The organism is Rhizobium sp. YTUHZ044, assembly GCF_051123975.1.
GTDB lineage: Bacteria > Pseudomonadota > Alphaproteobacteria > Rhizobiales > Rhizobiaceae > Rhizobium.
Window position 1 is genome coordinate 3999996 of the sequence record NZ_CP101426.1, and the last position, 111264, is coordinate 4111259.

General features: G+C 61.6%; 117 protein-coding genes and 4 pseudogenes (2 of these 121 running past the window's edge). 51 read left to right on the forward strand and 70 right to left on the reverse strand.

Features of this window, described 5'->3' with window-relative positions; genetic code table 11:
• The 6 genes from NL154_RS19590 to soxR all read right to left on the reverse strand — a co-directional run.
• On the reverse strand, window positions 1-317 hold the start of the coding sequence (locus NL154_RS19590) for a formate dehydrogenase beta subunit (RefSeq protein WP_221146053.1). Its footprint begins 1240 nt before the window's first position; the window shows 317 of its 1557 coding nt (coding positions 1-317); the start codon lies at window positions 315-317; its stop codon lies off the left edge, out of view.
• A complete protein-coding gene (locus tag NL154_RS19595) occupies window positions 314-793 on the reverse strand; it encodes a formate dehydrogenase subunit gamma (protein ID WP_210632930.1) in 480 nt (159 codons plus the stop codon). The genes NL154_RS19590 and NL154_RS19595 overlap by 4 nt, the downstream gene beginning before the upstream one ends.
• A gap of 134 nt (window positions 794-927) precedes the next feature.
• Window positions 928-1821 (reverse strand): LysR family transcriptional regulator, encoded by an 894-nt coding sequence (locus NL154_RS19600; protein WP_210632931.1) that lies wholly within the window; start codon window positions 1819-1821, stop codon window positions 928-930.
• A gap of 78 nt (window positions 1822-1899) precedes the next feature.
• Window positions 1900-2238 (reverse strand): ArsR/SmtB family transcription factor, encoded by a 339-nt coding sequence (locus NL154_RS19605; RefSeq protein WP_221146055.1) that lies wholly within the window; start codon window positions 2236-2238, stop codon window positions 1900-1902.
• Between the two features lie 103 nt (window positions 2239-2341).
• Window positions 2342-3112: an SDR family NAD(P)-dependent oxidoreductase gene (locus tag NL154_RS19610; protein WP_434734116.1), complete on the reverse strand. Its 771-nt coding sequence runs from the start codon at window positions 3110-3112 to the stop codon at window positions 2342-2344.
• A 123-nt stretch (window positions 3113-3235) separates the two neighbouring features.
• The gene (soxR, locus tag NL154_RS19615) at window positions 3236-3706 is read right to left on the reverse strand and encodes a redox-sensitive transcriptional activator SoxR (protein ID WP_210632933.1); all 471 of its coding nucleotides are present in this window, start codon (window positions 3704-3706) and stop codon (window positions 3236-3238) included.
• A gap of 438 nt (window positions 3707-4144) precedes the next feature.
• Between soxR and NL154_RS19620 the strand changes: the two are divergent.
• From NL154_RS19620 to NL154_RS19645, 6 genes and pseudogenes are all read left to right on the forward strand, one after another.
• Window positions 4145-4261 (forward strand): annotated as a pseudogene (locus tag NL154_RS19620) (YkoF family thiamine/hydroxymethylpyrimidine-binding protein); the annotation flags it as partial.
• 53 nt (window positions 4262-4314) lie between these two features.
• Window positions 4315-5121 carry an ABC transporter permease gene (locus NL154_RS19625; protein ID WP_221146057.1) on the forward strand — a complete coding sequence of 269 codons (807 nt, stop codon included), beginning with the start codon at window positions 4315-4317 and terminating at the stop codon, window positions 5119-5121.
• Entirely contained in the window at window positions 5118-5930 is an 813-nt protein-coding gene (locus NL154_RS19630; RefSeq protein ID WP_210632935.1) for an ABC transporter ATP-binding protein, read from the forward strand. The genes NL154_RS19625 and NL154_RS19630 overlap by 4 nt, the downstream gene beginning before the upstream one ends.
• Window positions 5931-5999: 69 nt before the next feature.
• A complete protein-coding gene (locus NL154_RS19635; protein ID WP_210632936.1) occupies window positions 6000-7010 on the forward strand; it encodes an ABC transporter substrate-binding protein in 1011 nt (336 codons plus the stop codon).
• Between the two features lie 87 nt (window positions 7011-7097).
• A pseudogene (locus NL154_RS19640) lies at window positions 7098-8317 on the forward strand (acyltransferase family protein).
• A gap of 167 nt (window positions 8318-8484) precedes the next feature.
• Entirely contained in the window at window positions 8485-9222 is a 738-nt protein-coding gene (locus NL154_RS19645; protein WP_221146061.1) for a sugar transferase, read from the forward strand.
• Window positions 9223-9511: 289 nt separating this feature from the next.
• On the opposite strand, the gene NL154_RS19650 is transcribed toward NL154_RS19645, so the two are convergent.
• From NL154_RS19650 to NL154_RS19685, 8 genes are all read right to left on the reverse strand, one after another.
• Complete coding sequence (locus tag NL154_RS19650; RefSeq protein WP_210632939.1) at window positions 9512-9919, reverse strand: F0F1 ATP synthase subunit epsilon; 408 nt, start codon at window positions 9917-9919, stop codon at window positions 9512-9514.
• The gene (locus NL154_RS19655) at window positions 9919-10158 is read right to left on the reverse strand and encodes a hypothetical protein (protein ID WP_210632940.1); all 240 of its coding nucleotides are present in this window, start codon (window positions 10156-10158) and stop codon (window positions 9919-9921) included. Before NL154_RS19655 ends, NL154_RS19650 begins: the two co-directional genes overlap by 1 nt.
• On the reverse strand, window positions 10158-11585 hold the full coding sequence (gene atpD, locus NL154_RS19660) for a F0F1 ATP synthase subunit beta (protein WP_168296614.1): 1428 nt from the start codon (window positions 11583-11585) through the stop codon (window positions 10158-10160). Before atpD ends, NL154_RS19655 begins: the two co-directional genes overlap by 1 nt.
• A gap of 22 nt (window positions 11586-11607) precedes the next feature.
• Window positions 11608-12492 (reverse strand): F0F1 ATP synthase subunit gamma, encoded by an 885-nt coding sequence (locus NL154_RS19665; protein ID WP_168296613.1) that lies wholly within the window; start codon window positions 12490-12492, stop codon window positions 11608-11610.
• A gap of 26 nt (window positions 12493-12518) precedes the next feature.
• Window positions 12519-14048: a F0F1 ATP synthase subunit alpha gene (gene atpA / locus NL154_RS19670; RefSeq protein ID WP_210632941.1), complete on the reverse strand. Its 1530-nt coding sequence runs from the start codon at window positions 14046-14048 to the stop codon at window positions 12519-12521.
• Window positions 14048-14614 carry a F0F1 ATP synthase subunit delta gene (locus tag NL154_RS19675; RefSeq protein ID WP_210633043.1) on the reverse strand — a complete coding sequence of 189 codons (567 nt, stop codon included), beginning with the start codon at window positions 14612-14614 and terminating at the stop codon, window positions 14048-14050. Before NL154_RS19675 ends, atpA begins: the two co-directional genes overlap by 1 nt.
• 254 nt (window positions 14615-14868) lie before the next feature.
• Entirely contained in the window at window positions 14869-15258 is a 390-nt protein-coding gene (locus tag NL154_RS19680) for a DUF4345 domain-containing protein (RefSeq protein ID WP_434733224.1), read from the reverse strand.
• A gap of 79 nt (window positions 15259-15337) precedes the next feature.
• Complete coding sequence (locus NL154_RS19685; RefSeq protein WP_210632943.1) at window positions 15338-17554, reverse strand: primosomal protein N'; 2217 nt, start codon at window positions 17552-17554, stop codon at window positions 15338-15340.
• A gap of 185 nt (window positions 17555-17739) precedes the next feature.
• Here NL154_RS19685 and NL154_RS19690 point away from each other — a divergent pair, with 185 nt between their 5' ends.
• Window positions 17740-18672, forward strand: coding sequence for a dihydrodipicolinate synthase family protein (locus tag NL154_RS19690; RefSeq protein ID WP_430961681.1), 933 nt, complete (start codon window positions 17740-17742; stop codon window positions 18670-18672).
• A 17-nt stretch (window positions 18673-18689) separates the two neighbouring features.
• On the opposite strand, the gene NL154_RS19695 is transcribed toward NL154_RS19690, so the two are convergent.
• Window positions 18690-19130 carry a GNAT family N-acetyltransferase gene (locus NL154_RS19695; RefSeq protein ID WP_221122946.1) on the reverse strand — a complete coding sequence of 147 codons (441 nt, stop codon included), beginning with the start codon at window positions 19128-19130 and terminating at the stop codon, window positions 18690-18692.
• Between the two features lie 4 nt (window positions 19131-19134).
• Complete coding sequence (locus NL154_RS19700) at window positions 19135-20085, reverse strand: GNAT family N-acetyltransferase (RefSeq protein ID WP_430961683.1); 951 nt, start codon at window positions 20083-20085, stop codon at window positions 19135-19137.
• 139 nt (window positions 20086-20224) lie between these two features.
• On the opposite strand from NL154_RS19700, the gene NL154_RS19705 reads away from it, so the two are divergent.
• Window positions 20225-21160 (forward strand): tyrosine recombinase XerC, encoded by a 936-nt coding sequence (locus tag NL154_RS19705; RefSeq protein ID WP_434733225.1) that lies wholly within the window; start codon window positions 20225-20227, stop codon window positions 21158-21160.
• Between the two features lie 179 nt (window positions 21161-21339).
• Window positions 21340-22416: a TraB/GumN family protein gene (locus NL154_RS19710; RefSeq protein ID WP_210633044.1), complete on the forward strand. Its 1077-nt coding sequence runs from the start codon at window positions 21340-21342 to the stop codon at window positions 22414-22416.
• Window positions 22417-22428: 12 nt separating this feature from the next.
• Here NL154_RS19710 and NL154_RS19715 read toward each other — a convergent pair whose 3' ends face one another.
• The 20 genes and pseudogenes from NL154_RS19715 to sdhC form a co-directional block, all read right to left on the reverse strand.
• Complete coding sequence (locus NL154_RS19715) at window positions 22429-22929, reverse strand: cytochrome b (protein ID WP_221122943.1); 501 nt, start codon at window positions 22927-22929, stop codon at window positions 22429-22431.
• Between the two features lie 96 nt (window positions 22930-23025).
• Complete coding sequence (lpdA, locus tag NL154_RS19720) at window positions 23026-24432, reverse strand: dihydrolipoyl dehydrogenase (RefSeq protein WP_434733226.1); 1407 nt, start codon at window positions 24430-24432, stop codon at window positions 23026-23028.
• Between the two features lie 26 nt (window positions 24433-24458).
• On the reverse strand, window positions 24459-25097 hold the full coding sequence (locus tag NL154_RS19725) for a LysE family translocator (RefSeq protein ID WP_210632950.1): 639 nt from the start codon (window positions 25095-25097) through the stop codon (window positions 24459-24461).
• 20 nt (window positions 25098-25117) lie between these two features.
• On the reverse strand, window positions 25118-25870 hold the full coding sequence (locus NL154_RS19730) for an SDR family oxidoreductase (protein ID WP_210632951.1): 753 nt from the start codon (window positions 25868-25870) through the stop codon (window positions 25118-25120).
• Window positions 25867-26397: a hypothetical protein gene (locus NL154_RS19735; protein WP_221122941.1), complete on the reverse strand. Its 531-nt coding sequence runs from the start codon at window positions 26395-26397 to the stop codon at window positions 25867-25869. The genes NL154_RS19730 and NL154_RS19735 overlap by 4 nt, the downstream gene beginning before the upstream one ends.
• Window positions 26394-27143, reverse strand: a complete 750-nt coding sequence (locus NL154_RS19740; RefSeq protein WP_434733227.1) for a DUF4241 domain-containing protein — start codon at window positions 27141-27143, stop codon at window positions 26394-26396. Before NL154_RS19740 ends, NL154_RS19735 begins: the two co-directional genes overlap by 4 nt.
• A gap of 12 nt (window positions 27144-27155) precedes the next feature.
• A complete protein-coding gene (gene odhB, locus NL154_RS19745; RefSeq protein ID WP_210632954.1) occupies window positions 27156-28415 on the reverse strand; it encodes a 2-oxoglutarate dehydrogenase complex dihydrolipoyllysine-residue succinyltransferase in 1260 nt (419 codons plus the stop codon).
• Between the two features lie 39 nt (window positions 28416-28454).
• Window positions 28455-28763, reverse strand: coding sequence for a YciI family protein (locus tag NL154_RS19750; RefSeq protein ID WP_434733228.1), 309 nt, complete (start codon window positions 28761-28763; stop codon window positions 28455-28457).
• A gap of 15 nt (window positions 28764-28778) precedes the next feature.
• Window positions 28779-31763 carry a 2-oxoglutarate dehydrogenase E1 component gene (locus tag NL154_RS19755; protein ID WP_210632956.1) on the reverse strand — a complete coding sequence of 995 codons (2985 nt, stop codon included), beginning with the start codon at window positions 31761-31763 and terminating at the stop codon, window positions 28779-28781.
• Window positions 31764-31930: 167 nt separating this feature from the next.
• Entirely contained in the window at window positions 31931-32833 is a 903-nt protein-coding gene (gene sucD / locus NL154_RS19760) for a succinate--CoA ligase subunit alpha (protein WP_008528022.1), read from the reverse strand.
• A 19-nt stretch (window positions 32834-32852) separates the two neighbouring features.
• The gene (sucC, locus tag NL154_RS19765) at window positions 32853-34046 is read right to left on the reverse strand and encodes an ADP-forming succinate--CoA ligase subunit beta (RefSeq protein WP_097598164.1); all 1194 of its coding nucleotides are present in this window, start codon (window positions 34044-34046) and stop codon (window positions 32853-32855) included.
• Window positions 34047-34080: 34 nt separating this feature from the next.
• Window positions 34081-35043 carry a malate dehydrogenase gene (mdh, locus tag NL154_RS19770; RefSeq protein WP_210632957.1) on the reverse strand — a complete coding sequence of 321 codons (963 nt, stop codon included), beginning with the start codon at window positions 35041-35043 and terminating at the stop codon, window positions 34081-34083.
• A gap of 174 nt (window positions 35044-35217) precedes the next feature.
• Window positions 35218-36381: a cell division protein ZapE gene (gene zapE / locus NL154_RS19775; protein ID WP_210632958.1), complete on the reverse strand. Its 1164-nt coding sequence runs from the start codon at window positions 36379-36381 to the stop codon at window positions 35218-35220.
• A gap of 63 nt (window positions 36382-36444) precedes the next feature.
• The gene (locus NL154_RS19780; RefSeq protein WP_088391343.1) at window positions 36445-36960 is read right to left on the reverse strand and encodes a protease inhibitor Inh/omp19 family protein; all 516 of its coding nucleotides are present in this window, start codon (window positions 36958-36960) and stop codon (window positions 36445-36447) included.
• A 135-nt stretch (window positions 36961-37095) separates the two neighbouring features.
• The gene (locus NL154_RS19785) at window positions 37096-37263 is read right to left on the reverse strand and encodes a hypothetical protein (protein ID WP_247241794.1); all 168 of its coding nucleotides are present in this window, start codon (window positions 37261-37263) and stop codon (window positions 37096-37098) included.
• A 49-nt stretch (window positions 37264-37312) separates the two neighbouring features.
• Window positions 37313-37489, reverse strand: a pseudogene (locus NL154_RS19790) (DNA polymerase beta superfamily protein); the annotation flags it as partial.
• A gap of 5 nt (window positions 37490-37494) precedes the next feature.
• Window positions 37495-38274, reverse strand: coding sequence for a succinate dehydrogenase iron-sulfur subunit (locus NL154_RS19795; protein ID WP_210632959.1), 780 nt, complete (start codon window positions 38272-38274; stop codon window positions 37495-37497).
• An 18-nt stretch (window positions 38275-38292) separates the two neighbouring features.
• Window positions 38293-40134: a succinate dehydrogenase flavoprotein subunit gene (gene sdhA, locus NL154_RS19800; protein WP_210632960.1), complete on the reverse strand. Its 1842-nt coding sequence runs from the start codon at window positions 40132-40134 to the stop codon at window positions 38293-38295.
• Window positions 40135-40141: 7 nt separating this feature from the next.
• The gene (sdhD, locus tag NL154_RS19805; protein ID WP_221102543.1) at window positions 40142-40522 is read right to left on the reverse strand and encodes a succinate dehydrogenase, hydrophobic membrane anchor protein; all 381 of its coding nucleotides are present in this window, start codon (window positions 40520-40522) and stop codon (window positions 40142-40144) included.
• A 10-nt stretch (window positions 40523-40532) separates the two neighbouring features.
• Window positions 40533-40928, reverse strand: coding sequence for a succinate dehydrogenase, cytochrome b556 subunit (gene sdhC / locus NL154_RS19810; RefSeq protein WP_168296584.1), 396 nt, complete (start codon window positions 40926-40928; stop codon window positions 40533-40535).
• A gap of 410 nt (window positions 40929-41338) precedes the next feature.
• On the opposite strand from sdhC, the gene NL154_RS19815 reads away from it, so the two are divergent.
• A complete protein-coding gene (locus tag NL154_RS19815; RefSeq protein WP_210632962.1) occupies window positions 41339-41851 on the forward strand; it encodes a hypothetical protein in 513 nt (170 codons plus the stop codon).
• Here NL154_RS19815 and NL154_RS19820 read toward each other — a convergent pair.
• The 5 genes from NL154_RS19820 to tsaD are packed head-to-tail and all read right to left on the reverse strand — an operon-like array spanning window position 41848 to window position 45313.
• Complete coding sequence (locus NL154_RS19820; RefSeq protein ID WP_210632963.1) at window positions 41848-42501, reverse strand: class I SAM-dependent methyltransferase; 654 nt, start codon at window positions 42499-42501, stop codon at window positions 41848-41850. The genes NL154_RS19815 and NL154_RS19820 overlap by 4 nt on opposite strands.
• Window positions 42498-42929 carry an EVE domain-containing protein gene (locus NL154_RS19825; RefSeq protein ID WP_221158091.1) on the reverse strand — a complete coding sequence of 144 codons (432 nt, stop codon included), beginning with the start codon at window positions 42927-42929 and terminating at the stop codon, window positions 42498-42500. Before NL154_RS19825 ends, NL154_RS19820 begins: the two co-directional genes overlap by 4 nt.
• A gap of 2 nt (window positions 42930-42931) precedes the next feature.
• Window positions 42932-43225, reverse strand: coding sequence for a YciI-like protein (locus NL154_RS19830; RefSeq protein WP_210632965.1), 294 nt, complete (start codon window positions 43223-43225; stop codon window positions 42932-42934).
• 10 nt (window positions 43226-43235) lie between these two features.
• Entirely contained in the window at window positions 43236-44219 is a 984-nt protein-coding gene (locus NL154_RS19835; protein ID WP_221146076.1) for an NAD(P)H-dependent glycerol-3-phosphate dehydrogenase, read from the reverse strand.
• Window positions 44216-45313: a tRNA (adenosine(37)-N6)-threonylcarbamoyltransferase complex transferase subunit TsaD gene (gene tsaD, locus NL154_RS19840; protein WP_210632967.1), complete on the reverse strand. Its 1098-nt coding sequence runs from the start codon at window positions 45311-45313 to the stop codon at window positions 44216-44218. The genes NL154_RS19835 and tsaD overlap by 4 nt, the downstream gene beginning before the upstream one ends.
• Window positions 45314-45385: 72 nt before the next feature.
• Here tsaD and hemC point away from each other — a divergent pair, with 72 nt between their 5' ends.
• The 6 genes from hemC to NL154_RS19870 all read left to right on the forward strand — a co-directional run bounded on the left by hemC (window position 45386) and on the right by NL154_RS19870 (window position 51591).
• Window positions 45386-46315 carry a hydroxymethylbilane synthase gene (hemC, locus tag NL154_RS19845; protein ID WP_221122937.1) on the forward strand — a complete coding sequence of 310 codons (930 nt, stop codon included), beginning with the start codon at window positions 45386-45388 and terminating at the stop codon, window positions 46313-46315.
• 7 nt (window positions 46316-46322) lie between these two features.
• Window positions 46323-47030 (forward strand): uroporphyrinogen-III synthase, encoded by a 708-nt coding sequence (locus NL154_RS19850; protein ID WP_210632969.1) that lies wholly within the window; start codon window positions 46323-46325, stop codon window positions 47028-47030.
• 423 nt (window positions 47031-47453) lie between these two features.
• Window positions 47454-48722 carry a COG4223 family protein gene (locus NL154_RS19855; RefSeq protein ID WP_434733229.1) on the forward strand — a complete coding sequence of 423 codons (1269 nt, stop codon included), beginning with the start codon at window positions 47454-47456 and terminating at the stop codon, window positions 48720-48722.
• A gap of 4 nt (window positions 48723-48726) precedes the next feature.
• Entirely contained in the window at window positions 48727-50346 is a 1620-nt protein-coding gene (locus NL154_RS19860) for a heme biosynthesis protein HemY (RefSeq protein ID WP_210632971.1), read from the forward strand.
• A gap of 17 nt (window positions 50347-50363) precedes the next feature.
• Complete coding sequence (locus NL154_RS19865) at window positions 50364-50849, forward strand: TerB family tellurite resistance protein (protein WP_085860640.1); 486 nt, start codon at window positions 50364-50366, stop codon at window positions 50847-50849.
• Window positions 50839-51591 (forward strand): glutamine amidotransferase, encoded by a 753-nt coding sequence (locus NL154_RS19870; RefSeq protein WP_210633045.1) that lies wholly within the window; start codon window positions 50839-50841, stop codon window positions 51589-51591. The genes NL154_RS19865 and NL154_RS19870 overlap by 11 nt, the downstream gene beginning before the upstream one ends.
• Window positions 51592-51604: 13 nt before the next feature.
• On the opposite strand, the gene NL154_RS19875 is transcribed toward NL154_RS19870, so the two are convergent.
• On the reverse strand, window positions 51605-52837 hold the full coding sequence (locus NL154_RS19875) for an MFS transporter (protein ID WP_210632972.1): 1233 nt from the start codon (window positions 52835-52837) through the stop codon (window positions 51605-51607).
• Between the two features lie 142 nt (window positions 52838-52979).
• Between NL154_RS19875 and NL154_RS19880 the strand changes: the two genes are divergently transcribed.
• Together NL154_RS19880 and NL154_RS19885 are read left to right on the forward strand one after the other, a co-directional pair.
• Window positions 52980-53270 carry a YggT family protein gene (locus tag NL154_RS19880; RefSeq protein WP_011427104.1) on the forward strand — a complete coding sequence of 97 codons (291 nt, stop codon included), beginning with the start codon at window positions 52980-52982 and terminating at the stop codon, window positions 53268-53270.
• Entirely contained in the window at window positions 53267-53578 is a 312-nt protein-coding gene (locus NL154_RS19885; RefSeq protein ID WP_434733230.1) for a DUF167 domain-containing protein, read from the forward strand. The genes NL154_RS19880 and NL154_RS19885 overlap by 4 nt, the downstream gene beginning before the upstream one ends.
• A 4-nt stretch (window positions 53579-53582) precedes the next feature.
• Here the strand turns inward: NL154_RS19885 and ppa are convergent, their stop codons facing one another.
• From ppa to NL154_RS19905, 4 genes are all read right to left on the reverse strand, one after another.
• Window positions 53583-54119 (reverse strand): inorganic diphosphatase, encoded by a 537-nt coding sequence (gene ppa / locus NL154_RS19890; protein WP_210632974.1) that lies wholly within the window; start codon window positions 54117-54119, stop codon window positions 53583-53585.
• Between the two features lie 147 nt (window positions 54120-54266).
• Window positions 54267-54773, reverse strand: a complete 507-nt coding sequence (locus NL154_RS19895) for a GNAT family N-acetyltransferase (RefSeq protein ID WP_011427107.1) — start codon at window positions 54771-54773, stop codon at window positions 54267-54269.
• A gap of 200 nt (window positions 54774-54973) precedes the next feature.
• Window positions 54974-56794 carry a translational GTPase TypA gene (gene typA / locus NL154_RS19900; protein WP_085779724.1) on the reverse strand — a complete coding sequence of 607 codons (1821 nt, stop codon included), beginning with the start codon at window positions 56792-56794 and terminating at the stop codon, window positions 54974-54976.
• Between the two features lie 159 nt (window positions 56795-56953).
• Complete coding sequence (locus NL154_RS19905) at window positions 56954-59041, reverse strand: M3 family metallopeptidase (protein WP_434733231.1); 2088 nt, start codon at window positions 59039-59041, stop codon at window positions 56954-56956.
• A gap of 218 nt (window positions 59042-59259) precedes the next feature.
• Here NL154_RS19905 and NL154_RS19910 point away from each other — a divergent pair, with 218 nt between their 5' ends.
• Window positions 59260-59691: a hypothetical protein gene (locus tag NL154_RS19910; protein WP_210632976.1), complete on the forward strand. Its 432-nt coding sequence runs from the start codon at window positions 59260-59262 to the stop codon at window positions 59689-59691.
• A 6-nt stretch (window positions 59692-59697) separates the two neighbouring features.
• Here NL154_RS19910 and NL154_RS19915 read toward each other — a convergent pair whose 3' ends face one another.
• From NL154_RS19915 to NL154_RS19930, 4 genes are all read right to left on the reverse strand, one after another.
• Complete coding sequence (locus NL154_RS19915; RefSeq protein WP_210632977.1) at window positions 59698-60339, reverse strand: LysE family translocator; 642 nt, start codon at window positions 60337-60339, stop codon at window positions 59698-59700.
• Between the two features lie 256 nt (window positions 60340-60595).
• Window positions 60596-61054, reverse strand: a complete 459-nt coding sequence (locus NL154_RS19920; RefSeq protein WP_434733232.1) for a cupin domain-containing protein — start codon at window positions 61052-61054, stop codon at window positions 60596-60598.
• A gap of 44 nt (window positions 61055-61098) precedes the next feature.
• Window positions 61099-61701, reverse strand: coding sequence for a TetR/AcrR family transcriptional regulator (locus tag NL154_RS19925; RefSeq protein ID WP_221146078.1), 603 nt, complete (start codon window positions 61699-61701; stop codon window positions 61099-61101).
• 268 nt (window positions 61702-61969) lie between these two features.
• Window positions 61970-63193: an argininosuccinate synthase gene (locus tag NL154_RS19930; protein WP_221146080.1), complete on the reverse strand. Its 1224-nt coding sequence runs from the start codon at window positions 63191-63193 to the stop codon at window positions 61970-61972.
• A gap of 177 nt (window positions 63194-63370) precedes the next feature.
• On the opposite strand from NL154_RS19930, the gene NL154_RS19935 reads away from it, so the two are divergent.
• Both NL154_RS19935 and NL154_RS19940 read left to right on the forward strand, forming a co-directional pair.
• Entirely contained in the window at window positions 63371-64222 is an 852-nt protein-coding gene (locus tag NL154_RS19935; RefSeq protein ID WP_434733233.1) for an SDR family NAD(P)-dependent oxidoreductase, read from the forward strand.
• 85 nt (window positions 64223-64307) lie between these two features.
• Window positions 64308-64949, forward strand: a complete 642-nt coding sequence (locus tag NL154_RS19940) for a LysE family translocator (RefSeq protein ID WP_221122929.1) — start codon at window positions 64308-64310, stop codon at window positions 64947-64949.
• Window positions 64950-64974: 25 nt separating this feature from the next.
• Here NL154_RS19940 and NL154_RS19945 read toward each other — a convergent pair whose 3' ends face one another.
• The 5 genes from NL154_RS19945 to NL154_RS19965 all read right to left on the reverse strand — a co-directional run bounded on the left by NL154_RS19945 (window position 64975) and on the right by NL154_RS19965 (window position 69853).
• Window positions 64975-65769, reverse strand: coding sequence for an ABC transporter ATP-binding protein (locus NL154_RS19945; protein ID WP_210632983.1), 795 nt, complete (start codon window positions 65767-65769; stop codon window positions 64975-64977).
• Window positions 65766-66644, reverse strand: coding sequence for an ABC transporter permease (locus NL154_RS19950; RefSeq protein ID WP_210632984.1), 879 nt, complete (start codon window positions 66642-66644; stop codon window positions 65766-65768). Before NL154_RS19950 ends, NL154_RS19945 begins: the two co-directional genes overlap by 4 nt.
• A 120-nt stretch (window positions 66645-66764) precedes the next feature.
• Window positions 66765-67718 carry an ABC transporter substrate-binding protein gene (locus tag NL154_RS19955; RefSeq protein WP_221146086.1) on the reverse strand — a complete coding sequence of 318 codons (954 nt, stop codon included), beginning with the start codon at window positions 67716-67718 and terminating at the stop codon, window positions 66765-66767.
• Between the two features lie 93 nt (window positions 67719-67811).
• Window positions 67812-69041: a 23S rRNA (adenine(2503)-C(2))-methyltransferase RlmN gene (rlmN, locus tag NL154_RS19960; RefSeq protein WP_210632986.1), complete on the reverse strand. Its 1230-nt coding sequence runs from the start codon at window positions 69039-69041 to the stop codon at window positions 67812-67814.
• 302 nt (window positions 69042-69343) lie between these two features.
• Window positions 69344-69853 carry an invasion associated locus B family protein gene (locus NL154_RS19965; RefSeq protein WP_064805485.1) on the reverse strand — a complete coding sequence of 170 codons (510 nt, stop codon included), beginning with the start codon at window positions 69851-69853 and terminating at the stop codon, window positions 69344-69346.
• A 336-nt stretch (window positions 69854-70189) separates the two neighbouring features.
• Between NL154_RS19965 and NL154_RS19970 the strand changes: the two genes are divergently transcribed.
• Window positions 70190-70750: a sigma-70 family RNA polymerase sigma factor gene (locus NL154_RS19970; protein WP_434733234.1), complete on the forward strand. Its 561-nt coding sequence runs from the start codon at window positions 70190-70192 to the stop codon at window positions 70748-70750.
• A gap of 15 nt (window positions 70751-70765) precedes the next feature.
• Here NL154_RS19970 and NL154_RS19975 read toward each other — a convergent pair whose 3' ends face one another.
• Together NL154_RS19975 and NL154_RS19980 are read right to left on the reverse strand one after the other, a co-directional pair.
• Window positions 70766-71158, reverse strand: a complete 393-nt coding sequence (locus NL154_RS19975; protein ID WP_210632988.1) for a YkvA family protein — start codon at window positions 71156-71158, stop codon at window positions 70766-70768.
• 66 nt (window positions 71159-71224) lie between these two features.
• Window positions 71225-71530 carry a 4a-hydroxytetrahydrobiopterin dehydratase gene (locus tag NL154_RS19980; protein ID WP_434733235.1) on the reverse strand — a complete coding sequence of 102 codons (306 nt, stop codon included), beginning with the start codon at window positions 71528-71530 and terminating at the stop codon, window positions 71225-71227.
• Window positions 71531-71563: 33 nt separating this feature from the next.
• Here NL154_RS19980 and NL154_RS19985 point away from each other — a divergent pair.
• Window positions 71564-72063, forward strand: a pseudogene (locus NL154_RS19985) (low molecular weight protein-tyrosine-phosphatase).
• On the opposite strand, the gene thpR reads toward NL154_RS19985, so the two are convergent.
• Together thpR and NL154_RS19995 are read right to left on the reverse strand one after the other, a co-directional pair.
• Window positions 71970-72563: an RNA 2',3'-cyclic phosphodiesterase gene (gene thpR / locus NL154_RS19990; RefSeq protein WP_210632991.1), complete on the reverse strand. Its 594-nt coding sequence runs from the start codon at window positions 72561-72563 to the stop codon at window positions 71970-71972. The pseudogene NL154_RS19985 and the gene thpR sit on opposite strands and share 94 nt — an antisense overlap.
• Window positions 72564-72631: 68 nt before the next feature.
• Window positions 72632-73276 (reverse strand): arylesterase, encoded by a 645-nt coding sequence (locus tag NL154_RS19995; RefSeq protein ID WP_434733236.1) that lies wholly within the window; start codon window positions 73274-73276, stop codon window positions 72632-72634.
• A gap of 72 nt (window positions 73277-73348) precedes the next feature.
• On the opposite strand from NL154_RS19995, the gene NL154_RS20000 reads away from it, so the two are divergent.
• The 4 genes from NL154_RS20000 to NL154_RS20015 all read left to right on the forward strand — a co-directional run bounded on the left by NL154_RS20000 (window position 73349) and on the right by NL154_RS20015 (window position 78173).
• Complete coding sequence (locus NL154_RS20000) at window positions 73349-74056, forward strand: ABC transporter ATP-binding protein (RefSeq protein ID WP_064805499.1); 708 nt, start codon at window positions 73349-73351, stop codon at window positions 74054-74056.
• On the forward strand, window positions 74053-76596 hold the full coding sequence (locus NL154_RS20005; protein ID WP_434733237.1) for an ABC transporter permease: 2544 nt from the start codon (window positions 74053-74055) through the stop codon (window positions 76594-76596). The genes NL154_RS20000 and NL154_RS20005 overlap by 4 nt, the downstream gene beginning before the upstream one ends.
• Before the next feature lie 181 nt (window positions 76597-76777).
• Entirely contained in the window at window positions 76778-77506 is a 729-nt protein-coding gene (locus tag NL154_RS20010; RefSeq protein ID WP_210632994.1) for a Bax inhibitor-1/YccA family protein, read from the forward strand.
• A gap of 109 nt (window positions 77507-77615) precedes the next feature.
• Window positions 77616-78173 (forward strand): GNAT family N-acetyltransferase, encoded by a 558-nt coding sequence (locus NL154_RS20015; RefSeq protein WP_221146096.1) that lies wholly within the window; start codon window positions 77616-77618, stop codon window positions 78171-78173.
• A gap of 6 nt (window positions 78174-78179) precedes the next feature.
• Here NL154_RS20015 and NL154_RS20020 read toward each other — a convergent pair whose 3' ends face one another.
• The 3 genes from NL154_RS20020 to acnA form a co-directional block, all read right to left on the reverse strand.
• Window positions 78180-78581, reverse strand: a complete 402-nt coding sequence (locus NL154_RS20020) for a DUF2794 domain-containing protein (protein WP_064805507.1) — start codon at window positions 78579-78581, stop codon at window positions 78180-78182.
• A gap of 313 nt (window positions 78582-78894) precedes the next feature.
• A complete protein-coding gene (locus NL154_RS20025; protein WP_210632996.1) occupies window positions 78895-79635 on the reverse strand; it encodes a DUF1223 domain-containing protein in 741 nt (246 codons plus the stop codon).
• Window positions 79636-79981: 346 nt separating this feature from the next.
• On the reverse strand, window positions 79982-82672 hold the full coding sequence (acnA, locus tag NL154_RS20030) for an aconitate hydratase AcnA (protein ID WP_221154751.1): 2691 nt from the start codon (window positions 82670-82672) through the stop codon (window positions 79982-79984).
• 261 nt (window positions 82673-82933) lie between these two features.
• Between acnA and ccmA the strand changes: the two genes are divergently transcribed.
• From ccmA to NL154_RS20095, 13 genes are all read left to right on the forward strand, one after another.
• The gene (gene ccmA, locus NL154_RS20035) at window positions 82934-83578 is read left to right on the forward strand and encodes a heme ABC exporter ATP-binding protein CcmA (RefSeq protein ID WP_434733238.1); all 645 of its coding nucleotides are present in this window, start codon (window positions 82934-82936) and stop codon (window positions 83576-83578) included.
• Window positions 83575-84234 carry a heme exporter protein CcmB gene (gene ccmB, locus NL154_RS20040; protein WP_210632999.1) on the forward strand — a complete coding sequence of 220 codons (660 nt, stop codon included), beginning with the start codon at window positions 83575-83577 and terminating at the stop codon, window positions 84232-84234. Before ccmA ends, ccmB begins: the two co-directional genes overlap by 4 nt.
• 47 nt (window positions 84235-84281) lie before the next feature.
• Entirely contained in the window at window positions 84282-85043 is a 762-nt protein-coding gene (locus NL154_RS20045) for a heme ABC transporter permease (protein ID WP_434733239.1), read from the forward strand.
• Window positions 85044-85046: 3 nt separating this feature from the next.
• A complete protein-coding gene (gene ccmD / locus NL154_RS20050; protein ID WP_210633001.1) occupies window positions 85047-85214 on the forward strand; it encodes a heme exporter protein CcmD in 168 nt (55 codons plus the stop codon).
• Complete coding sequence (locus tag NL154_RS20055) at window positions 85211-85819, forward strand: DsbE family thiol:disulfide interchange protein (RefSeq protein WP_434733240.1); 609 nt, start codon at window positions 85211-85213, stop codon at window positions 85817-85819. Before ccmD ends, NL154_RS20055 begins: the two co-directional genes overlap by 4 nt.
• 250 nt (window positions 85820-86069) lie before the next feature.
• Window positions 86070-86384, forward strand: a complete 315-nt coding sequence (locus tag NL154_RS20060; protein WP_434733241.1) for a helix-turn-helix domain-containing protein — start codon at window positions 86070-86072, stop codon at window positions 86382-86384.
• Window positions 86381-88402, forward strand: coding sequence for a hydrogenase 4 subunit B (gene hyfB / locus NL154_RS20065; protein ID WP_434733242.1), 2022 nt, complete (start codon window positions 86381-86383; stop codon window positions 88400-88402). The genes NL154_RS20060 and hyfB overlap by 4 nt, the downstream gene beginning before the upstream one ends.
• A complete protein-coding gene (locus tag NL154_RS20070) occupies window positions 88393-89349 on the forward strand; it encodes a respiratory chain complex I subunit 1 family protein (protein WP_210633004.1) in 957 nt (318 codons plus the stop codon). The genes hyfB and NL154_RS20070 overlap by 10 nt, the downstream gene beginning before the upstream one ends.
• The gene (locus NL154_RS20075; RefSeq protein WP_210633005.1) at window positions 89349-90014 is read left to right on the forward strand and encodes a hydrogenase-4 component E; all 666 of its coding nucleotides are present in this window, start codon (window positions 89349-89351) and stop codon (window positions 90012-90014) included. Before NL154_RS20070 ends, NL154_RS20075 begins: the two co-directional genes overlap by 1 nt.
• Window positions 90011-91474, forward strand: a complete 1464-nt coding sequence (locus NL154_RS20080; protein ID WP_221146110.1) for a hydrogenase 4 subunit F — start codon at window positions 90011-90013, stop codon at window positions 91472-91474. The genes NL154_RS20075 and NL154_RS20080 overlap by 4 nt, the downstream gene beginning before the upstream one ends.
• 11 nt (window positions 91475-91485) lie before the next feature.
• A complete protein-coding gene (locus NL154_RS20085) occupies window positions 91486-93003 on the forward strand; it encodes a nickel-dependent hydrogenase large subunit (RefSeq protein WP_221146119.1) in 1518 nt (505 codons plus the stop codon).
• 12 nt (window positions 93004-93015) lie between these two features.
• Window positions 93016-93549 carry an NADH-quinone oxidoreductase subunit B family protein gene (locus NL154_RS20090; protein ID WP_434733243.1) on the forward strand — a complete coding sequence of 178 codons (534 nt, stop codon included), beginning with the start codon at window positions 93016-93018 and terminating at the stop codon, window positions 93547-93549.
• 159 nt (window positions 93550-93708) lie between these two features.
• Complete coding sequence (locus NL154_RS20095; RefSeq protein ID WP_434733244.1) at window positions 93709-94605, forward strand: DUF4365 domain-containing protein; 897 nt, start codon at window positions 93709-93711, stop codon at window positions 94603-94605.
• 38 nt (window positions 94606-94643) lie between these two features.
• Here NL154_RS20095 and NL154_RS20100 read toward each other — a convergent pair whose 3' ends face one another.
• From NL154_RS20100 to NL154_RS20125, 6 genes are all read right to left on the reverse strand, one after another.
• Window positions 94644-95231 (reverse strand): DUF2585 domain-containing protein, encoded by a 588-nt coding sequence (locus NL154_RS20100; protein ID WP_221146124.1) that lies wholly within the window; start codon window positions 95229-95231, stop codon window positions 94644-94646.
• Window positions 95228-95872: a septation protein A gene (locus NL154_RS20105; protein WP_221146126.1), complete on the reverse strand. Its 645-nt coding sequence runs from the start codon at window positions 95870-95872 to the stop codon at window positions 95228-95230. The genes NL154_RS20100 and NL154_RS20105 overlap by 4 nt, the downstream gene beginning before the upstream one ends.
• A gap of 78 nt (window positions 95873-95950) precedes the next feature.
• Window positions 95951-97528, reverse strand: a complete 1578-nt coding sequence (gene ftsY, locus NL154_RS20110; protein ID WP_221154767.1) for a signal recognition particle-docking protein FtsY — start codon at window positions 97526-97528, stop codon at window positions 95951-95953.
• Between the two features lie 16 nt (window positions 97529-97544).
• The gene (mtaB, locus tag NL154_RS20115) at window positions 97545-98816 is read right to left on the reverse strand and encodes a tRNA (N(6)-L-threonylcarbamoyladenosine(37)-C(2))-methylthiotransferase MtaB (protein ID WP_221154769.1); all 1272 of its coding nucleotides are present in this window, start codon (window positions 98814-98816) and stop codon (window positions 97545-97547) included.
• On the reverse strand, window positions 98813-99718 hold the full coding sequence (gene dapF / locus NL154_RS20120) for a diaminopimelate epimerase (protein ID WP_221154771.1): 906 nt from the start codon (window positions 99716-99718) through the stop codon (window positions 98813-98815). The genes mtaB and dapF overlap by 4 nt, the downstream gene beginning before the upstream one ends.
• A gap of 112 nt (window positions 99719-99830) precedes the next feature.
• A complete protein-coding gene (locus NL154_RS20125; protein WP_042119085.1) occupies window positions 99831-100055 on the reverse strand; it encodes a hypothetical protein in 225 nt (74 codons plus the stop codon).
• A 400-nt stretch (window positions 100056-100455) separates the two neighbouring features.
• Here NL154_RS20125 and ffh point away from each other — a divergent pair, with 400 nt between their 5' ends.
• The 9 genes from ffh (at window position 100456) to leuC (ending at window position 108385) form a co-directional block, all read left to right on the forward strand.
• Entirely contained in the window at window positions 100456-102042 is a 1587-nt protein-coding gene (ffh, locus tag NL154_RS20130) for a signal recognition particle protein (protein ID WP_210633015.1), read from the forward strand.
• A 16-nt stretch (window positions 102043-102058) separates the two neighbouring features.
• The gene (locus NL154_RS20135; protein WP_011427149.1) at window positions 102059-102379 is read left to right on the forward strand and encodes a chorismate mutase; all 321 of its coding nucleotides are present in this window, start codon (window positions 102059-102061) and stop codon (window positions 102377-102379) included.
• A 48-nt stretch (window positions 102380-102427) separates the two neighbouring features.
• Window positions 102428-102799, forward strand: coding sequence for a 30S ribosomal protein S16 (gene rpsP / locus NL154_RS20140; RefSeq protein ID WP_434733245.1), 372 nt, complete (start codon window positions 102428-102430; stop codon window positions 102797-102799).
• A gap of 115 nt (window positions 102800-102914) precedes the next feature.
• Window positions 102915-103481, forward strand: coding sequence for a ribosome maturation factor RimM (gene rimM, locus NL154_RS20145; protein ID WP_210633016.1), 567 nt, complete (start codon window positions 102915-102917; stop codon window positions 103479-103481).
• Window positions 103481-104182, forward strand: a complete 702-nt coding sequence (gene trmD, locus NL154_RS20150; RefSeq protein WP_210633017.1) for a tRNA (guanosine(37)-N1)-methyltransferase TrmD — start codon at window positions 103481-103483, stop codon at window positions 104180-104182. The genes rimM and trmD overlap by 1 nt, the downstream gene beginning before the upstream one ends.
• 210 nt (window positions 104183-104392) lie before the next feature.
• Complete coding sequence (rplS, locus tag NL154_RS20155) at window positions 104393-104935, forward strand: 50S ribosomal protein L19 (protein WP_064805537.1); 543 nt, start codon at window positions 104393-104395, stop codon at window positions 104933-104935.
• A gap of 137 nt (window positions 104936-105072) precedes the next feature.
• On the forward strand, window positions 105073-105870 hold the full coding sequence (locus NL154_RS20160) for a transporter substrate-binding domain-containing protein (protein WP_434733246.1): 798 nt from the start codon (window positions 105073-105075) through the stop codon (window positions 105868-105870).
• An 11-nt stretch (window positions 105871-105881) separates the two neighbouring features.
• Window positions 105882-106700: an amino acid ABC transporter permease gene (locus NL154_RS20165; protein WP_221154773.1), complete on the forward strand. Its 819-nt coding sequence runs from the start codon at window positions 105882-105884 to the stop codon at window positions 106698-106700.
• A gap of 275 nt (window positions 106701-106975) precedes the next feature.
• Complete coding sequence (gene leuC / locus NL154_RS20170) at window positions 106976-108385, forward strand: 3-isopropylmalate dehydratase large subunit (protein ID WP_221146137.1); 1410 nt, start codon at window positions 106976-106978, stop codon at window positions 108383-108385.
• 107 nt (window positions 108386-108492) lie between these two features.
• On the opposite strand, the gene NL154_RS20175 is transcribed toward leuC, so the two are convergent.
• Together NL154_RS20175 and NL154_RS20180 are read right to left on the reverse strand one after the other, a co-directional pair.
• A complete protein-coding gene (locus NL154_RS20175; RefSeq protein WP_210633021.1) occupies window positions 108493-109323 on the reverse strand; it encodes an aldo/keto reductase in 831 nt (276 codons plus the stop codon).
• Between the two features lie 131 nt (window positions 109324-109454).
• The gene (locus NL154_RS20180; RefSeq protein WP_221146139.1) at window positions 109455-109976 is read right to left on the reverse strand and encodes a L,D-transpeptidase family protein; all 522 of its coding nucleotides are present in this window, start codon (window positions 109974-109976) and stop codon (window positions 109455-109457) included.
• Window positions 109977-110144: 168 nt separating this feature from the next.
• Here NL154_RS20180 and NL154_RS20185 point away from each other — a divergent pair, with 168 nt between their 5' ends.
• Both NL154_RS20185 and NL154_RS20190 read left to right on the forward strand, forming a co-directional pair.
• The gene (locus tag NL154_RS20185) at window positions 110145-110828 is read left to right on the forward strand and encodes a response regulator transcription factor (protein WP_210633023.1); all 684 of its coding nucleotides are present in this window, start codon (window positions 110145-110147) and stop codon (window positions 110826-110828) included.
• 136 nt (window positions 110829-110964) lie between these two features.
• Window positions 110965-111264, forward strand: the 5' portion of a protein-coding gene (locus tag NL154_RS20190) for a cyclic nucleotide-binding domain-containing protein (RefSeq protein ID WP_221154774.1). Its footprint extends 156 nt past the window's final position; 300 of the gene's 456 nt are visible here — the first part of the coding sequence; the start codon lies at window positions 110965-110967; its stop codon lies off the right edge, out of view.

Genomic DNA, 111264 nt, shown 5'->3' on the forward strand with positions numbered 1-111264 from the left:
GTCAGGCGGGTCTGTTCCTTCAGGAAGGGGAGGTCTTCAACCCCCCCGAGACAGAGCGGGTGGCCGCCGCCGTTCATCATTCCGGCGTCAAACAGAGCAGGCACATCCCTTGCCTTCACCGGCCCGTAGCCGATGCGCCTGCCGGCGGCCTCGACCTCGACCAGCGGTTCCAGCCAGAACATTCCGCGCGAGCCGTTGCGCACGATCTCTGCATCGAAGCCGCGGGCGGCGATCTCCTGGGCAATCGCCTTTGCCACCTTTTCGGCCCCGAGCGCCAGCGCAGCGGCATCGCGCGGAACATAGATCTTGACTGTCATCGACGTGCCTCCGCAACGAGTTCCGCCACCAGCTGATCGTCGAGCCGGCCATAAACCTCGCCGTCGAGCATCGCCGACGGGGCGCAGGCACAAAGGCCGAGACAGTAGACCGGCTCCAGCGTCACGGCGCCGTCGAGCGTCGTCTGATGAAAATCGATGCCCAGCAGCGCCTTGACGCGTTCAGCCAACGCATCGCCGCCCGTCGACTGACAGGCCTCGGCGCGACAGAGCTTCAGCACGTGGCGGCCGGCGGGATGGTCGCGATAATCGTGATAGAATGTCATCACCCCGTGCACTTCGGCGCGCGAGAGGTTCAATTCCTCCGCAATCACAGGCAGGGCTTCCTGCGGCACATAACCGAATTCTCGCTGAACCTCGTGCAGAATGGGAAGCAGCGGTCCCTCAAGGAAGCGCAGGTCGGCGACGATGGTCCGTGTACGCGCTGCGATATCGCCTCCGGCGATATGAATGGTCATCAGGCGGCCCTCCCGGCGGCTTGCTCGTTTCGGGATGGCAGGCCTCCCCAGCCGAGCGCCATCGTGCAGACAACATCTCAGGGAAGCCGATGACGATCAATAAAGCTATTTCGTGGAATGATAGGTTTTTTCTATCAAAGCTCCTCATCCCGCACGAGCACTCTCGCTTCGTGCAATAGGGCCGAAACGAGCGGGGTGAAGGGCTCGCGATAAGGCGCGACAAGACCGACCAGATGATGCGCCTCAGGCTCGACGATCGGAATCATCCGGATTTCCACGGGAAAACCAAAGGATTTCGCGACGTTGCGCGGCATGATACTCGCCCAGCGACCGGTCCTGACATGCGAGAACAGCACGATCATCGAATTGGATTCTAGCGTCGGATGCACCGTGGCGCCGGCTTCCGTCAGGTGCCGGTTGATGATGCGGCGGTTCTGCATGTCGGCTGTCAATAGACAAAGCCGAAGATCGCCGACTTCCCGCCAAGTCACGTTGTCGCGATCGGAAAGCGGGCTGCCTGCGGCCGTGATCAGATTGTAGCGCTCGGCATAGAGGGGCACGGTCGTAACGCGGCCAAGCGGTTCATTTTCTAGGTAGGTGATGCCGGCCTCGATTTCGAGATTTTCCAGCATGCTCAGCACCTGCAGCGAGTTCCGCGAGACGATCGAGAAGGTCACTCCGGGATGTCGTTCCTGAAAGGGCGTAGTGATGCGCGAAAGCATGGCGAGCGCGGTCGGAATGGCAGCGAGGCGGATGTGGCCGGAAAGACCACGGCGGGCGGCGCGCATTTCCTCGCGCATGGTGCGGGCGTCGCCGACGATGCGCCGCGCCCATTCAAGCACCCGCTGCCCCTCCGGCGTCAGCCCTTGAAAACGCGAGCCGCGCTGCACCAGCATGACACCAAGCTGGTCTTCAAGCTGCCGGATGGCGGCCGAAAGTGTCGGTTGCGAGATCCCGCACTCCTCGGCGGCGCGGCCGAAATGCTTTTCGTTGGCAAGGGCGATGAAAAATTCCAGCTTGTCGATCATCCGGTCTCCCGATCCGGCGCGAAATCATCCGGATCAGCCTATCTTCGACGCAGCAACCGTGCTCCGCAAGGGCGGGTGCTAATTGTTTTCTGCAGGAAAAAGATCGAACAGCGATTCGAGGAAGGCAAGCACGCTCGTATTGCCGATACGGTAATAGACGAGCCTGCCCTGACGGCGCGTATTGACAAGGCCTTCGAGCCTCAAACGCGCGAGCTGCTGCGAGACCATCGCCTGCTGAATGCCGAGGATATTTTCGATTTCACCCACCGTCCGCTCCTCGGTCGCGAGTATGCAAAGAATTAGAAGTCGGGTCTGGTGCGCCAGCGCCTTCAGCAGATCGCTCGCCTCACGAGCGTTTCCAGCGAGTTTGTGCAATTCCTGACCGGACATTCCCGGCTCGGGCTTGGGCAATGGCATTCGACATCTCGGAAGGGAAGCGAAAAGGCAGATCAGCCCAATAGCATATTCGCACACGCGAATTTGCCAAAAGTGATCAAATGTCAAAAAAGGTCTAACTAAATCAGCAGATAAGCTGGCCGCCATTGATCTCGAGGACCTGGCCGGTAATGTATCCGGAGAGGGAGGGTGCCGCCAGGAACAGATAGGCCGGAGCGCAATCCTCCGCTGTGCCCAGCCGCTGCAAGGGAATAGACTTTCTCGTCTGCTCCAGCTTTTCGCGGGAAGAATAGCGCTCATGGAAATCCGTCTCGATCGTTCCGGGCGAGACACAATTGACGCGGATGCCATCCGGCGCAAGCTCGCGGGCAAGCGCCTTGGAATAGGTTGAAATGAAGGCTTTCGAGGCGGAATAGATCGAAGAACCGGGGCTGCCGCCGGTCAGCGCGGAAATTGAAACGGTGTTGACGATGGCAGCGCCTTCCGCCGCCTTCAATGCCGGTAGCAACGCACGCGTCAGCGCCACCGCCGACGTCTGGTTCAAACGCACGATCGCCTCATAATCTGCGTCGGTCAGTGTGGCAGCCGGAAAACGGCCGAGCATGGTGCCGGCGTTATTGACGAGCACATGCACCTTGTCGAAGAAGGCGAGCGCATTTTCGGCAAATTGCGCAGCGCCGCCAACGGCGGTGAAATCGGCGTGCAGCAACAGCGCCCGTCTTTCGGATTCAGCCGTCAGCAGAAAATCCGGCAGCTCGCGTCCCGGTTTGCGCCCGATATGGACGATCACCTTTGCGCCGCAGTCCAAGAACTGCCGGGCCACTTCGAGGCCGATGCCCCGCCCGGCGCCGGTCACGATGACATTGCGATTCTCGAATAGTCTCGGATGGAACACGAAGCCGTCCTCCTCGCGGACAATGCCGCCTGTTGCGCCATTCGCCCTTAACATATGAGCGCGCCGGCCGAAAGAAAGGCGGCATCATCTTTCCGCGAGAGGCTAGAGCTTTTCCCTGAAAGCTCATATGTCGATTTCGGTCTCCAGCAGCCGTGCGCCTGGCCCCTCCTCGCCGAGCCGATCGAAGGGATTGCGCAACGGACAGCTTTCGATCGACAGGCAGCCGCAGCCGATGCAGCCGGTCAGGCGGTCTCGCAGCAGGCTCAGCCGCCTGATTCGCGCGTCGAGTTCATCCTTCCAGCGCGCCGACAGCGTCTGCCAGTCGGCAACCGTCGGCGTGCGTCCCTGCGGCAGGGAGGCAAATGCCGTCTGGATTTCCGAAAGCGGTATGCCAACACGTTGCGCCACCTTGATGATGCCGAGCCGGCGAAGCACATCGCGTCCGTATCGCCGCTGATTGCCGCGCGTGCGGATACTCGAAATCAGCCCCTTGGCTTCGTAGAAATGCAGTGCCGAGACGGCAAGACCACTGCGTTGCGCCACTTCGCCGACTGTCAGAAGCCTGCCGAGCGGCGTCGCAGAAATCCTATTCATCGCCCATTGACCTCAATATTAGTTGAGGTTTTATAACCCCTGCTCCCCCGGCCGTAAAGCGCGAGGGCGCAGGAAGGAGCGACAGCGAGATCATCCGGTCGATACGAAGCTGAAATGATGGCATCGGCGCTTGTCCGCCCTGGTACCGATCGCCCCTGCCGATATAGCCGCCCGAGAGGCGAGCGCTCGGGTTCCGTTCCCGGCAGGTACGGAACCTCGGAAAACACCCGGACAGGACCTCGTCCGGGTGTTTTTTCATCTGCGCCCCGTCCCGGCCGGCCGGACGGGTTTGTAATTTTGCGGTTGCGGCAACAAAACCCCGATGATAGTTTTCGCCGAATGACAGGGGAGCTCTGTATCGCCGGGGCTGAGATGCGAGGCGCAAGCCTCCGGACCCTTCTAAGCTGATCTGGGTAATGCCAGCGGAGCGAGGTCCAAATGTGTTCCGGCGCGCAAGTGTCACTCTACCCGACGTCCGGCAATTCCGCCGGCATCCCTCTCGATGCCGTCAAGGCAACCGCCCCCAATCGCGGTAGGCTGCGCATCGAGACCGATGTCCTCGACAGGTTTGCGCTAACGGCCAGACGAAAGCCTGAAATCGAACGCCGATGACATCGCCACGACCATCGGATTCGCGCCTTGCGACGCTCTGTCTCGCCGTGTACCGGGCAATGCCCGCCTTGCTCGCAGGCTTTGCCTTTCTGGCGGCATGGGAACTCTATGTGGATCTTTCCGGCATCAAACCGTCCATTCTGCCGGCGCCTTCGCGTATTCTTATCCAGGGCTGGCTGAACCGAGAGGGGCTGATATCAAACACCTGGCCGACGCTCGGCGCGACACTCGGCGGCTTCGCCCTGTCGCTCGCCTTCGCCTTCGCCTCTTCGATCCTGATGGATTTCATGCCCTTCATGCGTCGGGCACTGCTGCCGATCTTCATCGCCAGCCAGACTCTGCCGCTGGTGGCGATCGCACCCCTCGTCGTTCTCTGGTTCGGTTTCGGCCTTTTGCCGAAGATATTGCTGGTGGCGCTCGTCACTTTCTTTCCGCTGCTCGTTGCCCTGCTTCAGGGTTATGAGGCGACCGATCGCGACATCGCCGAGCTCTTGAATTCGATGAAAGCGAGTCGCTGGCGCATTTTCCGCCTGGCGCGGCTTCCCTCGTCGCTGCCCTATTTCTTCGCCGGCCTTCGAATCTCGATCACCTATGCCGTCGTCGGCGCGATCTTTGCCGAATATGCCGGCGCTGCAAGCGGCCTCGGCATTTATATCCTCAACGCCAAGAACAATTTCCGTCCCGATCTCGTGCTCGCCGCCGTGATCGTCAGCGCTGTGTTGACGCTCTGCCTCTTCGCGCTGACGGTGGTTATCCAGCGTTTCGTCATGCCCTGGCAGCCATCCAAGGAACGGCGCCGATGACCGGTCAGATGCTTGAGCTGCGCAACATCTCGAAGTCCTTCGACGGCATGAAGGTCCTGGACGACATTTCGCTCGCGGTCGCAAACGGCGAGTTCGTCTCGATCGTCGGCCCATCCGGCTCGGGAAAATCGACCGTGCTGAGACTGCTGACTCAGGCGCTGCGGCCGGATTCCGGCAACATGCTTTTCAACGGTGCGGCGCTGGAACAGACGCCGCATTCCTTTGCCTTCATGCCGCAACGCGATGCGCTGATGCCCTGGCGCCGGATCATCGACAATGCCGTGCTCGGCCTGGAAGTGAGGGGCATGAATCGGCGGGCCGCCCGCGCCGCTGTCGCGCCCCTCTTCGAGCGGTTTGGCCTGGCCGGCTTCGAGCATCACTACCCCGCCTCTCTTTCCGGCGGCATGCGCCAGCGTGCTGCACTGCTGCGCACCGTCATCCAGAAGCAGGACATGCTGCTGCTCGACGAGCCCTTCGGCGCGCTCGATGCGCTGACTCGCATCCAGATCCAGGAGTGGCTGCAAGACATGTGGACCGAACATCGCTGGACGGCGCTGCTGATCACCCACGATGTTCGCGAGGCCGTTTTCCTCTCCGACCGGATCTACGTGCTGTCTGCCCGCCCGGCCCGCGTCATCCGCGAATTCCGCGTTTCCCTGCCCCGCCCGAGAAGCATCGCTGATCTCGGGTCGCCCGCGGCCCAGGCAATCGAGACTGAAATCCTGCAAACCCTGCTTCATCCGCAAGAACAGGATGATTTCAGGCCGGTCGGCCTGCAATCTGAATCCTGTTCCAATTTAAAGAGTTAGAGCACCATGTCGTCCGAAAACCGCTCACACTTTTCGGGATCCTGCTCTAATAGACCTGAGGAGGTCACCATGCTGCTTCTCACCCGTCGACAGACGATCCTCGCCGCTATCGCAACAAGCCTCGCCGGCCGCGCCGCCTTCGCTCAATCGGCGCCCGCAAAGGTTCGTATCGCGCTCGACTGGACGCCCAACACCAACCACATCGGCATCTATGTCGCCAAGGCGAAAGGCTTCTACACGGCCGCCGGCCTCGATGTTGAGATTCTGCCCTTTACCGACACCAGCGCCGGCACGCTGGTGTCGAACGGGGTCGCCGACTTCGGCATCAGCAGCGAGATCGAGGCTCTCACGCAGCGCGCTGGCGGCGGTGACGTGAAGATGGTCTACGGCGTCGTCCAGACGGAAACCGCACGCCTGATCTTCAAGGGCGGGCGCGACGACATCAAGAGTCCCAGAGATCTCGACGGCAAGACCTATGGCGGCTTCGGCGGCACCTGGGAAAGCGCGCTGGTCTCAGCGATGATCCGCAATGACGGCGGCAAGGGCGACGTCAAGACCGTCACCCTTGGCACCTCCGCCTATGAGGCGCTGGACAATGGCTCGATTGACTTCACGCTGGAGATCTACACCTGGGAAGGCATCGCCGCCGAGCTGGAGAAGCGGAAGATCAGCCGCTTCCACTATTCCGATTACGGCATTCCCGACGAGCAGACGACGGTCATCGTTTCCAGCGACGCCTATCTCTCGGCCAGTCGAGAACACGCCCGCGCCTTCATCCAGGCCACACGTCAAGGCTATGTCTACTCCATCGACCATCCCGACGAAGCCTGCGAACTGCTGATATCGGGAAGCAACGGCGCACTGATGAACACGGAACTGGTAAAGGCTTCCCAGAAGGCATTGATCGAAGGCCATTTCCTGAGATCCGAGGCCGGCGTGATCGGCACCCTTGACCCGGCAAAGGCCGATGCCATCGGCGGCTTCCTGCTTGAGAACGGCATCCTGGTTGATGCGAATGGCGTCGTGCTCAGGGAGAAGCCGGACTTTTCCACCTATTACACCAACGAACTCCTCGGCTGATCCCGACCCGCCCTTGCCGACGCGGCCTTCCGCGGCAATGCTTTGAGCTTGGGCGGTTTGAGCCGAATCGAGCGGGGCGGGAACGACATGCGAGCACAGGACAGACTGGTCGGAGCCGACTTTCTGCGCGCGATGGCGTGCTTGTTGGTGCTCGCGCATCATCTCGCGCTCCGGCTGGATATGCGCAGAATTCCGGATGAATTGGCGCCGACGGCCAACGTCCTCCGCTTCGGCAATTTCGGCGTCGCCATCTTCTTCGTGCTCAGCGGCTTTCTGCTTGCCCGCCCTTTCTGGCACGCTCTCGACGCCGGCGGCGCCATGCCGAGCCTCGGGCACTACGCCATCCGCAGGTTGGCGCGCATCACTCCGGGCTTCTGGTTCGCCGCCAGCGTCGGCTTTATCCTCAGCCTGACGCTGCTTGCCCTGCCGCTGACGCCGGAGCTCGTCATCCGCTATGTCTCGGGACTGCTGTTCATGAGCCAGTGGCATTGGCGCACGTTCTTTCCCGTCGAAGCCGATGGGCCGCTCTGGTCCATTCCCTTCGAGGTCACCAGCTATGTGCTCCTGCCGGCCGCCTTTTTCCTGCTGTTTCGCTTGCCCCTGCTGCGGCGACGTCCGTTCTTCGCCCGCGCCGTATGGCTCTGCGTCATTGCCGTCGTCCTTCTTGCCCATCTGGTAATCCTGAGGCTCTTTGCGCTCGACGATATTGGGCGCGGCTGGGCATATGGCCTGCAGGGCGGGGCGAAGGAATGGATGCCCAACTATAATCCGATCGGTTTCTTTGCCGTCTTCGCGCTCGGTGCCTTTGCCGCCGGCATCGAAGTGATGTTGTCCGCAAGGCGCTCTTCCTGGTTCGACGCCGCGGCACTCCTGGCCCTTTCGGTTGCCGCTTACCGCCTCCTCATATCACCTGGCGGCTCGGCCGAAGGTTACGGCTGGCTTGACATCCCCTATGGATTTCCAGTCTTTCCACTGGCGGTCGCAACAGCGCTCGTTTCGCTCAGCCGTGCCCAGGGCCTGGGCAGGCTGCTTGATAACGCTCCTGTCCGCTACGTCGCCAAGATCTCCTTCGGCATTTACATCTGGCAGGAGATCATCCTGACATTGATCCAGAGACTCGACCCCGGCTCGTTCGGGGCCTCCTCGGAGAACGTGGTCACCGGTTGGCTGCAATCCTGCACGCTGACGGCGGCGCTCGTTTTTCTGGTGGCAAGCCTCAGTTATTATCTGTTGGAACGACCGGTAATCGATTTCGGCAATCACCTCACATCGCGCCGCCTGATCGGGCTACTCCTTTAGAAGTATAATTTCGAACGCCACTCAACTAGAGGCATTAAGGTTAACGCGAAATACTCCCATTTTTGGCGTCTTTATGCTTACCGATTTCTTATTTATAACGATGACAAACCATACGTAAGCATGTATCTGTCTCCCCGCAGTTCAGTATCGCATCTAAACTTCTGGGCTTTGAGTAATGAATGCTTTTACTTCGAAGATAAGTTCACGCTTCGATTCGTCTCAGCGTCAGAACAAAATCCGGACTCTGGTTGTAGCGAACTCCAACATTCGCCAGCCGGACAGCTTTTCTGGTGTCGAAGGCAAGGCGGCTCTGCGATTGGCCGTAAAGCGGCTGATCGACATCGTCATCGCGGCCAGCGCTCTCCTCGTGCTGGCGCCGCTTTTCCTGGCAATCGCTATTTTCATCAAACTCGACGATGGCGGCCCCGTATTCTTCCGTCAGATCCGTTGGGGCCTGAACGGCCGAAAGATCACCGTCTTCAAGTTCCGCTCGATGCACACCGACGCTTGCGATCCCAGCGGCATCCAGCAGACCGTCAAGGGCGACAGGCGGGTGACCGGCATCGGCGCTCTGCTCCGCAGGACAAACATTGACGAGCTGCCGCAACTTCTGAACGTCCTCAGGGGCGACATGTCCCTGGTCGGTCCGCGCTGCCATGCCATCAACATGCGCGCAGCCGGCAGGCTTTACGAAGAATTGGTGCCGAACTACCACCATCGCCACGTCATGCGTCCCGGCATCACCGGCCTCGCGCAGACACGGGGCTGGCGCGGACCGACGGCACGGCCGCTGCAAGCCCGGGCCCGGATCGCCTGCGATATCTATTACGTCAGGAATTTCAGCCTGCTGCTCGACCTGAAAATCCTGTTCAAGACGCTGGTCATCGAGCTACGCGGCGGTACCGGCTTCTAATGAGAGTCTGCCCGGTTCCAAGCCTCGCGCGCACAATGTGCGGCCACGAAGATGCAGTCGTAAAACAAGGAAAGCACGATAGGCGTATCAAGGGCCGCAGCGCTTTTGCGCGCGCTTTGAAGTCGCGCGGCACTGCAAGTGTCGCCTCACCGTCATAAACCGGCAAAAGCGGCTTTGATCGCCTGCTCTCTCTTCACTTTCGTTGATGCGCTTCGATCGTCGCGCTCAAAGACGGCAGAAACAAGAAAAGCGGCCTCGCGGCCGCCTTTCATTGATGCTGTCGCTGTGATCAATCCTGCTGGACGATGCCGCTAAGATGCGTCAGTTCCAGGATGAAGTGCTCAAGCTTGGACTTGTGCTCATGATGCACGGCATCCTCGAGTTCCTTCTTGGCAGCTTCGATGCGGCGGGTCAGCTCATCCTTGTTGAGCTCTTCAACCGGAACGGCGGACTCGGCAAGCAATGTGCAGCCTGTCGGCAGGATATCGGCAAAACCACCGAACACCACATAGTCCTGCTTTCTGCCGGAGCCGGAGCGGACGCTCACGATACCCGGCTTGATCGTTGTCATGGTCGGCGCATGATGCGCCATAACCGTCATCTCGCCTTCGGTTGCGGGAATGACGACTTCGGTCACCATCTCCGACAGCAGCAGGCGCTCCGGCGAAACGAGCTCAAAGTTGAAATTGTCAGCCATCAGTGACTTACCTTCTCGGCTATGGCTTTTGCAGCTTGCAATTTGGTCCCGCAGAACGGGCAGTGCAGTATCGCCTGATCGAGATATCCGAGGCCTTCCTCGGTCTGAACCAGCCCGACAACCATCATCGTCACGCCGTTATCGGCGCGGTAGACGGTCGGCGCGGCCGGCTCTGGCAGCTCCGCCACGACTCGCTTGAGGGAGTCGCAGCAGAATATCTCGTCCTGAGCGTCGCTCATCAAGCGGCGGCGAGCTTCTTGGCCTTCTCGACGGCTTCATCGATCGAGCCGACCATATAGAAGGCGGCTTCCGGCAGATTGTCGTATTCGCCGTTAACGAGGCCCTTGAAGCCCTTGATCGTGTCTTCGAGAGCAACGAGCTTGCCCGGCGAGCCGGTGAAGACTTCGGCAACAAAGAACGGCTGCGACAGGAAGCGCTCGATCTTGCGGGCACGGGCGACGGCAACCTTGTCCTCTTCGGACAGTTCATCCATGCCCAGAATGGCGATGATGTCCTGCAGGGCCTTGTATCGCTGCAGCGTCGACTGGACCTTACGGGCGACTTCGTAATGCTCTTCGCCGACGACCAACGGGTCGAGCATGCGCGAGGTGGAGTCGAGCGGGTCGACGGCCGGGTAGATGCCCTTTTCAGCAATCGAACGCGACAGAACCGTCGTTGCGTCAAGGTGGGCGAACGAGGTCGCCGGCGCCGGGTCGGTCAAGTCGTCGGCCGGAACGTAGATGGCCTGGACCGAGGTGATCGAGCCCGTGGTCGTGGTGGTGATGCGTTCCTGCATCTGACCCATGTCGGTTGCGAGCGTCGGCTGATAACCCACGGCCGAAGGAATACGGCCGAGCAGAGCCGACACTTCGGAACCCGCCTGCGTGAAACGGAAGATGTTGTCGACGAAGAACAGAACGTCCTGGCCCTGGTCGCGGAAATGTTCTGCGACGGTCAGACCGGTCAGAGCGACGCGAGCACGCGCGCCCGGCGGTTCGTTCATCTGGCCGTAAACGAGCGCAGCCTTCGAGCCCTCGCCACCGCCATGCTTGTTGACGCCTGATTCGATCATTTCGTGGTAGAGGTCGTTGCCTTCGCGGGTACGCTCACCCACGCCTGCGAAGACCGAGTAACCACCGTGCGCCTTGGCGACGTTGTTGATCAGTTCCATGATGAGAACCGTCTTGCCGACGCCGGCGCCGCCGAACAGGCCGATCTTGCCGCCCTTTGCGTAAGGGGCGAGAAGGTCGACGACCTTGATGCCGGTAACGAGGATCTGCGCTTCCGTCGACTGCTCGACGTAAGCCGGCGCGTCCTGGTGGATGGCGCGCTTGTGGGCGGTGTTGAGCGGGCCTGCTTCGTCGACCGGTTCGCCGATGACGTTCATAATGCGGCCAAGCGTCTCATCGCCGACAGGAACCGAGATCGGGGCACCGGTATCGACGACCTGCTGGCCGCGGACGAGACCCTCGCTCGAGTCCATGGCGATGGTACGGACTTCGTTTTCGCCCAGATGCTGAGCGACTTCGAGAACAAGGCGGTTGCCGTTGTTATCGGTTTCGAGCGCGTTCAGGATCGCCGGCAGTTCGCCTTCGAAAGCGACGTCGACGACGGCGCCGATAACCTGGGTGACTTTGCCGACAGAACGGGTAGCTGCCTCAGCCATTTTCTTACCCTCTTTTCCTAACTCAGAGCGCTTCCGCGCCCGAAATGATTTCAATCAGTTCCTTGGTGATCTGCGCCTGACGCTGGCGGTTGTAGCTCAGCGTCAGCTTGTTGATCATCTCACCAGCATTGCGCGTCGCATTGTCCATGGCGCTCATCTTGGCGCCCATTTCGCCCGCGACATTCTCGAGGAGAGCGCGGAAGATCTGGACCGAGATGTTGCGCGGGATCAGATCGTCGAGGATCGACGCCGGATCCGGCTCGTATTCGTAGACGGCGCCAGCATGCTCCTCATCCTCGACGACGGCTTCCGGGGCCTTGGCGGGGATGAGCTGCTGCGCGGTCGGAACCTGGCTTATCACCGACTTGAACTCGGAATAGAACAGCGTGCAGACGTCGAATTCGCCGGCCTCGAACATCTCGATGATGCGCTTGCCGATCTGGTCGGCATTCTCGAAACCGATCTTCTTGACCTCGCGCAATTCCTTGCGCTCGACAATCAGTGACGCGAATTCGCGGCGCAGAATGTCATAACCCTTCTTGCCGATCGTGAAGATCTTCACCGTCTTGCCTTCGGCGACCAATTTGCGGACATGGTCGCGGGCGAAGCGGGCAATCTGCGAGTTGAAACCGCCGCACAGGCCGCGTTCGGCCGTGCAGACCACGAGCAGGTGCACCTGGTCCTCGCCGGTGCCGGTCATCAAGACCGGCGCCCCGTCCGCATCGGTAACGGCCTTGGCGATATTCGCAAGGACCGCGTTCATACGCTGCGAGTAAGGCCGGGCGGCCTCGGCCGCCTCCTGCGCACGCCGAAGCTTCGCCGCGGCGACCATCTTCATCGCCTTGGTGATCTTCTGCGTCGCCTTGACGGAGGCGATCCGATTTTTCAGATCCTTAAGTGAAGGCATCCGTTATCCGTCCTAACCTGGCCCGATTACTGGAAAGACTTGGCGAAGCTGTCGAGAGCAGCGGTGAGCTTGCCCCTGGTGTCGTCGCTGATAGCCTTTTCCGTGCGGATTGCGTCGAGGATGGCGGAGCCTTCCGAACGCAGATAGGACAACAGGCCCTGTTCGAACTTGCCGACCGATGCGACCGGCAGCTTGTCGAGGTAACCATTGACGCCTGCGAAGATCACAGCGACCTGCTCTTCCGTCTTCAGCGGCGAGAACTGCGGCTGCTTCAGGAGCTCGGTCAGGCGAGCGCCACGGTTCAGCAGGCGCTGCGTCGCAGCGTCAAGATCCGAACCGAACTGGGCGAAGGCGGCCATTTCGCGGTACTGGGCGAGCTCGCCCTTGATCGAGCCTGCGACCTGCTTCATCGCCTTGATCTGAGCCGAAGAACCGACGCGGGAAACCGACAGGCCGACGTTCACGGCAGGACGGATACCCTGGTAGAACAGGTCGGTTTCAAGGAAGATCTGGCCGTCGGTGATCGAGATCACGTTGGTCGGAATGAAGGCCGAAACGTCGTTGCCCTGCGTTTCGATGACCGGAAGAGCGGTCAGCGAACCGGCACCCATGTCGTCGTTCATCTTCGCAGCGCGCTCGAGCAGGCGAGAGTGCAGATAGAAAACATCGCCCGGATAGGCTTCGCGGCCCGGCGGGCGACGCAGCAACAGCGACATCTGGCGGTAGGACACGGCCTGCTTCGACAGGTCGTCGTAACCAATCAGCGCATGCATGCCGTTGTCGCGGAAATATTCGCCCATGGCGCAGCCGGCAAACGGGGCCAGGTACTGCATCGGCGCCGGGTCGGAAGCGGTGGCGGCGACGATGATCGAGTATTTCAGCGCGCCGCGCTCTTCGAGCACCTTGACGAACTGGGCGACGGTCGAACGCTTCTGGCCGATAGCGACGTAAACGCAGTAAAGCTTTTCGCCCTCCGGACCATTGTCGTGAATGGCCTTCTGGTTGAGGAAGGCATCGAGAAGGATGGCGGTCTTGCCGGTCTGGCGGTCGCCGATGACGAGTTCGCGCTGGCCGCGGCCGACCGGAATCAGCGCATCGATGGCCTTGAGGCCGGTCGACATCGGCTCATGGACCGACTTGCGCGGGATGATGCCGGGAGCCTTGATGTCGACGCGCGAACGGCGCGTCGCATTGATCGGGCCTTTACCGTCGATCGGGTTGCCGAGCGCGTCGACGACACGGCCGAGCAGTTCGGGACCAACGGGAACGTCGACGATGGCACCGGTCCGCTTGACAGTGTCGCCTTCCTTGATGTCGCGGTCGTTACCGAAAATAACGACGCCGACATTGTCGGATTCAAGGTTCAGGGCCATGCCGCGGATGCCGCCGGGGAACTCGACCATTTCACCAGCCTGGACATTGTCCAGCCCGTAAACGCGAGCGATACCGTCACCGACGGAGAGAACCTGGCCGACTTCCGAGACTTCCGCCTCTTTGCCGAAATTTTTGATCTGGTCTTTGAGAATTGCGGAAATTTCCGCGGCGCGGATATCCATCAGCCAACCTCTTTCAATGCGAGCTTAAGGGTAGAGAGTTTGGTACGAAGAGACGTATCAATCTGACGGGACCCGACCTTCACGATCAGACCACCAAGAATTGACGGATCAACCGTGACGGCCATCGTCACGTCTTTGCCGGTGACGCTCTTGAGTGCCGCCTTCAATTCGGTTTCCTGCGCTTGGGAGAGCGCATGCGCCGAGGTGACCTCGGCGGAGATTTCACCGCGATTATTCGCCGCGATGAGGCGGAAGGCCCTGATCATCCCCGGCAGGGCAAACAGGCGGCGGTTGCGCGCCACGACCTTCAGAAAATTGGCGAAGAAGCCGCTGATGCCGGCTCTCTCGCTGATGGCGACAATCGCCTTCAGCTGATCTTCAGCGGAGAAAACCGGGCTTGCGACGAAGCGCTTCAGTTCAGCGCTCTCATCCAGCATCGCCTGGAAACGGTCAAGATCGGCGGCTACGCTGTCGACGGCGCCGTGTTCGAGCGCCAGCTCGAAAAGCGACGAGGCATAGCGCTCGGCAACACCAGAAGTAAGCTGGGACGTGTCTGCCACTGGCACAAATTTCCCTGATTTCAATCCAAAATCCGGCTCTCGGCGGGCGCCGAACCTATGATCTTGAATTCGTTTTGATTTCCCCCAGAAATCACAAGAGAAGCCTCTTGCTTCTTCCGAAATTCGGGGTCCGTCTAACATAGGATGTTCGGACTCGCAACACGCGTAATGCCCGAATACGCCTTTCGCATGAATTTCTGTTCGCAAAATTGCGCAATGGCCTGAAAGCGGGCCGCGCAAGCCGCCGCCGGCGGCGAAAATCATGTTTGGAAGAAGCCGAAAACATACAGCAGCGGCAGTGCCGCGATAACTGTTTGCACAACCAGAAGTAAATAGTTGAGATAAGTACTCCCCTTATCTGACAGGATGGAGACGATGCGGGCGAACGCGGCCATGGCGAACGCTGCGCCGAATGCCGTATAAATCAGCGGCTGCGCCAGCACGACGGAACCGAGACCAAAACCGAGATAGAAGCCGCCTGTCGATCGGACCTCGCTGAAACCTTCACGCCGCTCGCCGCGCGGCGCCAGGCCGAAGATCCTCATCGCAAGACCGGGCGCAAACATGATGATGAAGCCGGCGATGGCCGTGAAGGCGGCTGCGCCGAAGGCAAGCTGCTCGCCAAATTCCGTGGGAAACTCAAATTCCATGCCTCGACCCCAAATCATCCGCTGATTCTGCGTTTATGCCATGATCGGCCGCATCCGGAAACGCAGTGTGCGGAACGATCTACAGAAAGCTCTGGGGATCGATGTCGAGCTGCACCTGCACTGATCCGCGCTCCTTCGGCGACTGCGACAGCATCGCCCGCAAAAACGCCTGGATGTCGGAGTTGCGCCGTCCGTGGACCAAAAGGCGGAAGCGGTGGCGGCCGCGCACCAAGGCGAGGGGCGCTTCCGCCGGGCCGAGCACTGAGATGCCGGAGACCTGGGGCGCTGCGTTGCGCATGCCGCGCGCATGGTTCTCGGCGTCGTGGCGCGTTTCTGCCGATACGATGATCGAAGCCAGCCGGCCGAAAGGCGGTAGTGCGGCGCGTTCGCGCTCGGTGATCTCGCGCTCGTAAAAGGCATCGGAATCGCCTGATACAATCGCCTGCATCACGGGATGCTGCGGCTGGTAGGTCTGCAGCAACCCGTGGCTTTTGAGACCGGTGCGTCCGGCGCGGCCCGTCACCTGCGACAGAAGTTGAAACGTGCGCTCGGCCGCGCGCGGGTCGCCATTGGCAAGGCCGAGATCGGCATCGACGATGCCGACCAGCGTCATCAGCGGAAAATTATGCCCCTTGGCGACGAGCTGTGTGCCGATGACGATATCGGCCTCGCCCTTGGCGATTGCATCAAGCTCCAGCCGCAGCCGCTTCACACCGCCCATGATATCCGAGGACAGAACGATTGTCCGCGCCTCTGGGAAATGTCGCTCCACCTCTTCGGCGATGCGTTCGACGCCAGGCCCGCAGGCGACGAGATGGTCGAGCGTGCCGCACTCCGGACAGGCCTCCGGGGTGCGCTCGGCATGGCCGCATTGATGGCACTGCAGCTGCTTGCGGAAGCGATGCTCGACCAGCCAGCTCGAACATTGCGGGCATTGGAAGCGGTGACCGCAGACCCGGCAGAGCGTCAGCGGTGCATAACCGCGCCGATTGAGAAAAAGCAGCGCCTGTTCGCGCCTCTCCACGGTCTTGCCGATCGCCCGGATCAGCACCGGCGACAGGAAGCCACCGCGCTCCGGCGCGTGCCTGCGCATATCGATGAGATGCAGATCGGGCAGCGCCGCGTCGCCGAAACGCGTGGGCAGGTGGACGGTGCTGTAGCGGCCGTTCTGCCCGTTGACCTGGCTTTCGACCGACGGCGTCGCCGACACCAGGATGACGGGAAAATCACCGATGCGGCCGCGCACCACGGCCATGTCGCGGGCATTATAGAAGACCCGATCTTCCTGCTTGTAGGCAGGATCATGCTCCTCGTCGACGATGATGAGACCAAGGTCTTCGAAAGGCAGGAAGAGCGCCGATCGGGCGCCGGCCACGACCCGCACTTCCCCGGTCACCGCCTGGCGCCAGACCTTTTCGCGCATGCGCGGGGCGAGGTCGGAATGCCATTCGGCCGGCTTTGCCCCGAAGCGATCCTGAAAACGCTCGAGGAAACTCGCCGTCAGCGCGATCTCCGGCAGCAAGATCAGCACTTGCCTGCCGCGCTTCAGCGTCTCGGCGATCGCCTCGAAATAGACTTCGGTCTTGCCGGAGCCGGTCACCCCGTCGATCAGCGACACCGAAAATTCGCCCCTGCGGACGTCGGAGACGATCTCCGCCGCCGCCTCTTTCTGCGGCCCTTCGAGGCGTGCGGCGGCAAAGCCGGGATCCGGCATCGCCACAACGGGCGGCGGCGGCAGGAACACCGTCTCGAAAATGCCGAGCGTGATCAGCCCATCGACGACGCTCGTCGAAACGCCGGCCGCATGCGCCAGACCGCTGCGCGTCCATGACAGGCCGTCGAAAGCGGCCGCAAGCACGCGAGCACGCGCCGGTGTCATCCGCTCAGGTTCGCCGCCGACGAATTTCAGCCCCTCCACCATCGGCTCAGGCTCGAAGGCATTCGGCGCCCTGAGCGCCATGCGTGCCACGAGGCCGGGCGGGGAGAGCGTGTAGCTCGCCACCCAATCGATGAAATCCCGCATCTCCTTGGAAAGCGGCGGGCAATCGAAGACATGGCTGATCGGCCGCAGCTTCTTCGGATCGACGCCATCTTCGCCGCCGTCCCAGACGACGCCGATCACCTGCCGCGGCCCGAGCGGTACCTGCACGACCGAGCCGGGCTCGACCGCCATGCCCTCCGGCACCGAGTAGGAATAGGGTTTCGGCGCCGGCATCGGCACCAGCACCGGAACCGTTCGGTTCACGGGCGGTGCTTCGAAAAGCGTGCCAAAGAGATCGGACGAATCTATGCTCATCGCGCGAGACCATGCCCGCAAATCGATGGAATTGGAACCGCAAAGAAGAGATGGCTCGACTGGCGACAATGTGGATAACGAAGGCTCGCCAAGATGAACCGCGCCTTGACGAAAAGGTTGCCGGGCAAGCAATTGGCCGCCTAGTTTGCCGGAAGATTGTTCGACAGCTGAATCGGAGAGCATGAATGGCCAGACTGAGCGAGAATGCCAAAGGCGTCTACGTTATCGCTGTAACTCCCTTTGCCGACGACGGCACGCTTGATCTCCAAAGCATCGACAGCATGGTCGAGTTTTATGAAGGCGCCGGCGTCACCGGCCTGACGGTGCTCGGCCAGCTCGGCGAGGCTCCGAAGATGACCGCCGAGGAATCGCGGATCGTGGTCGAGCGTGTACTGAAGCGCCTTGACGGACGCCTGCCGGTGGTCGTCGGCGTGTCGGCGCCCGGGCTTGCCCCGATGAGCGAGCTCGCCAAGGTCGTCATGGGCGAAGGTGCCGCCGGCGTCATGGTTGCGCCGCCCTGGACCATCAGGACCGACGATCAGGTCTTCGCCTTCTACCAGTCGGTTGGTGAAACCCTGGGTGATACGCCTTTCGCGCTGCAGGACTATCCGCTTACCACCAATGTGACGATCGCACCCGCGGTCATCGAGCGCATCGTCAGAGAGGTGCCGAATTGCGTCATGCTTAAACACGAGGATTGGCCGGGCCTGTCGAAAATCACCGCGCTTCGCGCAGCCAGCGACAAGGGCGGCATGCGGCGCATCTCCATCCTCTGCGGCAATGGCGGGCTTTTCCTGCCGGAGGAGATGGGCCGCGGCGCCGACGGCGCCATGACCGGCTTCTGTTATCCCGAGATGATGGTCGGCGTCGTCGAAGCCTATAGCGCCGGCAATCCCGAGCGCGCCCACGAAATCTTCGATGCCTATCTGCCGCTCGCTCGCTATGAACAGCAGCAGGGCGTCGGTCTTGCCTGCCGCAAATACGTGCTTGCCAAGCGCGGCGTGATCAAATCCGCCGCCTTGCGCAAGCCGGGGCCCAGGCTTTCGGCGCTCGACATTGCCGATGTCGAGCGGCTCTTGGCCCGCCAGGCCGTCCGCCTCCAGGAGATCGGCGCATAATGGTGTGCGGTCTCGCCTCAACCGCGCAGGTCTAGGACAAGGGTATAGCCATCCTGGTCAAGGGGACGAAACTCGAGCGACTCCCAAAACCTCATCGCACCATCATTTCCCGCATGGACAGTGACACAGCGGCAGAAGCGCCGCGCGTGATCCAGAAGCGCCAGAGCAAGCATCCGCCCGACGCCGCGACCGCGCATTGCGGGGCGAACGTAGAAACGCCGCATCCGCAGCGCTTCCGGCCGGGCGGGTTCGATGGTCACGCCTCCGACAGCAACGAGTGTTTCGCCCTCAAAGGCGCCGAGCAGCCTTTCGCCGTCACGCGTGAAGCGGATGTCGCCAGCTGCCCAGTCATCGATAAGCCGGCCGATATGGAGATGGCCTTCCTGTTGGGCTTGGTGCGCAAGCCCCGCCATTGCCTCCGGCAACCCATCATGGAAGATGCGAATATCGATCGTCACGATTCTAGACGGCCAGAACCGACATCTCGCACGGCATCGCCGCAGCCGGCCCGCCGACCGGCACGAAGGTCGCGTCCCCATCGCGGGCCATGTCGTGGACCGTATGTTTCTCCAGCGCCTTCGTCACCTCGTTGACATCGCCGTCGAGATGTTCGGCGGGAATGAGATTGCCGATCACGAAATCGAAACGGTCGCCGCGTTTGTTCAAGAGTTCGTGGAAAACCGTCATGTCGCGAAGCTCCGTCGACCACTTTGCCAGCCAGTAGAACAGGCCGGAATTGCGCGCCGTCATGTGGACGGGGAGAATCGGCAGATTGTATTTGCGCGCCAGCCCGACCGCCGACGTCTTCCAGGGGCGTTCATTGAGCCGGCCATTGGCCCAATAGGCGATGCGGCCCGATGGAAAGAGCACCGTCGCCTTGCCTTCCCGTACTGCGTGGTTCGTCAATTGTAGCGTCTCGCGCGCCTTGAGCTTGCTCTTGTGCTCCTCCCGCCATTCGACGGGGATGACCATCTCGGCAAAACGCGGGTTGACGCGGATCGCATCGCGATTGGCAAAGAACATCATATCGGGCCGGCGCGTTTTCAGGAGGTCGAAAACGGCTACGCCGTCGGCAATGCCTGTGGGGTGATTGCTGACGAGGATGAAGCCGCCGCTATCAGGAATGCGTTCGCCATTGGCGACGCCGATGTCGAGCTTCAGCACGTCGCTCAGATATTCGAACGACTGGAACCCCGGCATCTTGGCCACCGCGTTGGCGAATTCGATCGCCTTGTTGTAGCGCAGAAGCGTGTAGAGGAACGGCCGCATGACCGGCCAGAGCGGATGTTTCACGATCCTCTGGCCGCGTTCGGCAATCAGCGTGTCGACGATGTGACCGGGCTTTCCCTGTGAAACGAGAGCGATCGCTTCCGCGAGTTGTCCGAAAGCCGTCATGGAATCGCGCCGTGCCATGAAAGATCCTGTCTATGGGCTATAAGCTATCGCAGTACAATATGATCGAAGGATGACAAAGGCTTGGCCGGCATTAGCAATTCCATAACCGTTCCTGCTTCAAATTGGCGGACTTGAAGGCAAATTCAAGGCCAGCGACGTGAATGAACTGCTTGTAATCGCCGACCCGCGCCTGATGGCGGAACGTGCTGCGTGGCTCGAAAACCTCGCTCGCGAACGCCGTCTTTCCGAGCATACGCTCGACGCCTACGAGCGCGACACCCGCCAGTTTCTGACCTTCCTGACCGGTCATCTTGCCGGCCCGGCGACCCTCGCCGACATCAGGGAATTGCGTCCCGCCGATTTCCGCGCCTTCCTTGCCGCTCGGCGCAGGCAAGGCTCTGGCGCCCGTTCGCTCGGCCGCAATCTCGCCGGCCTACGTTCGCTGTTGCGCCACCTCGAAAAGAAGGGCCTGGTCAATGCCGCCGGCGCCGGCGCGATCCGTTCGCCGAAACAGCCGAAGTCGCTCCCCAAACCACTGTCGGACACGCAGGCGATCGCCATCGTCAGCGATGAAGCCCAACTGCATGACGAACCGTGGATCGCCGCGCGCGATGCGGCTGTCATGACCCTGCTCTACGGCTGCGGCCTGCGCATCTCCGAGGCACTGAATCTCGTTCCCGCCGACCTGCCGAAAGGCGCGACGACGTTGCGCATTACCGGCAAAGGCAACAAGACACGGCTGGTGCCGCTTCTGCCCGTAGTTTTCGACGCGGTCGAGAAATATCGCGCGCTCTGCCCATATGATCTCGACAGCGGAGAGCCGCTGTTTCGCGGCGCCCGCGGCGGCAAGCTGCAGGCGGCGATCATCCAGCGGGCTATGCAGAAGCTGCGCGGCGCCTTCGGCCTGCCGGAGACGGCAACGCCGCATGCGCTCCGCCACTCCTTCGCCACCCATCTGCTTGCTGGCGGCGGCGACCTGCGCACCATCCAGGAACTGCTCGGCCACGCCAGCCTTTCGACAACGCAGGTCTACACCGGCGTGGATGCATCGCGGCTGCTTGAGGTGTATGATCGAGCCCATCCGCGCGCTTGATGCATCTCGTCCAGAATGCGCAGCGCTTGTGACGAGGGCATCCCATATTGTCGACAAGCTCAGCGCCCATGAATCCGGCCTGAATCGACGCGCTAATTTTTCGTTAACGCATTCTCTTAAAGGATTATGCGCAAGCTGAGCGTAGAGCAGAAGCGATAGGGCATGTGGGGAATACCATGATGACGACTTCAATCAGCCGCCGGGCTTTTTTCCTCTTAGCACCCGGCAATCTGCTGCTCTGGCTGATTGCGGCCTTCCACATGCTGCTTGTTGCGGCTCTGTTTGTCGCCCTCCTCGCCGCAAGGCCGGCGGCGGCCGAAGACACTGCCTGCACCGGCCGCAATCTGATGGTCGACTTGCAGCAGAGCGACCCCGCCCGATACGCCGAGGCGGTCAAGGAAGCCGAAGCAACGCCGAACGGCAAGGGCATCTTCTGGAAGATCGAAAAGCCCGGACTTGCCCCTTCATGGCTGCTCGGCAGCATGCATGTGACCGATCCCCGTGTGCTCGCCCTGCCGCCGCGCGCCCAGGCGGCCCACGACGCAGCCAACACGATCATCATCGAATCCGACGAGATCCTCGATGAACGAAAGGCAACCGCCGCCCTGCTCGCGCGGCCGGAACTGACGATGTTCACCGACGGCACGACGATCGACAAGCTGCTCTCTGCCGAGGACTACAAGCGCCTGGAGGCCGGCCTCAAGCAGCGCGGCATCCCGCTCAGCGCCGTCTCCCGCATGCGGCCATGGATGATCTCCAGCGCCGTTGCCCTTCCGGCCTGCGAACTCGCCCGCAAGGCCAGGGGCGTGCAGTTTCTCGACCAGAAAATCGCCACCGACGCCGTTGCCGAGGGCAAGGAGGTCAAGGGGCTGGAAACCCTTGCCGAGCAGATCCAGGCCATGGCTGATCTGCCGGTCGAATTCCATATGAAGTCGCTGATCGAGACGCTGGAACTCGGAGCCAAGATGAATGATGTGGTCGAAACGATGACCGATCTCTACCTCTCCGGCGATATCGGCCTGACCATGCCGATGCTGAAGACCGTGACACCGGAGACCGAAGGCGAAAGCAGCGACTATGCCGCCTTCGAACAGCGGGTCATCCTCGATCGAAACAAGGTCATGGCAGAACGCGCCGCACCCATTCTCGACGACGGAAACGTCTTCATGGCCGTCGGTGCCCTGCATCTGCCCGGCGAGGGCGGCGTCATCGAATTGCTGCGCAAGCAGGGCTTCACCGTTACCGCCGTGAACTGAACTCGTTGTCGGTCAGCCGAGCGTCATGCGGCGCAGCACATTGCTTTTATAATAGAACTGATGGACGAGCCCGCCTGCGACGTGGGCCGCGATCAGCCCCCAAAGAATGACCTTCAAGACATCCGCGTGAACGAAGCCGGCGGGATTGATGCCGAAATAGTAAGCGGCGATGCCCGAAAGCGGCATCGCGAAGAGCAGGATATAAAGCCCGGCATGGGCGAGTTTTGCCCCGAGACGAACGATCGCCGGCTCCTGCGAAGCCTCAGGCGGCGCACCCTGCATAAAGCGCAGACAGAGCCTGAGGACGGCAAGCAGCAGAATGGCGATGCCGACATAGGCATGGATATTGGCCGAGGCAATCTGCTCGGGCGTCGGCACCTCGCCCCTGCGAACGAGCCGGTGCCATATATTCATCCCGTCGGGAAACAGCAGATTGAAGAAGATCAGCAGCGCCACCGCCCAGTGGAGGAAACGCTGGCTGAGACTGTAACTCGGGATGGACGGCTGCTGCATTGCTGATCTCCCCCGGATGGTCGAACTCTGCGATCAACTAAAACAGCCGCTTGCCTCTCGGCAAGCGGCTGCGCGCTTCATTACGAAGATGTAAGATTACATATGGATCGGCTTGAAGAAGGTCGCGAGTGCAGCCTCCTTGACGGCTTCAGACATCGTCGGATGTGCATGGCAGCTGCGGCCGAGATCTTCCGACGAGCCGCCGAATTCCATCAGCACGGCGATCTCGTGGATCATCTCGCCGGCGCCGAAGCCGACGATATGGCCGCCGAGCACGCGGTCGGTCTCCTTGTCGGCGAGGATCTTGACGAAGCCGTCGGTCGCCAGCATCGCACGGGCGCGGCCGTTTGCGGTGAACGGGAACTTGCCGACCTTGTAGGCGATGCCTGCCGCCTTCAGTTCCTCCTCAGTCTTGCCGACCGAAGCGATCTCCGGCTGGGTATAAACGACGCTCGGGATGACCTCATAATTGACGTGGCCATGCTGACCGGCAAGGATTTCGGCAAGCGCCACGCCCTCGTCTTCGGCCTTGTGCGCCAGCATCGGCCCCTTCACCACGTCGCCGATCGCATAGATGCCGGCGACATTGGTCTTGAAGTGGCCGTCGATCTCGACGCGGCCGCGATTGTCGAGCACAACACCTGCCTCTTCCAGGCCGAGACCTGCGGTATAGGGCTTGCGGCCGGTGGCGATCAGCACGACTTCAGCGTCGAGCGTCACCGTGTCGCCGCCCTTGACCGGCTCGAACGTGACCTTGGCGCCCTTATCGCCCTTTTCGACGCCGGTGACCTTGGCGCTGAGGTTGAAATCGATGCCCTGCTTGGCGAGCATGCGCTGGAACTGCTTGGAGACCTCGCCGTCCATGCCGCCGAGAATGGTGTCGAGATATTCGACGACGGTGACCTTGGCGCCGAGACGCGACCAGACCGAGCCGAGTTCGAGGCCGATGACGCCACCGCCGACGACGATCAACGTTTCCGGCACCTTTTCCAACGCAATGCCGCCTGTCGACGAGATGATGGTCTTTTCATCGATTTCGACCTGCACGCCCGGAATGCCGGCGACATCCGAACCGGTCGCGATGACGATGTTCTTGCCTTCGATTTCCTGCGCGGTCCCGTCCTCGGCGGTGATGGAAATCTTGCCGGCCGAAACGATCTTGCCGGTACCCTTGAAAGCGTCGATCTTGTTCTTTTTGAACAGGAAGGCGACGCCGTCGACATTCGACTTCACCGTCGCATCCTTGTGCGCCATCATATTGGCGAGGTTGAGCGTCGGCGCCGACACGTCGATGCCAAGCGCGGTTAATCCATGGCCGGCCTGATGGAACATTTCGGAAGCATGCAGCAGCGCCTTCGACGGAATGCAGCCGACGTTCAGACAGGTGCCGCCATAGGTCGCGCGCTTTTCGACGACGGCGACCTTGAGGCCGAGCTGGGCTGCCTTGACGGCGCAGACATAGCCGCCCGGACCGGTTCCGATAATGATCACATCGTAGGACATTGCTTCTTTCCCTTTGGATTTTTCGTTTAGTCGGCTGCGCGCGACAGCGCGAGGCGGAAGCCGAAGGCGACGAGTGCCGCTCCGGTGATGCGGTTGAACCATTTGCCGCTGGCGATGAAGCGGTCTCGGATCGTCTTGACCGTGAAGAAATAGGAGACGCCGGCAAACCAGGCGACCAGCGCCGTCGCCATGCCGATACCATAGGAGAACTGGATCAGTGCTGGCGTGTCGTGGTGGACGAGCGTCGAAAACAAGGACAGGAAGAACAGCACCGGCTTCGGGTTCAGCGCATTGGTGATGAACCCCATGCCGAGGCATGACAGCATCGAGGCCGACTTGCGCTCGTCGGCCGTGACGGCGATCTCCTGCACATTGAATCCCGGTTCGCGGAACGACTTGATGCCGAGATAGACGAGATAGCCGACACCCGCCCATTTAATCATCGCAAACAGCATCAGCGACTTGGAGACGATCAGGCCGAGGCCAAGGATCGTGTAGCTGATATGAAAGAGCAGCGAGAAGCCCATGCCGAGCCCGGTCATGATGGCGGCGCGGCGCCCATGCATGATGCTTTGGCGCAGGATGACAGCGAAATCGGCGCCCGGCACGACGATGAAAATAGAGAAGACGGCCATCAGGCCGAGGAATTCGAAGATGTAGCTCATATTGATTCCGCCCTGTCTTTCTAACGGCCGCCGCTCACATTGAGGATCGATCCGGTGACATAGGACGCTGAAGGTGAAAGCAGATAGAGAATTGCATCCGCCACCTCCTCCGGCAGGCCGGCCCGCTGCATCGGGACCGATGGCGCCATTTCGCGCGCCCGGTCCGGCAAGCCACCCGATGCATGGAGATCGGTTTCGATGATGCCGGGCCTGACGGCATTGACGCGAATCCCTTCCCCGGCAACTTCGCGCGCAAGCCCGATGGTGAAGGTGTCGATCGCCGCTTTCGATGCCGCATAATCGACATACTGCGTCGCCGAACCGAGGACTGCCGCCATCGAGGAGACGTTGACGATCGCCCCACCCTGCCCACCATGTCGGCGCGACATGCGGCGCACGGCCTCGGCGGCGCAGAGGATCGAGCCGGTCACATTGACGCGGAGCATGCGCTCGATCCGCTCGACCGACATCTCGTCGACTCGTTGCGGATAATCGACGATGCCGGCATTGTTGACCAGCCCGTCGAGCCGCCCGAACTGACGATCAACCGCCGAAAACATCGCGGCGATATCCGCGGCCTTGCCGACATCGCCCTTAATTGCCACAGCCTCGCCGCCGCTTTCGATGATCGCGGTAACGACGGCATCCGCCGCTTCATGGCTCGTGGCGTAATTCACCGCGACGCGCCAACCCCCGCGCGCAGCAAGCCGGCAGACCGCCGCGCCGATGCCCCGGCTTCCGCCGGTGACGAGAACAACAGGTGTATCGCTCATGTCGCACACTCCTTGAATGTCAGCACGTCCCAAGGCGCCACCGAGGCCTTGCCCTCGCCCCAGGCGCTGGATTCGCGAATGGCGGGACCAAGACCGGGAAGCACCAGCTTTTCGGCGGCAGCAGCGCCCTCCGGCAGCAGGTTGTCGATCTCGCCCTTGGCGTCCATGCCATAGACGGCGCCCTGCCAGACCGTGCAGGCATCGAGATCGGCGCCGGTCACATCGCCTTCCGGACAGTTGAACATCAGGATGCCGATGGCGCGCACCGGATCCTCCGACGGCATGATATAGCCTTCCATCACCACGGCCGTCTTGAGGGCGCTGACCTTGAACTGGTTGCTGGCGGCCGCCGACGCCGAGTTCAGCGGCGCGAAGCGCAGTTCATAGGCGCCGTCACGGTCGACGTAGACGGCCTGCTCCTGTTTGCAGTCGACGGCGAACCCGGCAACCGGGACGGCGAAAACCGCCACGGCCGCAATTGCAGCCGCACCTCGCCGCCCTGCCATGATCCCGATCGTCCCGCTCATTGCACCTTCGGCTCTCTCCGCCCGTCGGCATTCTGGATTATGCCAAAATCCGTCAACAGCACCAGCGGGCAACCGTCCTTGTCGAGGCCCCAGAAGACAGGATAGACACCATCACCCCAGCCGCTCCAAAACACCGCAACATTGCCCTTCTTGCCGGCAACCGGCCGGTGCAATGCATAGTGGCGCTTGTTGGCGTCAAGCTCCGACGCCAGCACGTCATCGTAATAATTGATATCGGCGTCCGGCTTCTGCGCCTGGACCTGCGTTTCCCGCTCATCGATCAGCGCCAGCGTATCGGCGTCCATATAACAGCCGACGCCGGCATCGACGGGATAGCCGAAGATCTCGTCGTCCTTCAGTGTCGCCGGGTCTTGGCCGAGCACGACGGCCAGTTCCCAGTGATCGGGCCTGCCCTCGGCAAACCGCATGCTGGCCGCCGCGATGCGCCCGAAGGCATGGTAGAGCGTCACCGGATAGTCGCCCGGCGCCACCGTTCTTGCAAGCGCCGCACGATCCGGCTGGGCAAGCGGATCAGCGGCGACGATGCGACCCGAGGTCAGCTCGACATCGCCCATATGGACCACATCGATCGACCGGCTGGAGAGTTCGGCAGCATCAAGCGCCACGAGTCCGAAATTGCTGCTGGCCTTGCTGACATCCCAGCCGGCGGCCGATGCGGGGACCGGGGCATGCGCGGCGGCAGCGCAAAGAAGAAGCCGCGCCGCTCGCAATATCCGGTTCCGCATCGAAAGCGCTCCTTAGAGATCGAGAACCAGGCGTTCCGGATCTTCGAGGCTCTCCTTGACGCGGACGAGGAAGGTGACAGCCTCCTTGCCGTCGACGATGCGATGATCGTAGGACAGCGCCAGATACATCATCGGACGGATGACCACCTGGCCGCCGATCGCAACCGGCCGTTCCTGGATCTTGTGCATGCCGAGAATGCCGGACTGCGGCGCGTTGAGGATCGGTGAAGACATCAGCGAGCCGTAGACGCCGCCGTTGGTGATGGTGAAGGTGCCTCCCTGCATGTCGGCCATAGCAAGCGATCCGTCACGGGCTGCCTTGGCAAGACGGCCGAGTTCCTTCTCGACTTCGGCGATCGACATCTGGTCGGCGTCGCGGATAACAGGAACCACGAGGCCCTTGTCGGTGCCGACCGCCATGCCGACATGGCAGTAGTTCTTGTAGATGACGTCGGTCCCGTCGATTTCGGCATTGACTGCCGGCAGCTCCTTCAGCGCATGCGTCACCGCCTTGGTGAAGAAGCCCATGAAGCCGAGCTTGACGCCGTGTTTCTTCTCGAAAATGTCCTTGTACTTGTTGCGCAGGTCCATGACTGCCTTCATGTCCACCTCGTTATAGGTGGTCAGCATGGCGGCGGTGTTCTGGGCGTCCTTGAGGCGCTTGGCGATCGTCTGGCGCAGGCGCGTCATCTTCACGCGCTCTTCGCGCGAGGCATCCTCGACCGTCGACGGGCCACGTGCAGCCGCAGGCGCTGCAGCCGGTGCCGCGGCGGGAGCGGAAATGCCCTTGGCAACGGCGGCAATGACGTCGCCCTTCAGCACCTGACCACGTTTGCCGCTGCCGTCGACCTGATCGGCGGAAAGATTGCTTTCGGCAAGCATCTTCGCAGCTGCCGGTGCCGGCGGCATGGTGGAGACGGAAGCGCTCGACGAGGATGCGGCGGTGGCAACCGGTGCGGCAGCAGCAGCAGGGGCCGGCTGAGCGGGAGCGGCGACCGGTGCGGCGGCAGCCTGCGCGGCGGCGGCAGCACCGGCGCCTTCGGCGATCTGGCCGAGCAGTGCACCGAGACCGACGGTCTCGCCGGCGGCGGCGACGATTTCCGACAGCGTACCGGAGGCGGGCGCGGGAACTTCGATGGTCACCTTGTCGGTTTCAAGCTCCAGAATCGGCTCGTCGGCCTTGATGGCGTCGCCGACCTTCTTGAACCAGGTGCCGACGGTTGCCTCGCTGACGGATTCACCGAGAGTTGGAACGCGGATTTCTGTGGCCATTGTTCAAATCCTGATTTCGTGTGTTTTCGTTTATGCGTTTCAGACGGCGGGCGGCCGCAAAATGATCGAGGGCATCGGCAAGACATCGAAACGGAAACCGAAACCGGAAGCGATGATCGGATCGCTGTCGACAAGAGCTTGCGCCGCCGGCTGATCCTCCACTTCGACGACTGCCATGCCGAAGGCGCCTTGACCCTCGAACACCGGACCGACGACAATTGCCGATCCCGCAAGGGCCTGCCGATGCCAATATTCGACATGGCGTTTCATCGCCGCCATTTCTTCCCCCGTCCCGTCATGCGGAAAAGTGGGGCGCGGCGGCAGCAGTCTCAAAAAGAAGTAAGCCATTGCGCCCCCCTTGATTTAGCCGCCCAATGCATCCTCGAGGAATGCGGCAAGCTGCGATAGATGCTTGGACATCAGGCCCGTCGCCGGCGAGGCGGCGGCCGGACGGCCGGTATAGCGGACGCGCTGATATTTGGCGTCGATATGGGCAAGCACCCACTCGAGGAACGGGTCGATGAACGACCATGCTCCCATGTTCTTCGGCTCTTCCTGGCACCAGACCATCTCGGCATTGCGGAAGCGCGACAGCTCGTTGATCAGCGCCTTTGCCGGGAACGGATAGAGCTGCTCGACGCGCAGCAGATAGATGTCGTCGATACCGCGCTTTTCACGCTCTTCCAGAAGGTCGTAATAGACCTTGCCGGAGCACATGACGACACGGCGGATCTTGTTGTCCTTCTGCAGCTTGATCGGGCCGTCCTTGATAACCTCGGCATCATCCCACAGCAGGCGGTGGAAGGCGGATTCGCCGGCCAGTTCGGCAAGCGTCGAAACGGCCCGCTTGTGACGCAGCAGCGACTTCGGCGTCATCAGGATCAGCGGCTTACGGAAGTCGCGCTTCAGCTGCCGGCGCAGGATATGGAAGTAGTTCGCCGGCGTCGTGACGTTGGCGACCTGCATGTTGTCTTCCGCGCAGAGCTGCAGGAAACGCTCCAGGCGAGCCGAGGAGTGCTCCGGACCCTGGCCTTCATAGCCGTGCGGCAGCAGGCAGACGAGTCCGGACATGCGCAGCCACTTGCGTTCGCCCGACGAGATGAACTGGTCGAAGACGACCTGCGCGCCGTTGGCGAAATCGCCGAACTGCGCTTCCCAGAGCGTCAGCGCATTCGGGCGGGCGAGCGAGTAGCCATATTCGAAACCGAGCACGGCCTCTTCCGAAAGCATCGAGTTGATGACTTCGTAGCGGGCCTGTGTCGGCGAAAGATTGGCGAGCGGAATGTAGCGTTCCTCGGTCTCCTGATCGTAGAGAACCGAATGACGCTGCGAGAAGGTGCCGCGTTCGCAATCCTGACCCGACAGGCGGATCTTGTGGCCTTCCAAGCAGAGCGCGCCAAAGGCGAGCGCTTCGGCCATCGCCCAGTCGAGGCCTTCGCCGGTGGCGATCATGTTGGCCCGGTTTTCCATGAAACGCTGGATCGTGCGGTGCGCATTGAAGCCCGCCGGGATTTCCGAGAGCTTGCGGCCGATCTCCTTCAGCGTCTTCATCGGCACCGCGGTCTTGCCGCGGCGCTGTTCGTCGGCGTTGTCGGCCGTGCGCAGGCCCGACCACTCCCCATCCAGCCAGTCGGCCTTATTAGGCTTGTAGTGCTGGCCGGCGTCGAACTCCTGCTCGAGATGCGCGCGCCAGTCGGCCTTCATCTTCTCGACTTCGCCTTCGGTGAGCAGGCCCTCGGCGACAAGGCGCGCCGCATAGAGCTGCAGCACGGTCTTATGGGCGCGAATGACCTTGTACATCTTCGGCTGCGTGAAGGACGGCTCGTCGCCTTCATTGTGGCCGTAGCGGCGATAGCAGAACATGTCGAGCACGACAGGCTTGTGGAACTTCATGCGGAATTCGGTCGCGATCTTGGCTGCGTAGACGACCGCTTCCGGATCGTCGCCGTTGACGTGCAGGATCGGTGCTTCGATCATCTTGGCGACGTCGGACGGATAGGGCGACGAGCGCGAAAAGGCCGGGTTCGTCGTGAAACCGATCTGATTGTTGATGATCACGTGCATGGTGCCGGCAACACGGTGGCCGCGCAGACCGGAAAGACCGAGGATTTCGGCAATGACGCCCTGGCCGGCGAAGGCCGCATCGCCGTGGATCAGCAGCGGCAGAACCTTGGAGCGTTCGGAAAGCGGAATGATGTCGCCTTCCCACACCGTGGCGCTCATGTCCTGCTTGGCGCGAGCCTTGCCCATGACGACGGGATCGACGATTTCGAGATGCGACGGGTTTGCCGTCAGCGACACGTGTACCTTGTTGCCGTCGAATTCGCGGTCCGAGGATGCACCGAGATGGTACTTGACGTCGCCGGAGCCTTCGACTTCATCGGGTGCGTAGGAACCGCCTTTGAATTCGTGGAAGATGGCGCGGTGCGGCTTGCCCATGACCTGGGAGAGCACGTTGAGGCGGCCGCGATGGGCCATGCCGAACACGGCTTCCTTGAGGCCGAGATGACCGCCGCGCTTCAGGATCTGTTCCAGCGCCGGGATCAGCGATTCGCCGCCGTCGAGGCCGAAGCGCTTGGTGCCCTTGAACTTGACGTCGAGGAACTGTTCGTAGCCTTCGGCTTCGACGAGTTTGGAAAGGATCGCCTTCTTGCCCTCAGGCGTGAAGGCCACACCCTTGTCGGGGCCTTCGATGCGTTCCTGGATCCAGGCCTTCTCTTCCGGGTTGGAGATATGCATGAATTCGACGCCGAGCGTCGAGCAGTAGGTGCGCTCGAGGATCTCGATCATCTCGCGGATGGTGGCGTACTCCAGGCCGAGCACGTTGTCGATGAAGATCTTGCGATCGTAATCGGCTGATGTGAAGCCGTAATTTTCCGGCGACAGCTCGCGAAAATCGTCGACGGCGGCGGCGATTCCGAGCGGGTCGAGCTTGGCATGCAGGTGGCCGCGCATGCGGTAGGCGCGGATCATCATGATGGCGCGGACGGAATCGCGCGTCGCCTGCAACACGTCGGTGCCGTCGGCGGGCTTGCCCTCGGCTACGGCCTTGGCCTTCACCTTCGTCTCGATCACCTTCTCGACGATGCCCCAGTCGCCGTCGAGCGCCGATACCAGATCGCCGCCGGCTGCCAGAGGCCAGTTCTTCCTGCGCCAGGAGGCTCCCTTGGCCGCCTTTTTCACATCGGCAGGATCGTCTTCCAGCGCCTTGAAGAAAGCGCGCCATTGATCGTCGACCGACGCCGGATCCTCTTCGTAGCGCGCATAGAGCTGCTCGATATAGGCCGCGTTGGCGCCATCCAGAAACGAGGTGATCTGAAATTGCTCGTTGGCTTCTTGCCGTGCCATGGTGATATGCGGACGCTTCGGTCCGCCTCCTGACTTGATGAATTTGCCGGATCGATCGCCGGCTGCCGCATTCCGATCGCCGCCTGTCCGCGGCGCATCTGCTGCTCTCGCATGCGAGCCGGGCGGAAGGCGCAGATGCCGTTCCTCCGCCCGGTCTACAGGTGGCTTCAGCCCTTCAGGACTTCCACCAGCGTCTTGCCGAGGCGGGCCGGAGACGGAGACACCTTGATGCCAGCCGATTCCATCGCCGCGATCTTCGATTCAGCGTCGCCCTTGCCGCCGGATACCACGGCGCCGGCATGGCCCATGGTGCGGCCCTTCGGTGCCGTACGGCCTGCGATGAAGCCGGCCATCGGTTTCTTGCGGCCCTTCTTGGCCTCATCCTTCAGGAACTGGGCTGCGTCTTCTTCGGCGGAGCCGCCGATTTCGCCGATCATGATGATCGAAGTCGTGGCTTCGTCGGCGAGGAACATCTCCAGCACATCGATGAACTCGGTGCCCTTGACCGGGTCGCCGCCGATGCCGACGGCCGTCGTCTGGCCGAGGCCTTCATTGGAGGTCTGGAAGACGGCCTCATAGGTCAGCGTGCCCGAGCGGGACACGATGCCGACCGAACCCTTGCGGAAGATCGAGCCCGGCATGATGCCGATCTTGCATTCTTCCGGCGTCAGGATGCCCGGGCAGTTCGGCCCAAGCAGGCGCGACTTGGAGCGGTCGAGGCGAGCCTTCACGCGCACCATGTCCATGACCGGAATGCCTTCGGTGATGCAGGTGATGAACGGGATCTCGGCGTCGATCGCTTCGATGATCGCATCGGCAGCGCCCGCCGGCGGAACGTAGATGACGGTGGCGTCGGCGCCGGTCTTTTCCTTGCCCTCGGCAACGGTTGCAAAGATCGGCAGGCTTTCGCCCTTCGCGCCGGTCCAGGTTTCGCCGCCCTTCTTCGGGTGGATGCCGCCGACCATCTGGGTGCCGTAATAAGCGAGCGCCTGTTCGGTGTGGAACGTGCCGGTCTTGCCGGTCAGACCCTGAACGAGGACCTTGGTGTCTTTATTGACGAGAATAGACATTCTTTCCGATCCCTCAAAATTAGCCGTTGATCGCCGCGACGATCTTCTTGGCCGCATCGTCCAAGTCGTCAGCCGCCGTGATCGCGAGACCCGACTCGTTCAGGATCTTCTTGCCGAGCTCGACATTGGTGCCTTCAAGGCGCACGACGAGCGGAACCTTGAGACCGACTTCCTTGACCGCGGCAATGACGCCTTCAGCGATGACGTCGCACTTCATGATGCCGCCGAAGATGTTGACGAGAATGCCCTCGACCTTCGGGTCTGCGGTGATGATCTTGAACGCCGCAGCGACCTTCTCCTTGCCGGCGCCGCCGCCGACGTCGCAGAAGTTGGCCGGCTCCTTGCCGTATAGCTTGATGATGTCCATCGTCGCCATGGCGAGGCCCGCGCCGTTGACCATGCAGCCGATATTGCCGTCGAGCGCGACGTAAGCGAGGTCCCACTTGGAGGCCTCGATTTCCTTGGCATCTTCTTCGGTCTCGTCGCGCAGCGCCCGGACGTCGTCGTGACGGAAGAGCGCATTGCCGTCGAAGGACATCTTGGCGTCGAGAACGCGCAGATGGCCATTCTTCATGACGATCAGCGGATTGATTTCGAGAAGCGACATGTCCTTCTCGTTGAAGGCCTTGTAGAGCAGCGGGAAGAGCGACTTGGCGTCTTCTGCGGCAGCACCTTCGAGCTTGAGAGCGGCGGAGATCTTGGCGACGTCGGCAGCCGTCACGCCGGCTTCCGGATCGATGGCGATCGTCTGGATCTTCTCGGGCGTATCGTGGGCGACGGCCTCGATGTCCATGCCGCCTTCAGTGGAGACGACGAAGGCGACCTTGCCGACCGAGCGGTCGACCAGCAGCGAGCAGTAGAGTTCGCGCTCGATGTCGGCGCCGTCCTCGATATAGAGGCGATTGACCTGCTTGCCGGCTTCGCCGGTCTGCGCGGTCACCAGCGTGTTGCCGAGCATCTCCTTGACGTTGGCAACGACGTCTTCGATCGACTTGGCGAGACGTACGCCGCCCTTGGCTTCCGGCGACAGTTCCTTGAACTTGCCCTTGCCGCGGCCGCCCGCATGGATCTGGCTCTTGACCACGTAAAGCGGGCCGGGAAGCGACTTGGCAGCCGCCTCGGCTTCTTCAACCTTGAGAATTGCCACACCCTCGGCAACCGGCGCGCCATAGCCCTTCAGCAGAGCCTTGGCCTGATATTCATGAATGTTCATGGGTCTATCCCTGTTTCGATTACTTCAGCGCCGATTACTTCAGGGCAGGCGCGATGTTGATGCAGGCCTCGCAAAGACCGGCGACGGCGCCGACAGACTTGTCGAAGGCTTCCTTCTCGGTCTTGTTGAGGTCGATCTCGATGACGCGCTCGACGCCGCCGGCGCCGATGACGGTGGGTACACCGACATACATGTCCTTGACACCGTACTGGCCGGTCAGATGGGCGGCGCAAGGCAGGACGCGCTTCTTGTCCTTGAGGTAGGATTCGGCCATTTCGATTGCCGAGGCAGCCGGCGCATAATAAGCGGAACCTGTCTTCAGCAGGCCGACGATCTCGGCGCCGCCATCACGGGTGCGCTGGATGATCTCTTCGAGGCGCTCCTTGGTGACCCAGCCCATGGTGACGAGGTCGGTGAGCGGAATGCCGCCGACCGTGGAGTAGCGGGCGAGCGGCACCATCGTATCGCCGTGGCCGCCGAGAACGAAGGCGGTCACATCCTGAACGGAGACGTTGAATTCTCTGGCGAGGAAGAGACGGAAGCGCGAGGAGTCGAGAACACCGGCCATGCCGACGACCTTGTTGGCGGGAAGACCCGAAAACTTCTGCAGCGCCCAGACCATGGCGTCGAGCGGGTTGGTGATGCAGATGACGAAGGCGTTCGGCGCGTATTTCTTGATGCCGGCGCCGACCTGCTCCATGACCTTGAGGTTGATGCCGAGAAGATCGTCGCGGCTCATGCCCGGCTTGCGCGGAACGCCGGCAGTGACGATGCAGACGTCGGCACCCTCGATCGCCGAATAATCGCTGGCGCCGGTCAGATTGGCGTCGAAGCCTTCGACCGGAGAGGACTGTGCGATGTCGAGACCCTTGCCCTGGGGAATGCCATCGGCAATGTCGAAGAGGACGATATCGCCCAGTTCCTTCAGGCCGGCCAGATGCGCCAACGTGCCACCAATCATGCCAGAACCAATGAGTGCGATCTTATTACGCGCCATTTCGCTGTTTCCTTTGCGATCAAATTCGTCGAACGACGCTGCAAGGCCGCTCAATGACGCAATCGCATAGACCTAAAGGCTAAAAATGGCAATCCATTAATTTTGATGCAGCGTTTTCAATCGTTTAGATACAAAAATTCTTACGTAAACGTAAGATGTTTTGTCACTGGATTGTTACTCCGCGGCCCGCTTTTCATGGTGCAGCGCAAGATATTCGGCGCTCCGCATCTCGAACAGTCGCGACGCCGTGCGATCGAATTCAAAGCCTTCGGTGCCCCGGCGATGGACGAGCAGGTTCTCCGGCAACGCCGCCGCGGATATGTAAAGCCGCACGGCATGATCATAGAGCGTATCGACCAGAATGATGAAACGCTTGATCTGGTTCCGCTTCTCCGGCCCGAGCAAGGGAACGTGATCGAGAAAGATCGTATCGAAGTGTTCGGCGATGGCCAGGAAGTCGGCGGCCCCGAGCGGCTTGTCGCAGAGATCCGCGAAAGAGAAGCGCGCCATGCGGTCGGCGGCAAGCGGCACATGGATGGAGCGGCCCTTCATCGGAATATCGAGCGGCTTCGCCTTGCGCCCATGCAGCGCCTGCGTCCAGGACGCCTCCATCGCCATGTCGTTATGTTCGCTGATCGGCACGAGATAGACCGGTTGGCTATTCTGCTTCTCCATCCGGTAGTCGGTCGGCGAATCCAGCGTGACGACATCGACATGCTGCTTGAGCAGAGCGACGAAGGGCAGGAACAGGCCGCGATTGAGCCCATCCTTGTAGAGATTGTCCGGCTCGACATTCGAGGTCGCGACCAGCACGCATCCCCGCGCGAAGAGTTCGGAAAACAACCGCGACAGGATCATCGCGTCGGCAATGTCGGTGACGGTGAATTCATCGAAGCAGAGCAGTTCCGCTTCCTCGTAGAGGGCTGCGGCGACCGGCGGCATCGGATCGGCCTGCTTCGTCTCGCCGTTCTTGAGCTTCAGCCGGTGTGCCGCGATACGGTTGTGCACATCCGCCATGAATTCGTGGAAATGCGCCCTGCGCTTCTTCCTGCACGGCGCCATGGCAAAGAACATGTCCATCAGCATGGTCTTGCCGCGTCCGACGCTGCCGTGAATGTAAAGCCCCTTGATGCCGTCGGCGGCTTTCTTCTTCTTGGCAAACAGCCAGCCGAGCGCGCTCGCTTTGGCCGCCGGCCGCAACTGCTTCAGCCCGGCAAGCACCCGATCCAGGCTTTTGGCCACGTCCATCTGGGCGGAATCGACCTGCAACGCACCGGCAAGCGTCAGCGATTTAAGCTGTTCGCAAACGCTGAGCGTATAATCTGGCATTGGCTGCATGAGGGCACGTCCGCCTGTCAGTCATCAGCGGCGCGCCGCCGGATCGTTTACCGCGCGGTTGGTTTACCGGCTGAGGCTGATCTGCTGACCGGTATTCGTCTGGCCCTGGAAGCGATTGTCGGCTGTCTTGTAGACGCTGCCGATCTGGTTGCCCGAACGATCCTTGAGCAGCACCTGCTTGCCCGCGACCTCCCAGGAGCCCATCGCCGTCAGCTCGCCGACGCAACCGCGCGTGCCGCCACGCGACCCGCTGCCGAGATTGGTGAGCGTCAGGAACATATCGCAGCTGCCATTGACGCGCCAGCTTCCGACCATTGATTCCTTGGTGACGTCGAGCGCATTCGCAGCCATGGCGCCGGACTGTGCCCCAGGCATCGGTGCCGTCGCCGTCGGCGCGGCCGGGAACTGCGAGCTGCCGGTCGGCGGCGGAAGCTGACCGCCCTGGACGGACGGGACAGGCTGCGCCGTCAACGGCGCCGGTCCGGCGTTCGAGTTGGAGCTGTAATCATATGCCGTACGCTGACAACCGGCTAGCGCGAGAGCCACCACCAGACCTGTCATCGCATATCGCAACTGCATCATCATACTCCTGAATTCGGCTATCGCCGCAAAGAACGGGCGTGAGACAAGTTCGATTATCGTAATTCGCTTTGGTTAATCAAGTCGGGTTGCAGAAATTGCCCGTGACAACACCTAACCGAAAAACGATACAGTTCAACTGCCCTGCTGCAAAACTTCCTGCACATAGAATTTGTCAGCAAGGTGTTGCGCACGCTCATCTCTGTCAGGATTTCTGCCAAACTCCCGCAATGTCTCGGAATAGTGCTCGAACGAGCTGCGCAGAAATAACCGCACCGGCTCCGGCGGCAGACCTTCACCCATCTCACGGGTCCGCTTCTTAACATGCACGAGATCGAGAATCGCCGCCCGCAATATAGATAAAGCGGCAATCATAATCGCTGTCGGGAGACGGAAAGCCCCAGGCGCGGCTGCCGCTTTCGATCGCCAGACCGATGCGGATGCCCTGCTCGCGAACCGAGGCGAGCCGCGACCTGATCTCCGCGACGGCTGCGGGATCGAAGCCGTCCAATCCGCCGGTGGCATGCATGCCGATCAGACCCGGCGCTCGACCATCATCTTCTTGATTTCGGCGATCGCCTTGGCCGGGTTGAGGCCCTTCGGGCAGGTCTGCGCGCAGTTCATGATCGTATGGCAGCGGTAGAGGCGGAACGGGTCCTCGAGATTGTCGAGACGTTCGCCGGTCGCCTCGTCTCTGGAGTCGATCAGCCAGCGATAGGCCTGCAGCAGAACGGCCGGACCGAGATAACGGTCGCCGTTCCACCAATAGCTCGGACAGGAGGTCGAGCAACAGGCGCAGAGGATGCATTCATAAAGGCCGTCGAGCTTCTGCCGGTCCTCATGGCTCTGCTTCCATTCCTTGGCCGGAGACGGCGACACCGTCTTCAGCCAGGGCTCGATTGAGCGATGCTGGGCGTAGAAGTTGCTGAGATCGGGCACCAGATCCTTGACGACGGGCAGATGCGGTAGCGGATAGATCTTCACCGCGCCGGTAATATCGTCGAGGCCCTTGGTGCAGGCAAGCGTGTTGGTGCCGTCGATGTTCATCGCGCAGGAACCGCAGATGCCCTCGCGACAGGAGCGGCGCAAGGTCAGCGTCGGGTCGATCTTGTTCTTGATGTAGAGCAGACCGTCGAGCACCATCGGGCCGCAATCGTCGACATCGATGTAGAAGGTGTCGATCGACGGGTTCTGGCCATCGTCCGGGCTCCAGCGGTAGACGCGGAACTCGCGGGTGTTGGTCGCACCCGCCGGCTTCGGCCAGACCTTGCCTTCGCGCATCTGAGAATTCTTGGGGAGAGCGAGTTCAACCATATCCGGTTCCTCTTGAAATCAGTACACGCGAGCTTTTGGCTCGATCTTATGCGGATCGATGCCTTCGGCGATGAGCTCGGTGTGAACAGGGCGATAGTCGAGCTTGACGTCGCCTGCCTCGTTCACCCAGGCAAGCGTATGCTTACGCCAGTTGACGTCGTCGCGGCCGGCGAATGCACCCTCGGTATAATCCTCGCGAGCGTGCGAACCGCGGCTCTCCTTGCGGGCCTCGGCGCCGTAGATCGTCGTGATGGCGTTGGCCATCAGGTTCTGCAGTTCGAGCGTTTCCACCAGGTCGGAGTTCCAGACCATCGAACGGTCGGTGACCTTGATGTCCTGCATCTCGCCCCAGATCGCCGAAATGCGCCGGCAACCGGATTCCAGCGATTCCTGCGTGCGGAACACGGCCGCATCTTCCTGCATGGCGCGCTGCATCTTCTCGCGCAGCACAGCCGTCGGCGTGCCGCCGCTGGCGTGACGCAGGCCGTCGAAGCGGTCCATGATCTTGTCGCAGGCCGCGACGTTGAGATGCGGGATGGGCGCCGCGCGGTCGATGACTTCGCCGGCGCGGATCGCGGCGGCGCGGCCGAAGACCACGAGGTCGATCAGCGAGTTGGAGCCGAGGCGGTTGGCGCCGTGCACCGAGGCGCAGCCGGCTTCACCGACCGCCATCAGGCCGGGAATGATCCGCTCCGGATTGGCGCCATCGGCGTTCAGCACTTCGCCCCAGTAATTGGTGGGAATGCCGCCCATATTGTAGTGAACGGTCGGCAGAACCGGGATGGGCTCGCGCGTGACGTCGACGCCGGCGAAGATCTTGGCGCTCTCGGAAATCCCCGGCAGGCGCTCATGCAGAACGGCCGGATCGAGGTGGTCGAGATGCAGGAAGATGTGATCCTTGTTCTTGCCGACGCCGCGGCCTTCGCGGATCTCCAGCGTCATGCAGCGCGAAACGACATCGCGCGAGGCAAGATCCTTGGCCGAAGGCGCATAACGCTCCATGAAGCGTTCACCCTCGGAGTTGACGAGGTAACCACCTTCGCCGCGCGCGCCTTCCGTGATCAGACAGCCCGAACCGTAGATTCCGGTCGGGTGGAACTGCACGAATTCCATGTCCTGCAGCGGCAGGCCGGCGCGTGCCACCATGCCGCCGCCGTCGCCGGTGCAGGTGTGGGCCGAGGTTGCCGAGAAATAGGCGCGGCCGTAGCCGCCGGTCGCCAGCACCACCATCTTGGCGGCGAAGCGATGGATCGTACCGTCATCGAGGCACCAGGCGACGACACCGGTGCAGCGGCTGCCGTCCTCAGACATGATCAGGTCGAGCGCGAAATATTCGATAAAGAATTCGGCATTGTTGCGCAGCGACTGACCGTAGAGCGTATGCAGGATGGCGTGGCCGGTGCGGTCGGCAACGGCGCAGGTGCGCTGGACTGGCGGGCCTTCGCCGTAATTCTGCATGTGGCCGCCGAAGGGGCGCTGGTAGATCTTGCCTTCCTCGTTGCGCGAGAACGGCACGCCGTAATGCTCGAGCTCATAGACCGCCTTCGGCGCTTCCATGGTGAGATACTGCATGGCGTCGACGTCGCCGAGCCAGTCGGAACCCTTGACCGTATCATAGAGATGCCACTGCCAGCTATCCGGTGTCATGTTGCGCAGCGAGGCGGCGATGCCGCCCTGGGCCGCAACCGTGTGCGAGCGGGTCGGGAACACCTTGGTGATGCAGGCGGTGCGGAAACCCTGCTCGGCCATGCCGAGGGTGGCGCGCAGACCCGCGCCGCCGGCGCCGACGACGATCACGTCATAGGAGTGGTCGACATATTTGTAGGCTTTGCCATTCTGGGCGGGTGAGGTCGGTGCCATATCGAGCTTATCCTACGAATGCGATTTTCAGAATGGCGAAGAGACAGAGGCTGGCGATCACGATCGCAAAGAAGGTGTTCAGCATCAGCAGAGCGATCTTGCCGAATTCGCCATGCACGTAGTCTTCGATGATGACCTGCATGCCGAGCTTCATATGGATGACGCCCGATATCACCATCAATCCCATGACAACGGCGACAAAGGGGTTCGACAGGGCGCGAACCACGTCCGCATAGGGCGCGCCGGCATAGGTGATCATGAAGATTACGAAGAAGAGGATCAACGGAATATTGGAGACCGCGGTCAGCCGCTGACGCCAGAAATGGCTCGTGCCTTCCTTGGCGGAGCCGAGCCCGCGAACCTTGCCGAGGGGGGTGCGCATATCCATGAGAGGACCTTCAGAAGCGAATGAGGAAGCCGATCACCCAGACCAGCACGGTCAGACAGAGCGACCCGATGATGTTGGCGATGGCGAGTTTGGTCGAGACTTCCTTCTCGAAGCCGTAGCCGAGATCCCACATGAGATGGCGCAAACCGCCGAGCATGTGGTGCAGCAGCGCCCAGGTATAACCGAGCAGCACCAGCTTGCCGAGAAGGCTTCCGAGCACCCAATTGGCCCAGTCATACGACGCTTGGCCGCTTGCCGCCGCGATCAGCCACCAGGCGACCAGCAGCGTGCCGACATAGAGCGCACCGCCGGTGATGCGGTGGACGATGGACATGACCATGGTGGGAATAAGTTTGTAGACTTGCAAATGCGGCGACAGGGGCCGGTTATTTGTCACGTTCGCCATCAGAACCTCGCGGCGGCTTCTCTGCGCTCCCGGATTTCGGAGCATGCTCAGTCAACCACACGAATGACAAAATTCTCTGTGTGCGTTGCATCAATTGCGACGTTTACTCACCGGAAAGCCCGACGACAAGCACAATCGCTGTGCGCTATTAATTTAATCGATTCGGGTTGCCGCGAAGTTTGCGGGCGGGAGAAGCTCCAGAAAGGTGCGAAGCGGCCTTCCACCCGGAATTCCGTAAGAACAAAAGGTTAAGGGCGGTTCTGCGCCTCGGCGAAGAGGCTGAACCGCCCCAACGAAACTCGGCTTAATATTTATGCCGTTCCTTCCAGGCGCATGGACAAGCAGCGGCTTTTGGCGCAATCTGGCATTAACGATTTGTTAACGATCGGGAATTCCGGAGGCCGACATCCATGTTTCGCAGTCTGTCTGCAGTCGCCCTGCTTGGGCTCTCCGCGCTTGTCGCCTTGCCTGCCGCCGCCGGCGAGCGCCGTTTCGATCATCGCTTTGCCGATCATCGCTTCCTTGGCCACCGCCACGTCTTGCACAATGGCTTGCTTCTCGGCCAACGCCTCGGCTGGCGCGATCGCGGCATCCGTTTCGACAGCGCCTATATTCGCCGACCCGGCAGGGAGCGTATGCCGTTCCTGAAGCAGTTTTCGTCCCCGGCGACAAATCGCGTTGCCCGCAGCAGCCTGGTTATCTTCGCGCCCCAGCCGCCGGGTGGCGGCAGCGGCGACACCTATGCCGGCTCCTATGCCTATCAGATCGATGGCGGGACTTATGTCGGCGGCAATGGCTATGGCTATGGGTATTATCCGGGCGCACGGCTCGCGCCCCAGGCGCCGAATGCGAAGGTCATCGACGTCGGCGTCCAGGACGATCCCTGCAGCTACGAGGCCAATGTCTGCGTGATCCGGCCTTAAGATCTTGAGCCGAAGCGCCAGACCGTCGTCTTCTTGATTTCGCTGTCCTCCAGCGCCCGCGTCACCGGCACCTGATAGGCCGCACAGAATTCCAGCTGTTCCCGTGGCAGATAGCTTCTCCCGGGATCGCCGACCAGAACCAATATGCCTTCCCCCGTCAGCCTCGTCAGCCAGGGAACGAGCGCATCGGCGAAGACACGGTCGTAGAAGACGTCGCCGGCAAGCACGACATCGGCGGCGATATCCTGTCCGATCAGATCGGCGCCGGTAAATCCGAGAAAAACGCCGTTGGCCCTGGCGTTCAGCCGGATCGCCGTCTCCGCCCAGGGATCGATATCGGCGGCCGTCACCTCACGCGCACCGGCCATCATCGCCGCAATCCCGACGAGGCCGGAGCCGCTGGCAAAATCCAGCACGCGCTTGCCGCGCACCATTTCCGGATAATCGAGAATGTAGCGCGCCAGTCCCTGCCCGCCCGCCCAGGCGAAAGCCCAGAAAGGCGGCGGCAGACCGATCGCTTCCAGTTCCTCCTCCGTCTTCAGCCAGAGCTCATGCGCCTCGCTGGCCAGATGAAGCGAAATTTCCGGCACATGCGGCGGCGCCATTAGACTGGTATTGGCGCGGATGAAGGCTTCCGGATCGGTTTTCAACGCGGGGGATTGTCGAGCCCGCCCATGCGGCAGACTTCGGCCCACTCATCGTCGGTGACCGGCTGCACGGAAAGGCGCATGGAGGTGACGAGCGACATCTTGGTGAGCTTCTCGTTCGCCTTGATGTCCTTCAACGTCACCGGCTTCGGCATGTCCATGACGGCGCGGATATCGACGCAATCCCACTTCGGATCGCCTTTTGCGGTGGAGTCGGGATGCGACAGCGCTGCGACTTCGACGATGCCGACGATCTCCAGCCCGTCATTGGAATGGTAGAAGAACCCTTTGTCGCCGATCTGCATCGCCCGCATGTTGTTGCGCGCCAGATAGTTGCGCACGCCGGTCCATTCCGTGCCCTTTTCGCCGGCGGCCTTTTGCTGCTCCCAGGACCAGGAGGCAGGTTCGGATTTATAAAGCCAATGCGCCATGCTCACGCCTCCGGCTTGTTGAAGACCCAGTTGAAGGGCTTGATATCGACGCTTTCGAACAAACCGGCCATGGCGTAAGGGTCGGCGTCGGCCAGCGCCTTTGCCTCTTGCGCCGTCTCCGCCTTGACAAGCACCAGGCTGCCGCAGGCTTTGCCCTCGTCGTCAAGGAAAGGCCCGGCCATGGAAAGCTTGCCTTCGGCATTGAGCTTGTCGAGATAGGCAAGATGCGTCGGCCGCGTCTCCAAACGAACGTTCAGATGTCCCGGCTTGTCCTTGCAGAGCAGGGCGAAAAGCATGTCTATTCTCCTATTCGGTGGTGATTGGACGCGTCATCAACTGCTCGATGGCGTCCGATATATCGAGCCTGCCGTCGATGATGGCGGAAACGGCGTCGGTGATCGGCATGCTGATCGAAAGCTCCGCGGCAAGCCGCGAGGCGACCGAGGCGGCAAGCGCGCCTTCCACCAGCGCGCCCTGCAGCGGATCGGCCTTTTCCCCGCGCCCGAGCGCAATGCCGAAGCGCAGGTTGCGCGATTGATGGCTCGTTCCCGTCAGCACCAGATCGCCGAGACCGGATAGCCCGCGCACCGTATCCGCCTTCCCGCCTTTGGCGACGACGAAGCGTGACATTTCCGCGAGCCCGCGGGCAATCAGCGCCGCACGGGCGGATTCGCCGATGCCGCGGCCTTCGACGATGCCGCAGGCGATCGCCAGCACATTCTTGAGCGCACCGCCGAGCTGCACGCCGATGCGGTCGCTGGAGGCATAGAGCCGGAAGGTCCGACCTGATATCGCCTGGGCGAGCCGCTCGGCAGTCTCCATATCCGCCGCCGCGATTGCCATCGCCGTCGGCAGGCCCTTGGCGATATCGGCAGCAAAGCCCGGACCCGAGAGCACCGCGATCGGATGGTCCGGCAGTTCCCGCTCCAGCATGTCGGTCAACAGCTTGCCGGTCGCCCGCTCGATGCCCTTGGCACAGGTGACGACAATGGCGTCTTTCGACAGATATGGGCCATAATGCCGCGCCGCATCCGCCTGCGCCTGCGAGGGCATCGCAAAAAGCACGATGGAGGCGCCGGCGATCGCCTCCGCCTCGGCGGCAAATTCGAGCGATTCCGGCAGAACAATGCCGGGCAGCACGGCATCATGCAGACGTTCGCTCTTCAGATCGGCCATCAGCGGTGGATTGCGCCCGACGAGCGTCACTGTGCTGCGACCGGCAAGGGCGATGACGGCTGCAAGCGCCGTGCCGAAAGCGCCCGATCCGACGACGGCGATCCTTTCGCTCATGCCTTGGCTCCTCTCTTTCCAAAGCCGATCAGCCTTTCCGCATTGGCATCGAGCGGCCAGCGCGAGCGCGGCTGGACGTCGAGTGCATCCGGGACCGCACCCGTCGCCATCCGCTCCAGCCCTGCCCAGGCAATCATCACGGCATTGTCGGTGCAGAGGCTCAGCGGCGGCGCGATGAAGCGGAAGCCGTTCTTGTCGCAAAGACCCTGCAGCGTCGCCCGCAGTTCGAGATTGGCGGCGACACCGCCGGCAACGACGAGCGCCGGTTTTTCCTGGTTGACCGGAAACTCGGCCTTGAAACGCTGCAGGCCGCGGCCGATGCGGTCCTTCAGCGTGCGTGAAATCGCCCGCTGGAACGAAGCGCAGATATCCGCCACGTCCTGATCGCTGAGCGGCGCGATCTCCTGCGCCGCCTGCCGCACCGCCGTCTTCAGACCGGAGAAGGAGAAATCCAGCCGCGCGTCGCCGACCAGTGGCCGCGGAAAATCGAAGCGATCGGCGTTGCCGTCCCGCGCCATGCGTTCCACTGCCGGGCCGCCGGGATAGGGCAGGCCGAGCAGTTTTGCCGTCTTGTCGAAGGCTTCGCCGAGCGCGTCGTCGATCGTCGTGCCCCAGCGCTCATAATCTCCGACGCCGCGCACCAGGATGAGCTGAGTATGGCCGCCGGAGACGAGCAGCATCAGATAGGGAAAGGAAAGCCCGTCGGTCAGCCGCGCCGTCAGCGCATGGCCTTCGAGATGGTTGACCGCATAGAGCGGCTTGCCGGCCGCCCTTGCAATCGCCTTGCCGGTCATCAATCCCACAAGCAGCCCGCCGATCAGCCCCGGGCCTGACGTGGCGGCGATGGCGTCGACATCAGCCAGCGACACATTGGCGCGCTTCAGCGCCTCCTCGATCAACTCGTCCAGCGCCTCGACATGGGCGCGCGCGGCGATCTCCGGCACGACGCCGCCATAGGCGCTGTGCTCGTCGAGCTGGGAAAGCACGACGTCGGAGAGTATCCTGGAATGGCCCTCCGCATCGCGCTCGACGATCGCCGCGGCGGTCTCGTCGCAGCTCGTCTCGATGCCAAGGATGCGCAGAAAGGGAACCATAAGGCCTGTTCGTTCATTGCGATGGGGCCGAAACCCGTTTACGAGAACTCCGGTAACAACGGAACAGAGCGGATGCAAACAAAACCTTTCCGGATCGGCACGCGGGGCAGCCCGCTGGCGCTTGCCCAGGCGCATGAGGCCCGCGACAGGCTGATGGCGGCGCATCACCTGCCTGAAGAGATGTTCGAGATCGTCGTGCTGTCGACCAAGGGCGATCGCATCACCGACCGGTCGCTGGCTGAAATCGGCGGCAAAGGCCTCTTCACCGAGGAGCTCGAACAGAAGCTCGTCTCAGGCGAGCTGGATTTCGCCGTGCACTCCGCCAAGGACATGCCGACGCACCTGCCGGACGGCCTGCATCTCTCCGCCTTTCTGCCGCGCGAGGATATCCGCGACGCCGTCATCGGCCGCACCGCACCCAAACTGATCGACCTGCCGCATGGCGCCACCGTCGGCTCCTCGTCACTGCGCCGCCAGGCGCTGATCCGCCGCATGCGACCCGACATCAACGTCATAGTCTTCCGCGGTTCGGTCGAAACCCGGCTGCGCAAGCTCGAAGAAGGTCAGGTGGACGCGACGCTGCTGGCGCTTGCCGGCCTCAAGCGCCTCGGCAAGGTCGAAGCGCTGACCGATATCCTCGACCCCGACGCCTTCCCGCCGGCGCCCGCCCAAGGGGCAATCTGCATCGAGAGCCGGATCGGCGATACGAGGATCGACGAGCTGCTGGCATCGGTCAACGATGCCGCGACCTTCGACACCGTCTCCTGCGAGCGCGCCTTCCTCGCTGCTCTCGACGGCTCCTGCCGCACGCCGATCGCCGGCTATGCCGTCTGCGAGGGCGACCTGATCCGCTTCTCCGGCCTGATCCTCACGCCAGACGGCCGCAGCCAGCATGCGGTGACGACGGACGGCCACCGCCGCGATGCGGCCGCACTCGGCACCCGCGCCGGCCAGGATGTGCGCGCAAGAGCCGGCAGCACCTTCTTCGACGACTGGCACTGAAGCAGCCATGCGTGTGCTTGTCACCCGCCCCGCGCATTCAGCGACAAGAACAGCACAACGTCTGCGCGATATGGGCCACGAGCCTCTGCTGCTGCCGCTGCGCCGGCCACAGCACGACAGTGCCGCAGCCGCGGCCGCGCTCGAAGCCACCAGCGGCGCGATCGCGGTGACCAGCGCCGAAGCCGTCAGGGTCGCATCCGCGCTCGGCGAGAAACTTCGTCCGCATCTTGTCCGCCCGCTTTTTGCGGTCGGCGAGATGACGGCGCAAGAGGCGCGCGGACTCGGCTTCCGTTCGGTCGCCGCGTCCGCAGGCAACGGCCGCGATCTCGCCGATCTCATCGCCACGCAGGGAGCGGAGGAGTTGCTCTACCTCGCCGGACTGCCGCGCGCCGAAACCTTCGAAACAAGATTGCGCCAACTCGGCATCCGCTTTTCGGTCGCCGAATGCTATCGCATGACGCCGGTTGCTCCGAGCCCGGCCGAGATCGAAGCTGTCTTTTCCGGCGGCCGCCCTAACGCCGTTCTCTTCTATTCCCGGCAGACGGTGGAAGATTTTTTTCGCCTGGCGGAGCTGCGATCAGCCCTGTCGGGACACCGCGAAATCCGCCTTCTCTGCCTGAGCGAAACGGTGGCGCAGGCCATTCCGATGTCCCTGAAAAAAACTGTGGCGATTTCATCCATGCCGGATGAGCAAAGTCTTTTGTCGCTGCTTTGAAGGCTTTTGAGCCTTTCCTGGTCAGATTGAAGCATTCTGCCGGAGCAGGTTTTCGTCAGGGCAGAGGCGATTGGCGACGGGCATACCCCAAGGTACGTCCGAGCCGATCGCCTCTGATCCTGGCGGAAACATGCCCGGCCCACCGGCCGCACCGCTTCGCCGTGGCGAAGCGACAAGTGCGTCCGGCGATTCCAAAGTCTTGCAGATTTGCCACGCAAATCTGCGGGAGGGTTGGCTGAAACGGGCCGGCTGATCGACCGGCCGGCTTGGCCGTGGAGCTTGGCTACGACGCGCGCCGGCCGGTCGACCCTCCGACTCCGCTTGAGCCAACAGAATGCTTCAATCTGACCAGGAAAGGCCCAAACCGCCCAAATTTGATCTAACCTCTTCCCTTAATTGGCATCACTGTCTAGTTTCGTTGCAATGCAGGATAAAGAGGACCTCATGGTATCGGGAAACCCGCCACGCCATTCGAAGAGCGCCGATGAGCCGGTCACGATCGACCTCGATGCACAGGACTTCGCCTCCGAAGCCGATACCACAAAGCCGGTGAACAACGATGCCGGCGACGCCGACAGCCCCCCTGCGGATCTTGGCCCGGCGCCGGAAACCGAAGCGGCGTCGCAGCCTCAACCTGAAAGCAAGCCCGAATCGGAGCCGGAGGAGGAGACGCCGGCAGTCGCCGAACCTTCCTTCACGCCCCCTGCCGAACAGCCCGCGCCGCGGGGCGCCGGCACCTCCGGTCTTATCGCCGCCGGCATTTTCGGCGGCCTCGTGGCGCTGCTTGGCGCAGGCGTCATTCAATATGCCGGTTACCTCCCGGGTTCCTCCGCGCCTGAGACCACCTCGCCCGAGGTGGCCGAGCTCTCCGGCGAGATCGACGGCTTGAAACAGACCGTCGCCAACCTTGCCGCCAATCCCGCAAACACGGGCGACGGCGCGCTTGAGACGCGGATCGCCGCGCTGGAAACGGCTGCGAAGAACTCCGCGGCGGCGCCATCGGCGGATCCGGCAAATGTCGAGGCTCTCAACCAGAAGGTTGCGGAGCTCAGCAGTCAGGTCGATCAGCTGCGCTCGATGCTTGCCCAGTCCTCCGACCAGCAGACGAGCAGCGATGCCGATATCGCCAAGCGCCTGGCCGAGGCCGAAAAGAAGCTCAACGAGCCGCGCGAGGATGTTGCCGTCGCGCGGGCGATCGCGGCAGCCGCCCTGAAGGCAGCGATCGATCGCGGCGGGCCGTTCCTGGCCGAGCTGGATACCTTCGCTGGCGTCGCACCCGACGATCCTGCCGTTACGGATCTGCGCGCTTTTGCCGAGACCGGCGTTCCCTCACGCGCCGAGCTGATGCGTCAGGTTCCCGACGTTGCCAACGCCATCATCGAATCGATCAATCAGCCGGATCCAAACCAGAGCTGGTCGGATCGGCTGATGGCGAGCGCAAAATCACTGGTGACGGTCCGACCCGTCGGCAATATCGAAGGCGAAAGCGTTGAGGCGATCGCCGCCCGCCTGGAGGACAAGGTGAAGAACGGCGATCTGCCCGGCGCTTCCGCCGAATGGAACAATCTGCCGGCTGCCGGCAAGCAGGCCTCCGCTGCCTTCAAGCAGTCTCTGGGGGCGCGCATCCGTGTCGAGGAGCTGGTTGGCGGGGCGCTGTCGAAGGCGGTCGCCGGCGCCGGCAAGGAAGGGTGAGACCATGACCAGGCTTGTCATCTTCGCCCTGCTCGTCCTGCTTCTCGCCTATGGCTTTTCCTGGTTCGCCGATCGTCCCGGCGACATCTCGCTGATCTGGGAAGGCCAGATCTACCAGACGAAACTGATCGTCGCCGTCAGCGCGATCATCGCCCTCATCGCCGCCGTGATGATCGCGTGGTGGTTCGTCCGGTTGATTTGGACTTCGCCGCATTCGGTGACCCGCTATTTCCGCGCCCGCAAGCGCGACCGCGGCTATCAGGCGCTGTCGACCGGCCTAATCGCTGCCGGCGCCGGCAATGCATTGCTCGCCCGCAAGATGGCGGCTCGTTCGCGTGGCCTCATCCGCGCCGATCAGGAGCCGCTGATCAATCTGCTCGAGGCCCAGGCCGCACTGATCGAAGGCCGCCATGATGAGGCGCGCGCCAAGTTCGAAGCCATGGCCAACGACCCGGAAACGCGGGAGCTTGGCCTGCGCGGCCTCTATCTCGAAGCCCGCCGCCTCGGAGCCAACGAGGCCGCCCGCCAATACGCCGAAAAGGCCGCCGACAATGCACCTTATCTGCCTTGGGCCGCCCAGGCGACCCTCGAATATCGCAGCCAGGCTGGCCGCTGGGACGATGCGATCCGACTGCTCGAACAGCAGAAGGCCGCCCGCGTCGTCGAAAAACCCGAGGCCAACCGCCTGCACGCCGTGCTCCTGACGGCACGCGCCGCCGAGAAGCTGGAAGGCAACCCGGCCGGCGCCCGCGACGACGCCCTGCAGGCGCTGAAGTTCGCCGCCGATTTCGTTCCGGCCGCTCTCATTGCCGCAAAGGCACTGTTCCGCGAAGGCGGTCTGCGCAAGGCCGCTTCGATCCTCGAACAGGTGTGGAAATCGGCGCCTCATCCCGAGATCGGCCAGACCTATGTCAGAGCCCGCAGCGGCGATTCCACGCTCGACCGGCTGAAGCGCGCCGAACGCCTGGAAGCGATGCGCCCGAACAATGTCGAATCTCTTCTCGTCGTCGCCCAGGCGGCGCTCGACGCGCAGGAATTCGCCAAGGCGCGCGCCAAGGCGGAAGCGGCGGCGCGTATTGAACCGCGAGAAGCCGCCTTTCTGCTGCTCGCCGACATAGAGGAAGCCGAGACCGGCGACCAGGGCCGCGTGCGCCACTGGCTGGCCCAGGCACTGAAAGCCCCGCGCGATCCCGCCTGGGTGGCGGATGGTTTCGTCTCCGACAAATGGCTGCCGGTGTCGCCGGTCACGGGTCGTCTCGACGCCTTCGAATGGAAGGCGCCCTTCGGTCAGATCGAGGGGCCGCTCGAAGAAGGGTCGGCGCCCGCCTCGATCGAAACGGCTCTGAAGACCCTGCCGCCGCTGCGTGACGTCAGGCCAGAGAGCCCGGTCAACGATCATCGCATCATCGAACTGGAACGCGCCGCGACGATCGCCGAGGCCGTGCGCCCGGCGCCGGCACAGTCACCGGCACCGGCAAAGCCGAAACCGGCCGAATCCACCGCCAGCGACAAAGCGCCAGCACCGAACGAAACAAAGCCCTTTTTCGGCGGATTGCCGGATGATCCCGGCGTTCGCGATCCCAGGACGGAACCGGAACCCAAGACACGGCTTCGCCTTTTCTGACACGGAACGAAACCCGCATGTTCGAACGCTTTCAGGCATTCTTCCAGAAGCTCACCGCCGATCGTCCAAAGAAAGGTTTTGCCCCCGATGACCCGCGCATCGCAGTGGCAGCACTCTGCATGCAGGTGATGGAAGCCGACGGTCAGATCAAGGCTAGTGAAAAGAAGCGGCTGCGCAAGCTCTTGAAGGAGCAGTATTCGCTCGACAGCAAGCAGCTCGATGCTTTGATGGCCGCCGGCCTCGAAGCCGAAAGCTCCGCCGTCGACTATTATCGCTTCACCGCCGACCTGAAACGCCATCTCGATACCGAGCAACGGCTGGAGCTGATCGGCATTCTCTGGGACATCGTTTACGCCGATGGCGAGCGCAGCGAGATGGAAGACCATGTCATCTGGCGTATCGCCGATCTGCTCGGCGTCTCCTCACGCGAACGCATTCAGAAGCGGCAGGAGGCGGCCGCCAGGGTCACGGATATCCAGGTTGCGCAAGATGATGCCGACTGAGCAAAATCCGGGCCGCGACCGGCGCCCGATCCTTATCGTCCTGCATCAGGAGCGGTCCAGTGCCGGCCGTGTCGGGCAATTGCTGGTCGAAAAAGGCTACTGCCTCGATGTCCGTCGCCCGGTCCTCGGTGATCCGCTTCCGACGACGCTCGCAGACCATGCCGGCGCCGTCGTCTTCGGCGGACCGATGAGCGCAAACGATCCGGATGACTTCGTCAAGAAGGAGATCGACTGGATCGAGGTTCCGCTACGGGAAAAACGCCCTTTTCTCGGTATCTGCCTCGGGGCCCAGATGCTGGTGCGTCATCTCGGCGGCAAGGTACAGCCGAATGCCGACGGCTCGACGGAGATCGGCTGGTACCCGCTGCACCCGACCGAGAAAGGCCGCCTGCTGATGCACTGGCCGAAGATGGTCTATCATTTTCACCGCGAAGGTTTCGAGCTGCCACACGGCGCCGATCTGCTCGCCGAAGGCGATGCCTACCCGAACCAGGCCTTCCATTACGACGGCAACGCCTGGGGCCTGCAGTTCCATGCCGAACTCACCCGAGTGATGATGCATCGCTGGGTCGTGCACGGCGCGCATCGCTTCATTCTGCCGAACGCCCAGCAGGGCCGCGAACACCTCGAAGGCCGCATGCTGTTCGACGCGCCGCTGAGAGCCTGGCTGACAGAATTCCTCGATCTCGTCTTCGAGGGAAAGTCGGCGAAGGCGACACCGTCTATCGCTCTGCGAGCATAATCCCGTTTAGTGGTCAGGCGGGCGCGTCGAGCGTGTCGATCCTGCGCAGCTTCGGGAAACTTGAAGCCCAGATCGCCGCGACCGCCAGTGTTCCGAGCCCGCCGATGACGACTGCCGGCACCGCGCCGAAGACCGATGCCATCGTGCCCGCCCTGAACTCTCCAAGTTCGTTGGAAGCGCCGACGAAGACCATGTTGACCGCATTGACCCGCCCGCGCAGCTGATCCGGCGTCCAGAGCGCGATCAAGCTCTCGCGCACATAGACCGACACCATGTCGGCCGCGCCCATCAGCGCCAGCGCTGCGATCGAAATTTCTGTATTGGACGAGGCGCCGAAGATGATGGTGCCGACACCGAACAGAGCGACGCCGATGAACATATAGAGGCCGGCGCGGTGTTTCAGCGGATAGGCGGCGAGGAAGATCGCCATGACGATGGCGCCGAGCCCCGGTGCTGCCCGTAGCAGTCCAAGGCCCCAAGGGCCAAGCGTCAGAATATCGCGGGCGAAAATCGGCATCAGCGCCGTGGCGCCGCCGAGCAGAACGGCGAAGAGATCGAGCGAGATCGCGCCGAGCACGACTTTTTCGGCGCGGATGAAACTGAAGCCGCCGAGGATCATCGCCCAGCTCTTCGCCTCACCCGTCGTCTTCTGTTCCGGCTTCGGGATCATGAAGAGGAGAGCCGCCCCGAGGACGGAAAAGATGACCGCCACCGTATAGGCGGTCGTCGCACTGACCCCATAGAGCAGGCCGCCGATTACAGGCCCGGTGATCGCCGCAAGCTGCCAGGACGATGAATTCCAGGCGATCGCATTGGAAAGGGCGCGCTCGGGCACGAGGTTGGGTGCGAGAGACTGCACCGCCGGCGACATGAAGGCGCGCTCGATCCCGAAAATCAGAAGCACCGCAAAGACCGGCCAGGGCGCGAAGGTTCCCGTCGCCGTCATGACGAGCAGCGCCAGCGTGCAGAGCGCGCTCACCAGAGAGCAAAGAGCGGCGATGGCCCGGCGATTGTGCCGATCGGCGATCGAACCGGTCACGAGAATGAGCAGCAGCGACGGCAGGAACTGTACGAGCCCGATCAGGCCGAGATAGATCGCCTTGCCGGTCTGGTCGTACATCTGCCAGCCGACGGCAACGCTGACGATCTGTTGCGAGAAGGAAAGCAGAAAGCGCGCGAAGAAGAAACGCGTGTAGGACGAATGCCGAAACGCGGCGAAACGGTCTCCGGTAGGCGAAAACGACATGGGGCCCTGTCCGAGGAAGCGGGCGCGCCGGAATGGCTGCGAGGCCGCCCGTTAAACATGATCTGCCATGCGTTTCGACACGGCACTTGCCCGTTTAGTCGCCAATGTCTACATGTCTGTCAACAACCAATTGGAGACGACGATGTTTGCCTTGTTTCAAACCATTGATTTGGTTTTGAATATTTACACCTGGATCCTGATTGCCAGTGCCGTTTTCTCCTGGCTCTATGCGTTTAACGTCATCAATTCCAGCAACCAGTTCGTCAATTCGGTCGGCATGTTCCTCTACAATGTCACCGAACCCGCGCTGAAGCCGATCCGCCGTCTGCTTCCGAATCTCGGCGGCATCGATATTTCTCCGATCATCCTGCTGGTGATCATCTTCTTCCTGCGTACCTTCCTTTGGACTACGCTATACCCGCTGGTCGCTTGAGCCCTCCCTGGAGATTTTCCGGCGATCAGCTGCGCCTGGCCGTTCGGTTGACGCCGAATGGCGGGCGTGACGCGATCGATGGCGTCGAAGCGGATGGCGACGGCGAGACCCTGTTGAAGGCGCGCGTCACATCAGTGCCCGAGAAGGGCAAGGCCAACAAGGCGCTGATCCTCCTGATCGCCCGGTCGCTGCGCATTCCGAAATCCAGCATCAGCCTCGTCTCCGGCGAGACGGCGCGTAAAAAAATCCTCCGGATTGAGGGCGACCCGGAGGATTTGGTAAAAAAGTTCGAAGCGTTATTGGGCTGAGGGTTCAGCCCTTCGCCTTCTTGGCCCGCTCGACGGCCTCGATGATGAGCTGGCCGGCTTCCTTGGAATCGCCCCAGCCGAAGATCTTCACCCACTTGCCGGGCTCCAGGTCCTTGTAGTGCTCGAAGAAATGCTCGATCTGCTTCAGCGTGATCTCCGGAAGATCGGTAAAGTCCTTCACCTTCTCGTAGCGCAGCGTCAGCTTCGGCGACGGCACGGCAATGATCTTCTCGTCCTTGCCGGAATTGTCTTCCATCTTCAGGACGCCGATCGGACGCACGTTGATGACGCAGCCCGGAACCAGCGGCCGGGTGCTGGCGATCAGCACGTCGATCGGGTCGCCATCTTCAGACAGCGTGTGTGGTACGAAACCGTAATTGCCCGGATAGGTCATCGGCGTGTAGAGGAAACGATCAACGACCAGCGTGCCGGCATCCTTGTCCATTTCATACTTGATCGGATGACCGCCAACAGGAACCTCGACGATAACGTTGACGTCTTCAGGTGGATTATTACCGATTGAAATGGCGTCGATGCGCATAGGATACTCCCGCGGGGTTGAATTGCTCGAAGCCAGATAATCAGTTTCATCTCGCAACGCAACACGGCAGATCACCGATGCGTGATGACACAGGCGTGATGCCGCAAAAACTTTAGAGGAGAGGTGTGCGACGCTCGAGCAGGCCGATCAGTTCCAGATGAAACCGATCTTCTTCAACTGCTTGTGATCGAAATTTTCCATGCCTTCGCAGAAATCGGTCCCGCCATGATGGCGGTAGAAGCGGCTGGCGGCCTCGTTTTCTTCAAGGCACCAGACGACCAGCCCGTTGCAGCCGAGCGACTTCAACAGCCGGCGCGCCTCGCCGAACAGCATGTGGCCGAGACCGATTCCCTGATATTCGGGGCGAAGATAAAGCTCGTAGATTTCACCTTCCTGCGGCAGGGCGCGGGCACGGTTGAGACCGAGCGTCGCATAACCGGCGACTGTCCCTGCCACATCGAGAACCAGCAACGTCGCGGGTCCGCGTGTTGCCTTGCGCCACCAATTTTCGCCGCGTCGCTCGATCATCTGCGTCAGCGCGCGATGCGGAATGATGCCCGCATAGGTGTGTTGCCAGGCGAGCCTGTGCGTTTCCGAAATGGCTCGGGCATCGTGCGGTTCGGCCCGCCGGACATCGATCGACAACGTCTTCATAACGTTTACTCTGGTCCTGCCGCAGGCAATTAACCATATGCGGCGAGCGCATCGTGATCGATTGCCCACAGACTTGATATGTGGACGACGGATAAAATTTAACGCTTTTTTAACGATTGTCACAAGTCGGAATCAGCGCAGCGCACAATAAAAAACCCCGGCTCGAAGGCCGGGGTTTGAAAGGGGGAACGACTGGGCTCTTAGAGAGCCGCCTTGGTCTTTTCGAACCGTTTGCGGTCGTTGGCGTCGAGATACATCTTCCGCAGGCGAATGGACTTCGGCGTGACCTCGACGAGTTCGTCTTCCTGGATCCATGAGAGCGCGCGCTCCAGCGTCATGCGGATCGGCGGGGTCAGCTTGACGGCTTCGTCCTTGCCGGCGGCGCGGATGTTGGTCAGCTTCTTGCCCTTCAGCACGTTGACTTCGAGGTCGTTGTCACGCGTGTGAATGCCGATGATCATGCCCATATAGACCTTTTCGCCGGCGTCGATGATCATCGGGCCGCGGTCTTCCAGGTTGAACAGGGCGTAAGCAACGGCTTCACCGGCTTCGTTGGCGAGCAGCACGCCGTTGACGCGGCCGCCGATCTCACCCTTGTAGGGCTGGTAGCTGTGGAACAGGCGGTTCATGATCGCCGTACCACGCGTATCCGTCAGCAGTTCCGACTGATAGCCGATCAGGCCGCGGGTCGGCGCGTAAAACACCAGACGGACGCGGTTGCCGCCCGACGGGCGAAGCTCGACCATCTCTGCCTTGCGCTCGGACATCTTCTGCACGACGACGCCGGAATGTTCTTCATCGACGTCGATCAGAACTTCCTCGATCGGCTCCAGGAGCTGGCCGCTCTCGTCCTTGTGCATGACGACGCGCGGACGCGAAACGGCAAGCTCGAAGCCTTCGCGGCGCATGTTTTCGATCAGAACGGCGAGCTGGAGTTCGCCACGGCCGGAGACGAAGAACGAATCTTTATCGGCGCTTTCCTCGATCTTGAGGGCGACGTTGCCTTCGGCTTCCTTGAACAGGCGGTCGCGGATGACACGGCTCGTCACCTTGTCGCCTTCGGTGCCGGCAAGCGGCGAGTCATTGACGATGAAGGACATGGTGACGGTCGGCGGGTCGATCGGCTGCGCCTTCAGGGCTTCCGTCACCGACGGATCGCAGAAGGTGTCGGCGACCGTACCCTTGGAAAGGCCGGCAATGGCGACGATGTCGCCCGCATGCGCTTCCTCGATCGGCTGGCGCTCGATGCCGCGGAAGGCGAGGATCTTGGAAATACGGCCCTGTTCGATCAGCTTGCCGTCCTGGCCGAGAACCTTGACGGCCTGGTTCGGCTTGATCGAACCGGACGCGATGCGGCCGGTGATGATGCGGCCGAGGAAGTTGTTGGCTTCGAGGATCGTGCCGATCATCCGGAACGGACCTTCCTCAACCTTCGGCTCGGGCACGTGCTTGACGACGAGGTCGAGCAGCGGTGCGAGGCCTTCGTCGCTCGGGCCTGCCGGATCATAGTTCATCCAGCCGGCGCGGCCGGAACCGTAAAGGATCGGGAAGTCGAGCTGCTCGTCGGTCGCATCGAGGGCGGCGAAAAGGTCGAAGACTTCGTTGACGACTTCGTCGGCGCGGGCATCGGGACGGTCGATCTTGTTGATGGCAACGATCGGACGCAGGCCGACCTTCAGGGCCTTGCCGACAACGAACTTGGTCTGCGGCATCGGGCCCTCGGCAGCGTCCACGAGAACGATCGCGCCGTCCACCATCGAGAGAATGCGCTCGACTTCACCACCGAAGTCGGCGTGGCCGGGCGTGTCGACGATGTTGATGCGCGTGTCCTTCCATTCGATGGAGGTCGCCTTGGCGAGAATGGTGATGCCGCGCTCTTTTTCGATGTCGTTGGAATCCATCACGCGTTCCATGACGCGCTGGTTCTCGCGGAAGGAGCCGGACTGTTTCAGAAGCTCGTCAACGAGAGTGGTCTTGCCATGGTCAACGTGCGCGATGATCGCGATGTTGCGAAGTGCCATATGTCATAATCTCTGAGGCTGGGGCGCTACGCCAAGTGGACGCGCCATTTACGTTTGGCGCGCTCTTACCGGTTTTTTCGCGATTGCGAAAGGGGGTCGCGCGCGAAAGCTGCGGCATGGCTGCCGCCATGCCGCTCGCTTCTCTGTCATCAAACTGTCTTAAGCGTCGCTGCCTGTCAATTCCTCGAAGGTGGCGAGTCCCTTTTTGACCAGCATAGCATCCGGCCTCGGCAGCTTGCCGCGGAAGCCCTTATAGGCATCCTCGGGATCAACCGAACCGCCGGTGGAATAGATATTTTCCTTGAGCTTGCGCGCCATCTCGCCGTTGAAAGCGTCGCCCGTCTCCTCGAAGGCGGCGAAGGCATCGGCGTCGAGAACTTCCGACCACATGTAGGAATAATAGCCGGCCGAATAACCGCCGGAGAAGATGTGCTGAAAGTGCGGTGTGGCATGGCGCATGACGATCGACTTCGGCATGCCGATCTCGGCCAGCACCTCCGCCTGCACCGCCATCGGATCGTCGACGGCCTGTCGCGTGTGAAACGCCATATCGACGAGCGCCGACGAGGTGAATTCGACGGTGTTGAAACCGGCATTGAAGGTGCGGGCCGCCAGCACCTTGTCGAGGAGCGCCTGCGGCATCGGCTCGCCTGTCTCGAAATGCACGGCATATTCCTTGAGGATGGCGGGAACCGTCAGCCAATGCTCGTAGAGTTGCGAGGGCAACTCCACGAAATCCCGCGAGACGCCGGTGCCGGAAACCGAGGGATAGGTGACGTTTGAAAGCATGCCGTGCAGCGCATGGCCGAATTCATGAAACAGCGTGCGGGCGTCGTCGAGCGACAGCAGCGCCGGCTTGCCCTCGGCGGGTTTGGCGAAATTGCAGACATTGTAGATGATCGGCAACTCGCCGCGGCGGCCGTTCTTCAGTTGCAGCTTGTGCTGCGATTGCAGTGAGCTCATCCAGGCGCCTGAGCGTTTCGAACTACGAGCGAAATAGTCGCCGAGGAAGAGGGCGACCAGCCTGTCGTCCCGATCCCTGATTTCGAACACCCTGACGTCGGGGTGATAGGCCGCGACACCCTTCTTCTCGACCGCGCGAATGCCGAACAGCCGGCCGGCCACATCGAAGCAGGCGTCGATGATCTTTTCGAGCTGCAGATAGGGCTTGAGCTCGGCCTCGGAAAAATCGAACTTCCGGGCTCGGATCTTTTCGGCGTAGTGGCGCCAGTCCCAGGGCATCACCTCGTGGTTCCGGCCCTCCTCGGCGATCAGCGCCGCGATGTCGATCTCTTCCTCGCGGGCGCGTTTGACCGCCCGCGCCCAGACGGCTTTCAAAAGGCCGTTCACCGCATCTGCCGTCTTCGCCATCGTGTTGTCGAGTTTCAGCTCGGCGAAATTGCCGTAGCCGAGCAGCTTCGCCACCTGATGGCGCAGCGCCAGCGTTTCCTTGATGACGGCGCGGTTGTCGGTTTCCCCGCCGTTTGCGCCGCGCGCCACCCACGCATTAAAAGCCTGTTCGCGCAGATCTCGGCGCTCCGAAAAGGTCAGGAACGGCTCGATGATCGAGCGCGACAGCGTCACAGCATATTTGCCCTCCTCGCCGCGTTCGCGCGCCGCCGCCGCCATCGCGTCGCGCAGGAATTCCGGCAGCCCATCGAGCTCGGCGCCCTCGGATAGCATAAGCGCCCAGGCCTTCTCGTCGGCCAGGACGTTCTGGCCGAACTGCGTGCCGAGGCCCGCGAGTTTTTCATTGATCGCCGCAAGCTTCTCCTGCTGGGGCTTTTCAAGCTTGGCGCCGGATTTGACAAAACCCTTCCAATGCCGCTCCAGCACCCGCGTCTGCTCCAGCGTCAGGCCGAGGCTCTCGCGGTTCTCCCAAAGCGTATCGATGCGGGCAAAGAGCGCGGCGTTCATCCCGATCTTTGAATAGTGGCGTGACATCTTCGGCGAGATCTCCCGTTCCAGCGCCTGGATGACCTCGTTGGTATGTGCGCCCGCCTTGTTCCAGAACAGCGCCGAAACGCGCGAGAGCGCATCGCCGGCAATCTCCAGCGCCACCACCGTATTGTCGAATGTCGGCGCATCACTGTTTCCGGCAATCTCGTCGATCTCCTGCTCGTGCGCGGCGAGTGCGGCGTCGAAAGCGGCGGAAAAATCGCCGTCATCGATGGCATCGAACCGTGGCAGGCCGTGGAGAGCGTCCCAGTTGATGAGCGCCGGATTGAAATCGTGGGGAGAAGCCATCGGAGAATTCCTTTTGGTATGCGGGATGGTCAATATAGGAGAGCCGTCACGGAATTGGTATGTCGTCGCGATGGGCTTTTGTCTCATTCGGCGATCTGACGCACGTCAGCCGGTGGGCAAGATTTCACAGTTGAAAATTAACCATTTGTTAACGATTGACGCGAATCACCCACAAGCGCTAGTTTCCCGGTGATCTTTCCTGCCAGGGGACATGCGCCATGGAAATTTTTTCCCTGCGGTCTTCTCAGAGTTTGCTATTTAAAAACAACCCTAATAACGCAAGAAATTCGAAGACCGCCGATATTCAAATCGAGACCAAGGCTCCGGCTCCGGTCTCGTTCCACATCGAAGATAATCTCGACCAAGGGCCGGATTTCACCGCGGTCAGCCCCGGCGAGCTGCGCAACTACGCCCGCCAAAGCTTCGATAGCGGCCTGATCGACCAGAACACTTACGCCGCGATTTCGGAACCGCTGCCGATGCATGCGATCGATCCGCTAGGCAATATCATCGATCTCTCCGGCGTCACCGACGGCACGAGTTTCAATTTCCTCGATTATTACAAGAACCAGCTGCAGGTCGCCATGTCGATCGGCGATCCTCATGAGGTTCAGACGCTGAAATCGATCGTCAGTTTCTTGAATGCATGATCGCAGTTAGGCCTTGCGCCAACCGATGAGACCGGGCGTGGCGTGCCATAGCGCCTGGGCGGCAAAGCCCATGAACAGGACGCCGGACGAGCGCACGATCAGCCGCTCATGGGCGCGATAGAAGCGCCGCACCGCACCCGCGCCAATGACGCCGATCAGGATGATGTCGGCGGTCACGAAACCCAGGAAGGACACAGCGAGAAGCACCGGCAGCGCCTCGAAATCGAGTGCACCGGCCGAGCCCGCGACCAGCGCCGTGAAGGTGGCAAGCGCCACCGGGTACCCCTTCGGGTTGGTGACCCCGAAAATCAGGCCACGCCGGAACGGCCGCTCGATCACGACAAGCGCCTGCCCATCCGCTTTTGGCTTGGCATTGACGGCGCCCCAGCCGATCCAGGCGAGGTAGAAACCGCAGGCGAGCCCGAGCAGATCGAAGACGAAGGTTCCGATCGTCTTGGCGCCGACGATCGCAATCAGCGCCAGCGACGACCAGATGAGATCCCCGACCAGATGCCCCATCATGAACAAGGCGCCGGCCTTGCGCCCCTGCCCGGCGCCGATGCCGAGCAGTTGCAGAAAGGCGGGGCCTGGTATGAGCACATAGAAAAGCGCCGCCAGAAAGGCGCCGAAGAGCAGGGACTGCGTCATGGACATGCTCCGAAGAATGACCGGAGCAGACTAAGCGATGGCAGGCATCCGTCAAGGGCGATGACACGGCCATGAAAAGGACAGAGCGGTTCTGCGCTCCGTGAGAAGCTGAACCGCTCCAATCGCAATCTGCATGTCGTCATCACCGTCCGGTTGGCATCGGCCGGGCTCGAGCCCGGCGCCGCGTCCGGGGCGCTTCCGCAACGGGTCGCCGTCGATTGGCCGGGCGACGGATGCGACGTCGCCCGGTCACCCATCAGGTGCCCAGGACCTCAATTCCGTGCCTCTGGCACGCCGCCAATACCGCGCCGATTTCCTCCGCCGAAGGGGGGCCATCCGGCGGAACTTCGCTCTGGCCGATGTCGCGGAAGAAGTGGCTCATCGAATCTTCCACGACTGCGATCATCTGGGCGGGAAGGCTTCCGGTGTTGGCATAATTGTGCGGCTGGAAGGACCGCAGGGTGAGAACGTCACCGGGCCGCGCGACCATCTGCGAGGGAGGTACGCTGTCGAACACCGTGAAGGTGATCTCACCGCTCAGGACCCGGAATATCTCCACGGATTCGTGCTTGTGCGGCGGCGTACCGGAACCGGGAGGCACGGTCACCTCCAGGATCGACAAGCCCTTCTCCGGCACTTCGCCCATGAACTGCACCTTGTCGCGAATGACCCAAAGGGCGTCCGCGGTCTCTCGTGTCTTGAATGCTTGATCCATTATCGGCTCCATCGTCGGGCCGGCTCTTGCCGGCATGTGTGTGATCAGTTCTCGTCAGTCTCGGCAGCCTTCAACAGCGCCTGCATCGCCCAGGACGCGACCTGTCCCGCGTCCTTCCCCGTCAATCCGCCGTAGTCTTTAAGCGTTTCCCAGGCGCTGGCGCTGTAGAGAAGGTGGAAGAGCGCCTCGACCTTGCGGGCGCTCTTGGAATTTATATCCAGATTGGCGTCTTCGAGGCACGTCCGGAACGCAACGCGCCGTGTCTTGACCGTCCGCATCCGCATGGCGTGACCCGTGGGCGTATGAAGGCTGGCGCGAATGATACCTTCGTTCTTGTCGAACTGCGGAAAGGCGTCGAGGGGCGAGCGAAGAAGCTCCTCCAGGGTCGTTGGCAGGGTCGCCGCATTCATGTTCTGGTTAATGTAGACCCAGAACGCGTCGAACAGCGCTTCCTTCGTTGCAAAATGCCGAAACACCGTTCGCCTCTCCACCCCGGCAGACCGCGCAACATCGTCCATGGAAATGTCCGCGAACGCATTGCCGTTGAGAAGGTCTGAGGTGGCGCGCAGGATGCGCTCCCGTGTTTCCTGGGCCTGCGATTCCCGTAAGGGGGAACTGTACTTTCGTGTGGGCGACTGTTGGGACATTATGTCTCTCATGATGTATTAATGTCGCTTCTAGTGACACCATTTTACGATCATGTCAACTGGAGTTGTTGACTGTTGGCGGAGAGGGTATCGGCAAGACCTGGACGCAGGCGATGGCGCGCGAACAGCGACGATTGATGAGCGTCGTTGGGGCAATCCGGTCATCTTGGATGCCCCGAGAGGTATTGGCGCGCTTGCCACTCATTCAATAAAAAGCCCGCGCGGCGATGCCGGCGGGCCGATGTCCGTCCGAAGACGAATTCCGCGATTACTTCGCGAGGTTGCGCTTTCCGAGCGTGCGCAGGCGCAGTGCGTTGAGCTTGATGAAGCCGGCCGCGTCCTTCTGATCGTAGGCGCCCTGGTCGTCCTCGAAAGTGACGAGCTTGTCGGAGTAGAGGGACTTTTCGCTCTCGCGGCCGATGATCATGACGTTGCCCTTGTAGAGCTTCAGCGTCACTTCGCCTTCGACATGCTCCTGGCTCTTGTCGATCAGCGCTTGCAGCATCTCGCGCTCCGGCGAGAACCAGAAACCGTAATAGATCAGCTCGGCGTAACGCGGCATGATCTCATCCTTGAGATGGGCGGCACCCCGATCGAGCGTAATCGATTCAATAGCGCGATGCGCCGAGAGCAGGATCGTGCCGCCGGGCGTTTCGTAAACGCCGCGCGACTTCATGCCGACGAAGCGGTTCTCGACGAGATCGAGACGGCCGATGCCGTTGTCGCGGCCGTAGGTGTTGAGCGTGGCGAGCAGCGTCGCCGGCGACATCTCGACACCGTTGATCGACACGGCATCGCCCTTGCGGAAGCCGACCTTGATTGTCGTCGCCTTGTCGGGCGCTGCTTCCGGGGAGATCGTGCGCATATGCACATATTCCGGCGCCTCCTGAGCAGGGTCCTCGAGAACCTTGCCCTCGGAAGATGAATGCAGAAGGTTGGCGTCGACGGAGAAGGGAGCTTCACCCTTCTTGTCCTTGGCGACCGGGATCTGGTGCTGTTCAGCAAAGGCCAGCAGCTCCGTGCGGCTCTTGAACGCCCAATCGCGCCAGGGCGCGATGATCTTGATGTCGGGGTTCAGGGCATAGGCGGAGAGCTCGAAGCGAACCTGATCGTTGCCCTTGCCGGTCGCGCCGTGGGCGATCGCATCGGCGCCGGTCTTATGGGCGATATCGATCAGATGCTTTGAGATCAGCGGACGGGCGATCGAGGTGCCGAGCAGATAGACGCCCTCGTAAACGGCGTTGGCACGGAACATCGGGAAGACGAAATCGCGGACGAATTCCTCGCGGACGTCCTCGATGTAGATCTCCTTGATGCCGAGCATCTCGGCCTTCTTGCGCGCCGGCTCCAGCTCCTCGCCCTGGCCGAGATCGGCGGTGAAGGTGACGACTTCGGCGCCGAGTTCCGTCTGCAGCCACTTCAGGATGATCGAGGTGTCGAGGCCGCCGGAATAGGCGAGCACGACTTTCTTCACGTCTTTGTATGATGCCATGATGATGAGGTCCGTTGCATAAGGCCGGCGAAAACCCGGTGTCGCGGCACTTTTAGCGAGATTGGCGCGTGACGCAAGGGCAAGTGCGATCGCTGAGGCGCCGATAGCGTTTGACACTGCGAAAGCGGCGCCCATATTCGGCTGCGTGCGAACAACGCTCGAGGAGGGGCTGTCCCCGTGACGAATATTCAAGACATTTTCAAGAAGTCCAATGTTGCCGTCATCACCGGCGGCGCTTCCGGCATCGGGCTTGCGGCGGCGAAGTACTTTGCCGGGCGCGGCATGAGCGTCGTCATCGCCGATCTCGGCGGCGACCGGCTGGCTAACGCCGCCGACGAACTCAAGGCCATTGCCGGCGAAGAGGATGTGATGGCGGTCGAGACCGACGTCGCCAGCCGCGACTCCCTGGAGGCGCTTGAACGCGCCGTGCTCCAGCGTTTTGGCCGCGTCCACGTGTTGATGAACAATGCCGGTATCGGTCCGGAAACCTCGATCTTCAGCCCGCAGGCCAATTGGGACCATATCCTCGCCGTCAACCTGATGGGCGTCGTCAACGGCACACGCGTCTTCGGGCCGAAGATGCTGTCGCATGGCGAGCCCGGCCTGATCATCAATACGGGCTCCAAGCAGGGCATCACCACGCCACCGGGCAATCCCGCCTACAATATCTCCAAGGCTGGCGTTAAAGTCTTTACCGAAGCGCTCGAACACGAGCTTCGCAACACCGCGGGGTCAAAAATCTCGGCGCACCTGCTGATCCCCGGCTTCGTCTTCACTAGCCTCACCAAGGGTGACCGCGCGGAAAAGCCGGCTGGCGCCTGGACACCGGAACAGACCGTCGACTTCATGGTCGAGAGCCTGGAACGCGGCGATTTCTATATCCTCTGCCCGGACAACGACGTCACCCGCCCGGTCGATGAACGCCGCATGGCCTGGGCGGCCGGCGACATCATCGAGAACCGCCCGCCGCTGTCGCGCTGGCACAAGGACTATGCCGACAAATTCAAGGCCTTCCTGGAGCAGAAGTGATCGTCGCCATCAGGAGGTTTGATTGGTAATTTTCTGAAAGCCGGATTAGAGATCGTCAGGTTTTTTCCGGCTTGCAGAGAGTGCCATGGATTTCGTGCCCAGCCTGCCAACACTTCTGGCCTTTGCCGCCGCGACGCTCCTCCTTGCCGCGACGCCCGGCCCCGACATGACGCTGTCGATCAGCCGCGCGCTGGCCCAAGGAAAGAAGTCTGCCCTCTTCGTCGTCGTCGGCACCAGCCTCGGCATCGTCGTCCACACCATGCTGGTCGCCTTCGGCATCTCGGCGCTGATCACTGCCTCACCAACGGCTTTCCTGATCCTGAAGACCGGCGGCGCGGCCTATCTGTTCTGGCTCGCAGTACAGGCGATCCGCTTCGGATCGAAACTTACGGTCGCCAAGGTCGAGACGCAGAAGGGGACCGCGTTTGCCAACATCTCATCCGGCTTCTGGGTCAATCTTCTAAACCCCAAGGTCATCATTTTCTTCATGACCTTCCTGCCGCAATTCGTCAGCGCCGGCGATCCCGCCGTTACGCAGAAACTGCTGTTTCTCGGATTTTGCTTCATCCTGATCGGCATGCCGGTCAATGCCAGCGTGATCCTCGCCGCCGATTGGCTGGCGTCCTGGCTGCAGAACAACAAGAAGGTTCTGCGCGGCATGGACTATACCTTCGCCGGCGTCTTCTCGGTCTTCGCCGCCAAAATCCTGCTCACCCAAGCGCGATAGGCCGCTATCGGCTTCGCCGATCGGCTCAGCCGATCAGCAAAGCGTCATCATCGAGTGTCTGGCCGCGCATCTTGCGGAACATGGCGATCAGATCCTCGACCTGCAGGTCCTTCCTGCTGTCACCCGCCACGTCGAGAACGATCTCGCCGCCATGAAGCATGATCGTGCGATGGCCGTAATCCAGCGCTTGGCGCATGGAATGCGTTACCATCATCGTCGTCAGCTTGCGCTCGGCAACGATCTTCTGCGTGAGGTTCATCACGAACTCAGCCATGCCGGGATCGAGCGCCGCCGTATGTTCGTCGAGCAGGAGCACCTCGGAGCCTGCAAGTGTCGCCATGACGAGCGACACGGCCTGCCGCTGCCCGCCCGAGAGCAGATCCATGCGATCCTTCAGCCGATTTTCCAGCCCGAGATTAAGCTCGGCGATCCGCTCCTTGAAATAGTCCCGACGTTTGCCGCCAAGCGCCGGCACAAGCCCGCGCTTTTCGCCGCGCCGGGCCGCCAGAGCAAGATTCTCTTCGATCGACAACGAGCCGCAGCTGCCAGTCAGCGGATCCTGGAAGACGCGCGCCACCAGGCCGGCGCGCGCTGCCGTCGATTTGCGCGTCACCTCGCTCTTGCCGATCAGCACCTGTCCCTCACTCGGGATGACATCGCCGGCGAGCACGCCGAGCAGCGTCGATTTGCCGGCGCCGTTGGAGCCGATGACGGTGACGAAGGAGCCTTGTTCGATGGTCAGGCTGACGCCGTTCAGAGCCTGCTTCTGCAGCGGCGTGCCGCGTCCGAAGACGACCTTGATATCCTTGACGCTGATCACGATGCGGCACCTCGGCGAAGACGGGGGAGAATGAGCGCGAAGGTGACGAGCACCGCCGTCACGAAATTGAGATCGGAGGCCTGCAGGCCGATGACGTCGCTCGACAGCGCCAGCTGGATGGCGATGCGATAGAGGATCGAGCCGAGCACGCAGCCGACGAGGGCGATCAGCAGGCCCCGGCGTCCGAGCAGCGTCTCACCGATGATGACGGCGGCAAGACCGACGACGATCGTGCCGACGCCCGAAGTGACGTCGGCAAATCCGTTGGTTTGGGCAAACAAGGCGCCACCGAACGCCACCAGCGCGTTCGAGATCGCCATGCCGAGATAGATCTGCCGGCTGGTGTCGACGCCCTGGGCGCGGGCCATGCGGGCATTGGCGCCGGTGGCGCGCATCGCAAGCCCGGCATCGCTTTCGAGGAAGCGCCAGACAATGATCAGCGCGACAATAACCAGAACGCCGACGAAGAGCGGCCGCACGTAGAAATCACGCAGGCCATGGCCGAAAAACGGGCTGATCATCGTATCGGCATTGATGAGGGCGACGTTCGGTTTTCCCATCACCCGCAGATTGACCGAAAACAGCGCGATCATCGTCAGGATCGAGGCGAGCAGATTGAGGATCTTGAAGCGCACGTTGAGCAGCGCCGTCACCATGCCGGCCGCCGCACCCGCCGCCATCGCAATCAGCGCCGCGAGCCAGGCATTGACGCCGGCAATGATCAGCACCGCGGTTACCGCCGCACCGAGCGGAAAGGAACCGTCTACCGTGAGGTCAGGAAAATCGAGGACGCGGAAGGCGAGATAGACGCCGAGGGCGACGAAGGAATAGACCAGGCCGAGCTCGACGGCCCCCCAGAATGCGATTTGGCTCAAGGCTTTCAGCCCCTTTTGTTTTCGTTCCGCCCGTCGCGAAACCGCAGCCTTTTAATACTTCAGCCGCCCCCGTGCAAACGGGAGCGGCTGAATGTGAATGGTTGATGCGACGATGAGCGCTTATTCGATGACCTTGTTGGCGCGCGAAAGCACGCTCTCGGGCAGGGTGACGCCCATCTTGGCCGCAGCCGCCTTGTTGACGACGAGATCGCTGCCGGCGGCGGTCTTGACCGCGATGTCGCCCGGGTTTTCGCCCTTCAGGACGCGCACGACGATCTCGCCCGTCTGCTTGCCGACGTCGTAATAGTTGAAGCCGAGCGCGGCGATCGAACCGCGCGAAACCGAATCCGTATCGGCGGTGAAGAGCGGCAACTTGCTCTCTTCGGCAACCGCAACGGCGCCCTCGAGCGCGGAGATGATCGTGTTGTCGGTCGGAATATAGATGGCATCGGCGCGGCCGACGAGGGCGCGGGCGGCACCCTGAACCTCGGCCGATTTGGTCGCGGCCGATTCGACCACCGTCAGGCCGGCCTTTTCGGCTTCGGCCTTCAGCACGGCGAGCAGCGAAACCGAATTCGCCTCGCCGGAGTTGTAGAGATAGCCGATCGTCTTCACCTTCGGCAGGATTTCCTTGATCAGCGCCAGGTGCTCGCCGACGGGCGACATGTCGGAAAGGCCGGTGACGTTGCCGCCCGGCTTGTCCATGTTCTTGACGAGCTGGGCGCCGAGCGGATCGGAGACGGCCGTGAAGACGACAGGAATGTCGCGCGTCGCCGAGACGACGGCCTGGGCCGACGGCGTGGAAATGGGGACGATCACGTTGGGCTCGTCGCCGGCGAACTGACGGGCAATCTGGGCTGCCGTCGCCGGATTGCCCTGCGCCGATTCGAACATGAATTTCAGGTTCTCGCCTTCCTTGTAGCCCGCCGACGTCAGCACGTCGAGAACGCCCTTGCGGGCGGCATCGAGCGCGGGATGCTCGACGATCGCAGTGACGGCAACGGTCACATTATCGGCCTTGGCGGGCAGGGAAAGGGCCAAAGTGGCGGCAAGAGCGAGCAAAATCGGGCGCATGGATGTCCTCCTGAATGATTTTGGCGGCACTATTAGGAAAAGCGCATGCTTAAATCAATGCAGGAGAATTGTAGCGAGGATCAAACTTGCTGATCAGTCGTCGGCGCCGTGATTGGCGATCATCATTGCCTCGAAGGCCAGGCGCTCGGTCTTGCGCATGCGTTCGGATTCCGATTTCAGCTGGCCGCAGGCGGCAAGGATGTCGCGGCCGCGCGGTGTGCGGATCGGCGAAGCGTAACCGGCCGAATTGATGAAATCGGCGAACTTTTCGATCTGCTCCCAATCCGAACACTGGTAATTGGTGCCGGGCCAGGGATTGAACGGAATGAGGTTGATCTTCGCCGGCACGCCTTTCAGGAGCTTGATCAAACCCTTCGCGTCTTCGAGGCTGTCGTTGACGTCCTTCAGCATCACATATTCGAAGGTGATGCGCCGGGCATTGGAAAGGCCCGGATAGGCCTTGCAGGCGTCGATCAGTTCCTTCAGCGGGTACTTCTTGTTGATCGGCACCAGAATATCGCGCAGGTCGTCGCGCACCGCATGCAGCGAGATCGCCAGCATGACGCCGATCTCCTCGCCGGTGCGGAAGATCTCCGGCACGACGCCGGAGGTGGAAAGCGTCACGCGGCGTTTGGACAGCGACAGGCCGTCGCCATCCGTGGCGATCAGCAGCGCTTGCTTGACGCTGTCGAAATTATAGAGCGGCTCGCCCATGCCCATCATGACGATATTGCTGACCTTGCGGCCCTCGGCAGGCATGATCGTGCCTTGCGGCGCTTCACGATCCGGGAAGTCGCCGAGCCGGTCGCGAGCGAGCAGCAACTGCGAGAGAATTTCCTCCGCCGTCAGGTTGCGCACCAGGCGCTGTGTACCGGTATGACAGAAGGAACAGGTCAGCGTGCAGCCGACCTGGCTTGAGATGCAGAGCGTGCCGCGGCCCTCTTCCGGAATGTAGACGGCCTCGATCTCGACCGGGCGGCCCGCGCCCCGCGCGGGAAAACGCAGCAGCCATTTGCGCGTGCCGTCGTTCGAGACCTGCTCCTCGACGATTTCCGGACGCGCGATGGTGAAATGCGTCTTCAGCATTTCACGCAGATCCTTGGCGATATTGGTCATATAGTCGAAATCGGAGACGCCGCGCACATAGATCCAATTCCAGAGCTGCGAGACGCGCATCTTGATCTGCTTTTCGGGCACGCCTTTTTCCCGGAGCGCCGCCGCCATTTCCTCCCGGGAGAGCCCGATCAACGACGGCTTCTCGGCGCCGGAAGACGGGCGCGCGGCCTGAGGTTTGTTGATGACGATCGCATCCATGACGGACATAGGCTTCTGACCCCGAATTCGAACACGTAACCGTTCCGCAAGCCGCGGACTTCGGGATCTGATCCGGAAGACTTGCGGAGGCATGACGGCACATTGGCAGAAATTGATGGCGGACGGCGACTGATATCGCGATCTGTCCGCTGTTTGCGCGGCCTTTAGCATTATTTTGCCCGCGCGTCACTAATGCATGTCGCCCAAAAGTGTGAAGCGGTTTTGGGAAAACGACATGCATACAGCAGAGACCTAAACGGCAAGAGCCGGCACAAGGCCGGCTCTTGAAACTTTGTGACTGAAAGTCCCGCTTACTTGCAGCTTTCGATCTGCTTGAGCGCAGCCGAGATGCCCGACAGCGAATAGCTGTAGGACGTGCCGGTGCCTTTGCGCGAAACCGCATTGACGGTCATCGAATGGCCGGTCTTCATCGCCGCGACGAGGGCCGGCTCCTGGGCAGCATTCTCGACCCAGCCCGCCTTGTCCTTGGTAAACATGACGAAGGTCTTGTTGTCGATGACGACATTGATCTTCGAATTTTCCTTCACCGTGTAGCCCATCATCGCCTGCGGCTCGTAGGAGATGTTCTGGCCGGGCCGCTGCGAAACGATGAAGAAATTGTCGCCATGGTCGACGCTTGCTGGCTGCTTTGCCGTTGGAACGGACAGCACGTAGCACACGGTGCTATTGCCCGACTTATAGGAATAGGCGCCCCATGCCTGGAACTGCTGAATGCGGGTCGGCGCGGCCTGCTGCGCTGCCGCCACTCCGGCCATTGTCAGGGTGAGGGCGAGGGCGGATACGATACTTCTTACAAACATGGATTCCTGCCGGTTCTTGCGATTCAAGGCCCGAAGCGATCATAGCGGGCGCCGCATAATCACGATCTGCTTTATTTTGACTTAATTCAGGTTACCAAATGGTCAACAATAGCTGCGATTTGTATGTGCCTGTGTCATTTCAGCTCGACTACCACCTTTGCCCCTTGCCGAAATCGGCTGCGATGCCGGTGCGCCGATGGCACCGACTGGCCGTTCGGCTGAACTTAAGACACAAAGATTCAGGCAACAGTTTGACCTTTCAAAAATCCGCTGTACCTCATTAAGACTTTGGAAATCCGGGACGAAATTTTCGCCGCAGGGGGCTGGTGAGACGACATGGATGCCGAGGAAAGACAGCGTTTCGCTGCCCTCGCAAAGGCCGTCGCGGATGATCGCGACCAGCAGGCCTTTTCTATCCTGTTCGACTATTTCGCGCCGCGCCTGAAGAGCTGGCTGATGCGCCAGAAGATGACATCAGGCGAGGCCGAAGAGCTGGTCCAGGAGATCATGATCGTGCTCTGGCACAAGGCCTATCTCTACGATGCGACGCGATCTTCTCTGTCGACCTGGCTTTTTCGCATCGCCCGCAACCGCCGCATCGATCTGCGGCGCCGCACCAGCACCCGCACTTTCGACGAAACGGACCCGACCCTGCTGCCACCGGCTGAGATCGGTGCCGATGAAATCATCGCCAATGGCGATCGCGATGCCAAGCTGCGCGCCGCTGTCGACCAACTGTCCGAAGAACAGCGCGATATGCTGCGTGCAGCCTTCTTTCTCGGCCAATCGCATTCTGAGATAGCCGAAGCGACCGGGCTGCCGCTCGGCACGGTGAAATCACGTATTCGGCTTGCGTTTGGAAAGCTTCCCAAGATGCTCGAGCAGGAACTCAGGTGAACCGCGCCGCGGCCTTCAAATCGTTTTCATCGTATCCGCAGGCCGGTCGGCAAGGACGCGGTCCGCTGCGTCGTAATGGTTCGGCCGGATATGACCGCGCACCATGGCGAAGGCGGCGGAAAGCACGGCGATGTCGTCAGAAAAGCCGATAACAGCGAAAATATCCGGGATCATGTCTATCGGCATGACGAAGTATGCCAGCGCGGCCAGCAGCACGCCGCGCACCTTGGTCGGCGTCTGCGGATCCAGCGCACAGTAGAAACCGGCGACGACGTCGCGCGAGAAGGGAATCTGGCGCACGGCCCGCCGGAAGGTCGGCCAGAACTTCTGCCGTACGGTTTCCTCCCGCCGGCTCTGGGTGTCCTCGTCGCCCGGCAGCAGGATTTCCCCGAATTTGACCTCGTCCATTCCTGACATCCTTTCGTCCATGCGAACATATGGTGATGGCGCTTCGGCTTTCAATCAGCGCTCGTTTCAAACGGCACCGCGTGCCGCCGCCTTGTCCATCGCCCTGGCGAGCTTGAAATCCAGGTCCGTCAGCCCGCCGGCATCATGCGTGTTCAGCGTCACATCCACCCGGGAATAGACGTTGAACCATTCGGGATGGTGGTTGAGTTTCTCGGCCGTAATCGCTGCCTGCGTCATGAAGCCGAAGGCCTCGATGAAATTTGAAAACTTGAACGTTTTCGAGATTGAAGAGGCCGCATCGTTGAGCGCCCAGCCTGAAAGCTCAGCCAGTCGTGCCTCGGCCGCCGCCCGTTCCAGTCTTTCCTGTTTCATGCCATGGTCCTCTCATCTGTCAGCAGGTCACCGATGAAAGACATCAGCATCCTTTTCGTTTGCATGGGCAATATATGCCGTTCTCCGCTTGCGGAGGGAATTTTTACCCACCTTGCCGCCGAGGCGAGGCTGACCGATCGTTTCACGATCGATTCCGCCGGCACCGGCGGCTGAGATGAAGGTGAACCGCCCGACTGCCGTTCGATCGCTGTTGCCCGCAACCATGGCATCGACATAGCAGGGCAACGCGCCCGGCGCATCCGTTCGATCGATTTCGTCAGTGTCGATCTGATCGTCGCCATGGACCGCGACAATGTTGCGGAACTCAACAGGATCGCCCCTCCCGAGGCGAACATCCAGCTGTTCGGCGATATCGCGCTGGGAACGGGGAGGACATTGCCGACCCCTATGATGGCGGTCCGGAAGGTTTCGAGCTGCTCTATACCAAGCTCTTGACCGGCTGCAGCAGCCTGCTCGAAACGCTGGTCCCCGAACGTACTTCGTGCAGCGGGAACACTTCCTCGGTGAGATAGGGCCCGCCGCCGACCGATTCGCGCGATGAAAGCAGCACGAAACGCGGCGCCGTGAAGGTCGCGGTGTGGAAGTTGCCACGCCCACTCAGATATTGCACGACATCGTCGAGCCGCGAGGATTTCAGCCGGGCCAGCGTCACGTGCGGCGTGAATTTGCGCGGATCCGGCGGCAGGCCGATGCGCTGGCAGATCCGTTCGATCTCAGCCTGCAGGGCGTACATCTCAGGCGACTGAGAAACGCCCGCCCAGACCGAATGCGGCTTCTTCGAGCCGAAGGACCCGATGCCTTCGAGCCGGAACTGAAATTCCGGCCGATCGATCCGGTCGAGGCGTTCAACGATTTCATCGGCCGTTCGGCCGTCGACATCACCGATGAAGCGCAGCGTGATGTGGTAATTTTCCACATCGATCCATCGTGCTCCGGGGAGGCCACCGCGCAGCAATGAAAGGCTCATTGCCGCATTGCGCGGAATTTCGAGGGCGGTAAACAGTCTCGGCATAACGAGCACTCCCCGAATCTTTTGCAGGTGCTTACACGGAATCACGCAATCAATGGCCGTGCAAGCCCCTAATTCTTCACAGAAGAAATCGTATCGATGAAATTTGTGACATCAGCTTCCATTTTCTCGACCATGACGTCGACACCTCTCGCGTTTGGATGCATGCCGTCATCGAGCTTCAGCCCCGCATCGAGCGCAACCCCGTCGAGGAAGAAGGCATAAAGTGGAACTCCATATTTGTCGGAAAGTTTCCGATAAATCGGATTGAAGCGCGCCGCATAATCCGCTCCCATGTTCGGCGGCGCCATCATGCCGACAAGCAGCACCGCCATGCCGCGCGCCTTGAGCCGGGCAATCATCTGATCGAGGTTTTTCTCGCTCTCTTCCGGCGGAATACCGCGCAGCGCATCATTGGCGCCGAGCTCGAGGATAACGCCATCGGTGCCGTCGGGGACCGACCAGTCGACCCGGGCAAGCCCACCTGTCGTGGTATCGCCCGAAACCCCGGCATTGGCAATGGAAACGTCGAGCCCCTTGGCCTTCAAAGCCGCCTGCAGCTTTTCCGGAAAGCCCTCGCCGGGCGGCAGCTGATAACCCGCCATCAGGCTGTCCCCGAATCCGACGAGATTGATCGTCCGCGCATTGACTCCAACGGCAAAGATCAGCGACACCGCGATGACGGTGAATTGAAGCGCGGCAACTTTAAATCTCATTCTGGCTTCCCTAGATTGGCGAGGTGCCGTGATGCGGCCATTGCGTTAGAGATTAATATAGGTCGATTTCTGTTGGCAAAAACCATCATCGAGTTGAAGGGCGCCGATCTCACCCTTGGCAGTGCGGCCGCCTCCGTCCATGTTCTGAAGGGCATCGATCTCGATATCGCTGCCGGCGAATCCGTTGGCATCGTCGGACCTTCCGGTTCCGGCAAATCCACCCTGCTGATGGTGCTTGCCGGACTGGAAAAGCTCGACAGCGGCGAAATCAATATCAACGACACGCCGCTCCATGCCCTGAGTGAGGATGAGGTCGCCGATTTCCGCGGCCGCAACATCGGCATCGTCTTCCAGTCCTTCCACCTGATCGCCAACATGACGGCGCTGGAAAACGTCGCGGTGCCGCTGGAGCTCGCCAATATCAGCAACGCCTTCGAAATCGCCCATCGCGAACTGAGTTCGGTCGGCCTCGGCGAACGGCTGAACCACTATCCCGGCCAGCTTTCCGGCGGCGAGCAGCAGCGCGTGGCGATTGCCAGAGCGCTCGCTCCCTCGCCCGCCTTGCTGATCGCCGACGAGCCCACAGGCAATCTCGATACCGAAACGGGCCGACAGATCGCCGACCTTCTCTTCGCCAAACAGGCCGAACGCGGCATGACCCTGCTTCTCGTCACCCACGACGTCTCGCTTGCAAACCGCTGCTCGCGCCAGATCCGCGTCCGTTCCGGCAGGATCGAGGGCGACAGCGCCGCCCGCCGCAGCGAGGCGGCAATCGCATGAGCACGGTCACGCCACGCGTCGCGCTCGCTTTTCGCCTGGCGCTCCGCGAGCTGCGCGGTGGCATTCGCGGCTTCTACATCTTCCTGGCGTGCATCGCGCTCGGCACCGGTGCGATCGCCGCCGTCAATTCCGTTTCGCAGTCGATCACTGACACGATCGCCTCGCAAGGGCAGGAGCTGCTGGCGGGCGACGTCCGCTTCGAGCTCAACAATCGCCAGGCGACATCTCAGGAAATGAGCTTCCTTCAGGGCCTGGGAACCATTTCGGTTTCAACCGGCCTTCGCTCGATGGCCCGCAAGCCCGACGGTTCCGACCAGGCGCTGGTCGAGGTCAAGGCCGTCGACGACGCCTATCCGCTCTACGGCAGGTTCGTCGCCGAACCGGACTATCCGCTTGCAGCCCTGCTCTCCAGCCAAGGGGGCACCTATGGCGCGGTCGCCGCCCCGCTGCTTCTCGATCGGCTAGGCCTTGCGGTCGGCGACGAATTGCTGCTCGGCAATGTCAAGCTCAGCATTACCGGCACGGTGAAGACCGAGCCCGACGCGCTGTCGGAAGGCTTCGGTTTTGCGCCGCGTCTGCTCGTCAGCCGCCAGGCGCTCGAAGCGTCGGGGCTGATCCAGACCGGAAGTCTGGTCGAACACGCCTATAAGATCCGGTTGGAAGATAAGGGCGCCATGTCGGGCATCCAGGCCCGCGCCTCCAAGGAGTTTCCCTCCGCCGGCTGGGCGATCCGTACCAGTGATCGCGCAGCACCCTCCCTCACCGAAAATATCACCCGTTTCTCGCAATTCCTGACGCTGGTCGGCCTCACCGCGCTGATCGTCGGCGGCGTCGGCGTCGCCAATGCCGTGCGTGCTTTCCTCGATTCCAAGCGCACCACCATCGCGACCTTCAAATGCCTCGGCGCTCCAGCCGCCGTCGTCGTTCTGATCTATCTCTTTCAGATCGCCATCATCGCCCTTGGCGGCATCTTGGCCGGCCTCGTCATCGGCGCCCTGTCGCCGATCTTTGCGGCACAGTTCCTGGCGCAATTCCTGCCGGTCTCAACCGCGCCGACCCTCTATCCCGGCGCCCTGCTGCTCGCGACGCTGTTCGGCATCCTGACGACGCTCGCCTTCGCCATTCTGCCGCTTGGTCATGCCCGCGAAGTGCCGGCAACGGCGCTCTTCCGAGAGCAGGGCTTCGAAGCCCGCCGGCTGCCGTCCTGGCCTTATATCCTGCTTGCCGCCCTCTTCATGGCGGCCCTTGCCAGCCTTGCCATCCTCACCGCCTATGATCGTTTTATCGCCGTCGTCTTCGTCGGCGCAATCATCTTCGCCTTCGTCGTCCTGCGCCTCGTCGCCGCCTTGATCGCCTGGCTCGCGCGCCGCAGCCCGCGCGTTCACTCGCCGGCGCTCAGGCTCGCGATTGGCAACATCCACCGCCCCGGAGCGCTGACGCCCTCGGTCGTCCTCTCGCTCGGCCTCGGCCTGGCATTGCTGGTGACCCTGACCTTGATCGACGGCAACCTGCGCCAGCAGCTGACCGGCCGCATGAACGAGGGGGCACCCAACTTCTTCTTCGTCGATATCCAGAGTGCCGAGGTCAATGCCTTCCGCAATCTCGTCCAGGCGCAAGCGCCAAGGGGCAAGCTGATGGAGGTGCCGATGCTGCGCGGCCGGATCGTCGCCTTCAATGGTGAGGATGTCACCAAGATGAATGTGCCGGCCGCCGGCCGCTGGGTGCTGAACGGCGATCGCGGCATCACCTACGCCGACACGCTGCCCGAAAATGCCGCGCTCGCCGAAGGCAGCTGGTGGGACAAGGATTACAGCGGCGAGCCGCTCGTCTCCTTCTCCTCGGAAGAAGCGCATGAACTCGGCCTCAAGATCGGCGATACCGTCACCGTCAACGTGCTCGGCCGCAACATCACTGCAAAGATCGCCAATCTGCGCCGTGTCGAGTGGGAATCGCTGTCGATCAATTTCGTCATGGTCTTCTCGCCGAACACGTTCCGCGGCGCCCCGCATGCCTGGCTGGCGACGCTAACCGATCCCTCCTCAACACCGGCCGAAGATGCTGCCATCCTGAAATCCGTCACCCACACCTATCCGACGATCACCAGCGTGCGCGTCAAGGATGCGATCGATATCGTCAACCAGCTCGTCGCCCAGCTTGCGACAGCGATCCGCGCCGCCGCATCGGTGGCGCTCGTCGCCTCGATTCTTGTCCTTGCCGGGGCGCTCGCCGCCGGCAACAGGGCGCGCACTCACGACGCGGTGGTGCTGAAGACGCTCGGCGCCACGCGCGCTATGCTGATTCGCGCCTTCAGCTACGAATATCTGATCCTCGGGCTGGCCACCGCGATCTTCGCACTCTTTGCCGGCGGTATCGCCGCCTGGTTCATCGTCGCCCGCATCATGCGACTGCCGTCTGCCTTCCTGCCCGATGTGGCGGGACTGACGCTCGTCACCGCGCTCGTGCTCACCGTCGGCATCGGCCTCATCGGCACCTGGCGCATCCTCGGGCAGAAGGCCGCACCGGTGCTGCGTGAGCTTTAGACGGATAGCACGGTCGACACGACTTCACGTTACGGCGATTTAACCGACCGCGCCTTTGCAAGCCCCTTGTTTGCAAAGGGCGAAAGCCTCATATTGTCTGCAGGCATGCTGGAGCTCCGCAGCGGCGCCCGGGTCGAAAACCCCGACACCGTATCTCCTTCGGAGCTTGTAAGAGGAAACTATGGCTGATCTTCGTAACTATCAAAGCCGCGTCCAGACCGGCGAGATGATTGATCAAGGCCTGCGCGCATATATGCTCAAGGTCTACAATCTGATGGCGCTGGGCCTGGCGATCACCGGCGTGGCAGCATATCTCGGATTCAACTTCGCGGTCCAGGACGGCCAGCTCACCCAGTTTGGCGCGCTTCTGTTCCAGTCGCCGTTGCGCTGGGTCGTGATCCTTGCCCCCCTTGCGGTCGTCTTCTTCCTGAGCTTCCGCATTCATCAGATGAGCGTGTCCGCCGCCCAGACCACCTTCTGGATCTACGCCGCCTTGGTAGGGCTGTCGCTCTCGTCGGTCTTCCTGGTCTATACAGGCCAGAGCGTCGTTCAGACCTTCTTCGTCACCGCCGCCTCCTTCGGCGCGCTGTCTCTTTACGGCTATACGGCGAAGCGTGACCTGTCGGCGATGGGTTCGTTCCTGATCATGGGTCTCTTCGGCCTGATCATCGCCTCGCTCGTCAACATCTTCCTGGCTTCATCCGCGCTGCAGTTCGCGATCTCGGTGATCGGCGTGCTGATCTTCGCAGGTCTCACCGCCTACGACACGCAGCGGATCAAGGAACTCTACTATGAAGCCGATGACGTCGCTGTCGCCGGTCGCAAGGCGATCATGGGCGCACTGACGCTATACCTCGACTTCCTCAACCTGTTCATGTTCCTGCTGCAGTTCATGGGTAACCGCAGATAACAGGCGCATTGATAGATCGAAAAGGCGGCTTCGGCCGCCTTTTTTGTTGCACCGGTTTCTCAGGGGTGGTTTTAGAGGAGCCTGCTCCTTCCGACGGACCTGCCGCCCGATGTCCTTCCTCCTGCGCGACGCCTCCCAAACCGACATCACCGCCATTACGGAGATCTATCGCGACTCGGTCCTCAATGGCGTTGCAAGCTACGAGATTGCGCCGCCCTCCGAGGCCGAAATGGCCCAGCGGTTTTCCGTGATCGTCAGCCAGCAATATCCCTATATCGCCGCAACCGATGCTGACGGGAAACTCCTGGGCTACGCTTATGCGTCGGCCTTCCGCACCCGCCCTGCCTATCGCTGGATGGTGGAGGATTCGATCTACCTGGCACCCGAAGCCCGCGGCCGCGGCATCGGCAAGGCACTGATCGCCGAGCTGATCGACCGCTGCACCGGGCTTGGCTTTCGTCAGATGGTAGCCGTCATCGGCGGCGCGAGCCCGGCCTCGATCGCGCTTCATCTGAAGGCAGGTTTTGTGGAGGTCGGACTGATGAAGGGTACCGGCTACAAGCACGGCCGCTGGCTGGACACGATGCTCATGCAGCGCAGCCTCGGCGAGGGCATGAGGACCGATCCGGATCCCTCCATTTATCCCGGTACGCTGTTTGCGGGCTGATGAGAATTATTTATCGACAAGCTTCAAGGCCTTGTCGAACACCTTGAGGACCTGATTCAGCTCGTGCCCGCGCTTCAGGATCATGCCGTTGACGTTGATGACAGAATAGGCGCCCTGCTTGGCGGCAAGCTTCGGGTTCTTTTCGATCCGGAAGAGCGGCATCTCGCCGGAGCGCTTGAAGACGGAAAAGACTGCTCTGTCCTTCAGATGGTCGATGGCATAATCGCGCCATTCCCCCTCGCCGACCATGCGGCCGTAGATCCAGAGGATCGCGTCCAGCTCGCGCCGGTGGAAGGTCACCGGAAGCGGGTCCTTGCTTTGCTTGTACTCCCTGAGATCGACGACGACCGAGGAACTATTGTCGACGGAGCGGCTTTCGCCGTGTCGCAAATCCGGCTGATCTGTCATCAGGTCTCCAAGGCCTCCGCTTGTGACAGGAGAGTGACAGTTTGCCCGAGCCGCCGCAAATTGCAAGAGCGCGGCCCCTCACATTCGGCCTACGGCAGCGCCGCACGTCCAGACACCTTTCGCTGGGGACGAAGCAGTGCTTTCTCCCCAGCGCCGCATTTCAGTCAAAACAGCGCCTCATTTGCAGGGGATTTATGCATCCCGGTTTGGCGCCAGCGCGCCAAAGGGCCCGGCGGAGCGTATCGACCTTAACCCCAGCCCCGAATACGCTCGGCCGGGCCGCCCGGCATTTCACCCGTAATCGGATGAAATATCAGATATTTTTTCCCGCCATCACCACGGTCGCCCCGAGAATCGCTGCCGGATCGCCGTCGGCCGTTGCCGACTGCAGCAGAATCGCGCAGCCCTCGAGCTGCGGCCGCTGCAGGACGCTCGCCGGCAGCGTCAGACTGGTCGCCTTGCCGTCCCACATGCCTACGGTTTCGACATTGGTGACGCTGTGCAGATAGGAGATCTTCTTGCCGCTGTTTTCGCCTTTTTCGACGTCGATCGTCTTTTCCTTGTCGAAATAGACCATCACGACATTGGCCTTTCCCTGCCCTGCGCCGATTTTGATCTCCAGCTCGTCGCCGCGCATTGCCGCGCTGACGGGGATGGTCAGCCCGTTGCCTTCGCTGCTGTAGGTGTCGATCTTGCTGTTGATGCCGGTGAGATCGGCGCCGGCCAAATGGCCACGGCCATTGACGATCGCCTGCGGCGTATAGACGTTGCTGCGACCCATCGTCCTGGCATAGCCGTACTGCCGCTCGGTATTTTCCTTCGAGCTCAGCGTATCGGCCCAGCCGAGATAATTCCAGTAGTCGATGTGATAGGCGAGCGCGATGACATCGCCCTGATTCACCAGCTTGCGAAAGGCGGCATCAGCGGGAGGACAGGAGGAGCAGCCCTGCGACGTGAAAAGCTCGACGACGCCTTTGGGCTTGCCGTCTTCGGCCTGCAGCGAGCCTGCAAGAGCAACGCCGACGATCAGCGGAATCAAGAAACGGGGGGACATTCACCTGCACCTCTTTTTCAGCGCCGGCGGCGTTTGAAACCGAAGGCTCTGAGATATGAACGTACGAATAATCCTTCCGGGTCCAAACGAAAAATCACGAACGGGTGAGACCGTAGCTCGGCCGGAACGCAGCTGAAACAAATCATCGTGAGCCTCCGGCAAAGACTCTTGCAGCAAAGAAAAAGCCGCCGGAAACGCTCTCCGGCGGCCATTATCAATCCACTCTCCTAGACCCGGGTGATTTTTGGCCGACCGGCCTAAAATCTGAATCCGGATCTACATCAAAGAAGAAGAGCATGATGTCGTCCGAAAACCGCTCACACTTTTCGGCATCATGCCCTGAAAATCAGGCAGCGAGATCACGCAGGACCGTCTGCAGAATGCCGCCATTGTTGAGGTAGATCACCTCGTCGAGCGTATCGACACGCGACAGCAGCGGAACTTCCTTCACAGTGCCGTCGCCATAGGTAATCTTGGCGATCTTCCTCTCGCGCGGCTTGATCTTGTCCAGCCCCTCGATGGTGACGAGCTCATCACCCTTGAGGCCGAGGCTCTGCCAGGTCGTGCCCTCTTCGAAGACGAAGGGGATGACGCCCATGCCGACCAGGTTCGAGCGATGGATGCGCTCGAAGCTCTGGGCGATGACAGCCTTGACGCCGAGCAGGTTGGTGCCCTTGGCAGCCCAGTCGCGCGAGGAGCCGTTGCCGTATTCGACACCGGCGAAGATGACGAGCGGAACGCCTTCGGCCTTGTACTGCATGGCGGCGTCGTAGATCGAAGTCTCTTCCTTCGACGGGTAGTGGATGGTGTAGCCGCCTTCCTTGCCGTTCGGGCCGAGCATATGGTTGCGGATGCGGATATTGGCAAAGGTGCCGCGCATCATCACCTCATGGTTGCCGCGCCGCGTGCCGTACTGGTTGAAGTCGGCAACCGCGACGTCATGGCCGATGAGGTAGGCGCCGGCCGGCGATGCCGCCTTGATCGAGCCGGCCGGAGAGATGTGGTCGGTGGTGATCTTGTCACCGAACAGGCCGAGGACGCGGGCGCCCTTGATGTCGGCAACGCCGGTGCCCTTCTTGCCCATGCCGACGAAGTAGGGTGGGTTCTGGACATAGGTCGAGTTGTCGTCCCAGGCATAGGTCTGGCCCGGCGGAACCTGAACCGCCTGCCAGTTGATGTCGCCCTTGAAGACATCGGCATATTTGCTTTCGTAGAGTTCGCGGGTGACGTATTTCTGGATGAACTCCTGCACCTCGTGCGAGGTCGGCCAGATATCCTTGAGGTAGACGGGCTTGCCGTTCTGGTCTTCGCCGATCGGCTCCTTGGTCAGGTCCTTCTGCACCGTGCCGGCGAGAGCGTAGGCGACGACAAGCGGTGGCGAAGCAAGATAGTTCGCCTGGACGTCGGGCGAGATGCGGCCTTCGAAGTTGCGGTTGCCGGAGAGCACGCCGGAAACGATCAGACCCTTGTCGTTGATCGTCTTCGAGATCGGCGCCGGCAGCGGGCCGGAATTGCCGATGCAGGTGGTGCAGCCGAAGCCGACGAGATTGAAGCCGAGCTTGTCGAGATCGGCCTGCAGACCTGACTTGGCGAGATATTCACCGACCACCTGCGATCCCGGAGCCAGCGAGGTCTTGACCCACGGCTTGGTCTTCAGTCCCTTGGCAACGGCGTTGCGGGCGAGAAGGCCGGCCGCGATCAGCACCGACGGGTTGGAGGTGTTGGTGCAGGAGGTGATGGCGGCAATCGCGACGTCGCCGTGGCCGAGATCGAAATCGGTGCCTTCGACCGCATAGCGGTTGGCAAGCTGGCCGGGCTTCTTGTAGTCGGCATCCATCGAGCCGGCAAAGCCGGAAGCGATGTTTTCAAGCGCGATGCGGCCTTCCGGACGCTTCGGGCCGGCCATCGACGGCACGACGTCGCCGAGGTCGAGTTCCAGCGTGTCGGTGAAGACGAGGTCGGAACCGTCGCCTTCGCGCCACATGCCCTGGGCCTTCGAATAGGCTTCGACGAGGGCGATGCGGTCATGCGTGCGGCCGGACATGGTGAGGTAGTTGATGGTTTCGCCGTCAACCGGGAAGAAGCCGCAGGTGGCGCCGTATTCCGGACCCATGTTGCCGATTGTCGCGCGGTCAGCGAGCGGCATGTTGTCCATGCCGGGGCCGAAGAATTCGACGAACTTGGAAACGACGCCCTTCTTGCGCAGCATCTGCACGACGGTCAGAACGAGGTCGGTCGCGGTGACGCCTTCCTTGAGCTTGCCGGTCAGCTTGAAGCCGATGACTTCAGGCAGGAGCATCGAAACCGGCTGGCCGAGCATGGCGGCTTCAGCCTCGATGCCGCCCACACCCCAGCCGAGAACGCCGAGACCATTGATCATCGTCGTGTGGCTGTCGGTGCCGACGCAGGTATCGGGATAGGCGATCGTCTCGCCGTCCTCTTCCTTGGTCCAGACGGTCTGGCCGAGATATTCGAGATTGACCTGGTGACAGATGCCGGTGCCCGGAGGAACGACGCGGAAATTCTTGAACGCCTGCTGGCCCCACTTCAGGAAGCGGTAGCGCTCGCCGTTGCGCTGATATTCCAGCTCGACATTCTTGGCGAAAGCCTGCGGCGTGCCGAACTCGTCGACGATGACGGAGTGGTCGATGACGAGGTCGACAGGAACAAGCGGATTGATCTTCTCGGGATCGCCGCCGAGCGACACCATCGCGTCGCGCATCGCGGCAAGATCGACGACGGCGGGAACGCCGGTGAAGTCCTGCATTAGCACGCGCGCCGGGCGATAGGCGATTTCGTTTTCGACAGCGCCCTTGTTGTTCAGCCACGCGGCGACGGCGAGGATGTGCTCCTTGGTCACCGACTGGCCGTCTTCGAAGCGCAGCAGATTTTCGAGCAGCACCTTCATCGAATAGGGAAGCTTCGATACGCCGGCCAGACCGTTTGCCTCAGCCTTGGGCAGGCTGTAATAGACATAGTCCTTTCCACCAACGGAAAGCGTGGAACGACAATTGAAACTGTCAAGAGATTTAGACACGAGAAACCCCGTTCTGATAGCCAACACAGTCGTGCGAACGCCTATGCACTTAATGCACATCAGGATGCGGGTACGGCCATTTCCGCTGTCCGCACGTGGAGCAGATGCTCCAAGTTCGGCGCAAGGATGAAATTCACGCCGACCGCTGGCGTGGTTGCCGGTCTTATAGATAATTTCCTAAAAACTTGCCATACCCGAGCACTGCCAAAACCAGACATTTTTTGAGCCTTCCGAAAGCCGCAACGAAGAAAGAGCAGACGCATGCAACTCACCGCCGAAAATCTGGCTGCAAGGCGCGGTGAGGATCTCATTTTCGTAAACATTTCCTTTCACTTGACGGCCGGAGAAGCCCTCGTTCTGACCGGCAAAAATGGATCGGGAAAATCCACTTTGCTGCGCGTTGCCGCCGGTCTTCTTAAGCCCGAAAAGGGAACTGTCATCTTCCGCGATAAAGAGAGCCCGCAAGGCCGCCATCCGGGCGAGGTCAGCCATTACCTCGGCCATCGAAATGCGATGAAGAATGAACTTACGGTTGCGGAGAATTTGGAATTCTGGCAGTCCTTCCTCAGCAGCCCGGGCGCCGCCGGCCTCCCTGTCGATGACGCCGCCGAAGCCGTCGGCCTCTTAGGGATCACCCACCTTCCCTTCGGCTATCTCTCCGCCGGCCAGCAACGCCGCTTCGCCTTCGCCAAGCTGCTCGTCGCCGACCGCCCCATCTGGATCCTCGACGAGCCCACCGCGGCCCTCGACGCCAGCGCCGACCGGCTGTTTGCCGGATTGATCGAAGCGCATCTGGCAAAAGGCGGCATCGTGCTGGCGGCAACTCATCAGCCACTGGGACTCCAGAATGTGCAGGAATTGAAGATGACGGGCTTTGCCGGCGTGGATCAGGGAGTGTGGGGATGACCACCCTCTTTCTCCGCGACCTGAAACTTTCCATCCGCGCCGGCGGCGGCGCGCTGATCGGCGTGCTGTTCTTCCTGACCATCGTCGCCGTCATCCCCTTCGGCGTCGGACCCGATCTCAAGCTGCTCTCGCGCATCGGCCCCGCCATTGTCTGGATCGGCGCGCTGCTTGCCGCCCTTCTCGGCCTCGACCGGCTGTTCCAGGCCGAGCGCGACGATGGGTCGCTCGACCTGATGCTGATGCAGGAAACGCCACTTGTGCTCACCGTGCTCCTCAAATGCTTCGCCCACTGGACCGCGACCAGCCTGCCGCTGGTCATCGCTTCGCCGCTGCTCGGCCTGTTCATGAACATGGACGAGACGGCGATCGGCGCCACCATGCTGACGCTCTTCGTCGGATCGCCGGCGATCACCTTCATTGGCGCCGTCGGGGCTGCCGTCGCCGTTGCCCTGCCCCGCGGCGGCCTGCTGGTCTCGATCCTCGTATTGCCTTTGACGATCCCCGTGCTGATCTTCGGTGTCAGCGCCACCTATGCCGCGGTCGAGGATCCGGCGCCATTCCTGCCGCCCTTCCTCATATTGATCGCACTGACGCTGTTCTTTGCGGTCATCGGCCCCGCCGCCGCCGCCTTGGCGCTGCGAAACACGTCGGATTGAATGCCTTTCGATTGCGGGAAAAGCCGGATCAAGGTAAGGAAGCGCTCATGAGCCAAACCAGCCTTGCCATCAGCAAAATCAGCGATCTCGCCAACCCGACGCGGTTTCTGGCGCTGGCCGCGCGCATCATTCCCTGGATGGCCAGCATTACCGTTCTCTGTTTTGCGGTCGGTCTTTATCTGAGCTTCGCGACCGAAGGCGATTACCAGCAGGGCGAGACGGTGCGCATCATGTATATCCATGTGCCCGCCGCGTGGCTGTCGATGATGTGCTATACGATCATGAGCTTCTCGGCGATCGGCACGCTGGTGTGGCGCCACCCGCTCGCTGATGTTTCCGCCAAGGCCGCAGCCCCGCTCGGCGCCGCCTTTACGCTGCTGGCGCTCATCACCGGCTCGCTCTGGGGCAAGCCGATGTGGGGCACCTGGTGGGTCTGGGATGCCAGACTGACCTCTGTCTTCATCCTCTTTCTGATGTATCTCGGCCTCATTGCGCTGAGCCGCGCCATCGACGATCCCTCGAGGGCCGCACGCGTCTCCGCCGTGCTGATCCTCGTGGGCTTCGTCAACATCCCGATCATCAAGTTTTCCGTCGACTGGTGGAACACGCTGCATCAGCCGGCAAGCGTGATGCGCCTCGATGGCCCGGCGATCGATCCGGAATTCCTGCGCCCGCTCTTCGTCATGGCGATCGCCTTCACGCTGCTCTTCTTCACCCTGCACCTCATGGCCATGAGAAACGAGATCTGGCGCCGCCGCGTCGCCGCCCAGCGCCGTCTTGCCGCCCGCATGGCCAGCCGGGAGGAATAGGCCGTGACGCACGCCTTCTATGTCTATGCATCCTATGGCATCGCCGCATTGGTGACACTCGCCGTCATCCTGTGGACCTGGGCCGACGGCCGGGCGCGCCGACGGGAACTGGCAGCGCTCGAAGCCGCCGGCATCCGCCGCCGCTCGGCGCGGCCAAAGGACGGCGAATGAACGACGCACAGGAAAAAACGACCGGCAAGCCCCGAGGACTTGGCCGCTACGCCCTGGCGCTTCTGCCGCTGATCGTGTTCGGCGGCATTGCGGCGACGGCCGCGAAGATGCTCTATGACCAGGATTTTCACGGCAAGAACATCGCCGAAATCCCGTCCGCCCTGATCGGCACCAAGGCGCCGTCGCTGAACCTTCCGCCACTCGACGGCACCAACCTGCCGGCGCTGACCGACGCCGCGATCAACGGCAAGCTGACGCTTGTCAACGTCTTCGCCTCCTGGTGCATCCCCTGCCGCGACGAACACCCTATTCTCAAGGAACTCGCCAAAGACGGCCGGCTGAACATCGTCGCCATCAATTACAAGGACAAGAACGAGAACGCCCTGCGCTTTCTTGGCGAACTCGGCAATCCCTATCAAGCGATCGGCATCGATCCAAACGGCAAGGCGGCGATCGACTGGGGCGTCTACGGCATCCCGGAAAGCTACCTCGTCGGCCCAGACGGTACCATCCTCTACAAGCGCGTCGGCCCCTTCGACGACATCAGCCTGAAGGAAGGCCTGTATCCGGCGCTGGAAAAGGCGCTGGGCAAGCCGGCTTCGTAAGTTTCTCCCAACGAACATACGATTAGCTGTCGATTACGCCCGCCGAGGGCGATGCCTCCAGCCCCGCGCCTCCAGATGATCATTGATCCGGCTCCACGGACCGGCCGCACGCCGTTCACCGCGATCAATCTTTTCGCGATGGTTCATATCAAAACCTCTGCCTAGACATCAGAATGTTGATTTCAGACATCAATAGGCACATCATGGACCTCAACTGTCAGAGTGTGCGCAAGATAAGCGATGTTTAATCGTGATCACTGCAGCTCAGATGCGGGCCGCCAGGGCCATTCTCGGTATCGACCAGCGGCAGTTGGCCGAACTGACGGGAGTTTCGGTTCCGACGATCCAGAGAATGGAGGCGAGTGCCGATGTGGTGCGCGGGAATGTCGACACCCTGATGCGTCTGCTGGCGGCGCTGGACAGTGCAGGTGTCGAGGTGATCAACGAGGGAGCCGTTAGCACGGATGGCGGGCGCGGGGTCAGGCTTAAAGCGAAGACCAACCCCTCAGAGAGCGCAACCACGGAACGGTTGGCGTCCTTGTCCACAGCGAGGACGAACTCGTGACATCGGTTTCAGTCCTATTGTTATGCGCGGCGGCATTGCTTGGGACGGCGGTTTTGGCGGTACTGCTCACTCATTCGAGCCGGTCGACGCCAGTTGTCTACGGTGTGAGCCTGGCTTTCTCCGCCATCGCCTTTGTCACTGCCCTCGCATATCTTGGCGGAGGGCTTCCTTCCGCCGAAGCATCGTTGCTTGCCCTTCCTATCGGCCTCCCGTGGCTGGGAAGCCATTTCCGGCTCGATGCGCTCGCTGCCTTCTTCATAATCGTCGTCAATCTCGGCAGTGCCCTTTCGGCTCTCTACGCCATTGGTTACGGCCGTCACGAACATGCGCCGCATCGCGTGCTGCCGTTCTTTCCCGCCTTCCTCTCCGGCATGAACCTGGTGATCCTGGCAGACGATGCCTTCACCTTCCTCATCTCCTGGGAGTTCATGTCGCTTGCTTCCTGGGCGCTGGTGATGGCCCACCATCGCGATGCCGATAACCGGAAGGCCGGCTACGTCTACATCGTCATGGCGAGCGCCGGCTCGCTTGCCCTGTTGCTCGCATTCGGCCTGCTTGCAGGATCTGCCGGCGATTATAGCTTCGCAGCCATGCGGTTATCGGCGCACAGTCCGTTTGTGGCCGGCCTCGCGCTTGTCCTGCTGCTGCTCGGCGCCGGGTCCAAGGCTGGTCTCGTGCCGCTGCATGTCTGGTTGCCGCTGGCGCATCCAGCAGCCCCAAGCCATGTTTCCGCCTTGATGAGCGGCGTCATGACCAAGGTCGCGGTCTATGGTTTCATCCGGGTGGTCTTCGATCTGCTCGGCATGCCGACCTGGTGGTCGGGTATCGTCGTGCTGATCATCGGCAGCGGGAGCGCCGTGCTCGGCATCCTGCAGGCGCTGATGGAGAGCGATCTCAAACGATTGCTCGCCTACAGCACCATCGAAAACATCGGGGTGATCTTCGTCAGCCTCGGGCTGGCGCTTGCCTTCAAGGCGAACGGTATGGGGCTGGCGGCAGCATTAGCGCTGACTGCCGCGCTGTTTCATGTCCTCAACCATTCATTCTTCAAGAGCTTGCTCTTCTTCGGCGCCGGCGCGGTGCTGACGGCGACCGGTGAGCGGAGCATGGACAAGCTCGGCGGCCTTATCCATCGCATGCCGGTCACGAGCGTCGTTTTCCTCGTCGGCTGCGTCGCGATCTCGGCCCTGCCGCCATTCAATGGCTTTGTTTCCGAGTGGCTGTCGTTCCAGGCTATGCTGCAGAGCCCGGTTCTGCCGCAATGGGGCTTGAAGATTCTGGTGCCGGCGGTGGGCGGCATGCTGGCTTTATCGGCTGCCCTGGCGGCTGCCTGTTTCGTCAAGACATTCGGCGTGACCTTTCTCGGTCGTCCTCGCACCATTGTGGCCGAGAAGGCGGTGGAGGTCGATCGCTTCTCGCTCGCGGCGATGTGCGTGCTGGCCGCGCTGTGTCTTCTGGCGGGCATCCTGCCGGGGATCGTCATCGATGCGCTCGCGCCCGTAACGCTGTCGCTGATCGGGGAACAGGTGCCGATGCAGACGGATATTCCATGGCTGTCGATTGTGCCGATCGCCGAGAGCCGCAGTACCTATAATGGTCTTCTGGTATTCCTGTTCACCCTCTTCTCAGCGTCGTCGACGGCCTATCTCATCCACCGTTTCGCCTCGCGGGCGCTGCGCCGGACGCCCGCCTGGGATTGCGGCTTTCCCGAAATCAACCCGGCGACGCAATACACGGCAGGCAGCTTTGCCCAGCCGGTTCGGCGCGTTTTCGGGACAGTGGTTTTCCGCGTCCGCGAAAGGGTGGACATGCCGCCGCCGGGGGATCTTCGGCCGGCGCGTTTTGCCGTCGAGGCGCAAGACCTGATTTGGGAAGGGCTCTACCTGCCGATCGTCGGCGCCGTCGGGTTTGCCGCCGAAAAGCTCAACCATCTGCAATTCCTGACGATCCGGCGCTATCTGAGCCTGGTCTTCCTCGCGCTCGTCTTCCTGCTTCTGGTGCTGGCGCTATGGTCATGATCTCCGCTCTCCTCGTCCAGGCCGTTCAGATGGCGCTCGTCGTGTTGATCGCGCCGCTGCTGACCGGTTTTATCCGTCTGATCAAGGCGCGGTTGCTGCGCCGGCGGGGGCCCTCCATGATCCAGCCCTACCGCGACATTCTGCGGCTCGTGCGCAAGGAAGTGGTGCTGGCCGAGAATGCGTCATGGCTGTTCCGGATAACGCCCTACCTCATCTTCGCCGCGACCTGGGTCGCGGCTGCAGTCATCCCGACTTTCGCCACTGGCCTCATCTTTAGCTGGACGGCCGATCTGATCGCCATCATCGCACTGCTTGGCAGCGCGCGTTTCTTTCTGGCGCTCGCCGGCATGGACGTCGGCACCAGCTTCGGCGGCATCGGATCGAGCCGCGAAGTGATGATCGCAACGCTGGCAGAACCGTCGATGCTGCTCATCATCTTCACGCTCGCCCTGATCGCCGGCTCGACCCAGCTTTCGAGCATCGCCGCCTTCATGACGTCACCGCAGGTGGGGCTGCGGGTTTCGCTGGCGATCGCCTTGATCGCGCTCGTCATGATCGCAATCGCCGAAAACGCGCGTATTCCCGTTGATAATCCCGCTACCCATCTGGAACTGACCATGGTGCATGAGGCCATGGTGCTCGAATATTCCGGACGGCACCTCGCAATTATCGAATTGGCGGCCTTCCTGAAGCTCGAACTCTACATCTCGTTGATCGCCTGCATGTTCGTTCCGTGGAAACTCGCCGAATTGGGAGAAGGCCCTTCTGCCTATCTGGCTGGCATCCTTGCCTATCTCGCCAAGCTCGCAGTCGGCGGTGCTCTCCTCGCCCTGTTCGAAACGGCAACCGCCAAGATGCGGGTTTTCCGGGTGCCGGAATTTCTTGGCGCCGCGCTGATGCTCGGCCTGCTCGCGACTCTGTTGCGCTTCGTTTCAAGGAGCCTTTGATGAACGGTGCGGTCTTCGATATCGCCCATATGCTCGCCGGCGGCCTGGTCTTGGTCAGCATGATGATGCTCTATCAGGACCGTCTCTACGCATTGCTCAACGTCTTCGCGCTGCATTCGCTGATATTGACGCTGTCGGTCGCTTGGCAGGCCTTCGTCCAGGATGCTCCGCATCTCTATGTCACGGCGGCGATCGCTCTCGTCTTCAAGGCAATCGTTATCCCCGTCGTACTCCATCGCATGATCCGCCAACTCGGCATCCACCGCGAGATCGAGGCCGTTGTCGGCATCGGCTCCACCATGCTCGCTGGCATCGCTCTCGTCGCTTTGGCGACGGTTATAATGCTGCGGGTGACGCCGGAGGCGGATCCTTTGGCGCGCGAGGACCTCGCCTTCGCATTATCCGTCCTGCTGCTGGGATTGCTGATCATGGTCACCCGCCGCAACGCGGTCAGTCAGGTCGTGGGCTTCATGTCGCTCGAAAATGGGCTGGTGCTCGCCGCGACCGGCGCCAAGGGCATGCCGCTCGTCGTCGAGATCAGCGTCGCCTTCTCGATCCTGATCGCCTTCATCGTCATCGGCGTTTTTCTGTTTCGCATCCGCGAACGCTTCGACACGGTCGATGTCCGCGCGCTGGATGACTTCAAAGGGAGACGGCGGAAATGAATGCGTTCTCCTCCGTCGTGGCCTTCGATGCCGTGACAGCCGTCCTTGTGATACCGCTCGTTGCGGCTGCCCTCCTGGCGCTTTTGCCCGGTTATCGGATGACCGCACGGCTGAACCTATTTGCAAGCCTGCTGACCTTGCTCGCCGCGCTTTCCTTGTTCCCGGCCGAACGGCCGGCTCCGGGGCAATATCTGCTCGTCGACGATCTCAATATCGTCTTCATCGTCCTCAACAGCTTCGTGGGCTTTACCACCAGCATCTTCAGTGCCAGCTACATTGCGCATGAACTGGATATCGGCCGGCTGACGCCTGCAAACCTTCGTTTCTACCATGCCATGTATCAGATCATGATGTTCGGCATGAATCTGGCATTCGTGTCCAACAATATCGGCCTGATGTGGGTCGCCGTCGAGCTTGCAACGCTCACCACCGTGCTGATGGTCGGCATCTACCGTACCCACGAAGCACTGGAAGCTGCCTGGAAATATTTCATTCTGGGAAGCGTCGGCATCGCGTTTGCGCTTTTCGGCACCATTCTCATCTACCTGGCGGCGCAGCCGGTCGTCGGCGAAGGCTATGACGCCATGGTCTGGACCATTCTGATCGAGCACGCCTCGGCCTTCGATCCGGCGCTTCTCAACGTCGCTTTCGTATTTCTGCTGCTTGGATATGGCACCAAGATCGGTCTCGCGCCATTGCATGCCTGGCTGCCGGATGCCCATGCCGAGGGCCCGACGCCGATCTCGGCGGTCCTGTCCGGCTTGCTCCTGAATGTCGCGCTCTATGCGGTCTTGCGCTTCAAGATGCTGTTGTCGGCCAATCCCGAAGCTCTTGCGCCTGGACCGCTGATGATGACGATGGGGCTCGCCTCGCTGATTTTCGCGGCCTTCATGCTCTACCGCCGCCGCGACATCAAACGCCTGTTCGCCTATTCTTCGATCGAGCACATGGGCCTGATCGTCTTTGCTTTCGGCCTCGGCGGACCATTCGCCAATTTCGCCGGACTATTGCATATGGTCATGCATTCGCTGACGAAATCGGCGATCTTCTTCGCCGTCGGCCATATCGCTCAGGTCAAGGGAACGCAAAGGCTCTCCGCCATCCGCGGCCTCAGCGAAACGCATCCGGGGCTGGGCTGGGGCTTGCTGACCGGCGTTGTCGCCATCGCCGGCGTGCCGCCGGCGGGGATATTCATGAGCGAGTTCCTGATCGTCAGTTCAGCTTTCGCAAAGCAACCGCTGCTCGCCATTCCGCTCGTCTTCGGATTGCTGGTCGCTTTCGGTGCGCTTCTGCTGCGGCTCACGGGAGCGGTGTTCGGACAGCCCCGCGGCAGCACGGCGCCCGCCGAGGCATCCTATGTGCCGATGTATGCTCATCTCATGCTGGTGCTTGTCGCCGGCGTCTATCTGCCGTCAGAGCTGGTTGCCTGGTTCCAGCATATCGCCAACCTTCTTCGATGATGCGAGGGGAGATGTCGACGCTCAGTGATATCCTCGAGAAAGGTCGTTCCGTTCCGCACCACGCTCCGTGGCAACGCGCCATCGTCGATGCGGCCGCATGGACATCGGCCATATCGGCGCTATCCGAAGGGCGCCTGATCCTGCTCGGTCTATGGGGCGAGGCGAGTGCCGTTCATATGGCCTTACTCGACGAACCGACCCGCGCAATCGGGGTTCTCAGTCTGGAAGAGCTGGAGGAGGGCGGCTATCCTTCCGTCGCGCAATTGCATCCGCCGGCCTTGCGGCTGGAGCGGGCGCTCCGCGATCTCACGGGGCTTGACCCACGGGATTTGCCGGATAGCCGGCCGTGGCTCGATCACGGCTGCTGGGATCTGCGCCATCCCCTCGGAGAACGCGGGATCGCGTTGCCGGAAGCCGGTCCTTATGCCTTTTTGCCCGCCGAAGGTGACAGTCTGCACCAGATCGCGGTTGGCCCGGTGCACGCCGGTATCATCGAGCCGGGACATTTCCGCTTTGCAGCCAATGGCGAGACGGTCGTCCGCCTTGAGGAGCGCCTCGGTTACGTCCACAAGGGGATAGAGGCGCTGATGGAGGGCGCGGATCCGATTCGCGGATCCCAGCTCGCCGGGAGAGTGTCCGGCGACAGCACCGTCGCATACGCCTATGCCTTTTCGTGTGCCGTCGAGGCCGCATTGGGGATCGTTGTTCCGCCGCGGGCGATCTGGTTGCGCGCTCTGATGGCGGAATTGGAACGGCTCGCCAACCACTTTGGCGACATCGGCGCCATCTGCAACGACGCCGCGTTTCCTCTGATGCTGGCTCATTGCGGCGTGCTGCGCGAGCGTGTGTTGCGGGCAGCCGATGCCGCCTTCGGTCACCGCCTGATGCGCGACCGTATCGCCCCCGGCGGCGTCACCCGCGATCTGAACGGCGGCGGAGCGGCCGGCTTGCGAAGCCTCCTTCTCGAAATCCGCCATCGGTTTCCGGCCCTGGTCGAGCTCTACGACAACACCGCCTCGTTGCAGGACCGGACGGTCGGCACAGGTAGGCTGCGCGCCGAATTGGCGCGCGCGTACGGGGCCGGCGGCTACGTCGGGCGCGCATCCGGGCGCGGTTTCGATGCCCGGCACGTCTTGCTCTACCCGCCCTATGATCATTTGGTCTTCGGCGTTCCGGTGCTTAATGACGGCGACGTTAACGCCCGCGTCTGGATCCGTATTCGGGAGGTCGACGAGAGCCTGTTGCTCATCGAGCAGATTCTCGATCGTCTCCCGATCGGATCTATCCTCAACGCGATCCCTTCCGTCGGTGAACGTCGGGAAGGCATGGCGCTTGTCGAGGGTTTTCGTGGTGACGTCCTGGTCTGGCTTCGGCTTGCACCGGAGGGTGTCGTCGAACGCTGCCATCTGCGCGATCCATCTTGGTTTCAGTGGCCGCTGATCGAGGCAGCGATCGAAGGCAATATCGTTGCCGATTTCCCGCTCTGCAACAAGTCGTTCAATTGTTCCTATTCTGGTCATGATCTTTGAAGGCAGGGTCGCATGCGAAAACTCCTTTTCGAAAACCTGATCCGCCTGCCGCTGACAGAACCGGCGCCATCCCCCTCCGATGCGGCCATGGAAGAGCTCATCGCCGCTATCGACAAAACCGCGCGCCGGCGCCTTGGGCGCAGCCTATCAATCCGCGCAGTCGATGCCGGTTCCTGTAACGGCTGCGAGTTGGAGATGCATGCGCTGAGCAATGCCTTCTACGATATCGAGCGTTTCGGCATGCGTTTCGTTGCCTCGCCGCGCCATGCCGACGTGCTGCTCGTAACCGGCCCCGTAACCAAGAACATGCGCGAAGCACTAGAACGGACAAACAACGCCACACCGGCTCCAAAGTGGGTGGTTGCGCTCGGTGGTTGCGCCCGCGACGGTGGCTGTTTTGCGAGCAGTTATGCGGTTGTCGGCGGAGTTTCCAAGGTCATACCCGTCGACCTTCATATTCCAGGTTGCCCGCCGTCGCCGACGGACATCCTCCGAGGTCTTCTTTCTTTACTTGAATACGTCGATACAGGAGGCCGCGCTTCGTGACGGCGAGGTTCAATGGTTCGACTTCTCCAGGCTGGACTTGTTGCAATTGGGATGCTGATCACGGCGGCACTCGGCCTTCTCGCTGCCGTCCGGCGCCGGGCCTTTTCACCGGAGCCGCCACGGCGACGGTTACAATCTCGAAAGCCGGACATCCATCAAATGGATCCGTCCACACGCCTTGCCATTGACCTGGTCGAGAAGGTTTTCATCCGGGATTTCGGATGGTCTTTCCGCAGGCAGACGGATTCGAACATCGGTATCGACGCTCGCGCTGAAATCCTCGAAAACGGTTGGCCAACGGGCCGGCTTCTGCCGCTGCAGATCCGACCGATATCCTGCGCGGAGAGAACCGAAGGCCATTACATCTATCGCGGTGAAAAACACCATCTGGACTGTTGGGCGAGGCATTCGCTACCCGTTTGCGTCATCATCGTTGACACCGAAACCGGACTGATATTGTGGCAGCGAATGGAGAAGCAGCTATGGGAGGAAGTGAGGATGGAATGGTCTATTGCCGTCCCGGCAACCAACTTGCTCGACGCCACTGCCAGGCTCTGTTTCGAGGAGGCGATACCGACCGATCCGGAATTCCTGATGCGCTCGGCCTTTGCGCTCGATCTCGTTTTGATGGAGCAAATACAAGACCAGACAACGTTTTTCGTATGGGACGAGTGGGGCGATACAACTGCGTTCTTTGGCAATCTCCGCATCTACATCGGTGAAGGCCAGGAGGCAGAGCCGGATGTGCAGATCGATTATCGTCTCCGAGCTCACAACCTCCACGACGTCATGGTCAGGCTTTTCCCCTGGGCGATCTATTCGTATGCCGAACCTATTTCGGAATATTCCGGTGAGGTTGCCGTTCATATTCTGGAAGTCGAACTGCGGCCCGAAGCGCGTGCCTATCTGGAGGCCGAGAATTTCCTGGTTGCAGGCTATCCCGAGGATGAGGCGCCATCAGCCCCGGAACCTCAGGACTTCATCACGGAAGAAGAGGAAAGTGAGTTTTGGCGCAGCCGGGGAACACCTCACGATCCTCGCGATCGGCAGGATTAGGAGCAGCGGGAAAGATTGGGGAGGGGATTTTATTGCCCCTAAACCCCACCCTGCCAGATCTTGATCGCCTCAACCGGCCAGATCAGCATCAGCACATTCAGCGTCAGATTATCCCGGATCATATACCCGGTGGAAATCTCGAAGAAGATGGCGACGGCCACGGTCAACGCTATCGGCGCCCGCCAGGCGAAGAAGAAGCCGACGCACATGAAGACGGTGTCCATCGCCGAATTCAGGATGCTGTCGCCGTAATAATCGAGCGCGATCGTCGCGGTGCGGTAGCGGTCGATGATGAGAGGGGAGTTTTCCAGCAGTTCCCAGCCGGACTCGATGACGAGCGCCAGGAGCAGACGCGCCATCAGCGGCTTGCGGCGCAGGAGCAGATAGCTCAGTCCGTAAAACAGGAAGCCGTGGATAATGTGCGACGGCGTGTACCAATCCGACAGATGCTGCGAGTTGCCGCTGGTATTGACCCCGCCCTCCCACAGCTTGACATAGCCGCAGGCGCAGATCGGCACGCGCCCCATCAGATGCTCGGCGACGACTTGGGCGACCAGGACCGCAAGGCACGCGACGAACCAGAAGGTCTGATGCCTGATCCGGTATTCGACGTCTGCAGCGCTCACTTTTCACCGTCCGTTTCGGGATTGAGGCTATGTTTCAGCACCAGCGGCATCTGCGCCAGCGTGAAGATGATGGTGATCGGCATCGTGCCCCAGACCTTGAACGCGACCCAGGTATCGTCGGAAAAGTTGCGCCAGACGACTTCGTTCAGCACGGCGAGGAACAGAAAGAAGATGCCCCAACGGATCGTGAGTTTGCGCCAGCCTTCGGCATCGAGCTGGAAGGCGGCGTTGAAGACGTAGCCGAGCAGCGACCGGCCAAAGGCCAGCCCGCCGAGCAGCGCCACCCCGAAGAGCGTGTTGACGATGGTCGGCTTCATCTTGATGAAGGTCTCGTTCTGCAGCCAGATCGACAGCGAGCCGAAGATGACGACGACGATGCCGGAGACGAAGGGCATGATCGGTAGATGGCCGAGCACGATCTTCGAAACTACAAGCGAAATCACCGTCGCCGCCATGAAGAGCCCGGTCGCGACGAACAGCGGCCCGCCCAGTTCGGAAAGGGCGGGAAATTTTTCGACCAGCCATTGGCCACGCAGATTGGCGAAGAAGAAGATCATCAGCGGCCCGAGTTCCAACGCCAGTTTCAGTATCGGATGATGGCGGTCGGCCGCGGACGGGGTGATATCGCTTTCGGTGGTCATGCGTTCTTCGAACCTGCTATTGCTGAAAACCTGTTTCCCGACCGTCCCTTGCAGGCTTTCGGCGGCATATCTGTGGCATCATTGCCCGAGCCCGGCAATGGCATGGGCAAAATCCTCGGCCTCGAACGGCTCCAGGTCTTCCACGCCCTCGCCGACACCGATGAAATAGACCGGCAGCTTGTGCTTGGCGGAGATCGCAACGAGAATGCCGCCCCGTGCCGTGCCGTCGAGCTTGGTCATGATCAGCCCGTTGACGCCGGCGACATTGCGGAAGATCTCGACCTGGCTCAGCGCATTCTGCCCCGTCGTGGCGTCGAGCGTCTGCAGTACGGTGTGCGGCGCATCGGGATCGAGCTTGCCGAGCACGCGCACGATCTTTTCGAGCTCGGCCATCAGCTCGGCCTTGTTCTGCAGCCGGCCGGCGGTATCGACGATCAGCACGTCGCATTTTTTCGCCTTCGCCTGTTCGAAGGCATCATAGGCAAGACCGGCGGCATCGGAGCCGAGCTTGGTGCCGATGAATTCGGAATTGGTTCGCTCAGCCCAGATCTTCAGCTGCTCGATCGCCGCCGCGCGGAATGTATCGCCGGCGGCCAGCATCACCTTCAGCCCGGCGCCCGAAAGCTTCGCCGCAAGCTTGCCGATCGTCGTCGTCTTGCCGGTACCGTTGACGCCGACGACGAGGATGACATGCGGCTTGTGCGAGAGATCGAGCTGCAGCGGCTTGGCGACCGGCGTCAAAACCTTGGCGATTTCGGACGCCATAATCCGGCTGACATCCTCGCCGGTCACATCCTTGCCATAGCGCTCGGAAGCCAGCGTATCGGTAACGCGCAACGCCGTTTCGACGCCGAGATCGGCCTGGATCAGCAGATCTTCGAGATCCTGCAGCGTCTCGTCGTCGAGCTTGCGCTTGGTGAAGAGCGCTGTGATCTGGCCGGTGAGCTGCGAGGAGGTGCGCGCAAGCCCGTTCCGCAGACGCTGGAACCAGCTGAGCTTCGGCTGCGGGGCAATGGGCTCCGGTGCAATGATCGCAGGGCCGGTGGTGAAGCCTTTGGGGAGGACGGGAGATTCAGCCTTCGGCCATTCCGTAATCGTCTCGGAAGGCTCGGCGGATGTGACCCCCCCCTCTGCCCTGCCGGGCATCTCCCCCACAGGGGGGGAGATCGGCTGAACGGCGATCTCTTGCTCCACATCGAGTTCAGGCTCTTCTGGAAGCAGGTCTGCGCCATCCGCTGTCTCTTCCGCGGAAACCGACACCTCCGGCTCCGAACGATCTCGCCCATTGTGGGGGAGATGTCCCGCAAGGACAGAGGGGGGTGTTTCCACCACGTCCACAGCCATCGGCTGGGCTTCCGTCTCCGCTTCCGCCTCGGCTTCCAGCAGCGACAGCGGAACAACGCCGATATCGCTCAGCTGGTCCGGAGCCGGCAGGATCGCGGGCTCAGCATCGTCACGCTCTTCCTCGGCGCCCTCGCCGACATCCGCAGCCGGCCCGCCGGCCGTATCCATCTCCTCGGGAAGAACAGGATCTTCCGCAATCGGCAGGTCCTCGTCGCGCGAGCGTGGCTCGAGCTCCCTTTCCACGGTCTCAGGCAGGGGTTCCTCAGCCGGCTTGCCGAAGGTGAAGACCTTTTTGATGAAACTGAGCGCCATGGGAATTCCGTGAAAGTCAGGCCGCTGCGGCCGTCAATTGCATGTCGAGATGCTTGCCATTGTGGCCGGTGATCGTCGCCGGCACAAGTTCGCCGGGACGAAGGCCGGCGGCTGCGACCAGCGTGAAGTTTTCCGTATGGGCCAGGCCGTTGTTTTCAACAAGCAGCCACTGCCGGGTTCCGACCATGCCATCGAGATGGGATTGATGCAGCCTCTGTCCAGTGGCGCGCAGCCTTGCCGCGCGATCCTTGACCAGCGACCGGTCGAGCTGCGGCATGCGGGCGGCCGGCGTGCCGGGACGCGGGCTGTAGGGGAAAACGTGCAGGTGCGCGATGCCAGCCTCTTCGGCGAGCCGCACTGTATTGGCGAACATCTCTTCCGTTTCCGTGGGGAAACCGGCGATCATATCGGCGCCGAAGCTCATTTCAGGGCGAAGGCGGCGCGCTTCCTCGATGAAACGCAGCGCATCGGCGCGCGAGTGCCGGCGCTTCATCCGCTTCAGGATCATGTCGTCGCCATGCTGCAGCGATAGATGCAGATGCGGCATGAAACGCGGCTCGTCGGCAATGAGGTCCATCAGATGGGCGTCGGCCTCGATGCTGTCGATCGAGGAAAGCCGCAGACGACGGATTTCAGGGAGCTGTTTCAGCAGCGTCTTCGCCAGAAGGCCGAGCGTCGGCGCGCCGGGCAGATCGGCGCCATAGCTGGTGGCGTCGACGCCGGTCAGCACGATCTCGCGATAACCGCTGTCGGCGAGTTTGCGCGCCTGATCGACGACCGCACCCATCGGCACGGAGCGGGAATTGCCGCGGCCATAGGGGATGATGCAGAAGGTGCAGCGATGGTCGCAGCCGTTCTGCACCTGAATGAAGGCGCGCACGTGGCCGTCGATGTGCCTTACCATCTGCGGCGCCGTCGCCTTGACGCTCATGATATCGTTGACGCGGAGCTTCTCTTCGGCCGAAACGCCGAAATCCGGCAGGCTGCGATAAGAGGCGCTCGTCAGCTTCTCCTCGTTGCCGAGCACCGCATCGACCTCCCCCATGGCAGCGAAGGTTTGTTTTTCCGTCTGCGCGGCGCAGCCGGTGACGATGATGCGGGCATGCGGATTGTCGCGCCGCGCCCGGCGGATCGCCTGGCGGGCCTGGCGCACGGCCTCGCCGGTTACGGCGCAGGTGTTGACCAGGATGGCGTTGTTGAGCCCGGCCTTCTCGGCCTGCGCCTTCATCACTTCGGATTCATATGTGTTGAGGCGGCAGCCGAAGGTAATGACCTCGATGCCGCTCACTGCGCCTCGACCTCTCGGGTGCCGTCGCGCGACCAGAGGCCGGTCGAAGGATCGACCCGGCCCGACCATTCCCATTCCGCCGGCCCCGTCATGATGACGTGATCGTCACGCTCGCGCCATTCGATGGAAAGTGTCGCCGGCGGCTTGGCGCTTGCCACGTTGATCGTGACCTTGCGGCCGGTGCGGCCGGTGCGCGCCGCGCTGACGGCGGCCGAACAGGCGGCCGAACCGCAGGCAAGCGTCAGTCCCGCACCGCGCTCCCATGTGCGCGTCGTCACCGATGTCGGCGAGGTCACCTGCGCCAGCGTGATGTTGGCGCGCTCGGGAAACATCGGATGGTTTTCGAGTAACGGCCCGAAGCGGGCGAGATCATAGGACATCACGTCCCTGTCCACCCAGAAGATCGCGTGCGGATTGCCCATCGACATTGCCGAGGGCGAATGCAGCACCGGATTGTCGATCGGGCCGATTTGCAGTTCGATGCGGCTGGTGTCGCGGAATTCTTCCGCCAGCGGAATCCTGTTCCAATCGAAGACCGGCCGGCCCATATCGACGGAGATCGTCCCGTCCTCGTGCTCGACGGCATTGAGAATGCCGGCGACCGTCTGGAAGGTGAAGGCCTTCTTTCCGGTCTCGGCGGCAAGCGCCTGCACGACGCAGCGTGTGCCGTTGCCGCAGGCCTGCGCCTTCGAGCCGTCGGAATTCAGGATATCGATGAAGGCATCGGTGCCGTCGGCCTTCGGATCATGGATCGCCATGATCTGGTCGAACTCGGTCTCAGGATCGGCATTGAGCGCGATTGCCGCCACGGGCGTCACCTTGTCCGGCCGCCCACGCATGTCGACGACCAGGATCTTGTTGCCAAGCCCGTTCATCCTCGCGAATTCGACCGTTGCGTTCATGGTATCATTCCGTCCGTCTTTCCGCTGTATATGGCGGAAACGCGAGGGAATTACCAGTGGGTGAGTGCCATGCAAGCCTTGCAGCCGACCGAGGTCTCGGGCCGTCCGGCTTCTACCGCTGTCCGCCGTCGGGCTCGAACGACGCCGCATGCGCCTCGACGATAGCGGCGGTGATGACCTTTCTCAGCTCATAGACCAGCGAGCGGGACCGTTTGCGGTCCAGATCCTGTGCCGCTTTTGCAAGACTAAGGCCTTCGTTGAGAACAATATGATGGGCCCGTGCCAGCGCCCAACTTTCAATATCAGCATTGATCATTCGATATCTCCGCCGGATCATCCGGCATCAAGGATATTCACGAATCATTTTACAGGACGCACTTAAGTGGAAAATAGAATCACAAGCAGAATATTTTGCAACTCGCCTAAATAGCGAATTTGAACTGTGAGCGGGAATTTAACCGCTTGCCCCATGTGGCGCCGCTTCCGAAAAGCCGCCATGCGGCCATCTGCCCGCATTCGCCTTGACTTTCCCGCCGCTTTCCTGTTTATCGCGCCCAATCCGCGACGAGCCACATGACTCCGAGCCGCCGACCGGGACTTCGAGATCCCGGAGGTCAACACCCGACAGCGCGATGCGCCCTCGGGTGCTTTTTGGCTTTGCGTCTTGTTTTCGTCAAGGAAAAGCACGACGTTTCCGGGCATATCGAACCCGCCCGAAACGTATCAAGGAAGAGCCGATGTTTGAAAACCTCCAGGACCGTCTTGGATCCATTCTGAATGGACTGACAGGCCGTGGCGCGCTTTCGGAAGCCGATGTTTCCGCTGCGCTGCGCGAGGTTCGCCGTGCGCTGCTGGAAGCCGACGTCGCGCTCGACGTCGTGCGCTCCTTCACCGACCGCGTGCGTGAAAAGGCCGTCGGCGCCGAGATCCTGAAGTCGATCAAACCCGGCCAGATGGTCGTCAAGATCGTCCATGACGAACTGATCGAGATGCTGGGTGGCGAAGGTGTGGGCATCGATCTGCATGCGCCGGCCCCCGTCGTGGTCATGATGGTCGGCCTGCAGGGCTCGGGCAAAACGACGACGACCGCCAAGATCGCCAATCGTCTGTCGACGCGCGACAAGAAAAAGGTGCTGATGGCATCGCTCGACACGCGCCGTCCCGCCGCGCAAGAGCAGCTTCGCCAGCTCGGCGCCCAGGCCAATATCGACACGTTGCCGATCATCGCAGGCCAGTCGCCGACCGATATCGCCGCCCGCGCCGTGCAGGCGGCCAAGCTCGGTGGCCACGACGTCGTCATCCTCGATACCGCCGGCCGCACGCATATCGACGAGCCCTTGATGGTCGAAATGGCCGACATCAAGAAAAAGTCGAACCCGCATGAAATCCTGCTGGTCGCCGATAGCCTCACCGGTCAGGACGCCGTCAATCTCGCCCGCAACTTCGACGAACGCGTCGGCATCACCGGCCTCGTGCTGACCCGCATGGACGGCGACGGCCGTGGCGGTGCTGCCCTTTCGATGCGCGCCGTCACCGGCAAGCCGATCAAGCTGATCGGCGTCGGCGAGAAGATGAGCGAGCTCGAGGAGTTCCATCCCCGCCGCATCGCCGACCGCATCCTCGGCATGGGCGACATCGTTTCGCTCGTCGAGCGCGCGGCCGAAAACATCGACGCCGAGAAGGCGGCCGCCATGGCCGCCAAGATGGCCAAGGGCAAGTTCGACCTCGACGATCTCGCCGATCAGCTGCGCCAGATGCAGAAGATGGGCGGCATGGGCGGCATCATGGGCATGATGCCCGGCATGGCCGGCATGAAGGACAAGATGGCCGCCGCCGGCCTCGACGATAAGCTTTTCGGCCGCCAGATCGCCATCATCCAATCGATGACCAAGGCCGAGCGCGCCAATCCCGACCTGCTCAAGCATTCGCGCAAGAAGCGCATCGCCGCCGGTTCCGGCACCGATGCCGCCGCCATCAACAAGCTTCTGAAGATGCACCGCCAGATGGCTGATATGATGAAGATGATGGGCGGCAAGGGCAAAGGCGGCCTGATGAAGCAGATGATGGGCGGCCTTGCCGGCAAGATGGGGCTTGGCGGCGGCCTGGGTGGCATGGGGGGCGGCATGCCCGATCTCTCGAATATCGATCCTCGCCAGCTCGAAGCCCTGCAGAAGCAGGCGGAAGCGGCGGGGCTTGGAAAGCCGGGTGGGGGTATGCCCGGTCTCGGCGGCCTGCCGGGTGGTTTGCCGGGCCTCGGCGGCGCCAAGCTGCCGGGTCTTGGCGGTGGTTTCCCGGGATTGCCCGGCTTGCCGAAGAAGAAGTGAAAGGATCGTTTGCCCCATGATTGATCCAGACGTCAAAGCCCAGCTCGCGAGCTATCGTCAGTCGATCGACAATATCGATGCCGCTCTCGTGCACATGCTGGCCGAACGCTTCCGCTGCACCAAAGAGGTCGGCGTGCTGAAGGCCAAATACAATCTGCCGCCGGCCGATCCGGCGCGCGAGGAATACCAGATCGAACGCCTTCGCCAGCTGGCGAAGGCCGCCAATCTGGATCCGGATTTCGCCGAGAAGTTCCTGAACTTCGTCATCAAGGAAGTCATCCGGCATCATGAGCAGATCGCTGCGGATCACGCTGAACAGAGCGCCGCAGCCCGATAACCCTGCCGCCCTACGAAGCGGTCAAGAACAGCCTAAGGAGTAAAGAACATGGCCCTGAAAATTCGTCTCGCCCGCGGTGGCTCCAAGAAGCGTCCCTATTACCACGTCGTGCTCGCCGATGCGCGCAGCCCGCGTGACGGCCGCTTCCTCGAAAACCTCGGCTCCTGGAACCCGATGCTTGCCAAGGACGATGAGAAGCGCGTTCAGCTGAACGCCGAGCGCATCAAGCACTGGCTCGACAACGGTGCCCAGCCGACCGACCGCGTTCTGCGCTTCCTCGACGAAGCCGGCGTTGCCAAGCGTGAAGCCAAGAACAACCCCGTCAAGGCGAAGCCGGGCAAGCGCGCCCAGGAACGTGCCGCCGAAAAGGCTCAGAAGGCCGCCGACGCCGCCGCTGCTTCCGCCGACGCTGCGGAATAATCGCAACCTTCCTTTCTTAGACGGGCGGCATGGCGACATGCCGCCCGTTTTCGTTTCCAATCGCCCGCACTTCGTTTATGAGAAACCTGTCTTTCGGCTTCACATGAAGGAACCCATGACAAAGCTTGAAAACCCGGTTTTGATGGCGACGATCGGTGGCGCGCAGGGCCTCAGGGGCGAGGTGCGCGCCAAGGCCTATACGGCCGATCCGACCGCGCTCGGCGATTACGGCCTTCTGCACAGCATGGACGGACGCAGCTTCGAAATCCTCGAGATCCGCGAGATGAAGAACGTCGTCGTCGTCCGCTTCCGTGGCATCAACGACCGCAACGCCGCCGAAGCGCTGAACGGACTTGAACTCTATATCGAGCGAGACAACCTGCCGGACGAGGAGCTCGAGGACGACGAATTTTACTATGCCGATCTCGAAGGGCTCGAAGCGCTTGATGACAAGGGCGTCAGCTACGGAACGGTCTCCGGCGTCTTCGATTTCGGCGCCGGCGATCTCCTGGAGCTCAAGGGCCCGGGCAAGCGCCCGGTTCTCATTCCCTTCTCGGAAGCCTCCGTACTGGAAATCGATCTCGAAGCCGGTACGCTGCTGATCGACCCGCTGGCGGCGGGACTGGTCGACGAACCCGAGCTTTCGCAGTTCACCGCCGGCAAGCCGAAAAAGAAGAAATAATGGCTTTCCGGGCACGCGTACTGACACTTTATCCGGAAATGTTTCCGGGACATCTTGGCTTCTCGCTTGCCGGCAAGGCGATGGAGCGGGGGCAATGGTCGCTGGATCTGGTGCAGATCCGCGATTTCGCCACCGACAGACACCGCACCGTCGACGACACCCCGGCCGGCGGCGGCGCCGGCATGGTGCTGAAGGCTGACGTTCTCGCCCGCGCGATCGACAGTGCCGGTGAAAATGATCCCCGGCCGCGCCTGCTGATGAGCCCGCGCGGCCGGCCGCTGACGCAGCAGCGCGTGCGTGAGCTTGCGACGGGTGACGGCGTCATCATCGTCTGCGGTCGCTTCGAGGGCGTCGACCAACGGGTGATCGAGGCGCGCGGACTGGAAGAGGTCTCGATCGGCGATTACGTGCTGTCGGGCGGCGAGCCGGCGGCGCTGATCCTGCTTGATGCGATCATCCGCATCCTGCCCGGCGTCATGGGCAACGATCTTTCCGGCCTGCACGAAAGCTTCGAGGGCGGGCTGCTGGAACATCCCCATTATACCCGGCCACAAGAGTGGGAAGGCCGGGAAATTCCCTCCGTCTTGACCTCCGGCAACCACGGTGCCATCGAGAAGTGGCGCCACCAGGAAGCGGTGCGGCTGACGCGGGAACGGCGGCCGGACCTGCTCGATCGCGCTAAAACCGAGAAAAACGGCTGATTTCGCCGTCCTTTTCACAAAAATGTCGTGTGAGGGATGACAAGCCCCGGCCTTTCGTGTAATGGCGCACGCGGAAATGGGGTTAGCCCCGTCTGCCAGCAAACAAAGAATGGCGAATCCGCTCCCGTCCGCAAGGGCAAACTCCGGAGGCATCGACCGAAGGACAGTGTGAGCGCTCTGGCTGTTTCAGAAGAACCAAAGGTTGAGACGATGAACATCATCCAGCAGCTCGAGGCCGAACAGGCCGCCAAGATCGAAGCCAAGCGCACCCTCCCCGAATTCTCCCCGGGCGACACCGTCCGCGTCAACGTCAAGGTCACGGAAGGCAACCGTACCCGCGTCCAGGCCTATGAAGGCGTTTGCATCGCCCGCTCCGGCGGCGGCCTGCAGGAAAACTTCACGGTTCGCAAGATCTCCTACGGCGAAGGCGTCGAGCGCGTATTCCCGGTCTACTCGCCGATGATCGAAAGCGTCGACGTCGTTCGCCGCGGTAAGGTCCGTCGCGCCAAGCTCTATTACCTCCGCGACCGTCGCGGCAAGTCGGCTCGTATCGTTGAAGACACCGGCGTTCGCGCCCGCAAGCTCAACGACGCCGAGCGCGCTGCTGTCGCCGAGGAAAAAGCCCGTATCGAAGCCGAGAAGGTTGCAGCCGCCCAGGCACTCGCCGCCGAAAAGGCAGCAGCAGAAGCTGCGGAAGCCAAGGCCGCTGCCGAAGCAGCTGCTGCGGCCGAAGCCGAGAAGGCCGCAGAATAAGATCTGCGCAAAATTCTGTTTCTGGAAAGGCGGTCTTCGGATCGCCTTTTCTATTTTTTGCGCTTGCGCATGACCGGCGGCCTTGCCTTCGGCAGGTCATCCGTGACAATTTTGCCGTTCAATTTTGGAGCCGTTCTATGCTGTTTCGTCGCACCGTTCTCGCAATCTTCGCCGCCCTTGTGCTTGCACCTATAGCCGCATCGGCCGCCGAGCTGCCGGATCTCGGCGGCAAGAGCGTCATCGTCGTCACCGAGAATGCCTATCCGCCGCTGCAGTTCGTCGATCCGAAATCCGGCAAGGCGATCGGCTGGGAATATGATGCGATGAACGAGATCGCCAAGCGGCTGAACTTCAAGGTCGAATATCAGAACACCAGCTGGGACGCGATGATCCAGGCGGTTTCCGACGGCCAGTACAACATCGGCATGACCGGCATCACCATCAAGGACGACCGTAAGCAGAAGGTCGACTTCTCCGATCCCTATATGCGCTCGCAGCAATTCATGCTGGTACGCGGTGATGAGAAGCGCTTCGCCGACGCCAAGTCCTTCGGTGAATTCAAGGACGGCCTGATCGGCGCTCAGCCCGGCACCTCGCCTTTCTACACCGCCGTCTATGAGATCCTCGACGGCAACGAACAGAACCCGCGCATCAAGCTATTCGAAACCTTCGGTGCAACCGTGCAGGCCCTGAAGACCGGCGACGTCGATCTCGTCCTCACCGACAGCGTCGCCGCCAAGGGTTATGTCGATTCCTCGAACGGCGCCCTGAAGGTGGTTGGCGAACCGCTCGGCACCGAGGATTTCGGCTTCATCTTCCCGAAGGGCTCTGATCTCGTCGCCCCTGTCAATGCCGCCATCGCAGCGCTGAAAGCTGACGGCACCTTCGAGGCGCTGAACAAGAAGTGGTTCCTCGACTACAAAATGGGCGAATAATCCCCCGAGCAATGGCGCCACAACCATACCCGCGACAGGAGAAGGAAGACCGCCCTTGGTGGCTGGCCCTCCTTATCCTGATCGGCATCGTCCTCGCAGTCGTCATCGTCACCAACGATATTTATGCGCAGGTCTTCCAGACCGTGGTCAACGGCGCAGGCATTACCGTGTTCGTGACACTGGTCGCCTTCATGCTGGCGACAGTGCTTGGTCTCGGTATCTCGCTGCTTGGCCTGTCCGACAGCATCGTGCTGCGTCAGGTCGCCCGTTTCTACATCGAGATCATCCGCGGCATCCCGATCCTGGTGCTGCTCTTCTACATCGCCTTCGTCGGCGCACCCGGTTTCGTCGCGGCCTATAACTTCATGATCACACCCCTGGTGAAATCAGGCGTTACGGAACCGATTCTGGTGCGCGACCTGTCGCTGATGTGGCGCGCCATCATTGCGTTGATGATCGGCTATTCCTCCTTCATTGCCGAGATCTTCCGCGCCGGTTTCCAGTCCGTCGATATCGGTCAGATCGAGGCGGCCAAGTCGCTCGGCCTGTCGCGCTACCGCCGATTCCGGCTCGTTGTGTTCCCGCAGGCGATCCGGGTCATCCTCCCGCCGCTCTCCAACGATTTCGTCTCGATGGTGAAGGATTCGTCCCTCGTTTCGGTGCTCGGCGTGGCCGACATCACGCAGATGGGCAAGGTCTATGCCTCCGGCTCCTTCCGCTTCTTCGAGACCTACTCGATCGTCACCTATATCTACCTGATCCTGACGATCGGCCTGTCGCTTTTCCTGCGGCGGGTCGAGAAGAAGATGAAGCAGATGCCGCGGCGCTAGAGCACTTTGCCTCCATGCGGACGCGCCAAGGATGCGCTTCACGATTCGAATTGCCGTTTCGATCAAAAATCGCTATATCCAGCGCCATGGAATCCAAGTTCAGTTGCATTGGCGCGCATATTTTCGTGCTGCAGGATCATTATCGCCTGCCGGCGCGATTCTTCGCATGCGTCTCCGGTGCGCTCAACAGCCGACTTCGTTGATCGAATGACGGCCAGCGGAGCCTGATCCGCTTTTTCCGATTTTCCAAAGCTTCCAAAAACGGACTTACCGCCATGAGCGCACCGCGTACCCTCTACGACAAGATCTGGGACGACCACCTGGTCGACGAGCAGGCAGACGGCACCTGTCTTCTCTACATCGACCGCCATCTGGTCCATGAAGTCACCTCGCCGCAGGCTTTCGAAGGCCTGCGCATGTCCGGCCGCAAGGTTCGCGCCCCGGAAAAGACGCTCGCCGTTGTCGACCACAACGTTCCCACCTCGGCCGACCGCCATCTCGGCATCAAGAACGAGGAAAGCCGCATCCAGGTCGAGCAGCTCGCCAAGAACGCCGCCGAGTTCAACGTCGAATATTATTCCGAGAACGATAAGCGCCAGGGCATCGTCCACATCATCGGGCCGGAACAGGGCTTCACCCTGCCGGGCATGACGATCGTCTGCGGCGACAGCCACACCTCTACCCATGGCGCCTTCGGCTCGCTCGCCCACGGCATCGGCACGTCCGAGGTCGAGCACGTTCTCGCCACCCAGACGCTGATCCAGAAGAAGGCCAAGAACATGCTGGTGCAGGTCGACGGCCAGCTGCCGGCAGGCGTCACCGCCAAGGATATCGTTCTGGCCATCATCGGCGAGATCGGCACCGCTGGCGGCACCGGCTACGTCATCGAATATGCCGGCGAAGCGATCCGTTCGCTGTCGATGGAAGGCCGCATGACGATCTGCAACATGTCGATCGAAGGCGGCGCCCGCGCCGGCCTCATTGCCCCTGACGAAATCACCTTCGAATATATCAAGGGCAAGCCGCGCGCGCCGAAGGGCGAAGCGCTGGAACAGGCGATCGCCTATTGGAAGACGCTGAAATCAGACGAAGGCGCTCATTTCGACCGCATCGTCAAGCTGAACGCCGCCGAACTGCCGCCGATCGTCTCCTGGGGTTCTTCTCCTGAGGATGTCGTCTCCGTCCAGGGCATCGTGCCGAACCCGGATGAAATCCAGGACGAAACCAAGCGTGCCTCCAAGTGGCGTGCGCTTGACTATATGGGCCTGAAGCCGGGCACGAAGATGACCGACATCGCTGTCGATCGCGTCTTCATCGGCTCGTGCACCAACGGCCGCATCGAAGACCTGCGCGCCGCTGCCAAGGTCGTCGAGGGCAAGACCGTCGCCTCGACCGTCAACGCGATGATCGTTCCGGGCTCCGGCCTCGTCAAGGAACAGGCAGAAGCCGAAGGCCTCGACAAGATCTTCAAGGCCGCCGGCTTTGACTGGCGCGAGCCGGGCTGCTCCATGTGCCTTGCCATGAACGACGACCGGCTGAAGCCGGGCGAGCGTTGCGCCTCGACGTCGAACCGCAATTTCGAAGGCCGTCAGGGCTTCAAGGGCCGCACGCATCTCGTCTCGCCGGCCATGGCAGCCGCCGCCGCGATCGCCGGGCACTTCGTCGATATCCGCGAATGGAACTGACCCGCCGGGCGGAATGAAAGATAAAGCCGCCCGGTGCGTCTCAGCGCATCGGGCGGCTTCTTATATGGCGCTGTCGGCAGCCGATCGACGGTATTCAGCAACGGCGATCAGAAAGCCGCCGTCATCGGATCCGGCCCCATGCGGGCGCCGGCGCTGTCGAGTTTGGCGATCGCCGCCATGTCGTCGGCATCGAGCTTGAAATCGAACACCTGGAAGTTTTCTTCGATGCGCGACGGCGTCACCGATTTCGGGATGACGACGAGACCGGTATCGATATGCCAGCGGATGATGACCTGGGCCGGCGTCTTCCCATGCTTGTTGGCGATCTCGCCGATGACCTTGTTCGAGATGAATTTGCCTTGGCCGAGCGGGCTCCAGGATTCGGTGGCGATATTCAGTTTCTTGTGAGCCTCCTGCGCCGCCTTCTGCTGGAAGTCGGGGTGCAGCTCGATCTGATTGATGACCGGAACGACGCCGGTCTCGCCGATGATGCGCTCGAGATGTTCGGGATAGAAATTCGACACGCCGATCGAGCGGGCGCGGCCCTCTTCGCGGATGCGCACGAATGCCTTCCAGGTCTCGGTGTAGAGGCCGCGATGCGGCGACGGCCAGTGAATGAGATAGAGGTCGACATAGTCGGAGCCAAGTTTCTTGAGACTGCCGTCGAAGGCCCGCAACGCATTGTCGTAGCCCTGGTCGGTATTCCTGAGCTTGGTGGTGACGAAGATATCCTTGCGGTCGAGGCCCGACGAGCGGATACCTTCGCCCACACCCTCTTCATTATCGTAACCCGAAGCCGTATCGATATGCCGATAGCCTGCGGCAATGGCAGTGCGTACCGTCGGCGCGGCAATCTCCTGCGGCGTCTGCCACACGCCGAGACCGACCTGGGGAATGGAATGTCCGTCATGGAAAGTGATGATGGGTTGAGCGGTCACAATATATCTCCGGGAGTTTGAAGAATTGGACGAGGCATGGATTGCGCCCGCACCTGCGGACGTCCCGGAACGCATTTCAGCCGGAGCGTCCGGTCACCGGAACCATATAGGTGGCGGCAGCTTGAAGACAATCAGAGGACCCGGACAATCGTTCCCTTTCGAAGGTGGGGCAGAAGGCGGCGCATGTCACGCAGGCTTACGGCCACGCAGCCGGCCGTCGGCTCGTAGCCCGGCCTGATGAGATGGAAGAAGATCGCCGAACCGCGATGGCGCGCCCGCGAGGAAATGTTCCAGTCCATGACAAGGCAGATATCGTAGAGACCGTCGCTGCGCCGCATCTCCTCATGACTTGCCCCGAATGGCGCCCGCACGAGGCGGTTGTAGTTGGCGTTGCCGGGCTGGTCGCACCAGAGCATGTCTGCGCGGATGCGGCGAATGGGAAGCGAGGTGATGAGTTGACCGTTTTGTTCACCGCGCCGGAAACCGGAAATCAGCCGCATCGCCGCGATTGGCGTGGCGCCGTCGCCCTCGCGTTTCAGGATGGTACGGCCCGATCGGCCGATTGCGGCAGGGACGGTGATTGCGCCGAACCGAACGATGGCGCGGCTCTTCTTCCCTGGAGCGGGCCGCACCATGATCGTTGATGGCCGCATGCCCCGGCTCCGCCTTGCTTTTTCCATTTTTCTCGCATGTCTTGCATTGCCTGGTGCCTTGATTGAAATCATATGAAAAGCTGCGCGGCAACAGCCCCGCCGGCCGATCCTTGCCAAAGCTGCAATTTGGCGTAGGACTAGGGGACTTAACTTTGAGGATGCAACGGCATGACCGCACGCACCATTCTTCTGGTGGATGACGACGAGGACCTTCGTCAGACCTTGACGGAGCAATTGTCGCTTTATGAGGAATTCACGGTTCTGCAGGAAGCCAGCGCCGGCAAAGGTGTTGCGACCGCCCGTTCGACGCCGGTCGACCTCTTGATCATGGATGTCGGCCTGCCCGACATGGACGGCCGCGAAGCGGTGAAGCTCTTGCGCAAGGGCGGCTTCAAGGCGCCGATCATCATGCTGACCGGCCACGATACCGATTCGGACACGATCCTCGGCCTCGAAGCCGGCGCCAACGACTACGTCACCAAGCCCTTCCGCTTCGCTGTGCTGCTCGCGCGCATCCGTGTACAATTGCGCCAGCACGAGCAGAGCGAGGACGCGACCTTCACCGTCGGCCCCTATCTCTTCAAGCCGAGTCAGAAACTGCTTACCACCGACAACGGCCAGAAGATCCGCCTGACGGAAAAGGAAGCGGCGATCATCCGCTATCTCTACCGTGCCGAGCAGAAGGTCGTCACCCGCGACGTGCTTCTTGAAGAGGTCTGGGGCTATAACTCAGGTGTAACGACGCACACGCTGGAAACCCACGTCTACCGGCTGCGCCAGAAGATCGAGCGCGATCCCTCCAACGCCGAAATTCTGGTGACGGAAAACGGCGGCTACAAGATCATACCCTAGAGCATTCCGTTTCCCCAAATCACGGAGATGCTCTATCTCTTTGTTTTCACGCAATTCCCGGCAAGAGCGTTTCACGCTTTGCTTGGCAAATCCGCCAGGCACTTTTGCCGGAGTTGCTCTAAGGCGAAAAGCCGGCATGGCGCTGACCGACGACATTCATCTGCTTTCCCAGCTTCCGCTGTTCAAGGACATGAGCGAGGACCAGCTGCGGCTGATCGCCTTCGGCGCCGACCGGCGCATGATCGCCGCCGGCCAGATGCTGTTCCGCCAGGGCTCGCCGGCCGAAAGCGCTTATGTCGTCTTGAGCGGCAGCCTCGAACTCAGCACGATGAGCAGCGACGGCATGCAGCGGGCGGAGGCGGTCGCCGGGCAGGGAACACTGATTTCCGAACTGGCGCTGGTCACCCTGGTGGAGCGCAAGTTCACTGCAATCGCA

What these genes read in the sequence shown, in the direction of transcription:
- NL154_RS19650 (WP_210632939.1), bottom strand. Translation starts at nt 9,919, where the DNA reads ATGGCTGACAATTTCAACTTTGAGCTCGTTTCGCCGGAGCGCCTGCTG.
- NL154_RS19730 (WP_210632951.1), bottom strand. Translation starts at nt 25,870, where the DNA reads ATGAGCGATACACCTGTTGTTCTCGTCACCGGCGGAAGCCGGGGCATC.
- thpR (WP_210632991.1), bottom strand. Translation starts at nt 72,563, where the DNA reads ATGCCGAGACTGTTTACCGCCCTCGAAATTCCGCGCAATGCGGCAATG.
- leuC (WP_221146137.1), top strand. Translation starts at nt 106,976, where the DNA reads ATGAGCGCACCGCGTACCCTCTACGACAAGATCTGGGACGACCACCTG.
- NL154_RS20070 (WP_210633004.1), top strand. Translation starts at nt 88,393, where the DNA reads ATGGTCATGATCTCCGCTCTCCTCGTCCAGGCCGTTCAGATGGCGCTC.
- sdhC (WP_168296584.1), bottom strand. Translation starts at nt 40,928, where the DNA reads ATGGCGAACGTGACAAATAACCGGCCCCTGTCGCCGCATTTGCAAGTC.
- NL154_RS20005 (WP_434733237.1), top strand. Translation starts at nt 74,053, where the DNA reads ATGAGCACGGTCACGCCACGCGTCGCGCTCGCTTTTCGCCTGGCGCTC.
- NL154_RS19980 (WP_434733235.1), bottom strand. Translation starts at nt 71,530, where the DNA reads ATGAAACAGGAAAGACTGGAACGGGCGGCGGCCGAGGCACGACTGGCT.
- NL154_RS19895 (WP_011427107.1), bottom strand. Translation starts at nt 54,773, where the DNA reads ATGAAGACGTTGTCGATCGATGTCCGGCGGGCCGAACCGCACGATGCC.
- rlmN (WP_210632986.1), bottom strand. Translation starts at nt 69,041, where the DNA reads ATGTCCGTCATGGATGCGATCGTCATCAACAAACCTCAGGCCGCGCGC.
- NL154_RS20105 (WP_221146126.1), bottom strand. Translation starts at nt 95,872, where the DNA reads ATGACCACCGAAAGCGATATCACCCCGTCCGCGGCCGACCGCCATCAT.
- NL154_RS19930 (WP_221146080.1), bottom strand. Translation starts at nt 63,193, where the DNA reads ATGGCATCATACAAAGACGTGAAGAAAGTCGTGCTCGCCTATTCCGGC.
- NL154_RS19635 (WP_210632936.1), top strand. Translation starts at nt 6,000, where the DNA reads ATGCTGCTTCTCACCCGTCGACAGACGATCCTCGCCGCTATCGCAACA.
- lpdA (WP_434733226.1), bottom strand. Translation starts at nt 24,432, where the DNA reads ATGTCCTACGATGTGATCATTATCGGAACCGGTCCGGGCGGCTATGTC.
- NL154_RS20080 (WP_221146110.1), top strand. Translation starts at nt 90,011, where the DNA reads ATGAATGCGTTCTCCTCCGTCGTGGCCTTCGATGCCGTGACAGCCGTC.
- dapF (WP_221154771.1), bottom strand. Translation starts at nt 99,718, where the DNA reads ATGAACGCAACGGTCGAATTCGCGAGGATGAACGGGCTTGGCAACAAG.
- NL154_RS20125 (WP_042119085.1), bottom strand. Translation starts at nt 100,055, where the DNA reads ATGATCCGGCGGAGATATCGAATGATCAATGCTGATATTGAAAGTTGG.
- NL154_RS19910 (WP_210632976.1), top strand. Translation starts at nt 59,260, where the DNA reads ATGGAAATTTTTTCCCTGCGGTCTTCTCAGAGTTTGCTATTTAAAAAC.
- NL154_RS20135 (WP_011427149.1), top strand. Translation starts at nt 102,059, where the DNA reads ATGATTGATCCAGACGTCAAAGCCCAGCTCGCGAGCTATCGTCAGTCG.
- NL154_RS19655 (WP_210632940.1), bottom strand. Translation starts at nt 10,158, where the DNA reads ATGAGCGACGCTCAGGACGAGATATTCTGCTGCGACTCCCTCAAGCGA.
- sucD (WP_008528022.1), bottom strand. Translation starts at nt 32,833, where the DNA reads ATGTCTATTCTCGTCAATAAAGACACCAAGGTCCTCGTTCAGGGTCTG.
- NL154_RS19905 (WP_434733231.1), bottom strand. Translation starts at nt 59,041, where the DNA reads ATGGCTTCTCCCCACGATTTCAATCCGGCGCTCATCAACTGGGACGCT.
- rpsP (WP_434733245.1), top strand. Translation starts at nt 102,428, where the DNA reads ATGGCCCTGAAAATTCGTCTCGCCCGCGGTGGCTCCAAGAAGCGTCCC.
- NL154_RS19600 (WP_210632931.1), bottom strand. Translation starts at nt 1,821, where the DNA reads ATGATCGACAAGCTGGAATTTTTCATCGCCCTTGCCAACGAAAAGCAT.
- ccmB (WP_210632999.1), top strand. Translation starts at nt 83,575, where the DNA reads ATGACCACCCTCTTTCTCCGCGACCTGAAACTTTCCATCCGCGCCGGC.
- NL154_RS19825 (WP_221158091.1), bottom strand. Translation starts at nt 42,929, where the DNA reads ATGGCGCATTGGCTTTATAAATCCGAACCTGCCTCCTGGTCCTGGGAG.
- NL154_RS19815 (WP_210632962.1), top strand. Translation starts at nt 41,339, where the DNA reads ATGTTTCGCAGTCTGTCTGCAGTCGCCCTGCTTGGGCTCTCCGCGCTT.
- rimM (WP_210633016.1), top strand. Translation starts at nt 102,915, where the DNA reads ATGACAAAGCTTGAAAACCCGGTTTTGATGGCGACGATCGGTGGCGCG.
- ppa (WP_210632974.1), bottom strand. Translation starts at nt 54,119, where the DNA reads ATGCGCATCGACGCCATTTCAATCGGTAATAATCCACCTGAAGACGTC.
- soxR (WP_210632933.1), bottom strand. Translation starts at nt 3,706, where the DNA reads ATGAATAGGATTTCTGCGACGCCGCTCGGCAGGCTTCTGACAGTCGGC.
- NL154_RS20085 (WP_221146119.1), top strand. Translation starts at nt 91,486, where the DNA reads ATGTCGACGCTCAGTGATATCCTCGAGAAAGGTCGTTCCGTTCCGCAC.
- NL154_RS19605 (WP_221146055.1), bottom strand. Translation starts at nt 2,238, where the DNA reads ATGCCATTGCCCAAGCCCGAGCCGGGAATGTCCGGTCAGGAATTGCAC.
- NL154_RS19970 (WP_434733234.1), top strand. Translation starts at nt 70,190, where the DNA reads ATGGATGCCGAGGAAAGACAGCGTTTCGCTGCCCTCGCAAAGGCCGTC.
- NL154_RS19975 (WP_210632988.1), bottom strand. Translation starts at nt 71,158, where the DNA reads ATGGACGAGGTCAAATTCGGGGAAATCCTGCTGCCGGGCGACGAGGAC.
- NL154_RS19830 (WP_210632965.1), bottom strand. Translation starts at nt 43,225, where the DNA reads ATGCTTTTCGCCCTGCTCTGCAAGGACAAGCCGGGACATCTGAACGTT.
- NL154_RS19795 (WP_210632959.1), bottom strand. Translation starts at nt 38,274, where the DNA reads ATGGTTGAACTCGCTCTCCCCAAGAATTCTCAGATGCGCGAAGGCAAG.
- NL154_RS20025 (WP_210632996.1), bottom strand. Translation starts at nt 79,635, where the DNA reads ATGTCCCCCCGTTTCTTGATTCCGCTGATCGTCGGCGTTGCTCTTGCA.
- NL154_RS19680 (WP_434733224.1), bottom strand. Translation starts at nt 15,258, where the DNA reads ATGGAATTTGAGTTTCCCACGGAATTTGGCGAGCAGCTTGCCTTCGGC.
- NL154_RS20160 (WP_434733246.1), top strand. Translation starts at nt 105,073, where the DNA reads ATGCTGTTTCGTCGCACCGTTCTCGCAATCTTCGCCGCCCTTGTGCTT.
- NL154_RS19880 (WP_011427104.1), top strand. Translation starts at nt 52,980, where the DNA reads ATGTTTGCCTTGTTTCAAACCATTGATTTGGTTTTGAATATTTACACC.
- sucC (WP_097598164.1), bottom strand. Translation starts at nt 34,046, where the DNA reads ATGAACATTCATGAATATCAGGCCAAGGCTCTGCTGAAGGGCTATGGC.
- NL154_RS19925 (WP_221146078.1), bottom strand. Translation starts at nt 61,701, where the DNA reads ATGTCCCAACAGTCGCCCACACGAAAGTACAGTTCCCCCTTACGGGAA.
- NL154_RS20055 (WP_434733240.1), top strand. Translation starts at nt 85,211, where the DNA reads ATGAACGACGCACAGGAAAAAACGACCGGCAAGCCCCGAGGACTTGGC.
- NL154_RS20180 (WP_221146139.1), bottom strand. Translation starts at nt 109,976, where the DNA reads ATGCGGCCATCAACGATCATGGTGCGGCCCGCTCCAGGGAAGAAGAGC.
- ccmA (WP_434733238.1), top strand. Translation starts at nt 82,934, where the DNA reads ATGCAACTCACCGCCGAAAATCTGGCTGCAAGGCGCGGTGAGGATCTC.
- sdhD (WP_221102543.1), bottom strand. Translation starts at nt 40,522, where the DNA reads ATGGATATGCGCACCCCCCTCGGCAAGGTTCGCGGGCTCGGCTCCGCC.
- NL154_RS19725 (WP_210632950.1), bottom strand. Translation starts at nt 25,097, where the DNA reads ATGAGCTACATCTTCGAATTCCTCGGCCTGATGGCCGTCTTCTCTATT.
- NL154_RS19860 (WP_210632971.1), top strand. Translation starts at nt 48,727, where the DNA reads ATGACCAGGCTTGTCATCTTCGCCCTGCTCGTCCTGCTTCTCGCCTAT.
- NL154_RS19750 (WP_434733228.1), bottom strand. Translation starts at nt 28,763, where the DNA reads ATGGCTTACTTCTTTTTGAGACTGCTGCCGCCGCGCCCCACTTTTCCG.
- NL154_RS19940 (WP_221122929.1), top strand. Translation starts at nt 64,308, where the DNA reads ATGGATTTCGTGCCCAGCCTGCCAACACTTCTGGCCTTTGCCGCCGCG.
- odhB (WP_210632954.1), bottom strand. Translation starts at nt 28,415, where the DNA reads ATGGCCACAGAAATCCGCGTTCCAACTCTCGGTGAATCCGTCAGCGAG.
- NL154_RS19595 (WP_210632930.1), bottom strand. Translation starts at nt 793, where the DNA reads ATGACCATTCATATCGCCGGAGGCGATATCGCAGCGCGTACACGGACC.
- hemC (WP_221122937.1), top strand. Translation starts at nt 45,386, where the DNA reads ATGCAAACAAAACCTTTCCGGATCGGCACGCGGGGCAGCCCGCTGGCG.
- NL154_RS20020 (WP_064805507.1), bottom strand. Translation starts at nt 78,581, where the DNA reads ATGACAGATCAGCCGGATTTGCGACACGGCGAAAGCCGCTCCGTCGAC.
- NL154_RS19865 (WP_085860640.1), top strand. Translation starts at nt 50,364, where the DNA reads ATGTTCGAACGCTTTCAGGCATTCTTCCAGAAGCTCACCGCCGATCGT.
- atpA (WP_210632941.1), bottom strand. Translation starts at nt 14,048, where the DNA reads ATGGATATCCGCGCCGCGGAAATTTCCGCAATTCTCAAAGACCAGATC.
- NL154_RS19735 (WP_221122941.1), bottom strand. Translation starts at nt 26,397, where the DNA reads ATGAGCGGGACGATCGGGATCATGGCAGGGCGGCGAGGTGCGGCTGCA.
- NL154_RS20045 (WP_434733239.1), top strand. Translation starts at nt 84,282, where the DNA reads ATGAGCCAAACCAGCCTTGCCATCAGCAAAATCAGCGATCTCGCCAAC.
- NL154_RS19710 (WP_210633044.1), top strand. Translation starts at nt 21,340, where the DNA reads ATGACGACTTCAATCAGCCGCCGGGCTTTTTTCCTCTTAGCACCCGGC.
- NL154_RS19755 (WP_210632956.1), bottom strand. Translation starts at nt 31,763, where the DNA reads ATGGCACGGCAAGAAGCCAACGAGCAATTTCAGATCACCTCGTTTCTG.
- ftsY (WP_221154767.1), bottom strand. Translation starts at nt 97,528, where the DNA reads ATGGCGCTCAGTTTCATCAAAAAGGTCTTCACCTTCGGCAAGCCGGCT.
- NL154_RS19965 (WP_064805485.1), bottom strand. Translation starts at nt 69,853, where the DNA reads ATGTTTGTAAGAAGTATCGTATCCGCCCTCGCCCTCACCCTGACAATG.
- NL154_RS19740 (WP_434733227.1), bottom strand. Translation starts at nt 27,143, where the DNA reads ATGCGGAACCGGATATTGCGAGCGGCGCGGCTTCTTCTTTGCGCTGCC.
- NL154_RS19715 (WP_221122943.1), bottom strand. Translation starts at nt 22,929, where the DNA reads ATGCAGCAGCCGTCCATCCCGAGTTACAGTCTCAGCCAGCGTTTCCTC.
- tsaD (WP_210632967.1), bottom strand. Translation starts at nt 45,313, where the DNA reads ATGGTTCCCTTTCTGCGCATCCTTGGCATCGAGACGAGCTGCGACGAG.
- NL154_RS19780 (WP_088391343.1), bottom strand. Translation starts at nt 36,960, where the DNA reads ATGCAGTTGCGATATGCGATGACAGGTCTGGTGGTGGCTCTCGCGCTA.
- mdh (WP_210632957.1), bottom strand. Translation starts at nt 35,043, where the DNA reads ATGGCGCGTAATAAGATCGCACTCATTGGTTCTGGCATGATTGGTGGC.
- NL154_RS19855 (WP_434733229.1), top strand. Translation starts at nt 47,454, where the DNA reads ATGCAGGATAAAGAGGACCTCATGGTATCGGGAAACCCGCCACGCCAT.
- NL154_RS20165 (WP_221154773.1), top strand. Translation starts at nt 105,882, where the DNA reads ATGGCGCCACAACCATACCCGCGACAGGAGAAGGAAGACCGCCCTTGG.
- NL154_RS20075 (WP_210633005.1), top strand. Translation starts at nt 89,349, where the DNA reads ATGAACGGTGCGGTCTTCGATATCGCCCATATGCTCGCCGGCGGCCTG.
- NL154_RS19995 (WP_434733236.1), bottom strand. Translation starts at nt 73,276, where the DNA reads ATGAGATTTAAAGTTGCCGCGCTTCAATTCACCGTCATCGCGGTGTCG.
- NL154_RS20010 (WP_210632994.1), top strand. Translation starts at nt 76,778, where the DNA reads ATGGCTGATCTTCGTAACTATCAAAGCCGCGTCCAGACCGGCGAGATG.
- rplS (WP_064805537.1), top strand. Translation starts at nt 104,393, where the DNA reads ATGAACATCATCCAGCAGCTCGAGGCCGAACAGGCCGCCAAGATCGAA.
- NL154_RS19915 (WP_210632977.1), bottom strand. Translation starts at nt 60,339, where the DNA reads ATGACGCAGTCCCTGCTCTTCGGCGCCTTTCTGGCGGCGCTTTTCTAT.
- NL154_RS19665 (WP_168296613.1), bottom strand. Translation starts at nt 12,492, where the DNA reads ATGCCTTCACTTAAGGATCTGAAAAATCGGATCGCCTCCGTCAAGGCG.
- NL154_RS19700 (WP_430961683.1), bottom strand. Translation starts at nt 20,085, where the DNA reads ATGGCACGGCGCGATTCCATGACGGCTTTCGGACAACTCGCGGAAGCG.
- NL154_RS20015 (WP_221146096.1), top strand. Translation starts at nt 77,616, where the DNA reads ATGTCCTTCCTCCTGCGCGACGCCTCCCAAACCGACATCACCGCCATT.
- sdhA (WP_210632960.1), bottom strand. Translation starts at nt 40,134, where the DNA reads ATGGCACCGACCTCACCCGCCCAGAATGGCAAAGCCTACAAATATGTC.
- zapE (WP_210632958.1), bottom strand. Translation starts at nt 36,381, where the DNA reads ATGCAGCCAATGCCAGATTATACGCTCAGCGTTTGCGAACAGCTTAAA.
- NL154_RS19870 (WP_210633045.1), top strand. Translation starts at nt 50,839, where the DNA reads ATGCCGACTGAGCAAAATCCGGGCCGCGACCGGCGCCCGATCCTTATC.
- trmD (WP_210633017.1), top strand. Translation starts at nt 103,481, where the DNA reads ATGGCTTTCCGGGCACGCGTACTGACACTTTATCCGGAAATGTTTCCG.
- typA (WP_085779724.1), bottom strand. Translation starts at nt 56,794, where the DNA reads ATGGCACTTCGCAACATCGCGATCATCGCGCACGTTGACCATGGCAAG.
- NL154_RS19785 (WP_247241794.1), bottom strand. Translation starts at nt 37,263, where the DNA reads ATGGGTGAAGGTCTGCCGCCGGAGCCGGTGCGGTTATTTCTGCGCAGC.
- NL154_RS19835 (WP_221146076.1), bottom strand. Translation starts at nt 44,219, where the DNA reads ATGAGCGAAAGGATCGCCGTCGTCGGATCGGGCGCTTTCGGCACGGCG.
- NL154_RS19685 (WP_210632943.1), bottom strand. Translation starts at nt 17,554, where the DNA reads ATGAGCATAGATTCGTCCGATCTCTTTGGCACGCTTTTCGAAGCACCG.
- NL154_RS19955 (WP_221146086.1), bottom strand. Translation starts at nt 67,718, where the DNA reads ATGCGCCCGATTTTGCTCGCTCTTGCCGCCACTTTGGCCCTTTCCCTG.
- atpD (WP_168296614.1), bottom strand. Translation starts at nt 11,585, where the DNA reads ATGGCTGAGGCAGCTACCCGTTCTGTCGGCAAAGTCACCCAGGTTATC.
- NL154_RS19625 (WP_221146057.1), top strand. Translation starts at nt 4,315, where the DNA reads ATGACATCGCCACGACCATCGGATTCGCGCCTTGCGACGCTCTGTCTC.
- NL154_RS19630 (WP_210632935.1), top strand. Translation starts at nt 5,118, where the DNA reads ATGACCGGTCAGATGCTTGAGCTGCGCAACATCTCGAAGTCCTTCGAC.
- NL154_RS19850 (WP_210632969.1), top strand. Translation starts at nt 46,323, where the DNA reads ATGCGTGTGCTTGTCACCCGCCCCGCGCATTCAGCGACAAGAACAGCA.
- NL154_RS20095 (WP_434733244.1), top strand. Translation starts at nt 93,709, where the DNA reads ATGGATCCGTCCACACGCCTTGCCATTGACCTGGTCGAGAAGGTTTTC.
- NL154_RS20090 (WP_434733243.1), top strand. Translation starts at nt 93,016, where the DNA reads ATGCGAAAACTCCTTTTCGAAAACCTGATCCGCCTGCCGCTGACAGAA.
- ffh (WP_210633015.1), top strand. Translation starts at nt 100,456, where the DNA reads ATGTTTGAAAACCTCCAGGACCGTCTTGGATCCATTCTGAATGGACTG.
- NL154_RS19645 (WP_221146061.1), top strand. Translation starts at nt 8,485, where the DNA reads ATGAATGCTTTTACTTCGAAGATAAGTTCACGCTTCGATTCGTCTCAG.
- NL154_RS19875 (WP_210632972.1), bottom strand. Translation starts at nt 52,837, where the DNA reads ATGTCGTTTTCGCCTACCGGAGACCGTTTCGCCGCGTTTCGGCATTCG.
- NL154_RS19690 (WP_430961681.1), top strand. Translation starts at nt 17,740, where the DNA reads ATGGCCAGACTGAGCGAGAATGCCAAAGGCGTCTACGTTATCGCTGTA.
- NL154_RS20185 (WP_210633023.1), top strand. Translation starts at nt 110,145, where the DNA reads ATGACCGCACGCACCATTCTTCTGGTGGATGACGACGAGGACCTTCGT.
- NL154_RS19920 (WP_434733232.1), bottom strand. Translation starts at nt 61,054, where the DNA reads ATGGATCAAGCATTCAAGACACGAGAGACCGCGGACGCCCTTTGGGTC.